This is a genomic window from Amycolatopsis coloradensis, from assembly GCF_001953865.1.
Classification (GTDB): domain Bacteria; phylum Actinomycetota; class Actinomycetes; order Mycobacteriales; family Pseudonocardiaceae; genus Amycolatopsis; species Amycolatopsis coloradensis.
Genome location: NZ_MQUQ01000010.1, coordinates 275,386 through 389,042 on the forward strand (window position 1 = coordinate 275,386; position 113,657 = coordinate 389,042).

Consider the following 113,657-nt stretch of genomic DNA (forward strand, 5'->3'; position numbering starts at 1 on the left):
CGTGCGGATGTGCCGAACGGTACGCACATCCTCTTCGTGGTACTCGCGATATCCGCTGGGGCGACGGTACGGCGTCAGCAGGCCCTGCTCCTCGTAGTAGCGCAACAGCCGGACGCTGACCCCGGTCCGCTGGGACAAAGCTCCGATACGCACGTGCCGATTACCACACCTCTCCGAGTTGACTCTCACATCGATGTGAGACTCTAACGTCTCGCTCATGGAGACACCGCAAATCACCAGCCCGCACAGCAACCCCGTCACCGTCATCGGCCTCGGCCCCATGGGCACGGCCCTCGCCGAGGCGCTTCTGAAGCAGGGGCACCCTTTGACGGTGTGGAACCGCACTCCAGGCAGAGCCGAGGATCTCGTCACCAAGGGCGCCAGCCTCGCGGCGACCGTCGCCGACGCGGTGTCCGCGAGCCCTGTCACGATCATCTGCCTCAAGGACTACGAGACCACCTTCGGGATCTTCGACTCGGCCGGTGACGCCCTGAAAGGCCGCGTCCTGGTGAACCTCAACTCCGGCACGCCGACCGAGGCGCGCGGCGCGCTCGACTGGGCGGCCGAGCGTGGGGCGGAGTACCTCGACGGTGCGATCATGGTGCCGCCGCCGCTCGTCGGGCACCCCGAGTCCGTCTTCCTGTACAGCGGTTCGCGGGATGTCTTCGACAAGGCCGGGGTGGCGCTGGCGAGCATGGGGGACCCGCGGTTCCTCGGCTCCGACCCCGGCCTGGCGGTGCTGTACAACGCGGCACTGCTCGACATGATGTACGCGACCATGAACGGCTTCCTGCACGCCACCGCGCTGGTCGGCTCGGCGAACGTCTCGGCGGTCGAGTTCGCCGAACTCGCGCTGGGCTGGTTCATGCCATCGGTGGTGGACTCGACCCTGGCCGAGCAGGCGCCCGACCTGGACAAGGGCAACTACCCCGGCGACCTCGGCACGATGGAAATGAACCTGAACGCGCTGGAGCACATCACCCGGGCATGCGTGGAACAAGGCGTCCACTCCGACCAGCCGCGACTGATGAAGGAGATCGCCGAACGGGCGATCGCCGAGGGCTACAGCGGAAAGAACTACCTGGCCGTGTTCGAGATCTTCAAGAAGGCGACGCAGGCTTCGTGATTCCCTTGCCCAGACGGGCGAAGTCGTTCCAGACCGCGTGCTCTTGGAGTCAGGCCGTCGGGCGCCCTGCCCCGGCGTAGTCGTCGCCCTGCTTCCGGTAGGTGTGCACCTGCACCGCCTGCCCGGTCTGCGGGGCGTCGATCATCTGCTGGTTCCCGATGTAGAGCCCGACGTGGTGGATCTTCGTGTTCGGCTCGCCGTAGAAGATCAGGTCGCCCAGCTGGGGATCGGTCACCTTGTTCACGCTGTGGTACTGCGTGTGGGCGGTGCGGTTGAGCCGGACGCCCGCGCTGGCGTACGCGGCCGTCGTCAGGCCGGAGCAGTCGAAACCGGGGTCGCCACCGCCGGTGCCGTTGCCGCCCCAGACGTAGGGGAGACCGATCTTGTCGATGGCGAAGTTGACCGCGCTCAGCGCCGCCGAGTTCGGCGGCTGCGGGTTCTGGCCGACCGTGCCGTAGACGTTCACGGTGGCGAGCGTGCGGTGCATCATCATCGGTGCCGGTTGCAGGGTGCTCACCGCGTTCCACCACGTCTGGCCCTGGCCGAGGTCGCGGCCGCCCGCGCACAACGCGCGTGCGGCGGTGAGGGTGGCGTCATCGATGTTCTGCGGATCCGGCTTGCCGCCGCTCGCCGAGGCCTGGAACTGGTTCCAGGCCGACGGCGAAAGCTGCAACGGGCCGCTCGCGTTCGGGACCGAGACGACCTTGTTGTAGAAGTCGCGGACCTCGACCGTCCCGAGCGGCACGGTCATCACCCCGGCGTCGCCGAGGCTCGAACCCTTGGCACGGCCGTGATCCGAGGCGATCTTCCCGAGCGCCGCCAGTGTCACCCACGACAGACGGCAACCCGGCGCTTCCTTGCCCATCGCCACGGTGGTCTTCGCGTAGCCGGTCATCGCCCGCAGCGGGATGTCGAGCCAGCCGCTGGTCTTCGACACCCAGGCGTCGAACTCCTGTCCCTGCTGCTGCGGGACCTTCGGCTGCTCCTTGGGGACTTCCGCGGGCACGGACGACGTCGGCGGAGCGGGCGGCACCGACGACTGGACGGCGGCGGCTTCCGTCTTCGGCTCGTCCTTCGGGGCGAACGTGATGGCGGCGACCAAGGCGGCACCGGCGACGACGACGGCGGCGATGATCACCGGCAGTCTGCGGCGGCGGGAAGTCTTCTCTTCCATCAGAGCCCCCCGACGATGCGGCCGAGCACGAAGTCGCGGAAGGCGTCGACGTCGGTGGTCAGCGCGACGTCGATGGTCCGGCCCGGCACGGCTTGCGGATCGGTACTTCGCAGCCTTCGCCGGTCTACGAGTGTCGCCCCGCGCGCGGGGCCGAAGCCGCACTCGACGTCCACCGGGTACGACTCGGTGTCGAGGGTGCCCGGCCGGATCGCCTCGGCCACCGCGACCGCGTCGTGCATGACCATTCCGGGGAACCCGAGGATCGGGGTGTAGTGCTCGACGTAGGTGGGCGTGAACGCTTCGAGTGCCGCGCCGAGTGGGCCGGACGCGGCCAGCTTGCCGAGCCAGCCGGTGTCGACCGTGCACTGATGCGTGATGTCCAGCGGGACCAGGACCGTCGGGATGTCTTCGTCGACCAGTACCCGGCGCGCGGCCTCGGGGTCGCTCCAGACGTTGAACTCGGCGGCCGTGGTGGAGTTCCCCTTGGTCACGCCGCCGCCCATGATGACGACGCGGCCGATCTTCTCGCGGATCCCCGGATGCGCCGCGAGCAGCAGCGCGATGTTCGTGAGCGGGCCGATCGGGGCGATGGTCACCGGTTCGTCGGCGGCTTCCAGCAGATCCACCAGCAGGCGGACGGCACCGCGGTCGTCGAGCGGCCGCGTCGCCTCCGGCAGCGTTCCGGCGTGGCCGGACAGGCCGTCTTGACCGTGGACGAACCCGGCGGGCTTGGCGTTGTCGTACACCAGCGGACGCGCCGCGCCGGCCGCGACGGGCACGTCGTCACGGCCGAAGAGCCGCAGCAGGCGCCGGGCGTTGTCGGTGGTGTGGCTCAGCGGGACGTTGCCGAACACCGTCGTCACGCCCAGCAGGTCGACGTCGTCGGATCGCGCGGCCAGGGCCAGCGCGAAGGCGTCGTCGACCCCCGGGTCCGTGTCAATGATCAGCTTGGTGCCCATGCGCGTGCTCCCCTTTGCGGTCGACGGCCTGATCACAGGTTACGGTCACCGGTATGACGTCCATGTGGGGTGCGCCCGCACTGTCGAGGCTCCGCGCTTGGGGCCAGGCCCGCCGCGACCCGAGGCAGGCGAAGTTCCTGACGGCGGATTCGCTGCGCTGGGTGCTGCGAAACCGCGCGTACACGCCTTGGTACCTGGTCCGGTACTGGCGGCTGCTGAAGTTCCGGATCGCGCATCCGCACATCATCCTGCGCGGCATGGTGTTCCTCGGCAAGGACGTCGAGATCCACTGCCGTCCCGGCTACGGGCGGCTGGAAATCGGCCGCTGGGTGCACATCGGTGACGGCAACGCGATCCGCTGCCACGAGGGTTCGCTGCGCATCGGTGACAAAGCCGTGTTCGGGCGCCAGAACGTGCTCAACGGCTACCTCGACATCGAACTCGGCGCGGCCACCCTCGTCGCGGACTGGGTGTACATCTGCGACTTCGACCACGTCACCACCGACATCACCGTCCCGATCAAGGATCAGGGCATCGTGAAGTCGCCGGTGCGGATCGGGCCGGACACCTGGATCGGCACCAAGGTCTCCGTGCTCAAGGGCACGCGGGTCGGCCGCGGCTGCGTCCTCGGCGCGCACGCCGTGGTGCGGGGCGACATCCCGGACTACTCGATCGCCGTCGGCTCCCCGGCTCGCGTGGTGCGGAACCGGCAGGACGACTACGCCGCCGACGCCGCGCGTCGCGAGGCTGTCGCGGACATGGCGCGTAAGGCGAACAAGGCACTGCAAAAGACCCTGGGCGTCGACTCCTGACCCGCGTGTCGTCCGTCCGATCACGCGTGTTGTCCGTCTGATCACGCGTGTCGTCCGTTTTGTACCACCGCACCGGCCGTGCTCAGACGGACAGCATTCGTGATCAGACGGACGACTCGCGTGATTGGGCGGACAACTAGCCGCGGAGCTGTTCCCGGACCTCCATGAGCGCGAAGCCCAGGAGGTTCTGCCCGCGCCAGTAGTCGGGGCGGGTGGCGTTCTTGTCGTCGCGGGCCACGCCGCTGCCCCAGATCAGGTCCATCCTCGACGCTTCGACGATCACCTTGTCGCCGGTGCTCAGCAGGAACTCGAGCAGTTCGGCGTGCTGGCGGAACTTCTCCAGGTTCCCGTCGACGACGATGTCGAAGCGGTGCCGCTCCCACAGATCGGCGTCGAAACCGGAGACCTCGCGGCCCAGGATCTTGGCGGTCTTGGGATCCGGCGCCTGACGGATGGCCTCCGCGGCCTCGAGATCGCCGAACAGTTCGGCCTTGCTCGCCATCATGTAGTGCTCGGCCGTCGGGTACCGATCGCCGCCCGCGACGAACGGCGCGTGCCACCACTGGCTCAGGCAGGCCGCGTTGATCCGGCCGCTCTTGAGCGGGGTGTGGCCGTAGAAGAGCTGGTACTCGGCCACCGCGCCACTGTGGACCAGCTCGCGCAACGCATCGAGACTCCGGACTCCGTCGACCTTGCTCACCATGGCGACCAGTGGACCACAGCCCACCGACATCCTGCGCACTGGCCACTGGACCACTCTCCGCCGTGGCCCGGGGTGGTCAGTACATTCAGCATTCGTGCAAGGGATCGAAACGGTGAGCGCCCGAACGGTCGAAGAGGCCGCGAAACGACTGGCCGGGGTGGTGACCCGCACGCCGCTCGAACCGAACGAGCGGCTCTCGGCGCGGGTCGACGCCCGGGTCTGGCTCAAACGCGAAGACCTCCAGACCGTGCGCTCGTACAAGATCCGCGGTGCCTACAACTTCATCGTCCAGCTCGACGCGGAGCACCGGGAACGCGGCGTCGTCTGCGCGAGCGCGGGCAACCACGCCCAGGGTGTCGCGTACGCGTGCCGTCGTCTCGGCGCGAACGGCCGGGTCTACGTGCCCGGTACGACTCCCCGGCAGAAGCGCGAACGGATCGCGACACTGGGCGGCTCGCATATCGAGGTCATCGTCGTCGGCGAGACCTACGAAGACGCCTTCACCGCCGCGAAGCAGGACGCGGAGAGCACCGGCGCGACGCTGGTCCCCGCCTTCGACGCGCCGGAGACGGTCGCCGGACAGGGCACGGTCGCGATGGAGGTCGTCGCGCAACTCGGGTTCATCCCGGACGTCATGGTGGTGCCGGTCGGCGGGGGCGGCCTGCTCGCGGGGATCGCCGCGTGGGCCGCGGAACGCGCGCCGGAGATGCGGATCGTCGGGGTCGAACCGGCTGGCGCGACCTGTATGGCCGCCGCGCTGGCGGCAGGCGAGCCGGTGCGGCTCGAAGCCGTCGACACCTTCGTCGACGGTGCGGCGGTCGCGCTGGCGGGTTCGGTGACGTATCCGCTGGTCCGCGACGGCGGCGTCGAACTCACCGACGTCGCCGAGGGCGCGATCTGCACGGAAATGCTCGCGATGTACCAGTCCGACGGCGTGATCGCCGAACCCGCGGGCGCGCTCGCGACCGCGGCCTTGGGCACGACGGTGAAGATCGACCCCGGCCAGATCGTGGTGTGCGTCGTCTCCGGCGGCAACAACGACGTCAGCCGCTACGGCGAAGTGCTCGAACGGTCCCTGATCCACGAGGGACTGAGGCACTACTTCCTGGTGGGGTTCCCGCAGGAGCCCGGCGCGCTGCGGCGGTTCCTCGACGAGGTCCTCGGACCGGACGACGACATCACGCGGTTCGAGTACGTGAAGCGCAACAGCCGGGAGACCGGCCCGGCGCTGATCGGCATCGAACTCGCGCGGCCCGGCGACCTGGAGGGCCTGCTGCACCGGCTGGACGTGAGCCCCCTCCAGGTGGAGCGTGTCGAACCCGGCAGCCCGCTCTTCCACTTCCTGGTGTGACGCCGCCTGGCGTGTGACGCCGCGTTTCGTCCTCTAGTTGCGGTAGTTGCACGCGCAACTACCGCAACTAGAGGACGAAACGCGGAGAGAGTGGGACTAGCGGAAGGCGGCGAGGTGGGTCCGGGCCCAGGTGGCGAACGGGCGCGGTGCCTGGCCGGTGAGGTCCTGAACGGTGGAGGTCACCTCGGAGTCGTCGAACTCGCCTTCGGTGTCCGGTAGCGGCTCCAGCCGCAGGTCGCGGCCCAGGAGTTCGCCCAGGACGCGCAGCCTGTCAGCGGGCAGGAGCGCCTCCGGACCGGTGAGCGCGTACGCCCGCCCTTCGTGACCCGGCGTGGTCAGGGATTCCGCCGCGACGGCCGCGATGTCGTACGGATCGATCGTCGCCACCGGCACTTCCGCGAAGGGTTCCCGGACGACATCGCCCGCGCGAAGCCCCGGAATCCAGCGCAGCGTGTTCGACATGAACCCACTCGCCCGCAGGAACGTCCAGGCCAGCTCCGACGCGCGCACCGACGCCTCGGCCGCCCTGTGCATGCCCGCGACGGCGTTGCCGGAATGCCCGCCGACGACCGACCGCGACGACAGCAGCGTGACCTGCTCGACGCCCTCGTCCCGCATCACCGCGAGCGCGCCCGGCAGGTCGTCGTAGCCGCCGAGCAGGAAGACCGCCCGGACCCCGGCCAGCGCGGGCTTCAGGCTGGCCGGCTCGTTGAGGTCGCCCGCCACCCCTTCGACGCCGTCGGGCAGCGGCCGCGGTGTGCGGACCAGCGCCCGGACGGGATGCCCGTCGCGGGTGAGGATTCCGGTCAGTTCCGAGCCGACGTTCCCGCCTGCCCCGGTCACCAAGATCATTCGGTTCTCCCCGGTGTGGTGGCCGCCGTCACCGGCGGCGGCCCTCGTCGGCAACCCTGCCAGGGAGATCAAGACCGCTCAAGGAGCCTTGGGCACCGCCGGGTACGGGACGAAGGTGCTGGTGTTCTCGTCCACGGTCAGCTGCTTGCCGATCGTCGGGAAGGCGCGCTGCGGGCAGGCCGGGCGTTCGCAGACTTTGCAACCCATGCCGATCGGGGTGGCCGCGGCACGGTCGTCGAGGTCGAGGCCGGTCGAATAGATCAGCCGTTTCGCGTGCCGCAATTCGCAGCCGAGACCGACGGTGAACGTCTTGCCAGGGCTGCCGTAGCCACCGATGTTGCGGGACACCGTCCGCGCGACCCAGAAGTAACTCTTGCCGTCGGGAAGGGTGGCGATCTGGGTGAGGATCTTGCCCGGCTGCGTGAACGCCTCGTAGATGTTCCACAATGGACAGGCGCCGCCGACGCGGGAGAAGTGGAAACCGGCCGCGGACTGGCGTTTCGACATGTTCCCCGCCCGGTCGACCCGCACGAACGAGAACGGCACACCGCGGTTCTTCGGCCGCTGCAACGTCGAGAGCCGGTGGCAGACGGTCTCGAAGCCGACGCCGAAGTGGTCGCACAGCCGCTCGATGTCGTAGCGGAAGCGTTCCGCGGTGGACAGGAACGGTCCATAGGGGAGGATCAGGGCACCCGCGAAGTAGTTCGCGAGGCCGACGCGGGCCAGCGAACGCGCGGCGGGTCCGGAGAACGCCCACGAATCGGCGAGTTCGGTGATCAGGTCGTCGTAGTCGAGCAGCGCGATCTGCGAAGCCATCCGGAACGCCTGCTGTCCGACACGCAGGCTCGGCGCCAGCCGCAACACCCGCGGCCCCGGTTCGTACCGGTGCTGCTCACCGGCCGCTTCGTCGATGCCGTCGCTGGTGACGTCGACGCCGTAGCGCTGGGTCAGGGTTTCCTTCAGCGCGGCGAGCACGTGGCCGCGTCGCAGCGGGATGTCGTGCGCCATCCGTTCGGCGCGTTCGTCCAGTTCGGCGACGTAGTTCTCCCGCTCGTAGAAGAAGTCGCGGACCTCTTCGTGCGGCAACGAGCCTGCCGCGCTGCCGTGCATGCCCAGCCCGTTCTCGGTGGTCAGCGCGGCGGTGTTCTCGACCGAGTTGCGGTAGCTGCGATGCAGTTTGACCAGGGCCTGGGCGATCGTCGGCAGGTTCGTGGCGAGGTCGTTCAGCTCGCTTGTGGTGGCGGTCAAGCCACTGCCGCCGACCACCTCGTCGAGCAGCACCTCCTTCACATCTGCCACCAGCCTCGCGGTGTCGTTGTTCGCGAAGAACTCGGTGTCCACTCCGAACGCTTGCGTGATGCGCAGGAGCACCGGGACGGTCAGCGGACGCGAGTTGTGCTCGATCTGGTTGAGGTAACTGGGTGAGATCTCCAGCACACGAGCGAGATCCGCTTGGCTCATCGACCGGCTTTCGCGCAGATGCCGCAGCTTCGCTCCGGCGAAGGTTTTGTCCACTGAGGCCTCTCTGTCCGCAAGGTTTCCGGGCCTGAACGATTCAGTGAACGGTCAAGCCCGTGGTTTTTCGTCCTGCTTGCGAACCTGCGATTCGCAACCTTTGCAAGATGCTACGGAAGATTCGCAGAAATTGGCAAATTGGAGGCCTGGATCGGATTTCCCCGGTCATGTCAGGGTCAGGTCAGGAAAGGCGATCACTCGCAAACTTCGCAACACCGGGAGAATCCGATGACTCAGCACGCGCAGCAGCTGGAGCAGGCGGCCGCCGAACTGGCCAAGCAGTGGGAGACCGACCCCCGCTGGGCGGGCGTGAAGCGGTCGTACTCCGCGGCTGACGTGGTCAAGCTCCGCGGCAGCGTGGTCGAGGAGCACACGCTCGCTCGCCGCGGCGCCGAGAAGCTGTGGGACCTCCTGCACAACGAGGACTACGTCCACTCGCTGGGCGCCCTGACCGGTAACCAGGCGGTGCAGCAGGTCCGCGCCGGCCTCAAGGCCATCTACCTCTCGGGCTGGCAGGTCGCCGCCGACGCGAACCTCTCCGGCCAGACCTACCCGGACCAGAGCCTCTACCCGGCCAACTCGGTGCCGGCCGTCGTCCGCCGCATCAACAACGCGCTGGGCCGTGCCGACCAGATCAACTGGGCCGAGGGCAACACCGACATCGACTGGTACGCCCCGATCGTCGCCGACGCCGAGGCAGGCTTCGGTGGCCCGCTCAACGCGTTCGAGCTGATGAAGGGCATGATCGCCGCCGGTGCCGCGGGTGTGCACTGGGAGGACCAGCTCGCGTCCGAGAAGAAGTGTGGCCACCTCGGCGGCAAGGTGCTGATCCCGACCAAGCAGCACGAGCGCACGCTGAACGCCGCCCGCCTCGCCGCGGACGTGCTGAACGTGCCGTCGCTGATCGTCGCCCGCACCGACGCCCAGGCCGCCACGCTGATCACCAGCGACGTCGACGAGCGTGACCGCAAGTACGTCACCGGCGAGCGCACCGCCGAGGGCTTCTACAACGTCACCAACGGCATCGACCCCTGCATCGACCGCGGTCTCGCCTACGCCGAGTACGCCGACCTGCTGTGGATGGAGACCTCCAAGCCGGACCTCGAGGTCGCCCGCCAGTTCGCCGAGGCCATCAAGGCGAAGTACCCGGACCAGATGCTCGCCTACAACTGCTCGCCGTCGTTCAACTGGAAGAAGCACCTGGACGACGCGACGATCGCGAAGTTCCAGCGCGAACTCGGCCACATGGGCTACAAGTTCCAGTTCATCACCCTGGCCGGTTTCCACGCCCTGAACTACTCGATGTTCGACCTGGCGCACGGTTACGCCCGTGAGGGCATGACCGCCTACGTCGACCTTCAGGAGCGGGAGTTCGCTTCGGAGGACCGCGGTTACACCGCCACGAAGCATCAGCGCGAGGTCGGCACCGGCTGGTTCGACAACGTCGCGACGGCGCTGAACCCGACCAGCTCGACCACCGCGCTCGCCGGTTCCACCGAGGCCGAGCAGTTCTGATCCCTCGCAAGTAGGTGCCAGGTGGCGGTCTTTCGACCCCCCGAGAGACCGCCACCGCCTTTCCCTTCTATCTCTCGCGAAGCCCAGCGGAGGCACACCATGGTTGAGAAGCTGAACTACCGGACCGACGTCTGCGGACCCGCCGGTGACCGGTTCGACGAGATCCTCACCCCGGCCGCGCTGGACTTCGTGGCCAAACTGGACAACGCGTTCGCCGGTCGCCGCCGAGAACTGCTCGACGCGCGCCGCCTGCGCCGCGAGAAGCTCCAGTCCGGCGAGGAGCCGCTGGGCTTCCTGCCCGAGACGCGCTCGATCCGCGACGACAGCAGCTGGTCGGTCGCCCCGGCCGCACCCGGTCTCGAAGACCGCCGCGTCGAGATCACCGGCCCGACCGACCGCAAGATGACGGTCAACGCGCTCAACTCCGGCGCCAAGGTCTGGCTCGCCGACTTCGAGGACGCGACCTCGCCGACCTGGCACAACGTCATCGACGGCCAGCTCAACCTGGTCGACGCGATCCGCCGCAACATCGACTTCACCACCGAGGCGGGCAAGCGCTACACGATCGGCGACGAACCCGCGACGATCGTCGCCCGCCCGCGTGGCTGGCACCTGGTGGAGAAGCACATCCGCATCGACGGCCGCCCGGTTTCGGCGAGCCTGGTCGACTTCGGCCTGTACTTCTTCCACAACGCGCGCCAGCTGCTGGCCCGCGGCAGCGGCCCCTACTTCTACCTGCCGAAGCTCGAAAACCACCTCGAAGCGCGGCTGTGGAACGACGTTTTCCTGCTGGCGCAACGAGAACTGGGTATCCCGCGTGGCACCATCCGGGCCACCGTGCTGATCGAGACGATCACCGCCGCGTTCGAGATGGAGGAGATCCTCTACGAACTGCGCGAGCACATCGCCGGGCTGAACGCCGGGCGCTGGGACTACATCTTCAGCGTCATCAAGAACTTCTCCTCGCACGGCGCGGACTTCGTGCTGCCGGACCGCGCGCAGGTGACGATGACCGTCCCGTTCATGCGGTCCTACACCGAACTGCTGGTGCGCACCTGCCACAAGCGCGGGGCGCACGCCATCGGCGGCATGGCCGCGTTCATCCCGAGCAAGGACCCGGAGATCAACGCGACCGCGCTGGAAAAGGTCCGCCAGGACAAGGAACGCGAGGCGAACGACGGTTTCGACGGCTCGTGGGTCGCGCATCCCGGCCTCGTCCCGGTCTGCCGCGAGGTGTTCGACAGTGTGCTCGGCGGCTGGCCGAACCAGCTCGGCAAGCTTCGTGAGGACGTCGACGTCACCGCCGAGGACCTGCTCGACGTCGCCAGCGCGGGCGGCGAGGTCACCGAAGCCGGTGTCCGCGCCAACATCAATGTCGCGCTGCGCTACATCGACGCCTGGCTGCGCGGCACCGGCGCGGCGGCGATCCACAACCTGATGGAGGACGCCGCCACCGCCGAGATCGCGCGCTGCCAGATCTGGCAGTGGATCCGCAACGGTACGAAACTCGAAGACGGCACCGCGCTCACCCGCGAACTCGCCGTGTCCTATTTGGACGAAGAGCTGGCTTCGGTGCGGGCCGAACTCGGCGAGGGCAACCGTCTCGGCGACGCCTACGAGATCTTCACCGAGACCGCGCTGGGCGAAAAGCTCCCGAGCTTCCTCACCACCGGCGCGTACGCGCGGTACCTGACCACGCACTGACTCGAGGCTCCGGCCGCCCCTACCTGACGCGGGGCGGCCGGGTTCCACACCGGTTTGGGACGGTGTGGCCCATGGGGTCCGGTGGCGGAGGCTCCCCGCCACCGGACCCGATTCACGCGCGCGCCCCCTTCCGGTAGCGCTGTCGGGCGTGCGTGCGCTGTCGCGGAGGCCCCGCTCACCCCCCACACCGCCGTGGGCGGGGCCTCCGCGACGTTCACGGTTTGGGACTTGGGGCAGAGGGACGAATCGGTCACGGAACGCGAATAGGTAGGGGTACCCACAGAAACCCCTGTTGTTTCCGCGGCGGCTCGCGCGGATGCTCGGCCCCGGGTGCACTCTCCGCCCGAATTCCCGAGGAGCCACCATGAAGAAGCAGTTGAGAAGGGTCTTGGCCACAGCTTTCGCCGTCCTCGCGGTCGCCCTCGCCGCACCGGCCCTGTCCGCTTCGGTCGCGGTCTCGGTGCAGCCGGAGTGTGTCCGGCCCTGCCACTTCTGATCTTTCTCACCCAGAGCAGCCACGGGGGTCGCGCCCCTCGCGACCCGCGACCGCTCGTGGACGGGGGATCCGGGAACCCCGACATCCCGGATCCCCCGTCCGCCCTCGCTTCCCGCACTGCTCAGGTCGCGAAAGCCACTTTCGGGACATCAGACGTCGCGAAAGTGGCTTTCGCGACACGAAAACCCGAGCCCTGAACGCGCGGGCTCACACCTCGAAAGCGTTGCCTGTCGCGATCTTCGGGCGCCCCAGTTCCCCCGGCTCACCGACGCGGGCCCGCCGGTAGACCGCGACGGTCGCCTCCGCGATCCGCCCCCAGTCGAAGTCCGCGGCCAGCCGCGATTGCGCGGTCAGCGCCCGTCTCGCCGCGGCGACCTCGTCGTCCAGTACCGCTTCGACGGCATTCCCGAGGGCGTCGACGTCGCCGGGGCTGAACGCCAGGCCGGTCTCGCCGTCGACGACGACTTCGCCGAGCCCGCCGGCGGTCGAAGCCACGAGCGGTGCCTTCGCGGCGGCCGCTTCGAGCGCGACGATCCCGAACGGTTCGTAGCGGCTGGGCAGTACGACGGCGTCGGCCGCGGCCAGGACCGCGCGCAGTTCGCGGTCGGACAGGTGCCCGACGAAGTCCACCGCGCGGCGCACGCGCAGCTTCCGCGCCTGGTCGACCAGTTCCTCCAGATGCCTGCCCTTGCCCGCGACGACCAGCCTGGTCCCCGGTTTGGCGCGGCGGATCCGGGGGAGCGCGGCGAGCAGGTCCTGCACGCCCTTCTCCCATTCCAGCCGTCCGAAGTACAGCAGCAGCGGCGCGCCGGAGGGGCTGTAGGCCTCGCGGGCGTGCGCGACCTCTTCCGCGGGCACCTGCCAGGTGCGTTCCTCGATGCCGTTGTGGATCACGGTGACCGCGTCACCGTCCACCTCGAACAGATGCGACACCTCGCGGCGCATGGCCTGCGAACAGGTGATCAGCGCGTCCGAGCGGTTCGCGAGCCACCATTCGACCGAGTGAACCTGCTGGTTCAGCGGATGCGAGAGCCAGCCGGAATGCCGTCCGGCCTCGGTGGCGTGGATCGTGCCGACCAGCGGTACCCGCGCGGCCTCGGCGATCGCGATCGCGGGATGGGTGACCAGCCAGTCGTGCGCGTGCACGACGTCCGGCTGCCAGGTGCGCAGCAGATCGGTCGCGGCGCGGACCATCGCGTGCCCCATGGCCAGTGTCCACGCGACGAGGTCGCGTTCGAAGGTCACGTGCATCGGGTCCTCGGCGACCCGGATGATCCGCACGCCCTCGACCACGCGATCGGTCCTCGGGTGGGTCTCGGCGTCGGTACCCGCCGTGTGACGGCACAGGACGACCACGTCGTGCCCCTGCCGGGCGAGGTGCCTGGCCAGTGCGTGGACGTGCCGTGCGAGTCCGCCGACGACCACGGGTGGGTACTCCCACGACAACATCAGCACGCGCATGGGTGGAGGTTACTCGTCAGTCGGTCTTCGCCGGGACGGGGCGATCACCCCCGGCGGTGAAAGTCACGAGGGCGGCGGGCGCGGCGATCTTTGCCACCATCGGGCTGACGACGTCCTCGGTGAACGAGGCCTTCGAGCCCGGGGAGTACGCGGGCAGCGGCACACCCGGCCGGAACGGGTACGAACCGCAAGGTCTTCCAGGCTCCATCCGGATGGGACGGTCAGCGGGTGATGCTCCGGTTCGGCGCCGTCGACCAGTCCGCGACGGTCTGGGTCAACAACCAGGAGGAACTGACCGTCCGCGTGACGGATCGCACCGACGCTTCGACGCACGCGGTCGGCAAGCAGCGGAACGATCCGAACGGGATCTTCTACACCGCCGCGTCGGGTATCCGGCAGACCGTCTGGCTGGAGCCGGTGCCGTCCGCCCACGTCGAAGATGTCCAGTTGACGCCGGATCTCACCGGGGTCACGGTTGTGCCCAAGGTCACAGGCGGCGCTCGGGTTGAGGTGATCGTCAGCGAAGGTTCCACCGGGCCGCCGGGGCTGTTCGGGGACTTCGGTCCTCGACTTTCCGGAGAAAGAAACGGGCGGGTTCGGAGATTCCTCCGGAAACCCGCCCGCGGCAGTGCACGATCAGGCGCCGACAGTGGCCTCGATCGCCTTGGTGATCACTTCGTCTTCGGGTTCGGTGCGCGGGCGGAAACGTCCCACCACTTCACCGGAGGGGGCGACGAGGAACTTCTCGAAGTTCCATTGCACGTCACCGGACGCGCCGTCCGCGTCGGCCGTCTCGGTCAGTTCGGCGTAGAGCGGGTGACGGCTTTCCCCGTTGACGTCCAGCTTCTCGAACAGCGGGAACGAAACCCCGTACGTCGTCGAGCAGAAGGTCTGGATCTCCTCGGCGGTGCCCGGCTCCTGGCCGGCGAACTGGTTGCACGGGAAGCCGACGACGGAGAAACCCTTGTCCGCGTAGCGTTCCTGGAGCTTTTCCAGTCCGGTGTACTGCGGCGTCAGACCGCATTTCGACGCCACGTTCACCACCAGGAGGGTCTTGCCGCCGAGCGCGCCGAGCGTGGTGTCCTCGCCCGCCAGCGTCTTCAGTGGAATGTCGTGGATCCCCATGGTTCCCCTTTCGTCATTTCCTCAGCAGGTCACGCGCGTCGACGTGCCCGAACGGGCCGTCGTCGCGCCGGAACGCGGCCGCGGTCTCCCGTGCCCGCTCGTGCGCGCCGTCGCGGAGCAGTTCGGCGAGCGTGTCGAACCGGTCGGTGTGCACCTTCGCCCGCCGTCGCGCGTAGTCGGCAGCGGAATCCTTGGTGACCATGAACGCCCAGTCACTCGAAAGCGCCAGCATCGCTTCGGAGACGGCCTGATCGCGGACCGGGTCACGGGTCGTGGTGTCCATTCCGGCGACGAGGTCGAGCATCCGGGTCTGCAACGCGGTGTTGTCCCGCACCATGTCGGCGACCTGCTCGCCGTCCCAAACCCGCCAGTCCTTGCCCGATCCCCACGACGACGCCGGGAGATCGACCTTCCCGCCGAGGTGGCCCGCTTCGAGCGCGCCCTTGAGCGTGGTGACGCGGACCCCAGCCTCCGGCAGCGCGCGGAGGACGCCTTCGAGCCACGCAGGGCCTTCGTGCCACCAATGGCCGAAGAGTTCCGTGTCGTACGCGGCGACGACGAGCGACTCGCGGCCGTGTTCGGCCTTGAGTGAGCGCAGCCGGGCGACGACGGTGTCGACGAAGTCCTGGACGTGGCCACCGAGGGTGCCCGCCGCCATCGCCGGGTCGTACGGCGCCTTGTCCGGCGGCTCGATGGTCTTACCGGTCACCCGCGACGGCTTGAGACCGACTTCGTGCGCCCACGTGTGGAAGTCGCGATAGGCGGCGTGGCCGGGGTATCCGGCCTTCGGGGACCAGACGCGGTACGTGACTTCGAGGTCCCGGCCGAAGCAGACGACGTCGGAATCGCCCACGGTCCGGGCGGCCGAGGTGTCGCCGTGCAGCGAAGGGCCGTCGACCATGAAGCGTTGGACGCCCGCGGCGGCGTAACCCGCCTCCATGCCGGGGTTGTACCCGCATTCGGGTGCCCAAATGCCTTCGGGGCGCCGTCCGACGCGCAGCGCGGTGTCGGCGAGGCCGCCGCGCAACATGAAGTCGCGCACCGCCGGGTCGAGCAGCGGCTGGAACGGATGCGCCAGCGGCCCGCCGAGCAGTTCGATCGTCCCCTTGTCCACAAAGGACCGAAGGATCGGCGAGAAACCGTGACGCCAGCGGGTTTCGAGTTCCTCCGATGCCTTGACCGCGGTCCGGTACTCGCTCGCGGCGAGGTCGCGCAGCAGCGGGTCACCGCGCCAGAGCGTGGAAGCGTGCCAGGCGCGCAGCTGCCAGTGGCCGAGCCAGTCGTGGAAGGCGTCGATGCAGTACGGGTCATCGAGTTGCGCGGCGAGGATCGGCGTCATGCCGAGCGTGAGGACGTCCTCGCGGCCCTCGTCGGCGAAGCGGCGCAGCAGGTCGACCATCGGCAGGTAGGAATGTGCCCAGGCTTGGTAAAGCCATTCTTCGCCGACCGGCCAGGATCCGTGGTGCGGCAACCACGGCAGGTGGCTGTGCACGACGAGGCAGAACGTGCCCTCGTACTCGTTCATGGGCGCACCGCCACGGCGACGAGGTCGAGGCTGGCATCGAGGTCTTCGCCGTGGACGGCGAAATCCGCGGCCTCGATGCCTTCGACGTCGGCGAGCAGTTCCGCGGGCCAGGTCGCTTGTCCGGGCAGCTGCCCCATCACGACGTCGAGCTGGGCGTCGATGATCGAGCCGCCGTACTTGGCGTCGAGTCTCTTCACCTCTTCACCGTGGTGGAGACCGTGCAGCGTCTCGACCTCGAACCCGGCGTCGCGCAGCAGTTCGTCCAATTCGGACGGTGCGAGTTCCCTGGTGTGGAAGGGATTGAGCGGGGTGTCGCTGTCGGGGGTGAAGGTGAGCCGGTTGGGTGTGGTGACGATCAGCCGTCCGCCGGTCTTCAGGACGCGTCGGCATTCGGCGAGGAACGCGCCCTGGTCCCAGAGGTGTTCGATCACCTGGAAGTTGGCGACGACGTCGACCGAGGCGTCGCGCAGCGGCAGGAACACCAGGTTCGCCCTGGCCACGCCGATGCCGGGGTAGCGGCGGGCGACGTGCTCGGTGGTGGGGACGTCGTAGTCGAGCGCGAGCACCCGCTCGGCCACCGTGGCGATGAGCCCGGCGCCGTACCCCTCGCCGCAGCCTGCCTCCAGGACGGTCTTGGCCGCGCACAGCGGAAGGAGGTGGGCATACGCCGCCTCATGGCGGCGGAACCAATAGTTCTCCGCCGCGATGCCCGGCACGGTGCGTTCGCCCGTGAGGTGCAGCGCTTCGGCCCTGGTGGCTGGGGTGGTCACGCCGCGACCCTACCGGCCGGTCACTTCCGTCCCCTCCGCAAGTCGTCCTCTGGTTGCGGTCCTTGCGCGTGCAACTACCGCAACTAGAGGACGGATTGCGGTCCTTGCGCGTGCAACTACCGCAACTAGAGGACGAATTGCGGTGTCACACTTCGCGGAGCTGTGCAGTCCAGGAGGTATGCAACGGACAATCACCCGCGTACTGCTCGTCGTCTTCGGTTTGATCGAACTGCCGGTCGGGCTGTGGCCACTGCTCAGCCCGGACGGGTTCTACCGGGATTTCCCCGGGTTCCGCACCGGCTGGGTGGCGATGGACGGCCCGTTCAACGAACACCTGCTCCGTGACTTCGGCGGCCTCAACCTGGCACTTTCCGCCCTCCTGCTCGGCGCCGCCGTGATCGGGACGACCGCCGTGGCCAGGCTCGCGGCACTGGCCGCCTTCCTCTTCGGACTTCCGCACTTCCTCTACCACCTGGGGCATATCTCGCACTTCGAGCCGGTGGACCAGGTGCTCATCGTCGCGACGACGGCGCTGGGCGCGGTGCTCCCGCTGGTACTGGTGCTGATCCCAGGGAAGCGATCTACACCGGAGACACCGTGATGCCGAGGGCACCCGGCCCGAGGTGGGCGCCGAGGATCATGCTCGCGTCCGCCAGGGTGCTGTCGACCATCCGGGGCAGCCGCGCCCGCAGCCGCCCGCCGATCTCGAGATCGCGTTCGTCCGGGCCGAAGCGGGTGATGGCGATTTCGACGTCCTGATCGCCCGCGCAGTCCACCGCGAGGTCGACGAGTTTGGTGAGTGCCCGCCGCTGACCCGGCACCCGGGTCAGCGGGGCGACCTCGCCGTTCTTCAGCGTCAGCAGGGGTTTGATCGAGAAGGCGGACCCGAGGAACGCCTGCGCCGCGCCGATCCGGCCGCCGCGACGCAGGAACTCCAGCGTGTCGACGTAGAGGATTTCCCGGCTGGAACGGAACCGGCGTTCGGCCGCGTCGATGACCCGGGTGGCCTGTCCGCCCGCGGCGGCGACCTTGGCCGCCGAGGTCGCCGCGAAACCGAGGCTCATCCCGGTGGTCCCGCTGTCGAGGACGTGGACCGGGATGTTCACCTGCTGGGCGGCCTCGCGGGCGGCGTTCACCGTTTCCGACATGCGTCCCGAGATGTGGACGCTGACGATCGCCGAGGCGCCCTTGCTCGCGGCGTCCTGGAACGCCCAGAAGAACGCGGCGACCTCGGGAGGCGCCGTCTTCACCGGCGCCCCGGCGCGCAGCTGACCGATGACTTCGTCGCGGTCGTAGCGGTTCTCTTCGTCGAACTGCTCTCCGACCTGCAATTGGACCTGAATGACGCCGATTCCCCAGCGTTTGGCGACCGGAACGGGGAGGCAGGCGGTCGAGTCCGTGATCACGGCGACAGGGCCGGGCATGGAACGCATGGTGGGGCAGGTTAGCCCGTCGTCCTCGCCGGGAGTACCCCGGAATACGGCCGTTCGGGTTAGTCGGCCGGTTACACTCACTTCCGGGTGAAATACCTGGACGATGGTCCCACTAAAACGTGCATCCAGGTGAATGAGGTCACCTCGCCGGGCCGCGGCGCCGAAATGGCCCTAATCTACCGGCCAGTAGAGCTGTTGCCCCGTGGCCGACGCCGGCCACCAACGGGAGGTCGAAGTAGACCCATGACGAACATCGTTGTCCTGGTCAAGCAGGTACCGGACACCTACTCGGAGCGGAAGCTCTCCGGTGCCGACAACACTCTTGACCGCGAATCCGCCGACGCCGTGCTCGACGAGATCAACGAGAAGGCCGTCGAAGAAGCCCTGAAGATCAAGGAAGCAGGCGAGGGCGAGGTCACCGTCGTTTCGGTGGGTCCCGACCGCGCGACCGACGCGATCCGCAAGGCGCTGTCCATGGGTGCCGACAAGGCCATCCACGTCTCCGACGCCGCGCTCCACGGCTCCGACGCGATCGCCACCGCCAAGGTGCTGGCCGCCGCGATCTCGAAGGTCGAAGGCTACGACCTGGTCATCACCGGTAACGAGGCCTCCGACGGCCGCGGTGGCGCCGTGCCGGCGATCATCGCCGAGCTGCTCGGCCTGCCGCAGCTGACCCACGTGAACGAGCTGACCGTCGACGGCACCTCGATCAAGGCCGACCGCTACACCGAGGACGGTGTCACGCACCTCGAGGCGAACCTGCCCGCGGTGGTGAGCGTCGGCGAGAAGATCAACGAGCCGCGTTACCCCTCCTTCAAGGGCATCATGGCCGCGAAGAAGAAGCCGGTCGAGACGCTGACCGTCGCCGACCTGGGCGTCGACGCGGCCGAGGTCGGCCTCGGCAACGCGTGGTCGTCCGTGCTCGAAGCCCTTCCGAAGCCGCCGCGCACCGCCGGTGAGCGCGTCGAGGACGAGGGTGACGGCGGCAGCAAGGTGGCCGCCTACCTGGTCGCGCAGAAGCTCATCTGAGACAGGTTTCGAGGAGGAATAGGGAAATGGCTGAAGTACTCGTCCTCGTCGACCACGTCGACGGTGAAGTCAAGAAGGTCACGCTCGAGCTGCTGACCGCCGCTCGTGAGCTGGGTGAGCCGTCCGCGGTCGTCGTCGGCCCGACCGGCACCGCCGCCAAGGCGAAGGACTCCCTCGCCGCGCACGGTGCCGCCAAGGTGTACGTCGCCGAGGGCGACAACGCCACCGGCTTCCTGGTCACCCCGAAGGTGGACGTCCTCGCCGCGCTGGCGGAGCGGACCTCCCCGGCCGCCGTGCTCGTCGCGGCCACCGCCGAGGGCAAGGAGGTGTCCGCCCGTGTCGCGGTCCGCCTCGGCTCCGGTCTGCTGTACGACGCCGTCGGCGTGCACAGCGACGGCAGCGTCGACCAGTCCATCTTCGGTGGCGCGTTCTCCATCAAGTCCAAGGCCGCCAAGGGCATCCCGGTCATCTCGGTCCGCCCCGGCGCGGTCGAGGCGACCCCGGCCGACGGCGCGGGCGCCGAGGAGACCGTCGAGGTCCCCGCGGGTGACCCGGCGAAGTCCGCCAAGATCACCGGCATCGAGCCGATCGTGGGCGGCGACCGGCCGGAGCTGACCGAGGCCTCGGTCGTCGTGTCCGGTGGCCGCGGTGTCGGCTCGGCCGACAAGTTCGACGTCGTCGAGTCGCTGGCCGACTCGCTCGGCGCGGCCGTCGGCGCCTCCCGCGCCGCCGTCGACTCGGGCTACTACCCGGCGCAGTTCCAGGTCGGCCAGACCGGTAAGACGGTCTCGCCGCAGCTGTACATCGCGCTGGGCATCTCCGGCGCCATCCAGCACCGGGCCGGTATGCAGACCTCGAAGACCATCATCGCGGTCAACAAGGACGCCGAAGCGCCGATCTTCGAGATCGCCGACTTCGGTGTGGTGGGCGACCTGTTCAACGTCGCGCCGCAGCTGGCCGAAGAGGTCAAGAAGCGCAAGGGCTGATTCTCTCGCTTCGTGGGAGGGGCCGCCCGGGATTTATTTCCCGGGTGGCCCCTTTTCTGTGATCCGAAAGTGATGTTCCACCCTGAGAGAACCCTGAGAACCCGCAATTAACTGAACGTGCACTGTTCGGCCATCGGGCGCATTGTCGTTGGTACCCCCCGAGGGGTAGACCTTGCTTATGACGACGTCACAGCTCCTCGTCAGTACTGACCAGGCAGGTGTCGAACTCCCGGCCGACGCTCCCCGTTACTCACTCCTCGTTGCCAATGGAAACGAAGAAGTCGTTGCCGCGCAACGCCTTCGTCACCAGGTGTTCGCGGAGGAAATGGGGGCGAAGCTCAATTCGCCCGAACCCGGCCTCGACGTCGACTACTTCGACGAGTTCTGCGACCACCTCGTGGTGCGCGACGACAACACCGGCGAGATCGTGGGCACGTACCGGATGCTGCCACCCGAGCGGGCGACGCGGGCCGGAAAGCTGTACTCCGACAGCGAATTCGATCTCACGGCGCTCGATTCCCTGCGTCCTTCGCTGGTCGAGACGGGCCGCTCGTGCGTGCACCCCGACCACCGCAGCGGCGCCGTCGTGAGCCTCGTCTGGGCGGGCATCGGGCGCTACATGCTGCTGGCCGGGCACCGGTATCTCGCGGGTTGCGCTTCCGTGCCGCTGACCGGCAATGGGGAATACGCGGCGGGCGTCTGGGATGTCCTGCGGGCCAAGCACTACGCGGACGAGTCGCTCCGGGTCACGCCGCTGAACCCGTGGCCGACCGAAAGGATCGAGCGGCCCGCGCGGGCGATCCTGCCGCCGCTCATCAAGGGGTACACGCGCCTGGGCGCCAAGATCTACGGCCCGCCCGCGCTGGACGAGGACTTCGGCGTCGCGGACTTCTTCGTCCTGCTGGATCTGCACAACGTCGACGAGCGGTATCTCAAGTTCTTCCTGGGAGTGCAGGGATGACCCACGCCTGGATGCCGAAGTCGCCGTGCGGCGACGGATGCCTGAGCGAAGGGGCGCCGACGGTGGCGTTCGGCAGGCGCGTGCTGCGGTTCACCGCGGCGATCGGCGTCATCTTCGGCGCTTTCCTGAGCGCGCCACTGGTGCTCGTGCTGCGCGGCATGCCGCGGGAACGGTTGGTGCGCCTGCTGTTCCTCGGCATCCTGCGCTCGTTCGGGGTACGGCTCGTGGTGCGCGGCGAAGAAAGTCTCCGCGCCGTTCCGGGCCGTGGCGCGCTGGTGGTGAACAACCACATCTCGTGGCTGGACATCATCGCCGTCAACGCCATCCAGCCGATGCGGGCGCTGGCCAAGAAGGAGGTCGGCGCCTGGCCGGTGCTCGGCCTGCTCGTGCGCCGCGGCGGCAGCATCTTCCTCGACCGCGAGAATCTGCGGAGCCTGCCCGCGACGATGGCCGAACTGGCCGACGCGATGCGCGGCGGTTCACTCGTCAGCGTGACACCGGAAGGCACCACCTGGTGCGGTCTGGCGTCGGGCCGGTTCCGCTCGGCGACCTTCCAGGCGGCGATCGACGGCGGTGTCCCCGTGCGGCCGCTGGCCCTGCGGTTCCGGCTCGCCGACGGCCGCGAGACCACCCAACCGGCGTTCATCGGGCCGGAGTCGCTCATCGCGTCACTGCGCCGGGTCGCGGCTTTGCGCGGTCTGGTGCTGGAGGTGCACGTGTGCCCGGAAATCGCGCCGGGTAAGGCTTCGGACCGGCGGGAACTGGCCGCGCTGGCGGAATCCGCAGTGCAGGCGGCACTCGGACGGGTGCAGATCCAGATCCCGGTGCAGACGCGGCGGCGGCGCGCTTCCTCGGCTCCCGCTCCCGCCCCTGTCGCGAAAGTGCCCTCTCGATAACTCTCGCGTGTTATGAACGGACCTTTCATAACAAATTTTGTTATGAAAGGTCCGTTCATAACAACCCCCGTTGACACTCCCGGGCGTCACTCCAAGCTCAGCGTGATCTTCCCGCCCGCGTGCCCGGTCGCGCTCTCCCGGTGCGCCTCCGCGACCTCGGCCAGCCCGTAACTCGACCCCAGCTTCAGCTTCGGCCCACGCGCGACCAGATCCTCAAGCACGGCCGGAGTCTCCGAGCCACTCGCCGAGAACTTCAACCCCTGCGCGAACGCCGCCGGATCGGCGATGGTGACCAGCCGGTCGGGTGATCCGAGCAGGTCGACGGAGTCACCCAGGACGCCGAACCCGGCCGCGTCGAACACCGCGTCCACCCCTCCCGGCGCCACCGCATGGACCCGCGACACCCAGTCGTCGCCGTACTGGACCGCGAGAGCACCGAGCGCCGTCACCTCGTCCAGAGACGACGCTCCGGCGAGTCCGACGACCGTGGCGCCCAGAGTGACGGCGGCCTGTGTCGCGATCCGGCCGACTTGGCCGCTCGCGCCGTGGATCACCAGGGTTTCGCCCGGTTTGACCTCGAGTTCGCCCAGCACCCGCAACGCCGTCTCACCGGCGATGGGCAGCGCGGCGGCTTCGGGCCACGAAAGTCCGGCGGGCTTGCGGATGACGTTGGTCGCCAGTGCGTACTCCGCGTACGCCCCGGTGTCGGACCAGCCGAAGACCTCGTCCCCGACGGCGAATCCGGCGCCTTCGCCCACCGCGTCCACCACTCCCGCCAGTTCCAGGCCGAGGATGTGCGGGAAATCGACCGGCCGTACCTCCGCCATGGCGCCGGACCGGATCTTCCAGTCGATCGGGTTGACGCCCGCGGCCTTGACCGCGACCCGCACCTGACCCGGGCCGGGGTCCGGCAGTGGGACCTCGGCCGGCCGCAGGACGTCCGGTTCGCCGTACTGGGTGATGGTGATCGCTCGCATGTTCACTCCTGGTTCGGACTACTTCGCTGCGATCAGTCAACCGGCGCTCTGGCCCCGCCCGAACCACTCGGGCGAGCAGTGTTCACTAGCCGGGCGAGCAGCGTCGCGGAACGAGAGCGCGCTTACTGTGGAGTCATGGACGAGTGGTCGGATCCGCTGTACGTGCTGAGCCGGGTCGAGTACATGCTCGCCGCTCCGCGCCCCGAACTCCTGCCGCGGTTCTCCGCGACGGCCGCGGCCGTCCTGCCGCACCGCGCCGCCGCCATGGAGACCGGTGACTGTTCCCGCCTGCCCATCAAGGTCGACGGCGACCCGGTGATCGTGGGCGCGGTCACGAGCGCGGAGTTGCAGCGGCTCGCCGCGCTCGGCGTCCCGGGCGAGGCCGTGGTGGCCGAGGAGACGCTCGGCGGGAAGCGCCGGAAACTCGTCGTCCTGACGTCGGCCCCGGTCATCGGCAAGGGAGCGATGATCGCGCTCGTCCCCACCGAGGACGCGCCCGCGGACCGCGCGCTCGAGATCGTCGCCAAACTGTGGAACATCGTCAGCGTGAACGCCGCCCAGCGCGCCAGCGATCCCGAGCCCGCGGTACTGGAGAGCAACATCGCGGCGGCGACCGCGCGGGCGCGCGCGATCACCGATCTGGGGCAGACCCACGGGACCACCTTGGCGTCGCTTCTTTCGGTACTGCGATCCCGAAAGCTCGGCGACGCCGCCGCCCGGCAGACCGCGACCGACCTCGCCGCGGCAGCGCTGGTCGAACTCCGTTCGATCGCGGACCGCGATCAGGAGCTTTCGGCGGAACCGGCGTCGTCGGCGTTCGACACCCTCGTCACGCAGCTGGATCCCTTGGTGCGCCACAACGACGTGACCGTCGACCTCGCCGGGCCCGGCGACGACCGGCCGCTCCCGCAGGACATCGCGCACACCGCGCGCACCGTCACCCGCGGCCTCGTGCTCACCGCACTCGAACGGGGCAGCGGCCGCGTCCGGGCGTCCTGGCAGCTCGACGGGCAGGCCCTCCGGATCACCGTGCGCGACGACGGACCGGAAGTCGCCCGTGCCGTGCCCGCCACCGGGCTCACCGAGCGGATCACCCCGCTCGGCGGCCGGTGGGAGGTCGACGCCGTACCCGGCTGGGGCGCCACGATCACCGCCGTCCTGCCGCTCGGCGTCCAGGACACGCCGGAACTGCGTCCGCTGGACCGGCTGAACTCACGGGAACTCGAGGTTCTCGCCGGGATCGCGCGCGGGAAGCGGAACCGGCAGATCGCCGACGAACTACAGCTGACCGAGCACACGGTGAAGTTCCACGTGCGGAAGATCCTCGGGAAGCTGGAAGTCACGTCACGCGGCGAGGCCGCGATGCTGGCTCGGGCGCTTGACCTCCACCCAACTGGAGGTAGCACGCTTGTCCTATGACGATCACTGGGGACAAGGCGAAGCCGAAGGGTGTGCTTTGGACACCGGAGCACCGGGCGACCACGATCGGGTTGCTGCTCATGGTCACGCTCATCGCGTTCGAGAGCATGGGTGTGGCCACCGCGATGCCGACGATGGTGGCCGACCTCGACGGCCTCGCGCTGTACGCCTGGCCTTTCACCACGTTCCTGGTCGCCAGCGTGGTCGCGACCGTCCTTTCCGGACGGCTCGGCGACCGCAGGGGCCCGGCGCCCGCGCTGCTCGCCGGTACCGCGCTGTTCGCCGCCGGACTCCTGGTGGCCGGGCTCGCGCACGACATGCCGGTGCTCCTGCTCGGCCGGGCTTTGCAGGGCTTCGGTTCGGGGCTCCTGCTGGTCTCGGTGTCCCTGCTGATCGCGCTCACCTTCAGCGACCGCGAGCGTCCGGTGATCTACGCCGCCAACGCCGCCGCCTGGGTGCTGCCCGCGGTGATCGGGCCCTCGATCGCGGGTGTGGTGACCGTGAGCGTCGGCTGGCGCTGGGTGTTCCTCGGGCTGATCCCGCTGACCGGGATCGGGCTCGCCCTGCTGGTCCTGGTCACGCGCAAGCTGCCGTCCCCCGTGCCCGGCGGGTCCGCGCGCCGCGCCGGGGTCGTGCCCGCGGTGGTCGCCGCACTCGGTGTCGCCGCGCTCACCTGGGCGGCGCAGCACCCGTCCCTCGCGGCGCTGGCCTACGGCGGCGCAGGCCTGGTCGCGCTGGCGTACGCGCTCCGCAAACTCCTGCCCGCAGGCACGCTGACGTCACGGCCGGGGTTGCCGACAGTGATCGCCTCCCGGGGACTGATCGCGGGCGCGTACGCCGGGATGGAGGCTTACCTGCCGCTCACGATGACCGAGGTCCACGGCTACAGCCCCGCGCTGGCCGGGCTGCCGCTGACGGTGACCGCGCTGGGCTGGTCGGCGGGGTCGATGGTGCAGGGCCGCATGCTCGACTGGTCGCGCGAGGTGTCCCTGCGGATCGGGTTCGCGCTGGTCGCGGCCGGTCTGGCGATCTTCGTCTTCGTGCCGCTGCCCTCGTTCCCCGGCTGGATGGCGTTCGTGGCGTCGGCGATCGGCGGCGCCGGGATGGGCATCGCGATGCCCGCGATCTCGGTTCTGCTGCTGCGCTACTCGCCGGAGGCCGAACGCGGCTTCAACACCTCGGCGCTGCAACTCGGCGACTGGGTCGGATCGGCCCTGACCATCGGTTTGGGTGGAGTTCTGCTCGCCTCACTGGCGTCGGCGAAGGAGCCTTCGGTGGCGATCTTGGTGCTTTCGGTCCTGCTGACCGGCATCGCGCTGCTCGGGGTACGGCTGACCGGCCGGTGGCCGTCGGAGATGAGCGCCACCACCCGCTGACCAAGGGTCGGCTTGGTCACGCCCCGGAACGGGCTACCCTGAAAGATGCGATGACCTATCTCGACCACGCGGCGACCACCCCGATGTTGCCCGAAGCCGTAGCGGCGATGTCCGAGGCGCTGTCCACAGTGGGCAACGCCTCCGCGCTGCATTCCTCGGGACGCCGGGCTCGTCGCAAGGTCGAAGAGGCCCGCGAGGTGATCGCGGAGGCGCTGGGCGCCCGGCCGTCCGAGGTGATCTTCACCGGTGGCGGCACGGAGAGCGACAACCTCGCGGTCAAGGGCATCTTCTGGGCTCGCAACGGCGAGGATCCGAAGCGCCGCCGGGTGCTGTGCAGCACCGTCGAGCACCACGCCGTCCTCGATTCCGTCGAGTGGCTGGAGCAGCACGCGGGCGCCGAGATCGTCTGGGTGGAGGTCGACCAGACGGGCCGGGTGTCCCCGGAGGCGTTGCGCGCCGCCATCGGCGACAGCCCCGACACCGTCGCGCTGGCCACGGTGATGTGGGCGAACAACGAGGTCGGCACGGTCAACCCGATCGCCGGACTCGCCGCCGTCTGCGCCGAACACGAGATCCCGCTGCACTCCGACGCCGTACAGGCCGTCGGCGCGGTGCCGGTCGACTTCGCCGAGAGCGGCGTTTCCGCGCTGACCCTGACCGCGCACAAGCTCGGCGGCCCGTACGGCGTCGGCGCGCTGCTGCTCGGGCGCGACACCGCGTGCGTGCCGGTGCTGCACGGAGGTGGCCAGGAGCGCAGTGTGCGTTCGGGCACCCTCGACGTACCCGCGGTGATCGCGTTCGCGACCGCGGTGAAGGCCACGGTCGAAGGCCGCGAGGAGTACGCCAAACACGTCGCCGAGCTGCGGGACGACCTGATCGAGGCCGTCCGGCGTGAGGTGCCGGGCGCCGTGCTCAACGGTGGTGAGGGCGAGCGCCTTCCGACGCACGCCCACTTCACCTTCCCCGGGTGCGCGGGTGACAGCCTGTTGATGCTCTTGGACGCCAAGGGCATCGAATGTTCCACTGGATCGGCGTGCACGGCGGGTGTCGCGCAACCGAGCCACGTGCTGCTGGCCATGGGTGCCGATCCGGCGGCCGCGCGCGGCTCGCTGCGGTTCTCGTTCGGGCATACCTCGACGCCGGAAGACGTTGAAGCGGTTTCGAGGGAGATCGCGGGCGTCGTCGACAGGGCGAGGCAGGCGGGGCTCGCGGGAATGCGCAAGCAGACGCAGAAGCAAGAGGTGTGAGGGAAATGCGCGTACTGGCCGCGATGAGCGGGGGAGTGGACTCGGCGGTGGCCGCCGCGCGCGCCGTGGACGCCGGGCACGAGGTCGTCGGCGTGCACCTGGCGCTGTCGGCGAAGCCCGGCACGCTGCGCACCGGCTCCCGCGGTTGCTGCACGATCGAGGACTCCGGTGACGCGCGCCGCGCTGCCGACGTCCTAGGCATTCCCTTCTACATCTGGGACTTCGCTGAGCGCTTCACCGAAGAGGTCATCGAGACCTTCGTCGGCGAGTACGCGGCGGGCCGCACGCCGAACCCGTGCGTCACCTGCAACGAAAAGATCAAGTTCGAGGCGTTGCTGGACAAGGCGATGGCGCTCGGCTTCGACGCCGTCGCCACCGGCCACTACGCCCGGCTGTCCCTTGTGGACGGTGTCCCGGAGCTGCGGCGCAGCGTCGACTCCGGCAAGGACCAGTCGTACGTGCTGGCTTCGCTCACCCCGGAGCAGCTGCGGCATTCGCTGTTCCCGCTTGGCGACTCGTGGAAGACCGACGTGCGCGCCGAGGCCGAGAGCCGCGGCCTGTCGGTGGCGAAGAAGCCGGACAGCCACGACATCTGCTTCATCCCGGACGGGGACACGAGGAGCTTCCTGGAGAAGCGGCTCGGCCAGCGTCCCGGGCAGCTCGTCGACGCCGAGACCGGCGCCGTGCTCGGTGAGCACACCGGCGTGCACGGGTTCACCGTCGGGCAGCGCAAGGGACTCGGCATCGAGGCGCCGGCGCCGGACGGGCGGCCGCGTTACGTGCTTTCGCTGGAGCCGGTTTCGGGCACCGTGAAGGTCGGTTCCGCACGAGACCTCGGCGTGCACGTGATCGAGGCGAACCGCCCGATCTGGCCGAGCGAGCGGCCGCTGGACGGGCCGACCGAATGCGTCGTCCAGGTGCGCGCGCACGGCGGGATCGTGGAGGCCGTCGCCGAGGTTTCCGGTGACTCGGGCGACTCAGTGACCGTCCAGCTGCGCGAGCCGCTGCGCGGGGTCGCGCCAGGACAGGTCGTCGTCTTGTACCGCACCGATGCGGCCGAAGGTGACCTCGTGCTCGGCAGCGCGAAGATCTCCGGGACCCGCTGACCCCCGCAATTAGTCCTCTAGTTGCGGTCCTTAGCGCGTGCAACTACCGCAACTAGAGGACGAAACGCGGGCATTCAGAACGCGGTGGTCAGAACTTCAGCTTGAAGCCGGTGTGGCTCGCTTCGAAGCCGAGGCGTTCGTAGAACCGGTGCGCGTCCTCGCGTTTCACGTCCGACGTCAGCTGGACGAGCGCGCAGCCCCGTCGCCGGGATTCGTCGATGGCCCACCTCATCAGCTCGCCGCCGAGCCCGGAGCCGCGATGGCTCGCCCGCACCCGGACCGCCTCGATCTGCCCGCGCAGCGCGCCCTTCCTCGCCAGGCCCGGAATGATCGACAGCTGGAGCGTGCCGACGGCCTCCCCGGCGTCGTCGGCGACGATCAGCAGTTGCGCCGGATCGGCGCCGATCTCTTCGAAGGCCTTGAGATACGGCGTGAGGTCGTCAGTGGAATCCCGCGTGCTGCCGATCTGGTCGTCGGCGAGCATCCCGACGATCGCCGGGACGTCTTCCCGGCGCGCTTGACGGATGATCATGACGCGTAGTGTCGCACCCCGTCGGCCTCGGTCGCGGTGAGTTTCCCCTGTGCCACCAGCAGGTCCAGATGCGAACCGGTTTCGAGGACGGCGAGCATCCGGTTGAACGGGTCCATTTCCGGGAGCTTGCGCGACTTGCGTGTCCAGCCCAGCCGGAGCGCGACCTCGTACGCCGTCGTGACTTCCGCGGTGATCTCGGCGCCCATGACTTCGAGCCGGTCTCGGTGGTGCTCCAGCAGTTCGTCCACGCGGGCGTGGACGCTGTCGGTCACCCGGCCGTGCGCGGGCAGCATGCGCCGGTCCGGCATCTCGCGCACCAGGCGCAAGGAGTCGAGGTAGTCGCTCAGCGGCAGGTCGGCGGGCACCGGCTGGAACCCGATGGACGGTGTGATGTGCGGCAGCACGTGGTCGCCGGAGAACACCAGCCCCGCCTCGTCGTCCACGAAGACGACGTGTCCGGCGGTATGGCCCGGCGTGTGCACGATGTCGAACTCGCGGCCGGGCACGATCGCGCGCTTGCCGGGACCGAGCCACTCGTCGGGCTGCTCCCACAGGTGCGCCTCGGTGTGCCGGACATCTCCGAAGGCCTTGGCGAGCACCTCGACGACAGGTGCCGCGCCACAACGTTCGAGCAGGCCGACTTGCGCCTCCATCGGGAAGCGGTCGGGATCGCCGGAGCGCACCAGCGACGGCTCTTCCAGCTTCCCGAGCCCGACCTTGCCGCCGAATTCGCGGCGCAGTTCCACCGCGAGGGTGTAATGGTCGCGATGCACGTGGGTGATCAGGAATTCGTCGATGTCGCCGAGATCGGCGCCGAGCGCCTTCAACCCGCGCGAAAGCCGCTCACGCGCCGACTCCAGCGCCCAGCCCGAGTCGATGAGGACCAGGCGGGTGCCGTCGGTGACGACGTAGACGTTGACCGCGCGCAGCGCGTCGTGCGGCAGGGGAAGCGGGATCCGGTGGACTCCCGGCGAAACCGTGTACACGCCTGGTTCGGCCCAGTCCCGTTCGCCGTCTTCGGGCAACGGCTGCATGGTGTCCTCCGTCCCGGACGTACTCCGGCGTGACGCCCAGTTCTTCCACTTTGTGCCGCCGGAAGCCGAGTGTCCACTTGAGCGAGGTGAGACTCATGTCACTAGCTCCACGCGCAATTCGTCCTCTAGTTGCGGTAGTTGCACGTGCAAGGACCGCAACTAGAGGACGAATCGCGCGCGGGGCCAGGACGGCTGGTCAGCGGTTGTCGTCTTGCTTGAGGGCGGTGTCGATGGTCAGCGCCGAAGCGACCACCATCGAGGCCAGCGGGTCCCGCAGCGGCCGGTGGATCTCGACGACGTAGTTGTCGGCCGTGGTGAACGCGGCCTTCACGAAACCGCCCCAGGTCTTGGAGATCCGCGCGATCTCGACGTCGGCGTCGTCCTTGACGGCGAAGTTCCACGCCCGCCAGTTCTCCGCGAAGATCCCGCCGACCTTCCGGCCGTCGACCACGAAACCCAGCCGGATCTTGCCGAAAACGTTCTCCTGCACGATCTCCCCGATCGGGGAGTCGTCGGCCTTCGTCACCAGGAACCGGGATTTGAACACCTTCGCCGGCCGCGTCACCTTCAGCACGGTGCTGTGGTTCGCGTCGCGGATCTCGAAGCGGTGGGTCAGGAACTGGTCGTAGTTCGTGAGCAGCCGGATGGCCTTCTTCAACGTGCTCTGCCCGACCTGGACGACGCCGCCGAGGCGGTTGCCGTTCTGGTCGAACACCCCGAACTCGTTCGACATCTCGATGAGTTTCGCGCGCTGGTTGACCACCAGCACGGGTTCGGAGAACAGGGTCCCGCCGCCGGTGAGCCCGCTCGCCCTGGCTTGTGTCCCCTTCGCCGCCTGCGTCCGGATCTTGTCCGGGTCGTGCGGGCCTTCGATGTCCAGTTCGATCATCTCGGCGTCGTGGGACGGCCGCGTGTTGGCCGTCCAGGCCTGCCCGTCCCACCACCGGTACACCCGGGGGTTCTGCTGGTCGGGATACCAGCCGGCGGGCTGTGGAGAGCTCGTCATGGCAGGTCAGCGTAATGCGCGAGACGCCGCTACGGGCTCGCCGACGGCAATTGCGGCGAATGTCCGTGTCTCGGCGTGCCCCGCCTCACCGCCGAGTGGGACCAAGGGGAGAATCCGGGTGTGAACGAACGACCTTGGCCTGCGGGCGCCGCGACCGCGATCGGTTCCCAGCCCGGCACCGATCCGGTCGAGGCCGCGTCGATCGTGTTCGGCGAACTGCCCGAATTCCCGTATCTGCCCGAACTTCCCGCGCGGGGCGTCGGTGCCGACCTGATCGGCCGGACGGCGGCGCTGCTGGTCGATCTCGCCGTCGAGGTGGTGCCGAGCGGCTATCGGGTCGCCGCCCGCCCCGGCCACGACCACCGCCGCGCCCTCGATCTGATGAACTGGGACCTCGACGCCGTCCAGGAGGCCAGGGAGAAGGCGGGTGCCGCGCCGCCGGTCTTCAAGACGCAGGTCGCGGGCCCGTGGACCCTCGCCGCGAACATCGAACTCCAGCGCGGGCACCGGATCCTCACCGATCGGGGCGCGCTGCGCGATTTCACCGCGTCCCTGCTGGACGGCCTTGCCGAACACGTCGCGGAGCTGAAGTCGCGCATCGGCGCGCCGGTGGTGCTCCAGTTCGACGAACCGTCGCTGCCCGCGGTCCTCGCCGGTGACCTCCCGACGGCGTCCGGGTACGGCACCGTTTCCGCCGTCCCCGCGCCGGAGGCCCGCGAGCTGCTTTCGACGGTGATCTCCGGGGCGGAGCGCATCACCGGGCAGCCGGTCGTCGTGCACTGCTGTGCCGAGAAGCCGCCGATCTCATTGCTGCGCGCGGCCGGGGCGAAAGCGATCGCCTTCGACTTCACCCTGCTGAAGGGTGCTTCGCCCGCGCAGCTCGACGAAATCGGCGAGACGCTGGACTCCGGCACGACGCTGATGCTCGGGCTGGTCCCCACGACCGATCCCGGCGCGCCGGTGGTACTGCGTGACCTGGTCACGCCCGTGTTCAAACTCGTGGACAGGCTCGGGTTCCGCCGCGAGATCCTTGCCGAACGCGTCGTGCCGACGCCGGCATGCGGTCTCGCGGGCGCCACCCCCGACTGGATGCGCCGCGCGTTCACCCTCGGCCGAGAGGCTGGCAAGGCTTTCCTCGAACCGCCTGAAGGCTGGTGACCGGCGCGGTAGCGTGCCCGCATGCGTTTGTTCCGCCGACCTCGAAAGTCCGAGGACGTTCCCGACCCCCGCACCGCCTGGCCCGAGCAGCCGGTCCCCGAGGACGCGGCCGCCGCGGCGGCGACGTTCTGGGAGGCGTGGTTCGCGCTCCTGCCGGAGGTCAGCGCCGCACTCGGCGACCGCGAGCCGCATCGGGTGGAACACGACCTCTGCACCCTCGTCGAGGCGCTGCACCCGCGGCTGCACTTCTCCCTCGATCGGGGGCACCGGGCGATCTACTCGCTGGTGCTCACCGGCCAGGAAGATCCGGAACTGCGCCCGTACACCGACGCGTGGAAGGCCGCCGCACCGCCGGAGGACGCGATCTGGGAGTACCACGACTCCGTGCCGCCGGTCCCCGATCCGAGTGAGGTCACCGTCAACCTCGGCGAGACCCGGATCGCGCTCGCCGACGTCCGGGTGACCGCGAAGGTGGACGAATCAGCCGGACGGGTGGACGTGACCGTGTTCCATCCGCTGATCGGGGGACTCCGGCCGGAGACCCGGACGACCATGACCTTCCTGCCGCTGGACGCCACGCTGGGTGAGCGCGTCGCTGCCGAAAGGCTGGGCAAGGTCGAGCTGGTGACCGAGGCGCAGGAGGGGCAGCTGACCCTGCTGGAACTACGCGAGGTGGTCGGCAGCCTGTCCGGAATTGTCGGTACCCCCGACTAGGCTTACCCCCGTGAGCAGCGAACTTCCTGAAAACCCCGAGCCGGCGCAGGACATCACCGAGGTCCCCGCCGAGGTCCGCGAGCGGCACGCCGAACTGGCCGAGGAGATCCGCGGGCACCAGTTCCGGTACTACGTGCTGGATTCACCGATCGTGTCCGACGGCCAGTTCGACACGCTGCTCAACGAACTCCAGGCCATCGAGGACGAGCACCCGGGGCTGGTCACGCCGGAGTCGCCGACGCAGAACGTCGGCGGCACGTTCTCGACCGAGTTCGCCGCGCACGACCACCTCGAGCGCATGCTCAGCCTGGACAACGTCTTCGACACCGAGAGTTTCGAGACGTGGGTCGAGCGGGTCCAGAAGGAGATCGGCGCGACGCAGTACCTGGCCGAACTGAAGATCGACGGGCTCGCGATCAACCTGCTGTACGAGAACGGCAAGCTGACCCGCGCGCTGACCAGGGGCGACGGCCGCACCGGCGAGGACGTCACGCTCAACGTCCGCACGCTGGAGCAGGTGCCGGAGCGGCTGAGGGGCACCGACGAGTTCCCGGTGCCCGCGCTGGTCGAGGTCCGCGGCGAGGTGTTCTTCCGCGTCGAGGACTTCCTGGCGCTCAACGCGAAAATGGTCGAGGCGGGCAAGGACCCGTACGCGAACCCGCGCAACACCGCCGCGGGATCGTTGCGGCAGAAGGATCCGAAGATCACGAAATCCCGCAACCTGCGGCTGATCTGCCACGGTCTCGGGAAACGCGAAGGGTTCGAGCCGAAGCGCCAGTCCGAGGCGTACGACGCGCTCGCCGCGTGGGGCCTGCCGGTCTCGCCGCACAGCAAGGTGCTGACCTCGGGCGAGGAACTGCTGGCGCACATCGAATACTGGGGCGAGCACCGCCACGACGCCGAGCACGAGATCGACGGCGTGGTCATCAAGGTGGACGAGGTCGCGCTGCAACGCCGTCTCGGGACGACGTCACGCGCGCCGCGCTGGGCGATCGCCTACAAGTACCCGCCGGAAGAGGCGATCACCACCCTGCTGGACATCCAGGTCAACGTCGGCCGCACCGGCCGGGTCACCCCGTTCGCGGTGATGGAGCCGGTGAAGGTCGCCGGGTCCACGGTGGCGATGGCGACGCTGCACAACCAGGAAGAGGTCAAACGCAAGGGCGTGCTGATCGGGGACAAGGTCGTGATCCGCAAGGCGGGCGACGTCATCCCCGAGGTGCTCGGCCCGGTCGCCGACGCGCGCACCGGCGAGGAACGCGAGTTCGTCATGCCGTTGCGCTGCCCCAACTGCGACACCGAACTGGCACACCAGAAGGAGGGCGACATCGACATCCGTTGCCCGAATTCGCGATCGTGCCCGGCGCAGCTGCGGGAGCGGCTGTTCCATCTCGGCGGCCGGGGCGCGTTCGACATCGAGGTGCTCGGCTACGAGGCCGCGGTCGCGATCCTGGACGCCGGTGTCGTGCATGACGAGGGTGACATCTTCGATCTGGACGAGGAGAAACTGCTCCAGGTGGAGCTGTTCCGCACCAAGGCGGGGGAGCTGTCGGCCAACGGGCGCAAGCTGCTGGACAACCTGGAAACGGTGAAGGACCGTCCACTGTGGAAGGTCATCGTCGGCCTGTCGATCCGGCACGTCGGCCCCACGGCGGCACAGGCGCTCGCCCGGGAATTCGGTTCGCTCGAACGAATCGAGAACGCCTCGGAGGAGGAGCTCTCCAGCGTCGACGGCGTCGGCCCGACCATCGCGCGCGCGGCGAAAGAGTGGTTCGAGGTCGATTGGCACTGCGAGATCGTCGAGAAGTGGCGCGCGGCGGGCGTGCGGATGGAGGAGGAGCGCGACGAGTCCATCCCGCGCAACCTCGAAGGCCTGTCGATCGTCGTCACCGGTTCGCTGAACGACTACTCCCGTGACGAGGCCAAGGAGTTCATCATGGCCCGCGGCGGGAAGGCGGCCGGTTCGGTGTCGAAGAAGACCGCGTTCGTCGTCGTCGGCGACGCGCCGGGGACGAAGTACGACAAGGCCGTCCAGCTGAAGGTGCCGGTGCTCGACGAAAACGGCTTCCGGGTGCTGCTGGAGAGCGGCCCCGAGGCCGCCGCCGGGCTCGCACTGCCCACCGACGAACCCGCTGCGGAGGAAAGCGTTGAGTGACCTGGAGATCCGGCCCGCCCGTGACGGCGAACTGAAGGCGATCGGGGAACTCACTCTGGCCGCGTACTCGGCGGACTATGGCCTCGTGGATGGCGTCGGCTACGCGGCCGAACTCGCCGACGCCGCCCGCCGTGCGGAGCAGGCCGAACTGCTGGTCGCGGTGGACGGCGACGGCACGCTGGTCGGCACGGTCACCATCGCACGGCCGGGGACGCCGTTCGCCGAGCTGTCCCGCGAGGGCGAGCTGGAGTTCCGCATGCTCGGCGTACTGCCCTCGGCCACGGGGCGCGGTATCGGCGAGGCGCTGACCAGGGCGGTCATCGCGCGGGCGCGGGAACTGGCCGCGACGCGGGTGGTGCTGTGCAGCCTGGACACGATGGAGCGGGCGCACCGGCTGTACGAGCGGCTCGGCTTCGCACGGCTGCCGGAGCGTGACTGGGAACCGCATCCCGGGGTGACCCTCATCGCCTACGGTCTGGACCTCTGAGTCGATACACCTTGTTGGTGTATGGGTCGGACCAATATCGACATAGACGACGACCTGGTCGCTGCCGTGATGCATCGCCATGGGTTCAAAACCAAGAAGGCCGCGGTGGATTTCGCGTTGCGAAAAGCGGCGCCGGTGATCACCACCGCCGACATCCTGGGGCTGGAAGGGCTCGGTTGGGAAGCGGATCTGGACGAGATGCGTGACGACTCCGCGGACCGCAAAGGGCGCGATGCCTCCTGAACAACGTTGCCTGATCGACAGCTCGGTGTGGATCGACTTGCTTCGCAAGCACGCCACGCGTGCGAGAAACCTGGTCGTGGAGCCGGCCGCGCAGCCGAAGATGATCGTGACCTCTGAGCCGATCGTCATGGAACTGCTTGCGGGAGTGAGCGCCGAGGCGCTTCCGCGTCTTGAGCGGACCCTTGCCGGTTTCGTCAACTTGGGCGTCGATCCCGCGATCGACTTCGGACCGCGGCGGAGATCTCCCGGGCCGTCCGCGCCGACGGGCACAGGGTCCGTTCCGCGATGGATTGCCTCATCGCGGCGGTGGCGGTGAGGCACAAGGCCGTGCTGATCCACAAGGACGTCGATTACGTGCGTATCGCCGAAGTCGTACCCGAACTTCGAGCCGAGGCGGTCTTCGACTCGTGAGCGGAGCTAGCTGTCCAGCACGACGGCGACGATCCCCGCGAAGTGCGCCAGCCGGGCCACCTCGGCGGCCCGGAAGTTCGGCCCACCCGGCCGCGCGACCAGCAGTGCCTTCCCGGGTTTCCCCAGCGGCGTCGCCGCGAGTTCCGTGCCCAGTTCCTTCCACGTCTCCGGGACCCAGGCCTCCTCGGCGTCGAGGATGGTGGCGCGTTCCAGCGGCAGCCACGGCAGGTCGGTGATCGGCGTCTCTGGCGCGGCGTTGGACGAAGCGAGCCGGATCGCGCCGCCCTCGGCGTGTTCGACGACGACGGCCCAGCCCGCCCGGATGATCCGCGGCACGCCCTCGGCGAGGATCTCCAGCCCCGAAGCGGGCTTCGCGGCGATCTCCTCGACCAGTTCGAGTTCGCGATGGGTGTCCAGGACCCCGGCGTACGGGCGGACGGCGTCGACCTCGACACCGTCGACGCTTTCGGCGGCGGTGATCAGCGCGTCCGGCAGCCTGCCGGAGGGGATTTCGACGACGAGGTCGTCGACGGCGACACCGCCGCCGCGTTCGACCACGTCCACACTCAGGATGTCGGCGCCGACGGTGCCGAGCGCGGTGGCGACCGCGCCGAGGGTCCCCGGGGTGTCCGGTAATTGGACCCGGATCAGGAACGACACACGCGCCCCTCTCGCCTCAGGCGTTCCAGCCTCGCCGTGGAACGCGCTACGCCGGGCGCTGATTGTGACAGACCGGACGAGGTAATGGGACTCACCGTCCGGCCTTCGGGATAACGAACCAGGCACTCCTTACCCGAAGTGGGAGTCCCGGCCGCGGCCTAACCCAGTCGAGTTCGCCGACGCCGCCACCATAGACTTGCAGCTTCCGACAGAACCCGCACAGCACACCCCGGGAGTCACCCGCGTGCCCAACATTTCCCGCGACGAGGTCGCACACCTCGCCAAGCTCGCCAGGCTTGCCGTCACCGAGGAGGAGCTGGACGTCTTCGCAGGCCAGCTCGACCAGATCCTGGACTCGGTGGCCAAGGTGAGCGAGGTGGCGGGCGAAGATGTCCCGCCGACGTCGCACGCCGTGCCGCTGACCAACGTGTTCCGTGAGGACACGGTCCGACCGGGGCTGACCCAGCAGCAGGCGCTGGCCGGTGCGCCCGCCAGCGAAGAGGGTCGTTTCCGGGTGCCGCGGATTCTGGGAGAAGAGCAGTGACCGAACTCATCAAACTGACCGCCGCCGAACTGGCGGAGAAGATCCAGTCCCGTGAGGTCTCGGCGGTCGAGGTCGCACAGGCCCACTTGGACCGGATCGCCGAGGTCGACGACCACATCCACGCGTTCCTGCACGTGGACACCGAGGGCGCGCTCGACGCGGCCCGCGCGGTGGACGCCGACGTCGCCGAGGGCAAGGCGCCGAAGTCACCGCTCGCCGGGGTGCCGCTGGCGCTCAAGGACGTGCTGACCACCAAGGGCATCCCGACCACCGTCGGTTCGAAGACGCTGGAGAACTGGATCCCGCCGTACGACGCCACCGTGACGCGCAAGCTGCGCGAGGCCGGTGTCGTGGTGCTCGGCAAGACCAACATGGACGAGTTCGCGATGGGCTCCTCCACGGAGAACTCCGCGTTCGGCCCGACGCACAACCCGTGGGACCACGCCCGTATCCCCGGCGGCTCCGGCGGTGGTTCCTCGGCGTCCATCGCGGCGTTCGAGGCCGCGATCGCGATCGGCACCGACACCGGCGGTTCGATCCGCCAGCCCGGCGCCGTCACCGGCACCGTCGGCGTGAAGCCGACGTACGGCGGCGTCTCTCGCTACGGTCTCGTCGCCTTCTCGTCGTCGCTCGACCAGGCAGGCCCCTGCGCGCGGACCGTGCTCGACGCCGCGCTGCTGCACGAGGTCATCGCCGGATACGACCCGATGGACTCGACCTCGATCGACGCGCCGGTCCCGCCGGTGGTCGCCGCGGCCCGCCAGGGTCTGACCGGTGACCTCAAGGGCGTCCGCGTCGGCGTGGTGAAGGAGTTCGCCGGCGACGGCTACCAGGCCGGTGTCCTGCGGTCCTTCGAAGCCGCCGTCGAGCAGCTGCGCGCGCTCGGTGCCGAGATCGTCGAGGTCTCGTGCCCCAACTTCACCTACGCGCTGCCCGCGTACTACCTGATCGCGCCGAGCGAGTGCTCGTCGAACCTCGCCCGGTTCGACGCCATGCGCTACGGCCTGCGCGTGTCCGACGACGGCGCGCACAGCGCCGAAGAGGTCATGTCGCTCACCCGTGAGAAGGGCTTCGGCCCCGAGGTCAAGCGCCGCATCATGCTCGGCACGTACGCCCTGTCCTCGGGCTACTACGACGCCTACTACGGCTCGGCGCAGAAGGTCCGCACGCTCATCACGCGCGACTTCGAAGCCGCGTACGAAAAGGTGGACGTGCTGGTCTCGCCGACCACGCCGACCACCGCGTTCAAGATCGGCGAGCGCGTCGACGACCCGATGGCGATGTACCTCGCGGACCTCTGCACCATCCCGTCGAACCTCGCGGGCAACGCCGCGATGAGCGTCCCGAGTGGACTGTCACACGAGGACGGCTTGCCGGTTGGCCTCCAGATCATGGCCCCGGCGATGGCCGACGACAGGCTGTACCGCGTCGGCGCCGCCTACGAGGTCGCGCGCGACGCCGCCAACGGTGGCTCGCTGGTGCACGAGGTTCCTGAGCTGGGAGGAAAGAAGTGACCGCCGTGGTTGAGTTGATGGACTACGCCGACGTCATCGAGCGGTTCGACCCGGTGCTGGGCCTCGAGGTGCACGTCGAGCTGAACACGAACACCAAGATGTTCTGCGGCTGCGCCAACGAGTTCGGCGGCGAGCCGAACACCAAGGTCTGCCCGACCTGTCTCGGGATGCCCGGTGCGCTGCCGGTCGTCAACGGCAAGGCGATCGAAGGCGCGATCCGCATCGGCCTCGCGCTCAACTGCGAGATCGCGCAGTGGTGCCGGTTCGCCAGGAAGAACTACTTCTACCCGGACATGCCGAAGAACTTCCAGACGTCGCAATACGACGAGCCGATCGCCTTCAACGGCTACCTCGACGTGACGCTGGACGACGGCGAGGTCGTGCGCGTGGAGATCGAGCGCGCGCACATGGAGGAGGACACCGGCAAGTCGCTGCACGTCGGCGGCGCCACCGGTCGCATCCACGGCGCCGAGCACTCGCTGCTCGACTACAACCGCGCCGGCGTGCCGCTGATCGAGATCGTCACCAAGACGATCGAGCACACCGGCGAGCGTGCCCCCGAGGTCGCGCGGGCGTACGTGAGCGCGCTGCGGGATCTGCTGAGCGCGCTGAACGTCTCCGACGTCCGCATGGACCAGGGTTCCCTGCGCTGCGACGCGAACGTGTCGCTGATGGCCAAGGACGCGACCGAGTTCGGCACGCGCACCGAGACCAAGAACGTCAACTCGCTGCGCAGCGTCGAGCGCGCCGTGCGGTACGAGATGACCCGCCAGGCGGCGATTCTCGCCGAGGGCGGCTCGATCAAGCAGGAGACGCGGCACTTCCAGGAGGCCGACGGCACCACGTCACCCGGCCGCACCAAGGAGACCGCCGAGGACTACCGGTACTTCCCGGAGCCCGACCTGGTGCCGATCGCGCCGTCGCGCGAGTGGGTCGAGGAGCTGCGCAAGACGCTGCCGGAGATGCCTTCGGAGCGCCGCAAGCGCATCCAGCGCGAATGGAACCTGACCGACGAGGCGTTGCGCGACCTGCTCAACGTCGGCGCGGTCGACCTGGTCGCCGCGACCGTCGAGGCGGGCGCGACCCCGGACGAGGCCCGCAGCTGGTGGGTCAACACGCTGGCGCAGGAGGCCAACTCCCGCGAGATCGAACTCGCCGAGCTGACGATCACGCCGTCGCAGCTGGCCGACGTCATCGGCCTGGTCAAATCCGGTGAGCTGACCAACAAGCTGGCCAAGGAGGTCGTGCAGGGCGTCCTCGCCGGCGAGGGTTCGCCCGCCGAGGTCGTCGAGAAGCGCGGCCTGAAGGTCGTCTCCGACGACTCCGCGCTCATCGCGGCGGTCGACGAGGCGCTGGCCGCGCAACCGGACGTCGCCGAGAAGATCCGCGGCGGCAAGGTGGCCGCGGCCGGGGCGATCGTCGGCGCGGTCATGAAGGCCACCAAGGGCCAGGCCGACGCCAAGCGCGTGCGCGAACTGATCGTCGAGCGAGTCGGTGCCTGACCTCGCTTTGAAGAAGGTCACCTGGCGTGAGTGGCTCGGCTTCGCGGCCGGGCTGCTCGCGCTGGTGGCCTTGTTCCTGCCGTGGCTGACGCTGACCGCGTCGCGCCCGGAGATCGAGGACGTACTGACGACGTTGCCCGCCGCCGACGTCACGCGTGACGCTTGGCGCGCGGGCTTCCTCGCCTGGGCGCCGGTCTTCCTGCTGTTCCTGCCCGGTCTCGCCGTCGTGCTGTTCGGCCGCGTCGACGCCGTCCGCCGCGCGGGTTTGCCGCATCTGTGGCTGATGGCGGCCATCGGCGCGCTCCTGCTGATGGCACTCGGCTGGCTGACCCTCGACTGGCAGTTCGACGCCGACCAGCGGGGAATCCTCTCCGCCGCCGGTATCGAGATCGGGACCGGACTGGGCCGCCACCTCGGCCTGCTCGCCGCGGTGATCTCCGCCGTCGTCGCCTTCTTCGACGTCCGGGTCCTCCGCGCCGAGACCCGCACCCGCCGCTGACACCCTTCCCGCGATTAGTCCTCTAGTTGCGGGACCCTCCTGCGTCACCCAGGCGTGCTCGGACGGCGAACACACGTGATCAGACGGCGATCACGCGTGCTTGGACGGCGAACTCGCGTGATCAGACGGCGATCACGCGAGTCACGCCCTCCTCTCTCGCAAGTAGTCCTCTAATCGCGGGAGAGGGCGCCCGTGCTGACCGTGCCCACCACCGGCGACGGCGGCGCCGTCGCGGACCAGGCCCGCTGGTACGCCGACCAGATCCGGCGGAACGGCGATCCCGGCCGGTTGCGCCAGACCTACATTGCCAGGGGCGGCCAACGCCGCCGAGGAGATTGGACGCTGGCCTGCCACGGACGCGCGGCGCCTCACCTCGGCCGCGATCGCCTGCGGTCCGGACCATCTGCTGGTGCCGGATCTGTCCGGCCCGGATTTCAAGGAGAAGCCCGTCCCGCCGTCGTTCGTCCGGTTCACCCCGCCGGTGTTCCCCGGCCGTCCCGGTGAGGCCCGGCCGGGGCGGCTCAGTCCTTGCCGCCCCCGCCGGACGCGGCGGTCGGCGTGATGATGACGACGCGGTCGTCACTCGACACCGGCGCGCCGCCGTCCTTGTTGATCGTGCCGACCAGCGCGATCTGCGGGTTGATCATGCTCATGGAAGCCAGGCGGCCGAAGGTCTTCGGCGGTTTGCCGACCTTGCCGTCCAGGTAGACGTTGGGTTTGCCGGTGATCGCGCCGTCCGGGGTCACCGGCAGGTTCTGCAGATTCCCGGCGATGGAGGTCGCCACGGAGAGATAGCCGGTGGCGCCGACGAAGTCCGCGCATCCCGCGACGCCGGGTTTGTCCGGCCAGGTCCACGCCGGGGTGGTCAGCGGTTTGCCCGCGCTGAGCCGGTAGACGACGTCCTTGTCCGCCAGTCTGTCGGTCAGCCACATCCGCGAACCGGCCTGGTCGCGGCACAACCCGCCGGGCGAGTGCACACCGGTCGAGAAGACCGCCGAACCCGCCGTCGGGTTGCCCGGCGCCGGCTTGCCGGAGGTGTCGATGCGCAGCACCTTCCCGGCCAGCGACGCCGGATCGGCCGCCAGTCCGGCGTTGCCCGCGTCGCCGGTGGCGATCAGGAGCGCACCCTTGGCGTCGGTGCCGATCGCGCCGCGGTTGCCGGTGGCGCCCTTGGGAATGCCGGTCAGCACCGGTTTCGGCGCCTGGCCCTTCGCCAGCCGGACGACCCGGTTGTCGGCCGGGGTGGTGATGTAGGCGAAGACCAGCTGGTCTTCGGCGAAACCGGGGGACAGGGCGAGCGAGGTGAGACCGCCGTCACCGGAGCCGTCCACCGGGATGGTGGCCCAGGCGGCCGGGTCCTTCTCCGCGGCGGCGAGCAAGATCCGGCCGCTCTTGCGTTCCCCCGCGAGCGCGCTGGGGGCGGAGCCGTCGCCGGGGATCGCGGCCACGGCGGCTACGGTGTCCAGGCAGGTCGCGATGACGGTCTTGTCGAAGTCCTTGCAGCCCTGCGGTGGTGGAACCGGGGTCGGCGTCTGGTTCGGTCCGCCGCCGCGGCCGGGACCGGAGTCGCCCGCTTCACCGCCGGGCCCGACCTGGGGCGGGACCTCGGGGGACGGCGGGTTGACCGGCGTGAACCTCTGCCCGGCGGCCGTGTTGTCGAAATCGGCGCAGCCGGAGAGCAGCAGCGCGCCGCAGGCCAGCAAAGCCAGCGGTGCGGTCCATTTCCGCCGGTACCTGGTACGCACGGGGCCAGCCTAGGTGGGCCTGCGTGAGCCACGGGTAAGCGGCACTGGATTACCGTGGTGATCATGACGGTAACCGTGCTCGTGCCCGACGAAGAGGGAGTGGCCGCGCTTTCGGAGATCGAAGGCGTGCGTCCGGTGGTGTACCGCCGGGGGGAGTCAGTACCGGCCGAAGCCGCCGTGGCCGAGGTCCTGGTGACCGGTGACCGGCCCACCGACGAGATGTGGCGTGAGCTGCCGAACGTCAAACTCGTGCAGTTGCTGGTGGCCGGGGCCGAGGACTGGATCGGCAAGGTGCCGGCCGGCGTCCTGCTCTCGACCTGCCGCGGCGCGCACGGCGGAAGCTCCGCCGAATGGGTCGTCGCGGTCCTCCTGGCGATCTACCGCGGTCTCGACGGATTCGCCGACGGCCTGCGGCGGAAACACTGGGAACGCCGGACCACCGACACCCTGCAAGGCAAGAAGGCCCTCATCGTCGGCGCGGGCGACCTCGGCAGGCACCTGCGGCGTCGGCTGGAGACCTTCGACGTGCGGTGCACGATGGTCGGCGCGACCGCCCGCGAGGGGGTGCACGGCGTCGGCGAACTCCCCGGCCTGCTGCCCGAACACGACATCACGGTCCTGATGGTGCCGCTCACCCAGCACACCCAGGGGCTGGTCGACGCGGAATTCCTGGCTGCGATGCCGGACGGGGCGATCCTCGTCAACGTGTCGAGGGGACCGGTCGTCGTCACCGACGCACTCGTCGCGGAACTCGCGTCGGGACGGCTGCGCGCCGCCCTCGACGTCACCGATCCCGAACCACTGCCCGGCGGGCATCCGCTGTGGGACGTGCCGGGACTGCTGCTGACGCCGCACGTCGCGGGCGCGGTGAGCGGGCGACGGCAGCGCGCGTACGCGGTGGTGGTCCGGGAGCTGAGCCATTATTTGAGCGGAGAGCTGCCGAAGAACCTGGTCCACGGCGAATACTGATCAGCGTGGCGAATCTTCATGTCGGTTGCGCGATGTGGACGCACAAGGCGTGGGCCGGGCGGTTCCTGCCGCGGTCGCGGCCTGCCGGGGAGCGACTGCGGGCCTACGCGGGCTGGTGCAACGCGGTCGAGGGCAACACCACCTTCTACGCGACCCCCGCCAGGGACACCGTCGCGACGTGGGCGCGGCAGACCGACCCCGGTTTCCGGTTCGTGGTCAAGCTGCCCAAGATCGTCACGCACGAGCGACGGCTCACCGGTGTCGAGACCGAGATGCGGGCGTTCCTGGACGCGATCGAACCCCTCGGCGACCGGGCGGTCCTGTGGACCCAGTTGCCCGCCTCGTTCGGCCCGCCGGACGTCGACACCCTCGGCCGCTTCCTGCGCCGTCTCCCCGCCGGCCTCCGCCGTGCCGTGGAGGTGCGCCATCCCGAGTTTTACGCCGACGCCCGCTCGACGTCGCTGCTGGAGCGGACCCTCGTCGACGCGGACGCCGAGTGGGTGCCGTTCGACACCACGGTCTTCTTCCGGAGGCCGCCGGTCAGCGAGGCTGAGCAGGACGCCTGGGCCAAGAAACCCCGGCTGCCGCGGCGGACGCGGGCGCTGACCGACCGGCCGATCGTCCGCTACCTCGGCCGGGACTCGACCGAGGAGACCGTCCAGGGCTGGCGACCGTGGGCCGAGGTGGTCGCCGGGTGGCTGCGCGCGGGCCGGTCGCCGACGGTCTTCGTGCACACCCCCGACAACGACGACGCACCGGCGCTCGCCCGCCGGTTCCATGACGACGTGCGCGCCTTGGTCCCCGGCCTCGACCCGCTGCCCGAGCCCGAACCGGTCGAGCCCGCGACCCTGTTCTGAGCCGCTTCGCCACCGGTCCGGCGGTTCGGTCGCCCGACGAGCCGGTTTCGCCTACCCTTCGCGCGTGAGCGATGACTACCAGCCCGGCATGATCTCGGACGTGGCCGACTCCGACAGCGGCCCGGCCCCGGCGGAGACCAGGGGTGGGATCGACCTCGGTCTGCTCGTCCTGCGAGTGGTGCTCGGCGTGACCATGGGCGCGCACGGGCTGCAACACCTCTTCGGCGCCTTCGGCGGGCCCGGGGTCGGCGGCTTCGCGAGGGCGCTCGACAACTTCGGCTACACCACCCAGACCACGCTGCTTTCGTGGATCACCGGGATCAGCGAAGTGCTCGGCGGAGCGCTCGTCCTGGTCGGCCTGTTCACCCCGGTCGGAGCCGCCGCGCTGCTCGGCGTCTGCGCGAACATCGTGTTCGTGAAGTTCGGCGGCGGGTTCTTCCAGAAGGAAGGGCAGGGTTTCGAGTTCGAACTCCTGCTGGGCGCGGCCTCGCTGACCGTCCTGCTCGCGGGCGCCGGGCGGCTCTCGCTGGATGTCAACACGCCTTGGCGGAAGCGTCCGCTTTCGTTCGGGCTGATCGGGCTCCTGCTGGCCGCGGCCGCTTCGGTGGTGGTGATCGTGCTGTGCCGCTGATGCTCCCTCGCGTGTTATGAACGGACCTTTTATAACAAGATTTGTTATAAAAGGTCCGTTCATAACAACCGCAACCAGCGGACTACTTGCTCGGGTCCCGCACGGCGCCGGTGTCGGCCGAAGTCGCCATCCGCGCGTAGGCCCGCAGCGCGGCCGTCACCGGCCGCTCCCGCGAGACGGGCTGCCAAGGCCGCTCGCTCGCCTCCATCTTCGCGCGCCGCTCGGCCAGCACGTCCGCGTCGACGAGCAGTTCGAGACGGCGCTCGTGGACGTCGAGCAGGATCCGGTCACCATTTTGGACGAGGCCGATCGTCCCGCCCGCGGCGGCCTCGGGGGAGATGTGCCCGACCGAAATGCCCGACGAGCCACCGGAAAACCGGCCGTCGGTGATCAGCGCGCACTTCTTGCCGAGACCGGAGCCCTTGAGGAACGCCGTCGGGTGCAGCATCTCCTGCATGCCAGGGCCGCCCGCCGGGCCTTCGTAGCGGATCACCAGCACCTCGCCGGGTTGGATCTCCTTCTTGAGGATGGCCGAAACGGCCTCCTCCTGGCTTTCCAGCACCCGCGCCGGTCCCTCGAAGTGCCAGAGTTCCTCGTCGATGCCCGCGGACTTGATGACCGCGCCGTTCTCGGCCAGGTTCCCGCGCAGGATCGCGAGCCCGCCGTCCTTGGTGTAGGCGTGCTCGACGTCGTGGATGCAGCCGTCCGCGGCGTCGGTGTCCAAAGAGGACCAGCGGTTCTCGGTGGAGAAGGCCTCGGTGGTGCGGACTCCGCCCGGCGCCGCGTGGAACAGCTCCACGGCCCTGTCCGAGGGGGCCTCTGCGCGGATGTCCCAAGTGGACAGCCACGATTCGAGGTCCGGCGAGTGCACGGAGTGGACGTCGGTGTTCAGTAGCCCGCCGCGGTACAGCTCACCGAGGATGGCCGGGATTCCACCGGCGCGGTGGACGTCCTCCATGTGATAGTCCGAGTTCGGCGCGACCTTCGACAGGCACGGCACCCGGCGGCCGATGGCGTCGATGTCATCGATGGTGAAGTCGACCTCGCCCTCCTGTGCGGCGGCGAGGATGTGCAGCACCGTGTTGGTCGAACCGCCCATCGCCATGTCGAGGGCCATCGCGTTCTCGAACGCCTTCTTCGACGCGATCGAGCGCGGGAGCGCGGACTCGTCGTCCTGCTCATACCAGCGCTTGCACAGCTCGACGACGGTGCGCCCGGCGTCCTCGAAGAGCGCCTTGCGGGCGGCGTGCGTGGCGAGGGTGGAACCGTTGCCCGGCAGCGAGAGCCCGAGCGCCTCGGTGAGGCAGTTCATCGAGTTCGCGGTGAACATGCCCGAACAGGAGCCACAGGTCGGGCAGGCCGAACGCTCCACAATGGACAGCCCGTCCTCGTCGACCTCGCTGCTGGCCGACGCGGCGATCGCGGTGATCAGGTCGGTCGGCGCCTGGGCGACCCCGCCGACGACCACGGCCTTCCCGGCCTCCATCGGCCCGCCGGAGACGAACACCACCGGGATGTTCAGCCGCATGGCGGCGTTCAGCATGCCGGGGGTGATCTTGTCGCAGTTGGAGATGCAGACCAGCGCGTCGGCCTGGTGCGCGTTCACCATGTATTCGACGGAGTCGGCGATGATCTCGCGCGAGGGCAGCGAGTAGAGCATTCCGCTGTGCCCCATGGCGATCCCGTCGTCGACGGCGATCGTGTGGAACTCGCGGGCGACACCGCCCGCCTCCTTCACCGCCCCGGCCACGATCTCGCCGAGGTCCTTGAGGTGCACGTGCCCCGGCACGAACTGGGTGTAGGAGTTCGCGATGGCGACGATCGGCTTGCCGAAGTCGCTGTCGGTCATCCCGGTGGCGCGCCACAGCGAGCGGGCGCCCGCCGCGTTGCGGCCGTGGGTGGTGGTCCGGGAACGGAGTGGGGGCACGGCTGACTCCAAGGTTCGGATGGGACCAGGGCGAACGAGCGCCAAACTGGTCCTACCAATCCTACTCCCCGGAACCGCCGGTCTTTTCCGGAGCCTCGCCCACGTCGTCGGTCAGCCCGGAAGGATCGGCCATGTGTCCCGCGCTGACCAGCGAGATCACCGGAAGATGGCGAGTGCGCACGGCCGGGAGCGCGACCTTGGTCTCGTCTTTCAGTACCGCCCGCACCTTCGCCTTGTCGGTGATGGCGAGGCCCTTGAGGGAGGACCACGGCAGGTCCCGCCGCCCGAACAGCGTGCGGACCTCCAGCCCCTCGGCCGTCGCGGTCGTACGGGTCCGGATGACGAACACCGCCAGCGCGATCGGGAAGACGTAGAGCCACTGGAGGTACGGAACGTCGCCGAACGCGACAGGCGTCACACAAACGACGAGGAAAGCGATCGCCAGCAGCGCCGTGTTCGGAATCTTGAAGACGGCTTTGGGAGCCTCGTTCGCCTGTTCCTGCTGCTTTTCTTCTGCCACGTCAAAGATGGTGCACCGCGGCCTTTCCGGCCCCGAACGCGGGTCGTGTAGTACGCCGACGGTGTCCAGCATGCGGAATCGCCGTCCCGCAGAGTTGACACTCTTGACGGGGACCGGCTAGCTTCACTCTCGTGACAACGCAGACCGGCCTCGTACTTCCCAAGCGCGTCGACGCTTAGGGAAGTCTCCGCTGCGTCGACGCGCGACCCTCGTGCGACCACTTCGGTCGGCGGGGGTTTTTTGATGTTCAAAACAAGGGCATAGCGTTGCCTGGAACAATTTCACCTGCCGAACCAGCCAATGAATACCCGAACGAGTGACTAGACAAGACGAGGCAAACAGCGATGACTAGTGCCACCTCGCGAGCAGAAGCGAACACCTCTGGAACTCGTCCCAAGCCGGCCCCGCCGGCCGGGACCCCCGTGCGGGTCACGGGCGCGCAGTCGCTCGTCCGCTCGCTCGAGGCGGTGGGCGCGGAAGTCGTGTTCGGTATTCCCGGCGGCACCATTCTCCCGGCGTACGACCCGTTGCTCGACTCGACGAAGGTCCGCCACGTCCTGGTCCGGCACGAACAGGGCGCGGGCCACGCCGCCACCGGGTACGCCCAGGCGACCGGCAAGGTCGGTGTGTGCATGGCCACGTCGGGTCCCGGCGCGACCAACCTGGTCACCCCGCTGGCCGACGCGAACATGGACTCGGTGCCGGTGGTCGCCATCACCGGTCAGCAGTCCCGCGCGCTGATCGGCACGGACGCCTTCCAGGAAGCCGACATCTGCGGCATCACGATGCCGATCACCAAGCACAACTTCCTGGTCACCGACCCGGCGGACATCCCGCGCACCATCGCGGAGGCCTTCCACCTCGCCTCGACCGGCCGTCCCGGCCCGGTCCTGGTGGACATCCCCAAGGACGTCCTCCAGGAAATGACCTCCTTCTCCTGGCCGACGGAGCTGCGACTGCCGGGTTACCGGCCGACGCTGCGCCCGCACGGCAAGCAGGTCCGCGAGGCCGCGCGGCTGATCGGCAAGTCGCGGCGCCCGGTCCTCTACGTCGGTGGCGGCGTGATCAAGGCCGACGCCTCGCGTCAGCTGATGGAACTGGCCGAGCTGACCGGGATCCCGGTCGTCACCACGCTGATGGCGCGTGGCGCGTTCCCCGACTCGCACCCGCAGCACCTCGGGATGCCGGGGATGCACGGCTCGGTCTCCGCGGTCGCCGCGATGCAGCGCGCGGATCTGCTGATCGCGCTCGGCGCCCGTTTCGACGACCGCGTCACCGGACAGCTGTCGTCCTTCGCCCCGGAAGCCGCCATCGTCCACGCCGACATCGATCCGGCCGAGATCTCCAAGAACCGCAAGGCGGACGTGCCGATCGTCGGTGACTGCGCGGAGATCATCACCGAACTGATCGAGGCCGTCCGAGCCGAAACCGACAAGTCCGCGAAGCCAGATCTGAAGGACTGGTGGACGCAGGTCAGCTCCTGGCGTGACGACTACCCGGCCGGCTACGAGTGGCCCGAGGACGGGACGCTTTCCCCGCAGTACGTCATCGAGCGCATCGGTTCGCTCGTCGGCCCGGACGCGGTCTACACCGCGGGTGTCGGCCAGCATCAGATGTGGGCCGCGCAGTTCGTGAAGTACGAGAACCCGCGCACCTGGATCAACTCCGGCGGCCTCGGCACGATGGGCTTCGCCGTCCCCGCCGCGATGGGCGCCAAGTTCGGTGTCCCGGACAAGCAGGTCTGGGCCATCGACGGCGACGGTTGTTTCCAGATGACGAACCAGGAACTGGCCACCTGCGCCATCGAAGGCGCGCCGATCAAGGTCGCCGTCATCAACAACGGCAACCTGGGCATGGTCCGCCAGTGGCAGAACCTCTTCTACTCGGAGCGGTACTCCAACACCGATCTCGGTACCCACAAGCACCGCATCCCCGACTTCACCCTGCTCGCGGAGGCGCTCGGCTGCGCCGGGCTCCGCTGTGAGACCAAGGAAGACGTCGACGCCACCATCCGGCGCGCCATGGAGATCAACGACCGCCCCGTCGTGATCGATTTCGTGGTGGGGAAGGATGCCCAGGTGTGGCCGATGGTGGCCGCGGGCACCGGTAACGACGAAATCATGTCCGTGCGCGGGATCCGCCCGCTCTTCGACGACGACGAGGTCGCCGCGGAGGCGAAGCTGGACGCCGCCACAGAAGGAGACGCCCGATGAGCGTGCACACCCTGAGCGTTCTGGTGGAGAACAAGCCCGGTGTCCTCGCGCGGGTTTCCGGACTGTTCTCCCGGCGTGGTTTCAACATCGAATCCCTCGCCGTCGGGCCCACGGAGAATCCCGAGGTGTCCCGGATGACGATCGTGGTCGCCGTCGAAGAGCTACCGCTCGAACAGGTGACCAAACAGCTCAACAAGCTGGTCAACGTCATCAAGATCGTGGAATTGGAAAAGTCCACCGCCGTGCAGCGCGAACTGCTGCTCGTCAAGGTCCGGGCCGACGCCACCGTGCGCAGCCAGGTCCTGGAAACGGTGCAGCTCTTCCGCGCGAAAGTGGTGGATGTGTCCCCCGAGGCGCTCACCGTCGAAGCCACCGGGACCTCGGACAAGATCGGTGCCCTGCTGCGGATGCTGGAGCCCTATGGCATCCGCGAACTGGTCCAGTCCGGAATGGTCGCGGTCGGCCGTGGCGCCCGGTCCATCACCGCCACCTCAGCTCGCTAGTCATTCTTTGTTTGTAAGTCAGGAAAGGAAGTAGTACCCCTCATGGCAGTGGAAATCTTTTACGACGACGACGCGGACCTTTCGATCATCCAGGGTCGCAAGGTCGCCGTGATCGGCTACGGCAGCCAGGGCCACGCGCACTCGCTCAGCCTGCGCGACTCCGGCGTCGACGTCCGCGTCGGCCTGCCCGAGGGCTCGAAGTCGCGGGCCAAGGCCGAGGAGCAGGGTCTCCGCGTGCTCACCCCGGCCGAGGCCAGCGCCGAAGCCGACCTGATCATGATCCTCGCGCCGGACACCAAGCAGCGCGCGATCTACGAGAAGGACATCGAGCCGCACCTCAAGGACGGCGACGCGTTGTTCTTCGGTCACGGCTTCAACATCCGCTACGACCTGATCAAGCCGCCGGGAGGCGTGGACGTCGCCATGGTCGCGCCGAAGGGCCCTGGCCACCTGGTCCGCCGCCAGTTCGTCGACGGGAAGGGCGTCCCGGCGCTCATCGCGGTCGAGCAGGACGCCTCCGGCAACGCGCAGGCGCTCGCGCTGTCCTACGCCGCCGCCATCGGTGGCGCCCGCGCCGGTGTCATCAAGACGACCTTCACCGAGGAGACCGAGACCGACCTCTTCGGCGAGCAGGCCGTCCTCTGCGGGGGCGCCTCCGCGCTGGTGCAGACCGGTTTCGAGGTGCTCACCGAGGCCGGCTACGCGCCGGAGATCGCCTACTTCGAGGTGCTGCACGAGCTGAAGCTGATCGTCGACCTCATGTACGAGGGCGGCATCGCGCGTCAGCGCTACTCGATCTCCGACACCGCCGAGTACGGCGACCTGACCCGCGGCCCGCGGGTCATCTCGCCGGCGGTCAAGGAAGAGATGAAGAAGATCCTCGGTGAGATCCAGGACGGCACCTTCGCCCGCGAATGGGTCGCCGAGGACGAGGCCGGACGGCCGAACTTCACCAAGCTCGAGGAGCAGGGCAACCAGCACCCGATCGAGGAGACCGGCAAGAAGCTGCGCGACCTGATGTCGTGGGTGGACCGGCCGATCACCGAAACCGCCTAGTTCTTGGGCCGAAGGGGCCCTTCACCACGTCTCACGTGGTGAAGGGCCCCTTCGTTTTGCGCGTCGGAAAGCGATACCGTGGGCACCATGAGTGAGCAGCCGGTGGACGACAAGGCCCACATCCGGCCCGAGCTGGACCTGACCGAAGTGACGTGGATCCGGGCGGAGCCGGAAGGTGCCCAACTCGAAGACTGCGTCGAATACGCGTTGGTGCCGCACGCCGACGGCGTCACGTACACCGCGATGCGCCAGTCTTCGGACCCGGACGGCCACGTCCTCGTGTTCACCCCGAGGGAATGGGACGCCTTCGTGAAGGGCGTCGCGGATGGCGAATTCGACCTTCCTGCCTAGACGAGCGCGAACAGCTCGTCCAGCCGTCCGCCGACGGCCGCGATGGTGAGGTGGTCGCCGTAGTCGCGGGATTCGACGATCAGCCCGTCGCGCACGCGCAGCACGAAAATGGTGGAAACGCGGAACTCCGGGCCGCCACCCGCCGTGCCCTGATAGTCGAACTCGCCGATCACGACCTCGGGATCGAGGGTCTCGTGGATCACCAGATCGCGGACCTGGAAATCGACCTCGTGCCGCTCGCCGAACTTGAAATGCTCATCCAGGTCTTGCCGGGTCTTCAGCGTCTTGGCCCCGGGCAGGAACGGGTGTGTGACATGGGTTTCCTCGGCATAGAGCGCTGACAGCCCACCCCACTCGCCGTCCGCGACGCCGTGGACGAGCCGCTCGAACACGCCACGCGGGCTCTTCGGATCCGCCGTCGACTCGGGGCGAGGCGGAACCGGCGTGAGTTCCCGCTCCGCGGTTTCGTAGCTCTTCTTCAGTTCTTCCAGGCCATCGCGTGCCGCGATCAGGCGCAGGTAGTCGTGGTAATCGCGGGAGTGCGCGATGAGCCCGTCGCGGACCCGGAGGAGCTGGATATTGGCGATGTCAAAGGCCTTCCCGGTGTCGAGTGTCTCGCCGACGTTGCGGTATTCGGCGATGATCACCTCCGGGTCGGTTGTCCCGTGAATCAGGACATCCGCCCTGCTCATCCGCACGTTCATTCCGCCGCCGAAGTTCTTGCGAAGAGTCTCGCGGCCTTCGAAGCGGGTCGGCACGGGCGGGCGCTGCGGGTTTTCGACGACGGCGTCTTCCGCGTAGAGCGCGAAAAGGTCCTCCCAGCGTCCGGCGGTGATGCCTTCGGACAGCTTGTCGAAGACTTCGCGAGGTGTGGTCATGGAGGTCTCCCAGTTGGAAAAACGGAGTCTGTAGTCCGCCTGTGACGATACGGACTACAGACTCCACTTGTCTACTGATGCTGCGGCGCCCGTGGCAGGAAAGTCCCCAATGCCACATTGGAGACGCTCAGTGTTCCCAATGCCGCATTGGGGACATCGGTGCTTCCCGCCGATCGGCCGGGACGGCAGGGAGGGCTGTGCCTTCGTGTCTACTTCTCTTGGGGCGCGGTGGGTTCAGGCCATGGGCAAGTCACGCCCCGCCCAGGCTCAAGCGTCGCGAAGAACCGCCAGGATCTCCTCTTGCTCGAAATGCTCAGCCCACCCCAAAGCCGAAGATGAGTACAAAGTGTCCTCAAGGGACGCATCCGCCCCCGCCGCCAGCAAGGCGCGAACCGCGTCCACGTGCCCACCCTGCACGGCAAGGTGCAGCGCGGTGACACCTTCCCCATGGGAAAGCCCGCCGAAGGTGCCCTGCCGGTTCACCGAGGCCCCAAGCTCGGCCAAAGTCCCGATCACCGACGCCTTCCCCTGAGCGGCGGCCCACGTCAGCGCCGTCCCCCGATAGACGTCGGCGTCCACCCGCGCGCCCCGCTCCACTAGCGTGCGGACAGCAGAAGAGCGGTCGTTCCGCGCGGCCCAGGACAGCGCCTCGTCGAGGATCTCGGCGGGGTCGTCGCTCGGCCGCCACTCCGGGAAACCGCTGTGCGGCCGGTGGAACTCACGGTGCGCGCCCGCCGCGCGGGAGAGCGTGCCGTCCGGAGCGACCAGCGCGTCGAGCAGGTCCGCGTGGCCGAGACCGGCGGCGACGCGCAGGTTGCCGGGGGACAGGCTGCGCGCGGCCAGTACCTCGGCGGCCTCGCGGTGACCCCAGAACAGCGCGACCACCAGCGGTGTCCCGCCGTCGCCGCGGGCGGACACGCCGACCGGGGCGCCGGCGTCGAGCAGCATCGTGACCAGCAGTGGCAGCCCGACGTAGCCCGCCTGGTGCAACGCGGTCCAGCCGTGCACGTTGGCCGACGCCGGATCCGCCCCGTGGTCCAGCAGGATCCGGCACAGCCGCTCGTCGCGGGTCGCGACGGCCATGCCGAGCAGATCGTTCCCGTTCTTACCGTGCGCGTGGACGAGCGTGGGCAGGTCGCCGATCAGGCGTGCGAGCCCGGCGAGGTCCCGCGCGTCGATGAGTTCGTGTGCCTGCTCGAAAGCCAGTTCAGCCGGTGACGTCACGCTTCCGCACGCTACCCGCGACCTCCGACAAAATCCGCCACTCGGCCAGCGGGATCCGCTCGTCCCCGGTCAGGACCTGCAGGCAGACATGGTCCGCGCCCGCGTCCAGATGTGCCTGGATCCGGGCCGAGATCGCGTCCTCCCCGACGGCGACCAGCGTGTCCACGAGGCGATCCGAACCGTAGTTTTCCTCGGTGAAGCCGAACCGCCGCAGGTTCGCCCGATGGTGGGCCGCCAGCTCCAGGTACATCGACACGTGCGTCCGGGCGATCTCCCGATCCGAACCCAGCACTACGGCCTGCTCAACGGCCAGATACGCCGAAGGGCCCATGATCTCCCGGGCGAGAGCGGTGTGCTCGACGGGGACGAAGTACGGATGCGCCCCATCGGCGCGTTCCGCGGCCAGCGAGAGCATCTTCGGGCCCAGCGCGGCCAGCAGTCGCCGGTGCGGGGAGTCCGGTGTGGACAGTTCGGTCCGGTCCATCCCGTCGAGGTACCCGCGCATCGCTCCCAGTGGTTTCGTGCCCTGCCGGTGCCCGCCCAGGCCGAGGACGAACCGGCCCGGATACGCCTCGGCGAGGGTCCGCCCGGCGGCCGCGGCGGTGGCCGGTTCGCGCTGGTCGAAGCGCGCGATCCCGGTGGCGACCGTCAGCCGTGACGTCGCCGCCAGCAACAGGCCCGCCTGCGTGAAAGCCTCCCGGCCCAGGTGCTCCCCGAACCACAGCGTGTCGAAGCCGAGTTCTTCGATTTCCGAGGCAGCGTCGCGGACCTCGCCGATTTCCTTGCCGTCGAAGGAGAAGGTCCAGATCCCGACGCTCACCGGGTCACCTCCGCCAGTGCCGGTGCCAGCCGTTCCAGCTGGTCCACGATGACGTCCAGGCTGTCACCGACCGGGTTGACGAGCACGGTGTCCGCGCCGGCGTCGACGATTTCCTTGATCCGCCGGGTGATCTTCTCCTCGTCGCCCCAGGCGGTCAGCCCGTCGACCAGCCGGTCGCTGACGCCGTCGAGGTCGGCATCGGTGTAGCCGAGCCGTTTCCACCCCTTGAAATAGTGCGGGATGTCGTACTGCTTCAGCAGTTCGATGGTCTTCGCGATGTTCGCCCGCGCCTCCTCCCGGCCGCCGAGCAGGACCGGATGCTCCGGGATGAGCAGCTTGTCCGGCCCGACGATCTCGCGGGCGTACGGCGTGTGTTCGAAGGGCTGCGCGAACGGGTGCGCGCCGTCCGTCAGCTCCCTCGCGAGTTCGAGCATCTTCGGGCCGACGGCGGCGAGAACGCGCGGAAACGGGACCGGTGAAGGGAATTCGGCCTCGGCGGCGGACATGGCCGCGAGGTACTCCCGGGTCTGTTCGAGCGGCCGGTAGTCCGAACCGCTTTTCGTCGCCTGGTGTGCGTGACCGATGCCGACGCCGAGCACGAACCGGCCGGGGAAGGCGTGCGCGAGCGCTCGTCCGCCGGCCTGGGCGGTGTACGCGGGCCGTGACCAGATGTTGGCGATCCCGGTGCCGATCACCACCCGTTCGGTGGAGGCGAGTGCGACGCCGCTGTGCGCGAACAGCTCCCGGGCCGCCGGTCCCTCGCCCGCCCACACGGTGCGATATCCGAGCTCTTCCAGCCGTCGTATCGCCTTCAGTTCTTCTTCGGGTGACGGCTTGAGCATGCCGAGCGGCAGCCAGACGCCCACCGGTCCCAGCAGGTCGCGGGTCTCTTCGACCAGGTTCATGCGTACTCTCCAGCTAATATGAGGCAGCCTCCGGTTACCTGGCCGACTATACGGAGGCTGCCTCCGATTTGTCGAGACTAAGCTCGGGAGCGCGATGGACACCGAGAAGAAACCGCTGCGCGCGGACGCCCGGCGCAACTACGAGCGCCTCGTAGAGGAGGCGAAACGTGCCTTCGCCGCGCGCGGGGTCGAGGCGTCATTGGAAGAGATCGCTCGCCAGGCCGGTGTCGGTATCGGGACGCTGTACCGGCATTTCCCGACGCGCGAGGCGCTGGTCGAGACCGTGCTCCGCGAGAGATTCGACGGTCAGGCCGCGGCGGCGCGCGAACTCTTGATCTCGCCGGAGCCGTTGAGTGCGCTCAAGACCTGGCTCGCCGGGATGGGCAGGCAATCCGCGAGCTACCGCGGACTGCCCGAGCTGATGGTCGACGTCCTCGACGACGAGACCTCGCCGCTGTACGCCTCATGTCACGCCATGCGGGACGAGGTATCCCAACTGGTGGAACGAGCGAAGGCCTCGGGGGAACTCCGCGCGGACGTCACGGCGCACGAGTTGCTGGTGCTGCTGCACGCGCTTTCCTGGGCCAGTGAACATCTTTCGGGTGACGAGGGCCTCGAACGGCTCCTCGACCTCGTCTTCGCCGGATTACGGGCGAATTAACAATCCCCTGTAACCAGGTCTAAACTGCGGCGCAACCGGGCACAACGGCGTGACCGCGAAGCCATCAACCCTGAGTCGCAGGCACAGACCAGATAGTGGGAGCCGTATCGTGACCAAGCCGAACAAGCCCGTCGTCCTCATCGCGGAGAAGCTCGCGCCTTCCGTGTTGAGCGTCTTCTCCGACGAGGTCGAGGTCCAGCATGTGGACGGCACGGACCGCCCCGCGCTGCTCGAAGCCGTGAAGACGGCGGACGCGCTGCTCGTGCGGTCCGCGACCAAGGTCGACGCCGAGGTGCTCGGCGCCACCACCTCGCTCAAGGTCGTCGCCCGCGCCGGCGTCGGGCTGGACAACGTCGAGGTCCCCGCCGCCACCGAACGCGGTGTGCTGGTGGTCAACGCGCCGACGTCGAACATCGTCTCCGCCGCCGAGCACGCCGTCGCTCTCCTGCTCGCGGTCGCCCGCCGGGTCCCGGCGGCGGACCAGAGCCTCCAAGGCGGCGCGTGGAAGCGCAGCGCCTACTCCGGCGTCGAGATCCAGGGCAAGACCGTCGGTGTGGTGGGCCTCGGCAAGATCGGCCAGCTGTTCGCGCAGCGTCTCGCCGCCTTCGACACCAAGCTCATCGCGTACGACCCCTACGTCTCGGCCGCCCGCGCCGCGCAGCTCGGCATCGAACTGGTCACGCTGGACGAGCTGCTGGAGCGCGCCGACGCGATCTCCATCCACCTGCCGAAGACCCCGGAGACCAAGGGCCTGATCGGCGCCGAGGCGCTCAAGAAGGTCAAGCAGGGCGTCATCATCGTCAACGCCGCGCGCGGTGGCCTCATCGACGAGCAGGCGCTGGCGGACGCGGTGAGCTCCGGCCACGTCGGCGGTGCCGGTATCGACGTGTTCGTCACCGAGCCCACCACCGAGAGCCCGCTGTTCGGGCTGCCGAACGTCGTCGTCACGCCGCACCTCGGCGCGTCGACCGCCGAGGCGCAGGACCGCGCGGGCACCGACGTCGCGAAGTCCGTGCTGCTCGCGCTGCGCGGCGACTTCGTGCCGGACGCGGTGAACGTCGCCGGTGGCGGCACGGTCGGCGAGCACGTGCGGCCGTACCTCTCGCTCACCCAGAAGCTCGGCACCGTGCTGACCGCGCTCAACCCGAAGGCGCCGACGTCGGTCACCGTCGTGGTCAAGGGCGAACTGTCCACCGAGGACGTCAGCGTGCTGCCGCTCGCGGCCGAGCGCGGTGTGTTCTCCGGCGTCGTCGAGGACCAGGTCACCTTCGTCAACGCGCCGCGTGTCGCCGAAGAGCTGGGTGTCCAGGTGGATCTGGTCATCGAGCCCGAAAGCCCCAAATTCCGCAGCCTGGTCACCGTCCGCGCGGTCCACGCCGACGGCCAGACCCTTTCGGTGTCCGGCTCGGTCACCGGCAAGGACGAGGTCGAGAAGCTGGTCGAGGTCAACGGCCGCCACTTCGACCTGCGTGCCGAGGGCAACGTGCTGCTGCTCGAGTACCCGGACCGCCCGGGCATCATGGGCCGCGTCGGCACGCTGCTCGGCGAGGCGGGCATCAACATCGAGGCCGCGCAGATCAGCCAGACCACCGACGGCACGGACGCCGTCATGCTGCTGCGGGTGGACCGCTCGGTGGACTCGCACCTGCTGGAGCCGATCGGCGCCACCGTCGGCGCGCATACCATCCGCGCGGTCAACTTCGGCTGACCTCCCAGTACATGAAGGCCCCCTTCCTTGCGCCTAGGTACAGGAAGGGGGCCTTCATGTACTTTCCCGCAATTAGTCGACTAACTGCGGTCGTTGTGTGTGCGGGGTTCGCGAGAACGCAGAGCAAGATTCAGTAACGGTGAAAAATGCCTACTGAAGTCGGGCTGGTCCCCCGATAGGTTTCTCCGGCGAGGCCGAACCATCGCGCCGTCAAGGGCACGGCGCGGCGCCGGGGCTCACCGTCGGGGGTGTGTTCGAGCGGCAGGCAGGTTCCGAGTCAAGGCCTCGAGTGAGGGCACGTACTCATGAACAGATCCCGCGTACCCCGATGGGCCATCCGCTCATCGGCCGCGGTCTTCGCCGCGTTGCTCGCGACGTCCGTGACCGGGGCGACCGCAGCCGCACAGGATGTCCCCCTCGCGGACGGCATCACGCCGGCGAAGATCGACCGTAACGGCTTCCAGGGGAAGGTCGAGCCGAAGCTCAAGGCCGCCCAGGGCAAGATCACCGCCTTCGTCGAGCTGGCCAAGCAGCCCGCCGTCGACGCCTTCAACGCCGAGCAGAACAAGGGTGCCGGCAAGGAGAAGGCCAAGAAGGCGGCGAAGAACGCCAAGGCCGACGCCGCCGCGACGGTGAACTCCGTCGTCGGTCAGCTCAAGGCCGCCGACGCAGGCACCCAGCTGGTCACCCAGACCGCCAACGCGGTCGCAGGCGCGGTCGTCACGGCCGACGCGGCGAAGATCCGCGAGCTGGCGAAGCGGCCGGACGTCGTCTCGGTCAAGAAGGTGGTGCCGAAGACCCGCACCAACTCCAGCGCGGTCCAGCTGACCAACACGCTCGCTTCGTGGCAGCAGACCGGCCGCTACGGCGACGGCATCCGCGTCGGCGTGATCGACGACGGCATCGACTACACCCACGCCACCTTCGGCGGTCCGGGCACGGCCGAGGCGTACAAGGCGATCGACCGCGACCAGGCCACCCCCGCCTTCCCGACCGACAAGGTCGTCGGCGGTATCGACCTGGTCGGCGACGCCTACGACACCGGCAGCGACGACCCGGCCCTCCACGTCCCGAAGCCGGACCCCAACCCGATTTCCTGCGGCCACCACGGCACGCACGTCGCGGGCACGGTCGCCGGATTCGGTGTGGACGAAGCGGGCAGGACCTTCACCGGTGACTACAAGAAGCTGAACAAGAAGAAGATCGAAGCGATGCGGATCGGTCCGGGCACCGCGCCCAAGGCCCTCCTGTACGCGATCAAGGTCTTCGGCTGCGACGGCTCGACCAACGTCACCTCGCAGGCGCTCGACTGGTCGCTCGACCCGGACGGCGACGGCGACTTCACCGACCACCTCGACGTGGTCAACCTGTCGCTGGGCGGCGACTTCGCCACTCCGGACGACCCGGACTCGCTGTTCGTGCGCAAGATCGCCGCGAACAACGTCGTCCCGGTCTTCTCCGCGGGCAACGGCGGCGACCTCAACGACGTCGGCGGCGCGCCGGGCAACACGCCCGAGGCGCTGACCGTCGCCAGCAGCCGTGACGCGTCGGTTCTCCGCGACGCCGTCGAGGCCGTCGCTCCCGATGGTGTCAAGGGTGCGAAGACCGGGCAGTTCAGCCAGAACTACGCGACCTACGACACGCTCGACGTCACCGCGCCGGTGGTCAGGCTGTCGGCCGACAACGCCGCCGGCTGCAAGCCGTACTCCGAAGCCGACAAGGCCAAGGCCGCGGGCAAGATCGTGTTCCTCGAATGGGACGACAACGACGCGACCCGTGCCTGCGGTTCGGGCGCCCGCTCGAACAACGCGCAGGCCGCCGGTGCCAAGGGCGCGCTGTTCTCGTCCACCCTGGAACACTTCTCGGCGGGGATCGCGGGCAACGCCGCCACCCCGACGTTCCAGCTCACCGGCAGCGCGACCGCGTCGGTCCGCCCGGCGCTGAACGCGGGCACGCTGCAGGTCCGCATGACCGGCAAGGGCCGCGTGTCCGTACCGACCAGCGACCAGTCCATTGTGGACACCCCGAGCTCGTTCACCTCGCGTGGCGGGCGCGGCCCGGCTTCCAAACCGGACGTCGCGGCGCCCGGTGACTCGATCTCGTCGGCGCTCAGTGGCAGTGGCGCCGGCCGCCTGGTCATCTCCGGAACGTCGATGGCGGCTCCGCACACCTCGGGTATCACCGCCCTGATCCGTCAGGCGCACCCGGATTGGTCGGTCGAAGAGGTCAAGGCCTCGGTCATCAACACCGCCGGGCACGACATCCACGACGCGTCGGGCCGCACCTACGGCCCGCAGCGGGTCGGCAGCGGCCGGATCGACGCGAAAGCCGCGCTGGACAACCAGGTCCTGGCCTACGTCGTCGACAACCCCGGCTTCGTCTCGGTCAACTTCGGCGTCGTCGAAGCGGGCGGCCCGGTCACCCTGACCAAGACGGTCAAGGTGGTCAACAAGGGCATCAAACCGGTCGAGTACTCGGTGGGCTACGAAGCCGTGAACGCGCTCCCCGGTGTCGAGTACACAGTGGACAAGCCGACGGTGAAGCTGAGCCCGCGCGGTGTCGCGCTGGTGAAGGTGACCCTGAAGATCGCCGACCCCAAGGCGCTCCGCAAGGTCATGGACCCGACCATGGCGGCTTCGCAGGTCGGCCTCGCGCGGCAGTTCGTGGCGGACGCCTCCGGCCGGATCGCGTTCACCCCGAAGAGCGGCACGACCGTTCCGTTGCGTCTCTCGGTGTACTCCGCGCCGAAGCCCGTCTCGGCCATCAACACCCCGGGCACGGTCAACTTCGGCAACGGCCAGAACCAGGCCGTGCTGAACCTGACCGGCAAGGGCGTCGACCAGGGCACCGGCCCGCAGCGGTACCGCTCGCTGATCAGCGTGCTCGAACTGCAGGCGGAATCCCCGCAGCTGCCCGAATGCGACGGCGGCGTCACCACCGACTGCACGCTGAACCAGACCGCCAAGGGCGCCGACCTGCGCTACGTCGGCGCGGCGTCCACGGCTCCGCTGGCCAAGGCGCAGGGTGAGCCGGAGAACGCGTTGCTGGCCTTCGGTCTCACCACCTGGAGCGACCTGGCCAACCTGGGCAGCAACACCTCGCCGTTCGTGGACATCGACACCACGGGCGACGGGCAGCCGGACTTCGAGACCTATGTCACGAAGGTGACCGCCACCGATGTGCTGGTGGCCGTCACGGTGGCGCTGAAGCCGGGCTTCCCGCAGGTGGACATCCAGCCGGTCAACGGCCAGCTCGGCGACGTCGACACGAACGTGTACGACACCAACGTCGTCGTGCTGCCGGTGAGCGTCGCCGCGCTGGGCATCGACCCGAACGCGGCTTCGCACAAGATCAGCTACACGGTCGGGACCTCCGGGTTCTACGCGGCGCCGGGTGCGGACTCGTCGACGATCGACTACGTCGGCACGCCGCTTTCGTTCGACGCCTTGGCTCCCGCGTACACGGTCCAGGGCGGCGGCGACTCCGCGCTGGGCTACGTCGCGAAGCCGGGCACGGCCCTGGTGGTCAACCGCAACACGGCCGCGCAGGACACCGTGCTGGGCCTGCTGGCGATCGATCACCACAACGCCTCGGGCAGCCGGGCGAACGTGGTGAAGATCCAGGCGAACTCCGGCGGTTCCCACGAAGGCGCCGACCGGCCGGGCAACGGCGGTCGGCACACCGGACGTCAGCCGATCGGTGTGGGCTGACACGGTAGTGCGGGTGACCCGCGTTCGATGAGGTGAGGGACGCCCTGGCGGCACGCTTTCCGCCAGGGCGTCCCTTCTTGTATTCACTCTTTCGGCTGTCTCGCTCTGTGGGAGATTCCGGCATAAGGGTGGTGCGGCTACGGCTACCGGGCTACGGCCGGTAACCTTCCGCTGCTGGCGTTTTCTTGCGGATGGGCCATCCGGACTGCCGGTGGCCTGGTCTACGGAGGTGTGTGGATGCGGCTCGCGGTGATCCCAGGAGACGGGATCGGGCCCGAAGTGGTCGCCGAGGCGCTCAAGGTGCTCGGTGAGGTCGTACCGACGGCGGAGATCACGAACTACGACCTCGGCGCCGCCCGGTGGCACTCCACCGGCGAGCTGCTTCCGGAGTCCGTGCTCGGCGAACTCCGTCAGCACGATGCGATCCTGCTGGGCGCGGTGGGCGACCCGACGGTGCCGAGCGGCATTCTGGAGCGTGGTTTGCTGCTGCGGCTCCGTTTCGAGCTCGACCACCACGTGAACTTGAGGCCCGCCCGGTTGTACCCGGGGGTGCGTGGTCCGCTCGCCGACTCGAGTGAGATCGACATGGTCGTCGTGCGTGAGGGCACCGAAGGCCCGTACGCCGGAAACGGTGGCCTGCTGCGCAAGGACACCGAACACGAGATCGCGACGGAGGTCAGCGTCAACACGGCGTTCGGCGTCCGGCGCGTGGTGACCGACGCGTTCAACCGCGCCGAGGCGCGGCCGCGCAAGCACTTGACGCTCCTGCACAAGACGAACGTGCTGGAGTACGCGGGTTCGCTGTGGTCGCGGATCGTCGAAGAGGTCTCTCTGGAGCACCCGGAGGTGACCGTCGCTTACTCCCATGTGGACGCCGCGACCATCCACCTGGTGACCGACCCCTCGCGGTTCGACGTCGTGGTGACGGACAACCTGTTCGGCGACATCATCACCGACCTCGCGGCCGCGGTGACCGGCGGCATCGGGCTGGCGGCGAGCGGGAACCTCGACATCACCCGGCGGAACCCGAGCATGTTCGAGCCGGTGCACGGAAGCGCGCCGGACATCGCGGGCCAGGGTCTCGCCGACCCGACCGCCGCGGTGCTTTCGGTCGCGCTGCTGCTGGACCACTTGGGACAGAAGGAAGCGGCGCGGCGGATCGAGGCCTCGGTGGCCTTCGACCTCGCGACCCGCGACCAGGCGTCGCCCGGTGCGACGCACGCGATCGGTGACCGGCTGGCGGCCTTGGTGTCGTCGAACGTGCGCCCGGTCACTCAGTAGCTCGCCCTGAGCTGAAGGGGCCTTTCATGGCAATTTTTGCTATGAAAGGCCCCTTCATCGCATTCGGGCGATGGCTGTGGCGCCTGGTCGCCCCGCGCTTTTCTCCTGGCCTTCACGGACCTGCGTTCCGGCATGGCCCCTTCGCCTCTCGGCCCGAGCCGGGCGGTGTCGCGAAAGCCACTTTCGGGACAACAGATGTCCCGAAAGTGGCTTTCGCGACATGCCTGCGAGACTCGGCGGGTCGTGCCTGCGGGGCGGCCTTGCTCCCAGAACGTGGGAAGTGGCGCCCGGCTTGTGGACGCCCGGGTGGAGCGTGTGCCATGATGCGTCCGTGACCTCCTGCACCATCATTATCGCCGAGCGCGCCGGATAACAGCTCCACAAGAGCCCCCGGCGCGCAACCTCTCGCACCCATGCGGGAGGTTTTTTTGTTGCCCGAACCAGCTTCGCCACCACCACGAGGAGTCCCCCGTGACCCGCACGGAGCCCGCCGATACGCCGCTCGGTGACGCCTTCCACCTGTACGACACGACGTTGCGCGACGGTGCGCAGCGTGAGGGGATCTCCTACTCCGTCACGGACAAACTGGCGGTGGCGAAACTGCTCGACGACCTCGGGGTCGGGTTCATCGAAGGCGGATGGCCGGGTGCGCTGCCCAAGGACACGGAATTCTTCGCCCGCGCGGCTTCGGGCGAACTGAAACTGCGTCACGCGGCGCTTGTCGCGTTCGGCGCGACACGGAAAGCGGGCACCACGGCGGACAAGGACGCGCAGGTGCGGGCCCTGCTCGATTCGCGGGCACCGGTGATCACCCTGGTGGCCAAAGCGGACCTCCGTCACATCGAACGCGCGCTGCGGGTCGACGTCGACGAGGCCTGCGCGATGGTGCGGGACACCGTCGCGTTCCTCGTCGGCGAAGGACGTCGCGTCTTCCTCGACGCGGAACACTTTTTCGACGGCTACGCGTTCTCCCCGGACACCGCGCTCAAGGTGCTCGACGCGGGAATGAACGCCGGTGCCGACGTCGCCGTGCTGTGCGACACCAACGGTGGCCAGCTGCCGCTCGGCCTCGCGGAAACCGTCCGCGAGGTCAAGGAAAGGACCGGATTCCGGCTCGGAATCCATTGCCAGGACGACACTTCCTGCGCGGTGGCGAACTCCGTCGCCGCCGTGCAGGCCGGCGTGACGCACGTCCAGTGCACCGCCAATGGGTACGGCGAACGGGCGGGTAACGCCGATCTGTTCGCCGTCACGGGAAATCTGGTGACCAAGCTCGGAATGGAGGTGCTCCCGACCGGAGGCGCCGCCGAGCTCACCCGGGTCTCCCATGCTCTTGCCGAAATCGCCAACCTCGCCCCCTACACCCACCAGGCTTACGTAGGGGCGTCGGCTTTCGCTCACAAGGCGGGACTGCACGCGAGCGCGATCAAGGTGGATCCGTTGCTGTACAACCACATCGATCCAGCTTCTGTCGGCAATGACATGCGGGTACTGGTCACCGAGATGGCCGGCAGGGCCAGCCTGGAGCTCAAGGGACGTGAGCTCGGGGTCGACCTTGCCGGCCAGCCCGAGGCGCTGACGAGCGCCGTCCGCAAGGTGAAGCAACTCGAATCCGAGGGCTGGTCGTTCGAAGCCGCGGACGCTTCGCTCGAACTGTTGCTGCGGCGGGAAGTCGACGGGCCGCAGAGCGACGTCCTCGACGAACCGCCGTTCGAACTCGAGTCGTACCGGGTCGTGCTGGACCACCGCTCCGACGGTGAGGTCGTCTCCGAGGCGACGGTGAAGGTGCACGTCGCCGGGCAGCGCGTGATCGCCACCGCCGAGGGCAACGGCCCCGTGCACGCGCTCGACGCCGCCCTGCGCGAGGCGCTCAGCCCGCATCTGTCCTGGTTGGACAGTGTCGAGCTGGCCGACTACAAGGTGCGGATCCTGCCCGGCCATCCCGGCACCGACGCCGTCACCCGGGTGCTGGTCGAGACCAGCGACGGCGAGCGGGAATGGACCACCGTCGGCGTGCACGGCAACATCGTCGAAGCGAGCTGGCTCGCGCTGTGCGACGCGCTGGTGCACAAGTCCCTGTCCGAGGCTCCGGCCTGAGGAGTCGTACAGTGGGGGAGTGCGTCTAGCCCGTATTGCTCATCCCGGTGGTGTCGCGTTCGCTTCGGTCGAAGGGGACGGCGACGACGCCCAGGTACTCGAAATCGCCGAGCACCCCTTCGGCAACCCCAACTTCACCGGCAAGCGCTGGCCGCTCGCCGACGTCCGGCTGCTCGCGCCGATCCTGCCGTCGAAGGTGATCGCGGTCGGGCGGAACTACGCCAAGCACGCGGCCGAGTTCGGCAACGAGGTCCCACAGGACCCGATGCTGTTCATCAAGCCGTCGACAACGGTGATCGGCCCGAACGCGCCCATCCGTGTTCCGGACGGCATCGGCCGCGTCGACTTCGAGGGTGAACTGGCCATCGTCATCGGCCAGCCGGTGAAGAACGTGCCCGCCGTCCGCGCGGCGAGCGCGATCCTCGGCTACACGGTGGCGAACGACGTCAGCGCGCGTGACCTGCAGAAGTCCGACGGCCAGTGGGGCCGGGCGAAGGGTTTCGACACCTTCTGCCCGCTCGGCCCGTGGATCGAGACCTCGATCGACGCGGCCGACCTCGCGCTCAGGTCCGAGGTGGACGGTGTCCTCAAGCAGGACGGCCGGACATCGGACCTGGTGCACAAGATCCCCGAGCTGGTCGAATTCGTGTCCGGCGTGATGACCCTGCTGCCCGGCGACATCATCCTGACGGGTACTCCCGAGGGCGTCGGCCCGATCGAGGACGGCCAGTCCGTTTCGATCACCATCGAGGGCATCGGCACCCTGACGAACCCGGTGCAAAGCGTCTGAAGCGTGTTATGAACGGTCCGTTCATCACAGATTTTGTTATGAACGGACCGTTCATAACATCCGGAGGCTAATCGTCCACCGGCTCCATCGCCCGCCGCGCGAACGCCGGGGCGTGCTCCGGCCGCAGCCCCAGGCCCAGCAGCCGCGCGGGGAAGTAGGACAGCACGGGGAAGCGGCTGAACAGCTTCACCATCGGCGCGGGCGGGCCGTTGCGCCTGCCTTCCATCACCGGCCGCAGGACGTTCTTGTGCAACAGGCGTTGCAGCCCCTGCACCAGCATCGTCGGCGCGAGACGGCGCTTGCGGACCTTCGCCAGCTCCGCCATCGACGGCCGTCCCCGGCGCAGCGGTTCGGCGAGCAGGGTGGCGGCCGCGACCGCGTCCTGCACCGCGAGGTTGATGCCGACCCCGCCGACCGGTGACATCGCGTGCGCCGCGTCACCGATGCACAGCAGCCCGTCAAGATGCCACTTCCGCAGCAGGTTCAGCTTGACGTCCAGGAACTTGATGTCGTCGGTCGTCTTCAGCTCGTCCACACGGTCGGCAAGTTCGGGCAGAACCGCCGCCACGTTGGCCCGGAACGCTTCGATGCCCTTGTCACGCAGGTCGTCACCCTTGGGGCTGAGATAGGCGATCTGGAAGTAGCCCTTGCGCGGCAGCGGCACGGCGAACCGGCGATCTCGCATCTTCGGGGCCAGCCTCCCCTCGAGTTCTCCCTCGCGCCGCGAGATCCGGAACCACCACGCGTCGAACGGCGTGTCGTACTCCTTCGGCACCAGCCCCGCCTCCCGCCTGGCCAGCGACCAGCGGCCGTCGGCCGCGATCACCAGGTCGGCGCGAAGTTCGCCGGTCTCCCCCTCGGCGTCGCGGTAACGCACGCCAGCCACCCGGCCCTGTTCCAGGAGCAGCCCGGTCATCTCGGTGCTCTGCCGCAGCGTGAACGCGGGTTCCTTCGCGCCGGCGTCGGCGAGCAGGTCCAGGAAGTCCCACTGCGGGACCATCGCGATGAAGGGATGCGCCACCTTCAGCCGGGTCAAGTCAGCTAGCCGCATCATCGTGCCGTCCTCGGTCGGGAAGCCGGCGTAGGCGATCTGGCTGTGCGGCAGGTTGAGGAACTTCTCGCCGAGCCCCAGTTCGTCGAGAAGGGTCAGCGTCGACGGGTGCACCGTGTCACCGCGGAAGTCCCGCAGGAAGTCCTTGTGCTTCTCCAGCACGGTGACCTCGACCCCGGCCCTGGCCAGCAGCAACCCCGCGACCATGCCGGCGGGGCCACCGCCGACGACCACGCAGTCCGTGCGTTCGTTCATCCGTCCCACCCCTTCGAAACCCTTATTCATCACTCGTTGAATAAGCTCAGGATGCACCCGTCCGACCGGTGCGTCAAGCGTCATCCGGGCGGATACGCTGTTCGGGCCATGGCCGGGGTCTCACCGGCCCGCGCGAGTTCGGCGGACGTTCGGACGACTGTCCAAACAGGACACAAAGGGTTCGGGACGGTCCTGGAAGGACACCGGCCGAGGAAGCGCCCTTGTGGACGGTCCACGACGTAAGCCGCGTAAGGATTTCATCGTCGTCACCGGGGTGCGCGCCGCGAAGCGAACCGGGCGCCGGGTATCGACCTTTCACCCGGCCGCCCGAGTTAGCCGTTGCCTGGTAACTAAAACACGACATCTCACCAACTGGGAGTAGAGTGCCCGCGCCGGAACAGACCAGCCTTAATCACCTCATCGGCAGAGTCGCGATCGCGCTGGGTGCCCTAGCCTCACTTGGTGGATTTCGCTCTCGTGCCCCGGACCCCGTCACGAACCACGCCGGACGTTCCGGGCGGTGCCCCTTGGGAGCCCCCGGAGTTGCGGTTGGTGTGCCTCGACATCGACGACACGTTGATCGACTGCACGGCGGCGATCCGGCTCAGCCTGCGCGCGCTCACCGGTCAGAACGACCTTTGGCCACTGTGGGATCTCATCACCGAAGAGCATGTCGCGCTGGTGATCGCGGGTGACATCGATTACGCGACGATGCATCACCGGCGTACTGAATGCTTCCTCGCCGAGATCGGCATTCTGGCCGACGAAGACCAGGTCACCGGCTTCGAAAGACGCCGTCGTGAAATCCTCACCCGTTCGTGGCAATTGTTTGAAGATGTCCTCCCGTGCCTGGAATGGCTCCGGGCTGCCGGTGTCCTCGTCGCGGCCGTCACCAACGCCTCGGGCACGCATCAGCGCAAGAAGATCGCCGACCTCGGACTTGCCCGGTTCTTCGACCACGTGGCCATCGCCGGTGAACTCGGAGTAGCCAAACCGGACCCGGTGATGTTCCACTCGGTCTGCCTCGGCCTCGGCTGCGACCCGGCGCAGGCCGTCCACGTCGGCGACAAGCTCGACACCGACGCCATCGGCGCGCGCGACGCCGGCTTGGGTGCCGTCTGGCTCGACCGGGACGGCATCGCCGAGCGTGCCCCGGCGGGCGTGCACACCATCTCCGGCCTCGACGAGCTGCCTGAGCTGCTCGTTTCCGAGTTCGCGAAGCTCGGCGTCCCGGCTCAGCGCGCTACCGAGACCCCCGCTTTCACGGTGCGGAACAGCGTGCTCTAGTATTCTTTCTCGTGCGGTACTGAGCCGGTCAAGATCGGAACAGTACCTCACTGGGGTATGGTGTAATTGGCAGCACGACTGGTTCTGGTCCAGTTAGTCTAGGTTCGAGTCCTGGTACCCCAGCTGGAGAACTCTCCGGAGTGAAACGCAGAGTGACCCCCCTGAGAAGGCGGGAAACCCGGTCTGGTAAGTTTCTCCGTAGCAACACAGCAGGTGAACAACTGAAACCTCCTCTCTCGAGAGGAAGATCCTAGCCCCCGTCGTCTAGCGGCCTAGGACGCCGGCCTCTCACGCCGGTAGCGTGGGTTCGAATCCCATCGGGGGTACTCGCGAAAAGCGTCGATCATGATGATCGGCGCTTTTCGTTATTCCAGTAGCGGACATAGCGTTCGTGATCCTTTTTTGCTTCCGCGATCGCGGGAACTCGATCAGTCGGCAGGTTGATCCCGATCGTCACGACGTCGCCGAGGCAGTTCAGTTGCACGGTGAGCCGTGTCACCTCGAAGAGCGCCTGGAGGAGGGGCTGCGGCGCTCTGGCCTAGTTAACCCGCGAGTAGGGAACAGCGTCCAGGAGGCTCAGGTCCGATGACGTGAGCGGTGCTGGAGTCGCGCTGTCTTGCGCGTCCAGTTGAGTTCTTTCGGCTTGAACGGTGTTCTTACTCGCCGCCAGCCGTTGAAGCTCTGCCTCAGCGTCTTTGCGAAAGGGTCGTCAGCTGCGTCGTCTTGTGCTTGACGGAGCAGCGCTTCTTGCTGGCGTTCGGTGTCGGCGAGCTGCCGTTGGAGGTGCTTCGATCTTCTACGCGTGCTTGCGCGGCGCTGTAGTCCACAGTGGCCAGATCGGCTTCCAGTCGGCGTGGGATCGGTGCCGCCGCGGTTGTTCTTCCTTGGCCAGCACGAGTAGTACCCACTTGCACGGGTCGTTGACCTTGCCTCGCCTGAATTGCGTGGCTCGGCGAGTGAGAAGGTCGGTGACACCGCCTGCTCGCGGGAGGGGAATGTCGAGGCGGCCGGATTCGATGTCGTAGAAGTGGGCCACGATCACTTACGAGTCAGGTATCGGACTTCGCCGCGAAGCACGGCGGCGGGCCCGATGCTCGATGGCCGCCTATGTCTCGAGGGGAATGAATCGGCCACTGCGTTCCCTCTGGAACGTCGAGCTTGCATCATCAGTCGGGATACCGAGGGAAACCAGTTGCAACAGAGCCGAACTCGTTTATGTCCGCTTGAACTCGGTTCGGCGCTGAACCGATTAATACTGTTCGTGAGCACCTCTTGCCGTGAGTGACGCTAGAGTTGTGTCCGGGACAACCGATCGCATCACGAGGGGATGGCCAGTGGCGCAGGATGAGGACGACTTGGGCGGCGACGTCCTGGTTCCGTTGTCGGTGTCGGGTGAGAAGGTTTACCTCGCCGTAAAGCAGCTGGACACCCCGGCTGCGGCGGAGGAAGAAAGCGAGATCGCCGCGCGGCGGCCCACTCTGGACGACGTGGTCGGCGGTTTGAGCGCGTTCGCGGGTGAGCTGAGTACCAAGCTGCGCTCCAGTGACGCAGGCAAGATCACCATCGAATTCGGCTGCGAGGTCGCGGTCGAGTCCGGCCGGTTCATCGCCGTGATCGGCAAGGCCAGTGCCAAGTCGACCTTTAAGGTGGCCCTGGAGTGGACGAAGCCGACGGCCTAGTTTCCGAGCATCCGGCTTGGGACCGACTGACCCGTGAGGCCACCATGGCGTTGCGGGTGCCTGGGAATGGCAACCAAGGTACAGGTTTCATCATCGCTCCCGGCATTGTGGCCACGTGCGCGCACGTGCTCGCAGACGACATCGAGAGGCTCCCACCGCTCGTCACCGTGGCCTCGGTGTGGTCGGGGCAGTCGTACGACTTGGTTCCGCGACGGGAGGACTATCACCGGTCAGCAGCGGGTCTCGACCTCGCGTTGCTTCGTTTCCCGGTTCCCCCGGAAGCACGGCACGTACTGCCGAACAGCGCGATCGCCATCGGGGACCCGCTCTGGGCGTACGGGCATCCGGCCGGTGGGTTTCGCGCCGGTCAGCCCGCGACCTTCCATTACGAGGGCGAGTCGCGCCGGGACCTGAATGACGACCTTCCGGTGCTCCGTCTGCGTGGTACCCCAGTCGGTGCGGGTTTCAGCGGCAGCGCGGTCGTCAATCGCCGCACCGGCGCGGTGTGCGGGATGTTGTGCACCTCGGACAAGTCCGGCAGCGCCCATATGCTGCCGATCGCGGAGATCGTCGGACTGTGTGACGAGGCAAGGCGCATCGGGGGGACCATCTGGCTCAGCTACCAGCATTGGCTGCGCCATCTCGACGACGCTCAGCTCCGTGCGGGTGGGTGGGCGGTCGCCGGGCCGAAGCTGCTTGGTTACCTCACTACGGCCGCCCGCGCCGCCCACCAGCATCCCTATCCCGCGGTCACCGGTGGCCGGACGCCTTCGCTGACCGAGGTGTACGTCCAGCAGGATGCCCTGTCCGAGGACACCATGGCCGGGCAGCCCGGTGACTCGGCTGCCGGGTTGCCCGCCAGTGTGCTGTTCGACCGCCCCGGCGATAGTCTGCTCATCGGTGGGCCTGGCGCCGGGAAGTCGAGCTTGCTGCGTGCCGCGGTCACTTTCCTTGTCGGCCGCTGGCTACGCGGTGAGACCCCGGTGGCTCCGGTACGTGTCCTGGCCGGCGATCTCGTCGCCTCGTCCCCGCTGCCGGAAGCCATCTCCGCCAGCGTTCGTGCCGATCTCAGCGCCATCGGGTTGAGGCAATCGTGGCCACCCGAGTTCTTCGCCGAGCCGCCGGTTCCCGGAGGCTGCTGGCTCGTCCTCGTCGATGGTCTGGACGAGGTGATGAACCACGAGCAGCGCAGGACCATTTTGACCAAGCTCGCCGGGGCGCGGGCCGAAATGCCCGATGGCCTGTATCGGTTCATCGTGGCGAGCCGTCCCATGGCCCCTCCGCACGTGTTCGGTGAGGCCGACTGGAAGCCGACGGGTTTCCAGTTGCTGGAGTTCACCGAAAACCAGTACAAGACTTTCACCGAGCGGTGGTTCCGCCATCTCGAGATCGCGGATCCGGAGGAGAAAGCTCAGGAATTCGTCACTCGGATCAAGGACGTGGGGCTGGCCGAGCTGGCAAGGACGCCGCTGGTGGCGACGATGTTGTGCCAGGTCTTCGCGAACGACCCCGACACGGTACTGCCGGGCACCCGCAGCTTGCTGTACGAGGCGTTCGTCGAAATGGCGCACTCGCGCCAGTTTCAAGCGGTCGGTGGCATTCGTTCGCAGCTCAAAGGCATCCTCGGGCCGTACGGCGAGGAAGCGGAACGGGCGGGCGAAGCGCTGCTCGTCCGAACGGGCGAGCTGATCGGTTTCCTGGCATTCCGACGGCAGCAGGGGGACACCGGATCGTCGGTCGACTTGCTGGGGGCGCGGACCGCAGCGCTCCGTCCGGGGCATGTACCGGAGCGGATCTGGCTGGCGCTGCTGGCCGAAGTGTTGCGGCGCAATGGTGTTCTGGTGGAATACGGCGACAATTTCGCCTTCCTCCACCGAACGGTCGAGGAGTATCTGGCCGCGCGGTTCGTCACCGGCGACCCGGAACTCAGCGAACAAGAGTTCCGGTCGATCTTCGATCCGGGCCAGGACACAGCCCCGATCAGGCCGTCCTATGTCAGGTTCCTCGTCACCGCTTGGCAAGACCGGCGAGACCTCGGCGGTGCGCTGGCGCACCTGGTCCGCCGAGGCGACCCGGACGACCTTCGCTTCGTCGCTTCCCTCGTGACCGACGGCGTCCTGCTGGAACCTCGGTTGCGAGCCGAAGTGGCGAACGGACTCGTCGCGGTGGCGACGGACCCCCAAGCCGACGGCTTCACTCGCCGGTCGGCGGCGGAAGCGCTGCTGCAAGTCGATCAGGCGCGAGCCATGCCGGCATTGCGGCGGATCGCTGCCACGAACACGATCAGGGAGACGTACCGGCTGTGGGCCGTGACCACGATGGCTGCCGCGCTGCGAGACGGCAGCGATGCCCTCGACGACGAGATCGCCCGCACACCTTGGGCCATGCGTGTCCTGGCTGAATCCGCGGACACCGAGATGCGTCGCTTGCTGCGCGCAATCGCCGGTGACACGGCTCTGCAAGGCCGGACCCGATTCCAGGCCGCGAACGCACTCTGCGCCGTCGAGCCGGACGCCGGCTTGTTCGCCGCGATAGCCCAGGACCCCATGGTGACGAAGGGGTACCGGCTTGACGCGGCGCGTGCCTGGGCCGAATACGACGAGCGTGGGGCGAAGCTCCTGGCGGAATTGGCGGGGGAGTCGTCCGGAAAGGCGACCTCCAGGGTGCGTGCCAGATTGGCCCGCCGCATCTCGTCGCGAAATCCGCTGGTGAACAGTGTGCTGGAGCCGGTGGTCGAAGTCCACCGCGCCCATCACCCGAGAGCCGATTTCGTGCTGTTGCAAGAGGCGTATGACTTCGCCGAACGAAAGCACCGCGGCCAATACCGGGAATCCGGGGACCCGTACATCACTCATCCACTCGCTGTCGCGACGATCCTCACCGAAATGGGATCGGACACGGATACGGTCGCCGCCGGACTGCTGCACGCCGTGGTCGAGCACACCGACTGCGACCTCGACGAGGTGTATCGCATGTTCGGACCCGACATAGCCGCGCTGGTGGACGCCGTCACCGAACTTGACCGTGACCTCCTGGGGCCGGCGACCGACGCCGAGAGTATCCGCAAACTGGTGATCGCCTCGGCGCGTGACCCGCGCGGTCTGGTGCTCAAACTGGCCGACCGGCTCCACATCATGCGAACCATGCGGTACCTGCCTGCCGAACAGCAGGCGCGCCGTGCCCGCGAAACGTTGGAAATCCTGGCCCCGCTCGCCCGGCGGATGAGCATCAACGTGCTCGCCGCCGAACTCGAGGATCTTTCGTTCGCCATCCTCATGCCCAAACGCTATGACGAGGTCGTCCGCGCGGTGGTCGACCGGGCGGCCTTCTCCGATCAAGCCTGGAGTGAGGTGAAGGAAATCCTCCTAGAGAGCCTGGCAAGCGCGAAGATCAAGGCGGAAATACGAGTAGAGGGCAGGAGGTATCACTCGATACACCAGCGGGTCTTGGATCGTGGTGACGGCGCAGTGCTCGACGCCGATGACATTTCGGTCGGCGTGTTGTTGGTCAGGACCGTCCCTGACTGCTATGCCGCACTCGGTGTCGTGCACGCGTTGTGGAACCCGAAAGGCAAACTGTCCGACTACGTCGCGTCTCCCCGCTTCGGGCTGTACCAATCACTTCACACCACCGTTGTCGGTCCAGGGGGCAGACCGCTGGAGATTCGCATCCGGACGCACGAGATGCACCGGAGCGCGGAGTACGGCGCCGCTGACGCTGGGATCATGTCCGGCGAGGCGGCCTGGCTGCGCCAATTGCTGGACTGGCAAAGGGAGATCGGCGAGCCAGGAGAGTTCCTCGACACCCTGCGTGGTGACCTCGCGCGTGAAGAGATCTATGTCTTCACCCCGAAGGGCGACACCGTCGTGCTGCCTCAAGACGCGACGACGATTGATTTCGCGTACGCGATACACACCGAGGTCGGACACCGTTACGCCGGGGCGAAGGTCAACGATCGCGAGGTGACACCGGAAACGAGGCTTCAAGACGGCGACACCGTGGAGGTCGTCACCTCGGACGACGTCGAACCGGTCAGTGCCTGGCTGAACTCAGTGGTCTCGCCCCGCGCCAAGACCAAGATCAAACAGGCGCTCGACAGGAAGCCTCAGGATGCGGAGACGACAACGCGCGCGACCATTGAGGTCCTTGCCCTCGACCAGCGCCTTCTGACCGTGGACTTGTTGCGGGTGCTGGATGCCTCGGATCTCGTGCTCGTTTCGGTGACCGTGTCCGGCGGGGCCGAGCACGAGGTTCGCAACCACCTCGTCGTGGAGGCGCGGCGGCCGGAGCAGATAGCCGCGGCGGTGGAAGCGTTACGCGCGATCACTGCTGTGCTTGAAGTCATTCCTGGTGAACCGGCCTGACTGGACCGTCATGGGTCATCACTTCATCGAGGTGTCCGCCGGGGTCGGCGCTGTGGGCCTTTGGTGTCTTGCCCGGCGGTGTTGGGCGTGGTCCACCCCCATTCTCGTCGGAACCCCGCTTCCTCGATACGGAATTGGAGTTCGCTGAGATCCCTTCGTGGACAGCAAAACGGCCAAGCAGATTCGCGACGAAGCGGCCTGACGGATTTGCGGTACGGAGCGAGGGCTGTCGTCCGGCCTTCTGTCAAAGGTGTCGCGGGCACACCGCTCGGGGATCGGAGTCCTCTCTCGCCGTGGGAGGCCGCCTCGGGCAGACGCTGGATCACCGAGGGCCGGTTGACAAGGAAGATCATTTTGTGGAAGAACAGCGCATACCCTGGTGTGACGCCCGATCGGGTGAGCCAGATTACCGAAGCTCACCTCGTGAGCGGTCGCGGTTGCTGCCGCGGAAGTGGTTAGCTAGTCGTCCGAGGGCGGTGTGCTGAGGACCGTGGGCTGGTGGCAGGGGAGGGTGCGCTAAGCAAGCAACGGCGTGTCGGCGGGTGAGGGCTCGCTGGGGAAGGTTGCCGGCTGGTGAGCGATGGCGTCCGGTCGTCGTCGAGGAGTGCTCCTGACGACGACCTTCTGTTGTGCGCTTTCGTCGTATGCGGGGTGGATGAGCTACCTCTCGACGTGCTCGCCGTGGCGGTCGGAAGTCACGGTCCGGCTCTGCGAACACGCCTCCAGCGATTGGTCGAGCGTGGTCTTGTCGCAGTACCAGGGCCGTCGGCAGCCGAGGAGACGAGCACCGCGGTCAGTGTGCAACGGCCTTCGATCGCCCTTTCGCCCGCAGAGGAGAGGGCTCTCGCGTTACGGATAGGGCAGCATCTCCACGCCGCGGCTCAGGAGATGGGGATGGCTGATCGCGGCGTGGATCGTCGCGCCTTAGCTGAATCGGCCGGCCGGCACGATGAGGCAGCCGTGGCTCCGCCGCGGTCGCTGCGGCAACCTGTGGTGGGGTTGATGCGGTGGGAACTCGGGCACGGGTTGGCGGAGGACGTAGTGCGCCTGGCGCGGGCCTGGTGGCCTGTCGTGGGGATGGCGGCTGATCTTGCGTGGATGAAAGAGTTCGCCGCGGTAGGCGAGCGTGCGGCAATCGAGATCCGCGACCCGGCTGCCCTGACAGAGCTGCTGACAATGGCGGCAGAGTCCGCGGAACGGACCGGCGACTGGCTGATGGCCGAGGCTCGTTGGGTCCGTGTGCTCAGCCTTGTCCGAGCGCAGAAGAACCACGAGGTCGTTTGCGCGACCTTGGCCACGCTAGGTGACTTCTATCGGAGGTGGGGTCGTCTGCATCGGGCCATGGACGTCCTTTCCGACCTCGTCGCCACCTGTGATCGTGTGCATGACAATCGGGGTGTGCTGGCGGCTCTGCACGACTTGGCTGTGGTGCTCCTGGACGCGGGCCGTGCCGCTGCTGCCGTCCCACCCCTCGTTCGTGCTGTCGCGCTCGCCGTCGAGGACGACACGGTCGAGGACCGTGCTCGTGCTGAGTTGCTGATCCTGCTTGGCCGGGCGCATTGGATGAGTGACAAAGCCCGCGCCGCCAGGGAGGCGTTCAGCGGCGCGCTGGCCCTTCTGGTGGACGCGGACGCGGACGGCGCTGACTATGTGCGGTCGTTGCTGGCTACGCCGGATGCCGGGTCATTGCCGGTGCGGATTTCCGGCTCCGCCGGACAAGGCGGGCGGCGAACAAGGCCACCGTGATGGCCGAAGTGACAAGACCGGCCAAGGAGGAGTTCGTTCGACGCCAGGACCGCGCTCGCGCGCGGTGACGGCCGGACTGTCTGTGTCGGCAAGGGACATGCGTCATCGCGGGAATCCTTGACTAGGAAGGCTGGGGTCGGCGGGACGAGGTCACCGCGCTGGGCGCCCGAAGACGGCGTCGTCGCTGGCCGGCGGGACCGGGTCGAGACTGCTGAGCAGTTCGAGAACATCGTGGGCGATGTAGATCTTGTTGTATTTGGCGTTGTCCTTCACCGTGAGCAGCCCCGCGCGGTGGAGTTTCGTGGCGACGTCGGTAGCGCCCTTGACCGAGATGCCGAACCGCTTCGCGATCAGATGGTGATTGGTCACCGGCATCCCGATCAGCTCACTGGCCACTCGGCGGGCGTTGCCTGTTCCCGGCACCGCTTCGAGATGCTCTGAACGCAGCTTCTCCATGCGCTTGATGAGGTGGATCTGTTCGGTGCACAGTTCGTGTACGCCTTCGGCGAAGAACACCAGGAAGTCTTCGAAGCTCCCGGTGTCGACGACGGCACGTAGTTGCCGGTTGTACTCGTCGCGGTAGCGGTCGAGCCAGCGCGACAGGGGCAGGATCTGGTCTCGCAAGACGCCTGCGCGGACCAGTTCGAGGCTGACGTAGAGCCGTGCGACGTAGCCGTTGCCGCCGGCGAACGGGTGGATCAGTTCCAGCTGTGGGTGCCCGATGGCGACCTTGGCGACCAAGGGCATGTCGTGGTCGGCGCGGACCCATTCCTGCCACTGCTGTGCTGTTGCCTGAAGATGCGGGCCGGGAGGGGTGTGGGCGACGACGGCCGAGCCGTCGCGAGCGCTGATCCAGCTCGTCCGTTCGCGCCAGAACCCGGTTCCTTCCTCGGATGGCGAGGACGCCGGGCTGAGCTGGCGGCTGATCTCACCCAGCAGAGGCAGATCGATGTCCCCGCCATCGCGGACCTTGCCGAACGCGCGTCGGCTCGCATCCAGGTACCGGGTGATCGCTTCGACCTCGGGCTCGGCCACCGTCTTCGCGCCCGGCAACTTGGCCAGTAAGACGTCTTTCAACGAGACGCAGGCGTCTTCCAGTGCGGCGGAACTCTGCGCCTCACGCAACATCGTGTAGTACACAAGGGATGACCGGTCCGGCAAACGCTCGGCCGCCTCATCGAGCCGCCCCAGTGACTGCTCGGCTCGAGCCAAACCCCGATGAGTGCTCGTCGCCAAGACGACGTCGGAAGGCAGGGGGCGCGGCACCCACGCTCCTTCCCGCCGGATGGCGTCCGGAATGTCACCCTCCTCAGCCAAGGGCACCCACACACCGCCGATGGCATCGCGTTCTGTCATGACACGAAGCCTTCACGAACCCACGCGAAGGCCGCAAATGGTGGATTTGACCAGTTCAAGATCAACTTTTGGGTATTTACGTGTCGTTCTCTGCCTATTCGCGACGACGGTCATGGGCTGCCCATCTCGGTCTCGGGTATGCATAAAGCCAGCTCAGGCCCACTGCGGTCATCAGTGCTGAGAATACTGAGTATCGATCTCGACGCGAGCCGCCGCTGCCGAAGTGATCTTGAGCTCCTACACGACTGTGTGTTCCGCGCATCTGGGATGCCCCCATCGCCGGGAAGCTTCACCTGAAAGGATGCAGCTAATCGTGAATCCATGCCCCATGGGGCCGAGGGAACCCGTTCGCCCGGTGTCGCAAGCAAAGCTACTTCCTGGTTAACGATCGAGCGGCGCGTTGATGTCGGTACCCCATGCGGGGGAGACGCCGATTCGGTGATTTTACTGCCACCCAAGGGGTTCCTTGGCCTGGTCGGCGGTCTCGGCCGGGTATGGAGGCTGTCGCGGGGTCGTACTTCACCGGAATGCACGGCCGATGCTGGACGGTGTGGTCGCGATGATCGGGGTGCTGAGTCGGAGTGGCTGCTGGGTGTCCGGCTTCCGTATCGCTCGTGAGTCGAGAGACAGAGGTGGCGGACGGCGTCTGCCGTGTCCGCCGCACTCCGGGACGTTCATTATCGCCGGACAACAGAACGCATTTGTTCGAACCCGGTTTCCCAGGCCTTGTACCACCCCAAGCCCGGCTACCTCCGCCTCGCAACCCCGTTGCGCGATCGATCAACACAGCCGACAGTTCACTGCGAACACGCGTCCAGGCTTGCGGTCTGGATCGACGCGGTAGATCAGGAAACAGATCCAAAGCCATTGGCCGCGCCTGCGACGCTTTTTATGGTCTGCTTGCCACGGCTTTAGACTTCAAGGGGGCGTGGCTTGTCGGCTGCCGCGGCGTCCACTGGAAGTAGTGGCTTCAATGGCGGCCCTCGATCGCTCAGCGGCTGGCTGAAGCCGCGAGCGGACGTGACGGCGAGCGCGCGGTCGGGCTCGCCCGAACGGCTCACCGGCGAAGAAGAATTCAAGGCGGGACGCCTGCTCGTCCTGATGCATACCGGCAAGTTCGGGACTGCGCCCTAACGAGGCCTGGTGAAGATGCCTGTCGCTGAAACTCGGCTGTCCTGGCCGAGCCGCGGAAGCTCAAGGCCGAGCCGGTGTCGCCGCACAACGGATTCCGGGTCAGCGACGTTACGCACGCCGGGGGCTGGAGAGCGCCGGAACGACGCCGCCTGTCTCGCCGAAATGGCCGCAGGTCCTGTCGCGGTGCACCGAAATGGCGACGATTCCCGGGGTCGAGCGAGCACGAAGAGATCTGCCTGCCGAGGCTGGTCGCTCATTCCGGATGCGTTACGGCTTTGTGCTCGGCGCGGTGGGCGTTCTCGATGCGGCAGCGGCGGTACTGCTCGGCGATCGGCAGGCAGACCTCGTCATTACGCCACCCACCCTGCCCGCCGCCACTCCGGTCGAGCCGGGCAGTGACCTTCAAGCTGGATCTCGCCGAACCGGACGGCCGGGGAAAACAGGTCTTACTCGCCTGGGCCAGCAATTCGGACCTCGTCGACCACGCGGTGATCGGCGCCCGAAAACGGACCCAACCAGCCCGTCGTCGCGTAGCGGGAACACTCGATCACCATTCCGGGCGATCCGGTGCGCCGGTACTGTTAGAGCGCGCCTGTCTCAGGGTGTCGCGAAAGCCACTTTCAGGACGTCTGATGTCCCGAAAGTGGCTTTCGCGACACGGCCACTGGGGTTCCCGAAGCGACGACAGGGTGGCGGGTCGCCGCTCCGGGCCGATCGCGATCTACGGTTTCGTGCAGTGGATCCCGGCTTCACCCCGGTACATCACGAAGCTGATCTTCACCGAGTAGAGGTGGATGGTCACGCACTGATCGGGCGTGTACCCGTAAACGGCCGCGTGGTCGTAGGCCTGCTGCAACGCCGTCCGCTTGGCCGACGCCGAAGTCTTCTCGACAGTCGTCCCGAGGAACGCGCGGGTCTCCTGCGTGCTCGTCGCGGCACTCGCCACCGTCGGCGCGAGTGTCATGAGCCCGGCGAGGATCGCGGCCCCCGCGCCGCGGGAGATCATCCTGGTCATATTCGTTTCCCTCCCTGGTTCCGGATGAGTCGTCAGCGCCGGCAGAAAAGCCAGACGACCGCGCTGTAGTAGCTCGTGTGCGACCGGACGTCGCTGCCGCGCACGTAACACTGCGAGTCCAGCCAGCCTGTGTTGCGGGCGTAGGTGCGGGCGACCTTTTCCGCCGACGTGATGGCGGCCGAGGGGCCCGGGCCGATGCCGCTGCCCTGGAACTCTCCGGTCTCCACGGCGAAAGCCGGCGACGCCGACATGGTCATCGCGGCCGCTGCCAGTGCCGCGGCGGTCAGGAACTTCTTCATGGGAACTTCCCCTCCGGGTCGTCAGCCAACATTGACCGACTCCCCTCAGTCATTCATCTCAGCTAACGTGGAAGACGTTAAGGGAGTGCCGTCACGGTTGTCAACTCTTGTGAACGGGCAGTCCGACAATATTCATTTCAGCTAATGTAGGTGATGATGACCGAACCGCGGGCGACCCCGCTCACCGACCGGATCGACCGCCTGTTCCAGGTGGTTCGGCGGCCCAACGGTGAGCAGCACAGTCACGAGGAGGTGGCGCGGGCCTGCCGGGAGAGCACCGGCGAGTCGTTCTCCGCGGTCTATCTCTGGCAACTGCGGACGGGCCGCCGGGACAACCCGACCAAACGGCACCTCGAAGCGCTCGCGGCGTTCTTCCAGGTGCCACCCGCGTACTTCTTCGACGACGAACAGGGGAGGGCACTTGCCGAAGAGATCGAGTTGCTGGGAGCGTTGCGTAACAGCGCGGTGCGCGACCTGGCGTTGCGTGCGGTGACATTGTCCGAGGAGGGGCTCGGCACCGTGGCCGATATCGTCGAGGCGATCAAACGGCGCGAGGCCAAGCGTGATCAGGGGGAGTAGCCATGCTTGGCAGGAAGAGCGCGCTCTGGCGCAGATGTGAGCGCATCGCGTCCGCTGTGCGACTGCCGGATCCGTTCGATGTCACCACGTTGTTCGGTGAGGTCGCGGCGATGCGGGGGCGGCCCATCGAGCTGGTGGCGCTCGAGGCGCGGCCGGGGGCGCCGTGCGGTGTGCTCGCGGCGACCGAACGAGCGGACTACGTCTTCTACACGCGAGAGACGTCCCCGTTGCACCAGCGGCACATCCTGCTGCACGAACTCGGTCATCTGCTGTGCGGGCACGTCGAAGGCGAGCTGCTGCCGGAGACGGTGGCCGCGATGATCACGCCCTCCCTGTCGGTGGACCTGGTCCGCCGGGTCCTCGGCCGCACGACCTACGCGCAGGAGCAAGAGAAAGAGGCCGAACTCGTCGCGTCGTTGCTCATGCGCCGCGCGGTGAGCACCGGTCCCGGATCCGATCGGCTGCGTCACGCCCTCGGTTCATGATCAGCTACCTGTCCGCGGGGCTGCTGGCGTTGATCGGCCTCGTCCGGCTGGTGGCGGTCCGTGCCGGGCCGAAGCATCTGGTCGTGTTCTTTCTCAGCATGGCGGCGGGCCTCGCCGTCTCCGCCGACGCCACGGTCCGGTTGGCCGGCGACGAACTTCTCCCGCGGCTGGTCACCAACGCGCTGCAACTGCTCGCGATGCGCGCGCTGGTGCAGCTGGTCCGCGGTGCCCGGTCCCCGGAGAAGCCGACGGCGTTCTGGCCGATCGTGCTGTGCTGGGCGCTGATGGTCCTGTGCTACCTGGATTTCGCCCCGCACCGGTTCGAAGTGGGCACACCAGGGTTTCAATGGCGCTGGAGCGTCGTGGTCTATCAGGTGAGCCTCACGGCGTACGGGGTCGCGTGCCTGGTGACGTTCACCCGCACCGTGGCCCGTAGCGCCGCGGGCCGTCCACGAGGGGCGTTCCGGACAGGTCTGCGGATCCTCGTCTGCGCCGCCGTCACGACCATCGCGTGGGTGGTGTTTTCCGGGCTTCCCTCGCTGTGGCTGGAGATCACCGACCTAGCGGATCTGGACTTCCTGCCCCGGGCCCGTCTTGTCGGACTCTGCGCGATGGTGCTGTGGGTCCTCGGCGGGCTGTTCACCACCTGGGACGGCGCGCTCCGGCTGGTGCGCGCGTGGCAGGGGATCCGTGCGGTGACACCGCTGTGGAAAGAACTCGTCGCCGCCCAGCCGCAGATCGCCCTGCCCGTACGCCACGACATCGAGTTCACGTTGTACCGCCGGGTGATCGAGATCCGTGACGGCCTGCTGGCGTTGCGGGCACACGTTCCGCCGCATCTCGGGGACTGGCTCCGCACCCCGGTCGACGAACCCACACACGCCGCCGCCGAACTCGCGGCGGCGCTGGTGATGCGGGAGGCCGGCCGTAGCTGGCCGCGCCATCCGGCCGGACCGGACGACGTGCACCCCAGCATGCGGGAGGAAAGTGCCTGGCTGAGCGCGGTGTCGTCCGCGTTCACGCACTCCCGGGTCGTCCAGGAAGTGCGGGAACGGGCGATGGCGGACGTCCGTCCATAGTGGACTGAGGGGTCCACCACAACCGAAACCCGTTCATCGACCACCCCGAACGTGCTGCCTCCAGCTACGGCCAGGCCGGTTTCGGCGTAGGTGTTTGCGAGGATTCCGTCATGACGGAAACCCCTGCCCCCGCCGGCTCGGAGCGACGGTTCCAGCTGGAGGCCCTGCGCGATCTCGTTCAGGCCGAACTGGCCGCCGCCGGATTGCCGGTGGTCCCTGGTGACGGCCCGACGGGGACCGCCGGAGCGGTCGTGACGGTCGACATGCCGGATCTGCGTGGCGTGCTGGTCGACTGGCGAGAGCACGACGTCCTTGTCGACGCGGCACAGGAGGCCTGGTTCGAGGACCCGCATCGGGAAGGCGAGGAATGCGCCGCGTTCAGGCGGTTGCTGTCCTCGATCGGCGAGGCGATGTCCGCGGCGATGAGGGCCATCCTGACGGCCGCCGGGATGGAGGTGGCCGGTACCGGCAACGACTACGCGCCTGACGAGTTCTTGGTGACCCGAAGGGTGGTCCCGTCGGTGTGGCGTGCGCGGCGGGACGCCCGGTTCACCCGGCGGTACGAGTCGATGGTCGCGGCCTGGAACGTGCGGAACGCCGCCGCGTGCCCGAAGCCGGACTGCGAGCATCACCAGCCGCCGGCTCCTTGACTGGCTCGCACGAAAACTCCGAATACGGCCCGTCACCATGGGCTCGGCCGTTAGGGTGAACGACCGATGTAGTCGTCACTCTTGAGGAGTAGCAGGCCATGATCGCCGAGAGCGCGCACCAGCAGGGGGACTCCTTCCCGAAGGAGGCGACGCCGATTTTCGACCTGGTCACGATGATGGTGTCGCGGACGCGGCAGGAGGACGACCACGACCTCGAATCCGGTCTCGTGACCTCGGCGTAGGTAAGACCGCGGTGGCGTCCCCAGATCCGTGAGGGACTCCTTGAGGGGCCCAGGGTCCCTCAAGGAGTCCCGCCCGGTGAACACCGGCGTCCATAAAGGACGGTCAGCAGGGGTTCACCAGCCAGCAGAGCCGGTAGTTCGCCCGGTAGGTCGTGGACGTGCCCGGCGCGACGATGTTCTGTGTCCGCGCCCCGCCGTGCGCCCAGCTGGTGAAGGCGTACTTCAGGTTGAGCGGTGGCAGGTTCTGCGGGCTGTCCGCGCTGATCGAGTTGGTGGAGCCGGCGATCACCGTCCGGGAGAACGGTGTGCGCTGCTGGGTCCCGCCGACGGTGAGCATCGCCTGGCTGGGACTGGAGGTGAAGTCCAGTGTCACCGTTTTCGGCTGCAGGTCGACGGTCTTGCTTCCGGTGCGGCCGCTCGAGTCGGTCGCGGTGAGGGTCAGTTGCAGGTACGACGGGTAGTCGTGGTCCGGCGCGACGAACGAGCCGGACGCGACGCCGGGGAAGTCCTGGACGTTGTGCGTATGGCAGGTGCCGTTGGTCGCGCAGTGCCGGATCGCGAGCCGCCACGACAGCGCCGAGGCCGGGAGCTGGCCGTCCTGGGCGTCGACCGCGCGCCCGGAGAACGGCACGGTCTGGCCGACCGACCACGTCAGTGTGCCGGTCGGGGTGTCGATCACCGGCACCGGATCGAGGCCCACCGGGTTTCCGACGGTCACCCGGACCGTCGTGGTCGCGCTCACCCCGTGGGAGTCCGTCACCCGCAGTCCGGCGTCGACGGCGGCGACCGCCGTGTAGGTCCAGGTGGGGCGGGAGACCGACGAGTCGTCGTACGCGCCGTCGGCGTCGAGGTCCCAGGCGTAGGTCAGGGTGTCCCCGGCGTCCGGGTCGGTGGAGCCGGTGCCGTCGAACTGGACGGACAGGGGTGCGGGCCCGCTCGACGGGCTCGCCGTGGCCACCGCGACCGGCGGCCGGTTGGTACCGCTGGGATGGCTCACGCGATGGAGTTCACCGCTGCCCAGCGCGACGTAGAACAGGTCGCCACCCGGGCCGGTGAGTACCTGCACCGGAACGTTGACGCCGGTCACGAAAGGCACCAGACGGCTCGGGCTCGGCTGGCCCGCGACGGTCTGCATGGCCCAGATGCATCCTCGCGAGGAGTCGGAGAAGAACAGCGCGCCGGAGTATTCGGCGGGGTAATTGCTCCCGGACTCGAAGGCGATACCGCTGATCGAGGAGCCGCCGGTGGGGCACGCGTCGCCCGCCACGACCTTGGCGTTGTGGTTGTAGGCGTAGTACGGCGCGGCCTGCCCGCCCGCGGTGTACAGGGACTCGCACGAGTTGAGGTTCGCGCCGTCGTAACCGGCCTGCCGGGCACCGCCCTCGAAGCAGGGCCAGCCGAAGTTCTCGGCCGCGCTGTCACCGACGTCGGCGACGCGGTTGATCTCCTCCCAGGTGTCCCAGCCGACGTCGCCCGCCCACAGCTCGCGGGTGCCCGGCCGGAAGCCGAACCGGAACTGGTTCCGCCCGCCGTAGGCGATCACGCGCCGGGCGTTGGCGTCGGTGCTGCTCGCGAACGGGTTGCCGGGCGCGCCTTCGCCGGTGTCGGGGTCGAGACGCAGCAGCGCGCCGTTGAGCAGCACCGGTTCCCCGGCGGCACGTCGCGGCGACTGCGAACGCAGCGCGCCGCCCTCGGCCGCCGGCGGGGTGAGGTTCGTCCCGGCGGGTGAGGGCGGGTCGGCGCACGGGTTCCCGACCTGGCCGTAGTCGGCGAAGGTGAAGCTGGCGCCGTCGCCGCCGCCCGCGTAGAGGGCGCCGTCCGGACCGAAGGTGAGTGCGCCGATCGAGTGGCTGGGGAACTGCTGGCACCAGCCCGTGACCAGCGGTTTCTCGCTGACGGCCGTACCCGCCGAGCCCATCGTGAGCTGGGAGACGCGGCCGGTGACGACGCAGCCCTTGTCGGTGGCGCCCGGCGGGGTCGGGCAGGTGTCACCCCACCGCGGCGGGGTGCCGCCGGGTACCGCGTCGAGGGTGTAGGACACGTAGACGTACGGCCTGGCGGGGAAGGCGGGGTCGACGGCCAGCCCGAGCAGACCGCGATCCCAGAAGTCCTGTGTCTGCGGGCGCAGATCGGCGAAGACCGTCGGGGTGGTGTCGGAGAGCGAGTCGAAGACCTTGACCAGACCACTCTTCTCCGCGATGAACACGCGGCCGTCCGGCGCGAACGCGGCGGTCGTCGGCGAGCTGAGCCCGCCGATCGCCACCGTGTCGGTGAAACCGGCGGGCACCGCGGCTTGGGCGGGCGCCGCGGCGACGAGGGCGACCGCGAGAGCGCCGACGAGTGGCGCGATCACGCCCACCGCCAACGTGCGCCGTGATCTTCGAGGGAACAGCGAACGACGAGAACCCATCACACGAACTCCTCCTGCGCAGGGACCGGAAAGAACGCGATAGCTCTGGGTATGGCGCCAGGAACCCGAAAGTTGTTACGGCTCTTAGGGAAAATGCGCACAAAACGCTAAAGACACGCCGAAGGAGCTTCCAGCACGAAGGTTTCTTCATGCTGGTTTCGGCTGATCAGCGGAAGGCGGGGCAAGGTGATGGCCATGAGCCGGACACCGCGGATCGTCGCGCGGGCGACGGCGCTCGTGTTGCCGGCCGTCGTCGTCGCGGTGCTCTTGTTCACCGATCCGGAACCGCCGAGGCCGCCGTCCGACCTGCAAGGTCCCGACTTTGCCGGTGCGGGAAGGGGTCCTTCCTGTACTCGGGGAAGAGGCCGGTACCGAGAGGGTCCAGGTGGTCGTGGCGTCGAGGTCGCCCGGTCTTGGAGCTTGATCGAGCCACCCACTCACGACCCACTGGACCGGCCACCTACCCGTGCTCGGCACTGAATCTCACCGGAGGAGTGACACGCCTCACAGTTAATGATAAAGACTATCATTTTCATTAAGCTGCCGCCGTGCTTCCCTTCAACGGCGCCTGCTCGCCACTTCGCTCATCGCCAGCCCCGCCGCCGCCCTCGTGGGCTGTGGCGCGCCCGGAGCGTCAGGGGTGCATCGGACAAGTTCGTCGTGGTACCGCGTCGCGGAAGGTCAGGACGACCGGATTCCGGACGCGGTGCCGGTGCTCGCGGAGGGAGCGCCCGAACCAGTCGAGGGCGACCTCGGCCATTGGCGAGTGCGGACCCGGAAGGGCGTCAGCCTCTCCGACGGGGCACCCTTCGGGCCCGAGGACGACGCGGCGACGTACAACGCCGTCGTCGATCCGAAGTTCGCGTCGCCGATCGCCGCGAACTTCGATTCCCCGCTGAACGGCGCGTACGGCGACGTGCCGCACCCGTCGGAGTCGTTGGCGACGCCCGGACCGGCGGACAAGCTGCCGCTGGGTGACCGCCCGATCGGGACCGGTCCGTACGCGCTGACGGAACTGCGGCCCGATCAGGTCGCCCTCACCGCGCGCGACGGGTACTGGGGCGCCGGTCACCCCGTTGTTCGGCGACGCCTGCGATCCCGCGCAGGACCTCACTTTCGACAGCCATGACCTGCCCTTGGTCGGCGCGTGCTCCGATCGCGTTCTCGAAATCCGGGACGCGGTCGTCGTACCGGCCACCACCCTGTCCACAAGAAAGGTCGATCGATGAATCCCGGCCCCTTGCTGCACATCCTCACGCGAACGGATCTGCACCACCTCGAACTCGCCCCGGACGAGGCGATCACCATGGTCGAAGACGGCTACCTGGCCTACGCGTCGGGAGCGTCGCGCAACCCGGCGAAGCTGATGGTGCCGATGCCGGATGCGGCACGGGACGCCGTCGCGTACTCGATGCTCGGCTACGACGGCTCCCTCGAACAGGCCGCGTTCAAGACGAGCTATCGGCAGGGCAGCACGTCGGCCGAGAAGTACTACACGACGATCACCCTCTACGACGACAGCACCGGCCTGCCGTTCGCGCTCATGGACTGCCACCGTGTCGGCGCCACCCGCACGCCCGCCAGCACCGCGCTGATCGCGCGCGCCTGTGCCCGGCCGGGGGCACGCACCGCGCTCATGGTCGGCACCGGCGCACAGGGGATCCGGACACTGCCGTACCTGCTCACCGCCTTGCCGGACCTCGAACGGCTGCGGCTGTTCGGCACGCATCCCGACGGCCTCCGCGACAGCGTCGCGGCGCTGAAGGAACGGTTCCCGGACCGCGACGTCGAACTCGTGGACGACGTCGAGGCCGCGGCGCGTGAGGCCGACATCGTGGTCGCCGCGTCAGGCCGGGCCGCGCACCCGAAGATCCGCCTCGGCTGGCTGCCGCCGGGTGGGCTGCTGATCTCCGTGGCCAGCAAGGGAGTCCAGGAGGGCACGCTCGCCGAAGCCGACTACACCGTGGCCACCAACGGCGCGCAGGTCGAGGTGACCGGGCAGCGGATGGCGGGCCCGGACGGCGTCTTCCGCATCGACGCCGAATTGCCCGAAATCCTCGCCGGTCGCGCGCCGGGGCGTCGTAGTGACGAAGACCGGGTGTTCGCCTTCAGCAGCGGCATGATCATCACCGACATCCCGGTGGCGCACGCGCTGGCCGCCCGCGCCATCGCGGCAGGCCGAGGCCGCGAGGTGGCCCTGTGGACCTGATCGACACCCTGTCCCCGCCCCTGCCCGCGCTCGAACGCCCTTGGGCACACCGGTTGCGTGACTCGGGCACCCTGTGGGAGATCGCCCGCGGGGTCGGCGGCGGCCCGTTCCACGTGATCCATCCCGCGTCCTTCGCCGAAAACCTCGACGCGATGGTCGCGGCGCTCGCCGCCGAACACGTCGAGGGCACGGTCTACTACGGGAAGAAGGCGAACAAGGCGGCGGCGTGGCTGCGGGAATGCACCCGTCCCGGCACCGGGGTCGACGTCGCGAGCGTGCCCGAACTGGTGCACGCCCTCGGAAACGGCCTGCGCGGCGAGTCGATCGGGGTGACCGGCGCGGCCAAACCGGACGGTTTGCTCTGGCTGGCCCTGCGGCATCGCTGTCTCATCGCGGTGGACGCGGCCGACGAACTGGAGCGCGTCACGCGGCTGGCCACGGAGATCGGGGAAACCGCCGAGGTGCTGCTGCGGGTGCGTCCGCCGTCGGCACCGGGGAGCCGGTTCGGCTTCGCCCCCGACGCGCTGACAGCGGCGGTGCGGCGGTGTTCGGGTCCGGTCGTCCTGCGGGGGTTCTCGTTCCACCTGGACGGTTACGAACCGGTGCCGAGGGCGGAACTCGCCGCGTATCTGATCGATCTCTGCCGGGACGCCCGCGCGCTCGGACACCCCGCGTCCGAGATCAGCATCGGCGGCGGGATCGCCGTGTCCTATGTGGACGCCGACGATTGGGCGCGGTTCGAGTCCGGCAGGCACGACGGCTGGTTCCACGCCTGCCGGAACCCGGCGCGGACCTATCCGTATCACCAGTCGCCGACGGGCGCGGCCATGGTCACCGCCATCCTCCGGCACGAGATCGCCGGGAAACCGCTGGCGGATCTCCTGCGCGCGTCCGGGATCGAGCTGCTGCTCGAACCGGGCCGGGCGCTGGTCGACGGCGCCGGATTCTCGGTGTTCCCGGTGGTGGGCTGCAAACCCGCCGAAGACCACCTGATCACCACGGTCGCGGGTCTGTCGATGAGCCTGTCGGAACAGTGGAAGGGCAGTGAATTCCTGCCCGACCCGGTCCTCGTCCGCCAGGACGGTCCTGGCGGCGCGCCGGTGCGCACCATCGTCGGTGGTTCCAGCTGCATGGAGTACGACGTGCTGACCTGGCGCGCGGTGGAACTGCCCGCGCGGCCGAAGACCGGCGACCTGCTCGTGTACCCCAACACGGCCGGCTACCAGATGGACAAGAACGAGAGCGGCTTCCACCAGCTTCCCCTGCCGCCCAAGGTCGTGCTCGACGGCGACCGCTGGCATCTCGACACCGACCACCCGATCCAGGAGATCCGATGACGATCGTCCAGCGCGCGTCCGATCTGATCGGGAACACGCCGTTGCTGGAGCTCGCGCGCACCGGTACCGGGACACGCCTGCTGCTCAAGCTCGACCACCTCAACCCGACCGGCTCCTGCAAGGTCCGCATGGCCAGGCAGATGATCGACGAGGCGGAACTCGACGGCCGCCTGCGGCCCGGCGGGCACATCGTCGAGCCCACCTCCGGCAACACCGGGAACGGGCTCGCGCTGGTCGCGCTGGAGCGCGGCTACCGGTTCACCGCCGTGGTCGATCACCACGCAGCCAAGGAGAAACTCCGGATGCTGCGCGCGCTGGGCGCGGAACTGGTGTTCGTCGACGGCCCGCCCGGCGGCGGGGTCAGCTCGGTTCAGCGGAGGCGGATCGCGGCCCGTATCGCCGCCGAAACCGGTGCCTACCATCCCGACCAGCACAACCATCCCGGCAACGGCAACGGATACGCCGGGCTGGCACGGGAACTGGTGCGGCAGCTCGGCGACGTCGACGTGCTCGTCGCGGCGATCGGCACCGGCGGCTCCCTGTGCGGGACGGCCCGCGCCCTGCGCGCGGCGGGAGCGGACACCCACGCGGTGGCGGTCGAACCCGTCGGCTCGATCATCTTCGGCGGCGCGCCGGGGCTCTATCACCAGACCGGGGCGGGCAGTCCGGCCGGTTTCCCGGTGGGGGACAACGTGGACCGGTCCGTGATCGGCGAAGCCCACCGCGTGTCCGACAGTGACGCCTTCGCCGGCGCCCGTGTCGTCGCGAGGCGTACCGGTGTGCTGGTCGGCGGGACCACCGGCGGCGCGATCCACGTCGCGCTCCGGCGGCTCTACTCCTACCGAGCCGGGAGCACCGTCGTGGTGCTGTGCAACGACTCCGGCGAGAAGTATCTCGACTCGGTCTACGACGACGAGTGGCTGCGTGCCAGGGGAGTGCTCGACGAACTGGCCCACCGCCGGATGGACCGCTGGTTCACCACGTACGCCGAGTCCGTGCGGGTGGCCACCCGTGACAGGCGGGCTCGGTCGGCGCCGGTGGCGGTGAGCGCGTGAGCACGGTGGTCGCGACGCGCGGATACCGGGCGCTCCTCGCGCTGGCGGCGCCGATCGCGGGCATCCAGCTGGCACAGGTGGCGCTCACCAGCGTCGACCTGGCGATGCTCGGGCTGCTCGGCGTGACCGCGGTGGCGGCGGGCGGGCTGGCGATCCTGCTGTACAACCAGATCCGCACCATGTGCGTCGGGATGGTCACCGGCGTCGGGAACCTCGTGGCGACGGCGGCCGGGGCGGGTGAACTCCGCACCGGCACGGACGAACTCGACAATCGGGCCAGGGAGGAGATCCGGTCGCTCCTGCGGTCGGCGCTGCTCGTCGCGACCCTGACCGCGACCATCGGCGCGGCTGTCCTTTGTGGACTGGCGACGGCTTTGCCGCTGCTCGGCCAGAAGCCGGAGATCGTCTCGCTCGCCGGGGCGATGATGTTCGCGCTGGCAGGCGGGTTGTTCCCCATGGTGTGGCTGAACGTGTTGCGCCAGTTCGCCGTCGGACTGCGGCGGCCGGGTTCCCTGCTCGCGGTGACGTGCGTGTCGATCGCGGTCAACGCCGCCCTCGACGCCGCTTTCGTCTACGGCTGGGCGGGGCTGCCCGAACTGGGTGTCACCGGGATCGGCCTGGCGACGACGCTGGTCCAGTTCTTCACCCTCGCCGTGTTCGCTTCCGCCGTCCGCCGGGACCCGCGGCTGCGCCCGATGGTTTCGCTCGCGCTTTGGCGCGCGGATCCGGCGGTGGTCCGGCACATCCTCCGTCATGGGACGCCGATCTGTTTCACCTACGGATCGGAAGCCGCGATCACCTCGATCGCGACGGTGCTGATGGGGGCTTTCGGCCCGGCGATGCTCGCCGCGTCGAACGTCGCGAACCAGCTCGCCTACATCGTCTACCAGGTCAACATCGGGCTGTCACAGGGATCGTCCCTTTTGGTCAGCCGTGCGGTCGCCCATGGCGAGCGACGGCGGACGTCGGCGATCGCGCGTCAGGCGCTCACCCTTTCGTGGGGTTTCATGGCGGTGGTGAGCCTGGGATACCTGGTGGTGCCTCAGGTCCTGTTGTGGCCCTTCCTGCACGGTGAGGCGGACGCGATGGTACTCGGCACCGCGTCGACCCTGCTGCTGTTCGCCATCGCGCAGCAGTACAGCAAAGGAACCCAGAACATCCTCGTCGGCTTGCTGCGCGGGCTCGGCGACACCGCTTCCGGGCTCCGCTGCACCCTCGTCGGGTACTGGATGGTCGGTATGCCCGCCATGGTCTTGTGCGCCCACGTGTTCGCTTGGGGAGGCTGGGGTGTCTGGACGGGTCTGTGCCTCGGTTTCGCGGCGACCGCGGTCCTGCTCGGACGGCGTTTAGCCCGCTAGTCGCGCTTTGTCCCTGCCCGCTTTGGCGAACACGCGTGCCTGGACGGACGACACGTGTGCTTGGACGGACATCTTGAGTGTTGTCCATCCAGGCACGGGTGTTCGCCGGAGGTCACGGGGCTGGTTCGGCTCGGTAGCGGTCGATCTTGTCGAGCAGGTCGCGGGAGCCGGAATCGGTCGCGTTTTCGCGCAGCAGGTCCGCCAGCGGGGCGAGCCGGTCCTTGGGCCGGGTGGAACCCAGGCCGCGCGCGAGGTCCACCGCTTCGGTGCCGGTGCGCACCGCCTCGTCGAAATCGCCTTGGAGCGCGTGGTTCTGCGCGAGCATGATCAGGGTGAGCACCAGGCTGCGGGACATTTCCGTGCCGTAGCTGCCGGTGGCGTCGCGAAGCCGGCCGATCGCCTCGTCGCTGTGCCGCGGGGCGACCACCTGCGCCAGTTCGGTCAGGACGGTACCCCGCATCGCGGTCATGTCCGTGGTGCCGAAGAAGGCTTCCCAAGGGCGCGCGGCGGCCCAGGTGTCCGCGGCTTCGAATTGGGTCTCCGCTCGCACCAGACTCGCGAGGGCGGCCCGCTCGTCACCGGCTTTGGCCAGCGCCCACGCCTCGTTGACGGTGAGGATCGCCTGCGCCCGCCGGGAACCGGACCGGTGGGCGGCGGCCTGCCCTCGGCGCAGATGGCTCAGCCCGCCCTCGACGTCGTGATGGTGCAGCGCCAGCCTGGCGAGGCGATAACAGATGTTGGCCACGAGACTGTCGTTCCCCGCCTCGGTGGCGAGTTCGAGCGCGCGGTCGAACCGGATGCGTGCCGGTACCCGGCGGCCGATGTCGAATTCCGTCCAGCCCAGGAGATTGTGCAGATCGGCGTGCACGGTCAGCAGCCGCGAACGGAGCGCGGCGGGGACCGCGCCCCAATGCAGCAGGAGACTGACCGTTTTCACGACGTGCACCGCGTCCCGGCTGAAGGCCCCGCCTTGCCGGTAGTCCAAGGCCCGCAGGACGTCGATCGCGGTTTCCAGCCGCTCGACGTCGGCGATGCCGATGCGGTTCGGCTTGTTTTTCCCGGTCGTTGTCATGAACTCACCTCACGTAAGTCATGCCCCGGTCACCGGCTACCCGGAGTTGATCCGTCCGAAACCGGGCGTCAGTCCGGCATTTCGAGTTCGGTGTGCCGGGTGGCGAGAGTGTGGGCGACCTCGGCGAGTTTGACGTTGAGATCCTGGGAGGTGCGGCGCAGCAGGTCGAAGGCCTCATCGGCGCTGAGGCCGCGGCGTTGCATGAGGATCCCTTTCGCCTGCCCGATGACGTCGCGGGATTCGAAGGCTCGCCGGAGGTGGTTCGCTTCCAGTTCCGCCCGGTTCACGGCCTGGGTGCTCGCCAGGGCGAGTGAGCCGTGGGTGGCCAGCAGCAGCGCGGTGTCCTGGGCGGTGGCGTCGAAGGCGCCGAGGCGGCGGCCGTAGATGTTCAGCGCCCCCGACAGCCTCGGTGGTTCCGGGTGGGGCACCAGCACGGTGGACAGGATCGAGGTGAAGCCGTGCTTCACGGTGGCTTGGGCGAACTCCGGCCACCGCCGCTCGGTCGTCAGGTCGTCGCTGCGGACGTGCCCGGGGCTCCCGGTGTCGGCGGCATCGACGCAAGGCCCGGTTCCGGCGCGGTACTGCACCTCGTCGAGCTCCGAAGCCACCTCACCGGTCGCGACGGGAGTGTGAAAGGTCCCGTCCGGCGCCCGGAGGGTGACCGACACCAGATCGGCGCACGGAACCACCCGGTACGCGGCGTCGACGACCTGCTGGAGGACTTGCGCTGGCGTCGAGGCGGCCAGCAGCAGGCGGGTGAGTTCGACGAACTGCTCGGAGAGCGGGCCGGCCGACTCGTTCGTGCGGGAGCCGAAACCGGCCTTGTCGCACTGCCAGGCTCGTTCGTCCGCCATAAGTGACCATTCTCCATAGCTTGGGGGTTCCTCACCGGATGCTCCGTATCCGGCGGTTTCACCTGGTCCGAGGCGCCGCGTCACTTTCACCGGCGGTGACTTCTTCGACGAAGCGGGCGGCGACGTCGTGGAGTTTCGTGTTGCTGTGCTGCGATTCGGTGACCAGCCGTCCGAAGGCCTCATCGGCCGAAATCCGGTGGATGGCCATGAGGATGCCCTTCGCCTGCTCGATCACACCGCGGGTTCGCATGGCTTCCTTGAGTTGCGAAGTGAGCGAGCGCGCGTCGCGATAGCGCTGATCGCTGCGCAGCCCGAACGTGACGACCGAGGTGTACAGGTTCAGGAGGTGCGCGTCGCTGTCGCGGAATCCGTGGTCGCCGAAGCCGAAGAGATTCAGAGCGCCGCGGAGCCGGTCATCGACGTGCAAGGGCGCGGCGAGGTAGCTGCCCACCCCCAGCTCCCGGGCGGAGGTGGTGAAGTCCAGCCACATACGCTGGGCGGAGCCGACCGACAGGCGGACGATCTTCCCGCTGCGGGCCGCTTGCAGACAGGGCCCGTCTCCCGTGCCGTACTGGATCCGGTCGATCGCGACGGCGCGTTCGTCGGTGCTGGCGACGGTCACCGCCGCCCCGGAATCGATGGCGGTGATACTGGCCATATCCGCCCCTGGCACGACACGCACGGCTTCCGCGCATACGGTCGCCAGGATCTCCCCGTCGTGGGTGTCGGCCTCGAACGTGCGCGTCAGTTCCGTCATGGCGGCGGCCAGCTCGTCCAGCTGCCCGTTCCGCGGGGACTCTTCGGTCATCGTGGTCCGCTCCGTTCCCTGCGCCGGTTGAGCGGGCCCGGCCACCGTCGGTCGTCCCGCGACGAACCGCTCGGGCTCAACGGATCACGTCGAGCTTAGCCGCTGGAGGGCGAGGACAGAACCGGCCGTCGTCCCCGGGTACCCGGCCAGTCCGATGTGGACAGTGCGTCAAGGGTCGAGCCGTTTGCGGAGAAGGCAGAACACGTTTCCTTCGGGGTCGGCGAGCACGTGCCACGACTCCGTCCCGGACTGGCCGACGTCGGCGGGCCGCGCGCCGGCGGCGAGCAGGCGCTCCAGCTCCGCGTCCTGATCACGGTCGGTGGGGTTCACGTCCAGGTGCAGGGGGAGTTTTCCGGGCTTCGGGTCGTCGCTGCGGCTCAGGATCAGGGTGGGCTGAGGGCCGCCGAAGCCGGTTCCGGGCGGGCCGATCTCGATGTCGTCGTCCTCTTTGCCGAGTTCGACGTACCCGAGTACCTCGCACCAGAACGCCGCCATCCGGACGGGATCGGCGCAGTCGAGGACGAGTTCGGTGATTCGGCAGGCCATGCGGCGAGGATAACCGGTTCTCCCGAGCATGGGAGGAGTGAACCGGCCGGGCGCCGGGTACTCCTGGCGCAGAACGATCCCGAACCGAGGAGGCGACCGTGACCGGTGATGTCGTGGACTTGATCATGCAGGACCACCGCGAGGTGGAGCGGCTGTTCGACGAACTCCAGAAGCACCCGGAGAAACGGCGGTTGCTCGTTCCGGTGCTTTCGTCGCTGCTCACGGCGCACAGCCGGGCCGAAGAAGCCCACGTTTACCCGGCCGCGACAAACGAGGCGTCCGAGGCCGAAGACGTCGCACATGGCCAGAAGGAGCACGCCGAGGCCGAGCAACTGCTCGTGAAGCTGAACAACACCGATCCGGCCTCGAAGCAGTTCGAAAAGGTGCTCTCCGACCTGGTCGAGGCCGTCACCCATCACGTGAAGGAAGAGGAGTCCACGATCCTGCCGAAGATGCGACGCGAACTCGACGAGCCGCGGCGACGCGAGCTGGGTGACGCGTTCGTGGCAGGCCGGACCCTGCACCTCGGCGATCGGCCCGGCGAAGCCACCAAGGAAGAGCTGCTGACCCAGGCTCGCAACGCGGGGGTGGCGGGTGCGTCGAAGATGGCCAAAGAGGAGATCTTCAAGCAGGTTCTCAAGTCGTGAACGGTTGCGGTCTTGCCTGAGGACTCCTACCTTCGTTGAATGGCGTTCAACACCGGAATCGGGCACCCTGCTCCACTTGCCGTGATCGAGGCGGAGCGCTCGCACGATGCCGTCACCGTCGAAGTGGCGGGTGATGTCGACATCTCCACCAGTCCCCGGCTCCTGACGGAGACCCGCGCGCTGCTCGCGGGCCGGACGGGCGTCGCGGTGATCGACATGACCGGTGTCGGCTTTTGCGATTCCTCAGGGCTGTCCGTGCTGCTCCAGCTGAGCCGTTCTTGTGCGGAGTCCGGCATCGAGCTGAAAGTAGTGCCCTCGAAGGTGGTGTACCGGGCCATCGAACTCACTGGCTTGCTGTCGACGTTAAGGGTGGCCGAGTAGGTCTCGGCTTCCCGTCGATGTTTGCCGTCCCGGAACTCCGGGTATTAGGGAGAGGGACGACGGGAGTGGAGGAATGTCGGCGGTGAGTACTGCATCCCTGGTGGACGACCAGGTCGTCGTGCCCGTCTCTCAGGGCGGAAGGAAGCGGCGGAGTGACGACTATTCGCACTGCCGCCCCCTGTTCGACGAGTTGGCCGCCTTGCCCACCGAGCATCCGGGCAGGCGGCGGCTGCGCGAACGCCTGATCCTCGAATTGCTGCCGATCGCGGAACACATCGCGGTCCGGTTCAGTGGACGAGGTCAGCCGCGGGAAGACCTGATCCAGGTGGCCCGCATCGGGCTGATGAAGGCGGTGGACCGGTTCGACCCCGGCCAGGGCGTGGATTTCGTGGCGTACGCGGTCCCGACGGTCATGGGCGAAGTACGCCGCTTCTTTCGCGACACCGGCTGGGCGGTGCATGTCCCGCGCGGGATGCAGGAGCTGCGTGCCCGGCTTTCGCGGGGAACCACGGAACTCACGCAGGTCCTCGGTCGCGCTCCGACCCCCAGTGAACTCGCCGGCCACCTGGACTTGGACGTCGACACCGTCCGGGAGGGCCTGCTCGCCGCGAACAGCTATCAGACGTCATCTCTCGACCGGCCGGTCAGCGACGGCGAGGGCTCGGCTCCCTTGGCGGACGTGGTGGGGGAGCTGGATGCCCGCTTCGAACTCATCGAGGACCGCCACACCGTGGTCCCGTTGCTGCAACGGCTGCCGGAACGGGAACGGGCCATCGTCACGATGCGGTTCTTCGACGGCCTGACCCAGTCACAGATCGCCGAACGTGTCGGCCTCTCCCAGATGCACGTCTCCCGGCTGCTCACGAAGATCCTGCACGACCTGCGTGCGCGGCTCGCCGACGCGCGGTGACTTCGGAACCAAGTACGTGAAGGCCTCCTCCTGGCGCCTGGATCAGGGTCACGGCGAAGTCGGATCTTGCAGGTCAGACGGTTACTTTGCCGGGACCCTGACCTAGACGGTTGGTTCCGTGAAGATCGCGCGAGGTGGAGGGTTTTGCCGTTCGTCCGNNCCGCTGTAAACGCCCGCAGCCACTGCACCCAATGCCACATTGGAGGCGCTCAGCGCCCCCAATGTGGCATTGGGACCATCACCCCCGCAGCGCGCCCGTCTCGACCGGAGTCCCAACCGCCACGACCGATACCTCACCAGTCACCCACTCACGCCACCTTCACGGAATCAACCGTCTAGGCGGAACGAAGGGGCCTTCTGTACTTACTGGCAGGCTTCGCAGTCGGGGTCTTCGATGCGGCAAGCGGCTCCGTCGGCGAGTGGGAAGTCGAAGTCGTCGAGCGCGGGGACGGTCAGGGTGGTCTCTTCCGGCGTGGCGGTAGCGGACATGTCACTCCCTTGGGTTAAGTACGGGTCTTACCTCTCTGTAGCGCTGAAGATCGCCGGTCATTCCGTGACGCCCGCCACACGATTTCCAGGCGGCCGCCCGCACTCGTGAACCGCGACTTCGCGTGCTTAGCGGCGGAACAGGGCTTCCGCCTCGTCGACGGCCTTGGCGAGGGCCTCGGGGTCCGTGCGCAGATCGGCGACGATCGCGTCGATCTCGCGCAAGCCCGCTCGCCGCAACAGCCGCTTCTCGTTGGTGACCCATTCGCCGCGGGCCGCCAGCACCGCGTGCGCGGTCTCCATGGCGGCGACGGCCAGCGCGCCCGCGACCTCCGTGGCCTGCCCGCGCGGGACGAACGCGCCCCGGGTGTACCGCAGCGTCAGCTCCGCGCGGCCCCGCCACAGCACCGGTGCCGTCTCCCGCAACGCTTCCGGGTAGTCCGGCCGCGGCAGCTCGCCACGCAGTACCCGGTTGACGGCGAGTTCGGCGATCACCAGATAGCTCGGGATCCCGGCGAGGTGGAACATCAACGGCTCCCAGTGGAACCGGCCCTGCCGCGCTTCGGCGAGGTGGTGTTCGACGGAGTCGAGGTCGCGGTAATGGACATCGACCTGCCTGCCGTCGATCGTGAGCCAGGCGCCGCCGTTGAACACGCCCCCGCCCCAGGCGCCGATCTCGGAGACCTCGCCCTCCCAGCCGGCGGCGCGCAGATCCGCCGGGTCGAAGCCGCCGCGGTAGTAGACGGCGAAATCCCAGTCGCTGCCGGGATCATGGGTGTTCTGGGCGCGGGATCCGCCGAGGGTGACGGCGTGTACGGCGGGCAGCGCGGCCAAGGTGTCGGCCACGTGGGCAAGGAAGGTCTCGTCGTTCATCGCGCAGTCGATCTTACGGGCGTACGTCAAGGGTTTTTGAGCGCGCGAGCCCCTGGTCGCGGCCTTACGCTCGATTCATGACCACGACAGCGGGACGGCTCCGCGCACCACTGGCCCTTCTGCCGTTCCTGGCCGCCGTGGCGGTGGCCGCGGTCGTCGGAGGGCTGGCCGCCTCGAACGCCCGATCCGTCTACAGTGGACTCGACTTGCCGCCGTTCGCGCCACCCGCGTGGTTGTTCGGCCCGGTGTGGACGGTCCTGTACCTCGGCATCGCGGTTTCGGGCTGGCTGTACTGGAAATCCGGCGGCGAGCTCCGGGGCCTGGTCTGGTACGCGGCGCAACTGGTCCTGAACGCCGCGTGGACTCCCCTGTTCTTCGCCGCCGGCGCGTACGGCCTCGCACTGGCCGACATCCTCGTGCTCGACGTCGCCATCGTCGTCACCGCGCTGTACTTCCGCCGGTCTTCCCGGGTTTCGGCCGCTTTGCTGCTGCCGTACCTCGGCTGGACGCTGTACGCGACGGCGCTCAACGTCGCCATCGTCGTGCTCAACTGACCCCGATCGGCAAGGTGGCGGCCACTCCCTTGGCGTGCCTGCCGTCGAGACGTTCCAAGGTGAGTCCGCCCCGGCGCGCGGCGAGTTCCAGATCCCGTACCGCGTGCTCCACCGCCTGCGCGCTCGCGGCGGCGACGCGGATCGCCGCGCCTACCCGGGGTTCGGTCTCGGCGGCGGTGCGGCGCGCGGTCACGGCGAGGGTCACCGCGGCATGGGGCGCGGCGGCGAGCAGACGGCGTGAAAGCTGGGCCGAGAGCACCGGCGACAGCGCGGGCCAGCCGTCGAGGCGGAAGGTCGCCTGGCAGATCGGGCCGCTGTGCCAGAACCGCCATTCCTCCCGGATGCGGGCCCGGCCAGCCGTGACGTGCGCCAGCGACGCGAGCGCGCCGAGGACCTCGTTTTCGGCGAGTGCCCGTACCGGAAGCCCGTCGCGACGAAGCTGCCGCCGCACGCGCCGGACCGTGTTCCCGAGTGCCTGCCGCACATCGGCGTCGCGGTGGACGTCGACCGTGCGCAGGGCCTGCAGCGCGACCCAGCCACGCGGCGGCCGCGAACGGTCCGCGCCGACGTGGTGGATGACCTGCGCGGCGACGTCAAGGGCCTCTTCCCGCGACGGCGGCAGCAACGTCAGCGGCGAGGGCATCGGCTGGTCCCTCGCGGCCGATTTCGGTTGCAGCACAGCGGTGATCCCGTCGGCGCGGCTGACCATGAACACTGTTTCGTCACCGATCTCGCCGGTTGACCCGGCCGCTTCGGGCGACAGCAGGCGCAGCAGGGCCCGGCCTGCCTCGCCCGCGTTCCGGAGGTCACGGTCGCGGTCGCGTGCCAGGTATCCCGACGCCGAACCCAGCCATGCGTAGAGCCAGCGCCCCCGGATCCGCACGGCGGTGAGCGCCACGACCACCACGGCCGCGGTGACCACGGCGGCCGCCACCGGCCAGGGCCGTCCCGCGACCAGGACGAGCGAGACCAGGACGAGTTGCCAGCAGACGATGTGCGGCACGCCGATCCCGCCGAACCGGCCAGGACGCCGTCCTGAAGCGGGCGCCGGTGGATTCGACGGCGGAGGGCTGGGCATCGGTGTGGGAACGGACGCCGTCGCGGACCACCGCGGTTGCTGCTCCGCCTGGCGAGCGGCGGTCAGGGCGGCCAGCGCGGCCTCGCGAGCGGCGGCTCGCGCGGCGGGCGCGGCGTAGGCGAGCGGGTCGGGCAGGGCCCCGGCCCGCGGTACGGCCGGTGCCGCCTGGGGAAGCGGCGGGGGCGGCGCGGGGAACCGCCCGCCCGTCCTGGCCGCGCCGAGATCGGTCATCGTGCCTCCTCAAACCGTGTCCCCCGCAGCGTGCCGAGGCGAACATGAGGTTTCGATGACACGGGCGTCAGTGCCGGGACAGGCTGTTTCATCGAAATTTCATGGTCGTTCTCTAGCTTGATCGCGTGAACACCGACGAGCGGGGCACGAAGCGATTCAGCGTGGTGGCCAGGACCAGGATGGCCGTGGCGTTCGTGGTCACGGGTTGCCTCGCGCTGGTCGGCCTTGCCGTGACCGGGCAGGCGTCGACCCCGGAAGGCCTGGAGTTCGTCCAGGTCGGCCACTGGGTCTACAACGACGCCGCCCAGTCGGCGTTCCACGTCGACGGCTCGACGAACCGCGTCGACGCGCGCGCGAACGTGCCCGGCGCCGAACGCGGCAGCCAGGTCGTGCAGGGGGACGATTCGGGTTACGTGGTCGAGCGGAACCGCATCACGGAGTTCGACAAGGCGACGTTGAGCGTGGAGGAGTCCACCCCGCCGCCCGCGCCGGAAACCCCGTTCGTGATGGAGATCGCGGGCGGGCCGTATCTGGTCTACCGCAACGCCGGTCAGGTCGTGCGCCTCGGCGATCCGGCCGCGTCAGTGCCCGCAGGGGGGCCACTGTCCCGGCCGGTCGCGACCGTCGACGGCACCGTGTGGGCGCACCGCGTCGACAACGGCGCGATCTGCGAGCTGCCCAAGGGCGCCGCCGTCCTGACCTGCACCGCGCACCTCCCGCCGTCGCACGGCGGAGGGCTCACGCTGGTCGGCGACCGGCCGGTCGTGCTCGACACCACCGGCGACAGCCTCCACCGGGTCGGCTCGGACGGGCTTGGCGAAGCCCTCCCGCTCGGCATCAAGCTTTCGCCGTCGGCCCAGGTGGCCAACAGCGCCGTCGGTGACCGGCTGGCCATCGCCGACCCGGAGCGCAACCAGCTCCACCTGATCGACGTCAGCGGGCTCGACCAGGACCGCCCGTCCGCGAAGCCGATTTCGGTCGAGCTGACCAAGGGCAGCCGGTTCAACGGCCCGGTCTCTTCGTCGAACGTCGTCGCGATGGTCGACGAGACCCGCGGCGAGGTCCTGACCTACGACCTCGCGGGCACACTCAAGTCCACCGCGAAGGTGCCCGGCGAGGGAACCCCGCCGAGGCTGGCCAAGGGGGAGGACGACCGGATCTACGTCGACAGTGCCGACGGTTCGCACGTGCTGGTCGTCAACGGAGAGAACGGCGCGGTGCTCGACGTCGACGTCGACAAGGCAGCCGACAGCCAGACCGCGGGTGCGCCGTCGTCGGCCCCGGAACCGCCGCCCGGTGCGGAACCCCCGCCCCAACAACAGCAGCCGCCGCAGCAGCAACAACAACAGCAACAGGCGCCGCCGAACACCCAGAAGCGGACCCCTCCGCCGGTTGCGAGGGCGACTCCGCCCGGTGCGCCGAGGAACGTGGGCGCGACCTCGGGGGACGGCTCGATCAAGGTCTCGTGGAGCCCGGCCGCGGACAACGGCGCGCGGGTCACCGGCTACCGGCTGACCTGGTCCGGCGGTTCCATGCGGGTCGGCGGGTCGGCACGGGGGACCACCGTTTCCGGGCTGAAGAACGGAACCCCGTACGTGATCACCGTGGTCGCGGAGAATTCGGCGGGCGCCGGGGCGGGGGCCAGTGCCAAGGCCGTCGTCCCGGGACCGTCGTCGCGGCCCGCCACGGCCCCGGTCGTCACCGCGAACGCCGGTGCCGACGGGAAGGTCTCGGTGAGCTGGACCCAGCCCGACCTCCGCGGCGGCACGCTGGTGCACTACCTGGTGAGCGCGACGGGCCAGGGCGAGCGCAAGCTTTCGGCCAGGTCCACGGAATTCACCGGGGTCAAGGGCGCCATCACCATCACGGTCCGAGCGGTGACGAAGTTCGGTTCGGGTGCGGCGCTCACCGGGGCCGCGGGCAGCCGGAAGGTCACCGTGCCGGTGGTCTCGGGGCCACCGACGATCACGATCACCCAGGTTCGGAGCAGGGACGGTTCACTGTTTGTTTCGGTGATCGCGGACGGCAAGGGCGCGTCGGCCACCTGCCAGGCGGAGTTCTTCACCAAGACCAAGCCGGTGGCCTGTTCCGGGGCGACGACCCTGGTCATCCCGGAGGTCACCTGGGTCGGCGCCATCACGATCGACGCCTTCATCAAGACCTCGGCGGGCACCGCCACGGACACCTGGCGGGGTGTGCCGTCGTGACCGGCCGACGAAAGGACAAGGAAGTTCTGTGACGCTCACACCCAGGGTCGCCTACGAGCAGATCGCCGAAAACGTGCAATCGGTGGTGCGCGGCAAGCCGGAGGTCGTCCGGCTCACCGTGGCGGCACTGTTCGCCGAAGGACACCTGCTGATGGAGGACGTCCCCGGTGTCGGGAAGACGACGATCGCGCGCTGCCTCGCCGCCAGCATCGGCGGCAAGTGGAGCCGGATCCAGTTCACCCCCGACCTGCTGCCCGGCGACATCACCGGCGTGATGGTCTACCACCAGAACGCCGAGCGTTTCCAGTTCCACCCCGGCGGGATCTTCGCGAACGTCGTGCTGGCGGACGAGATCAATCGGGGGACGCCGAAGACGCAGGCCGCGCTGCTGGAGGTGATGGCCGAGCGCCGGGTGACCGTCGATTCGGTCGGCCAGGCGGTGCCGAGGCCGTTCCTCGTGGTGGCCACGCAGAACCCGATCGAGCTGGAGGGCACCTATCGGCTGCCCGAAGCGCAGCTGGACCGGTTCCTCATGCGTATTTCGGTCGGCTACCCGGATCTGGAATCCGAGATGCGGGTGGTGATGGGCGACTGCGCGGGCGTGACCCCGGACGAACTGAAGCCGGTGCTGGGCATCGCCGACGTCCAGCAGGTGATCGCCGAGGTCCGGAAGTCCCGTCTGGCACCGGAGATCGTCAACTACGCGGTCCGGCTGGCCGCGGCGAGCCGTTCGCATCCGGACGTCCGCTACGGCGCGAGCCCGCGCGGCAGCATCGCGCTGATCCGGGCCGCACAGGGGCTCGCCGCCACCTTCGGCCGCGACTTCGTGACGCCGGACGACGTCAAGGACGTCGCGCATCCGGTGCTGGACCACCGTCTCGTGCTCACCCCCGACGCCGAGCTCAACCAGCGGCGGACCGCCGACATCGTCGACGAACTCCTGGGCGCGACGGCCGCTCCCATGGCCGCGATGGGGAGGTAGACGTGCGGCTCACCCGCCGCGGCGTCATCGTGCTCGCCTTCGCCGCCGGGTTCTACGCCCTCGGCGAGTTCGCCGGGTACACGTTTTTCCGTGCCTTCGCGGGGATCGCGGCGGGCGCGGTGCTGATCGCCTTGGCCACCACCAGGTTCCGGCCGAAGGTGGAGATCGGCCGGACCGTGCGGCCGGACCGGGTCGAATGCGGCAAGCCCGCGCTGGCCTCGCTCGTCGTGCGCAACACCGGTTCGCGCCGCCACGGCGGTTTCGCCGCGGGCGACGGCATCGGGACCGAAACGCATCACCTGCGCGTGCGCCCGCTCGCCCCCGGCGCGGAAGCGACGTACCACTACGAACTGCCGACGACGACCCGGGGGAAGCTGCGGGTCGGCCCGCTCGTGGTGCACCGGCCGGACCTTTTCGACCTCGCGCGCGGTGACCTGACCGTCGGGGGCACCGCGTGGTTGTGGGTGCATCCGCGACGGCACGCGGTGCGCGCGGCACAGGCGGGACATCCCCGCCACCACCACGAAGGCCCGATCACCGATCCGCCGCTGCGCGGGTCGGCGGATCTGCGCGCGGTGCGGGAGTACGTGGTCGGCGACGAGGTCCGGCATCTGCACTGGAAGGCGACCGCCAGGACCGGACGGCTCATGGTGCGCGAGTACGCCGACCCGGCGCAGCCGCGGTTCACCGCCGTGCTCGACACGCGGCGCGCGTCGATGAACCCGGCCGTTTTCGAGGAGGCCGTCGAAGTGGCGGCCTCGCTGTTCTACGCGTCGGCGTCGGCGGGGCAGCACTGCCGCCTGATCACCGCCACCGGCGCGGACACCCTGACCGACAGCGGGGTGCGCGCGGCGAGGACGTTGCTGGACGAACTCGCTCTCGTCACCCAGGACGCGGCGGACGACGCGCCGCTGCTGCCCTCGGTGCTGGCCGCCGCGTCGCGTCCAAGGGGCGTGCTCGTCGTGATCACCGGGCCGGACGCCGACCTGGGCCATGCCGCGCGCTGGCAGCCCGACACGGTGTTCCGGCTCGGCGACCTCAGGCCGTCGGCGGGGGCGAACGGCCTGATCATCGCGGTCGACGCGGCCGGTGCCGCGGCACGGTGGAATTCCTTGGCGGGGAAGGCATGAGCGCGAAATTCGACCGGATCGCGGTCGCCGCGCTGCTCGGCGCGTCCGGGGTCGCCGGAGTGCTGTTCACGCCGGTGTTCGGCTGGGAACCGCTGCTCGTTCCGGTGCTGGTGGTCGTCCTCGTCGGCTACGGCTGCGTCGAACTGACCGCCAAGTTCCCCGAACTGACCCCCTTCAGGCCGTTGCTCGTGGCGCTTGCCGGGCTGCTCGGCCTGATCGAGACGGTGCTCACCTCGACCACGCTCGCCTTCCTCCCCACGGGGGCTTCGTTGCAGGGGGTGGCCCGTGGCCTCACCGAGGGCTGGCGGCTCACCCTGCAGTCCACCTGGCCCGCGCGGCCGGTCCCCGACCAGGTGCTGTTCGTCCCGCTGACCGTGCTGATCGCCGTCGTGCTCGGGCTGGAATTGGTGCTGCGCCTGAAGAAGCCGCTGGTGGCGCTCGTGCCGAGCCTGGTCGTCGCCGGACTCGCGCAGGCGTATCAGGCGTTGACGGGTATCGGCGCGGTGGCGGCGGCGCTGGCGTACGCGCTGCCCGCCGGTCTCCTGCTCTGGACCGGCCGTCGCACCCGATCGGTGAGCCGGGTGCCCGGTGGGCCGCGGTTCTCGTGGCGGATGACGGGATCGGCGGTGTGGCCCGCACTGTCCACTGTGGTCGCGCTCGTCGCGGGCGCGGTCGCGCTCGCCGGGCTCGACCCGGTCGGCCGCGATCCGCTGACGCTCAAGGACACCCAGGCCGCGCCGCCGCCGAAGAGCAGGCTCGGCAATCCGCTGGACCAGATCGCCCAGCGGCTCACCCAGCCGGAGGAAGAGGTCTTCCGCTACCGGAGCGACATGCCGGTCGACCAGTGGCGCTTGATCGTGCTGAACGGTTTCGACGGCGTGAACTGGCTCGCCGATTCCCGGCTCCGGCGGCTCGGCGCGGGTCTCGACGGCGCGCCGGACGGTGCGGGCGGCACCGCCGAGTTGCGGGTGCGCGGGCTCGCGGGACCGTGGCTGCCGAGTCATCCGGATCTCACCGGCGTGGACGGGTTGACGCCGCTGGTGGACCAGACCGCGGGCACCCTGATGATGGATTCGCCGTCGGCAGGGCAGGCGCGGGACTACCGGCTCAACTGGTCTTCACCCGACGTCGATCTCGGTACCGGTGAGGTCGACGCGCGGGCGCCGGGCGGGCTCGGCGCGCTCGGCGCGGTGCCTCCGGAGGTCGAGCAGGTGGCCAAGGAGGCCGTGCGCGGTCTGCGGCCGACGTTCCAGTCCGCGTTGCAGCTGGAACGCTTTCTCAGCACGAACTATCAGGTCGCGGTGGGCAAGGAGGATCTGCCGACCGGGCACGGCTGGCCGCAGCTGCGGCATTTCCTGCTGGAGAACAAGCGGGGGACGAGCGAGCAGTTCGCCGCCGCGTACGTGGTCTTGGCGCGGATGAACGGCATCCCGGCGCGGCTGGTCGTCGGGTTCCGCGGTTCGGCCGAGACCGACGGCGGGATGAACGTCGTCCGCAACCGCGATGTCCTGGCGTGGCCCGAAGTCGCGGTCGCCGGGGTGGGCTGGGTGGCGCTCGACCCGACAGCCACGGCGGGCAAGGCGAAGCAGGATCAGGCCGGTCCCGGCAAGGCGGTCGCGCGGGCGAGGGCCCAGTTGCCCGCCGAGCAGGAATTGCGGCCGCCGCAGCTTCCGCCGGGCACGCCACCGGACGCCGCCGAGGACCAGAGCGCCGACGCGGGTGCGAGCTGGTGGTGGCCTGCGCTCGCCGCTTTGATTGTCCTTTTTGGACTATTCTGGCTCTTCGGGGTCCCGATGGCGAAGGTCGTCCGGGCTCGGCGGCGGCGTCGCCGTTCGGGCGCCGAAGGAGTACTCGGCGCCTGGGACGAGATCCGCGACCGGTTGCGCGCGCACGGTGTGCCGTTCCGGATCGGGATGACCCCGCGCGATCTCGCGGAATCGGCGGGTTTGCTTGCCGGGGAAGGGATCCGCGAGCCCGTCGCGCGGCTGGCCAAGGTGCTGGACGTGACGCTGTGGTCCGGGGTCCCGGTGGGCGACGGCGCCGTCCGGCGGGCCTGGCAAGAGGTCGGCGAGGTGCGCAAGGGGCTCGCCGCCAGACCGTTCGCGGCTCGGGTGCTGGCGGCACTCGAGCCGCGGACCCTGGTCCCGATCAAGTCCCGCGACGGGAGCTGACGGGGGCTGGTCGCCTGAAGTACATGAAGGCCCCCTTCCTTGCGCCTAGCGCAAGGAAGGGGGCCTTCATGTACTGGGCGAGGTCACGGGTTGCAGCGGGCGCCGCGGATCGGGACCGGGTCGGTGGTGTAGACGTGACGTCCGTCGGTCGCCCTGAGCTGGAAGCAGTACCGGCGCGCCGGGTCCACCGGGACGTCCAGGCCGCGCTGGCGGTGGGCGACGAGCTGTTTCGTCTCGAGCCGCTCGCCCGCCATGACCACGACGAAGTCCAGTTCGCCTTCCGCGGTCCAGGTCAGCTGCACGTGATCGCTCTGATCCCGCGGCGGGGCGAGGGCCAGCTTGACGTCCGGGGCCGGTGCGGAAGCCGGTGACGGCGGCGGGATCGCGGCCGCCACCGGGACGGCCTGCCCGCCGATCTGAGCCGGGCCGAGGAACAGCGGCACCACGGCCAGCCCGGCGACGAGCACTCCCGCGCCCGCCACCGCGATGGGCCGCCAGGGAACCATGCGCTCCGCTTTGAGCGGGCCGCTGAACTCGCGGATCAGGGTGCGCCCGCTCGCCGGCGGTGCCTGCACCACCTGGACCGGCGCCAGGAGCGCCGGAGCGGCGGGCCGGTGGACCTCGGCGAAGTCGTCGAATTCGACGTCGACGGCCTCTTCTTCGCCCGGCACGTCGAAGGATTCCCCGGTGACGACCTCGCCGCCCGGCAGGCGCAGCTTCGTGAACAGCCGGGCCAGCGACGCGACGTCCTGTGGCCGGTCGGCCGGTTCCTTGGCCAGCAACCGGAGGATCGTGCCGGAAAGCTCCCTCGGGACACCCGCTTCCTGGATCGGCGCCACCGGTTCCCGCAGTACCTGGAGGATTCGCTCGCCGGGTTGTTGCCCGGTGTGCCGGGGGAAGGGCGGCGCGCCGGTCAACGCGGTGTAGAGCACCGCGCCGAGTCCATAGAGGTCGGACGAGGGGGAAAGCGTGTCGTCGCGCAGCGTTTCCGGCGCGGTGTACTCGACCGCGTACATCGGGTCGCGCGGGAATCGCCGCCGCAGAGCCACGCCGAAGTCGGCGAGCACGAACTCGCCGGACGCGCGGTACAGCACGTTGTGCGGGCTCACCCCGCCGTGCAGGACGTCCGCTCCGTGCGCGGCGGCGAGCGCCGACGCGACCGCCGCGCCGAGGGCGAGCACGTCGGAAACCCCCAGCCGGGTACCGGAATCCAGGAGTCCGGCGAGCGAACCCGGGCACAGTTCCCGGCGGAGACCGGAGCGGCCGTCGGGGTACGCCGTGACGTCGTCGATCTGCAGGACCGACCGCGTCGACCGCACGGAGGCCAGCGCCTTGCGTTCGCGCTCGAGCCAGGCCGACGTCTCGCGGTCGAAGGAACCGGGGAACATTTTGACCACGAAGTCGTTGCCCGTGACGGGATCCCGGCCCGCGTACACGGTGGCGATGGGGCCCTGGGCGAGCAGCCTCGGTCCGCCGACGGGGGTCTCGATGCTCATGGCTCCATTGTCGCGCAAGAAGGGCGGATCCGGCGTACTTTCCCGGCGGCAGGTTCCTGCCGTGCCTGCCCGGCGGCCCGGTCGCTGGCCGACCCTTTTCCCATGCAGACTGCCGGCCTGGTCAGGGTCACCATCACCACTCCGCACCGGCGCATCGACATGGCGCTGCCGGAACACGCCTCCGTCGCCGAAATCCTCCCCGGTCTGCTCGCGCGGGCGGGCGAAGGGATGGCCGACGACGGGGTCGCCGGCGGCGGCTGGCAGTTGCGCCGCGCCGACGGGACGGCCTTCGATCCGGACCGGACGCTGGGCGCGCACCGGGTCCGGGACGGGGAGATCCTCCATCTCACGCCGCGCCGCGCCGAATGGCCCGAACCCGAGTACGACGACCTCGTGGACGCGATCGCTACGGGTTCCGGCCGCACCGGCAAGGCGTGGGGACCGCGGCACACGCGGCAGGCCGGGCTGGCGGCCGGTGCGGTGGCGTTGTCGTTCGGTCTGGTCGCGGTGTTGCGCGCCGGACCGCCATGGACGTCCCCCGCGGTGTGGGCGCTGGCGGTTTCCGCTCTGCTGCTGGCCGCGGGTGTACTGCTCGCGCGAGCGCTCCGTGACGCCGGGGCGGGCGCGGTTCTCGCCGCTGTCGCGCTTCCGTTCGCCTTCACCGGCGGCGGTCTGCTGCTGGCGGGCGATGATCCGATCGGCGCGCTGTCGGCCGGTCACCTGTTGCCGGCGAGCGCGGCGTTGTCGCTCGCGGCCGTCGTCGGCCATCTCGGGGTGACCGCGGCGCCCGAACTGTTCGCGGGCGCCGCCACCGTCGGCCTCCTGGGGGTGCTCGGCGGCTGGCTGGCCACCTTCGACGACTTGGCGGGCTACCGGTCGGCGGCCGTGATCGGCGGCGGCGTGCTCGCGCTCTCGACCACGTTCGCGCCACTGGCGCTGCGGCTCGGCCGGGTGCCGATGCCGGTGCTGCCACGCTCGACCGCGGACCTCGTCCGCGACGATCCCCAGCCACCGCTCGACCTCGTGCACGCCGCCGTGGCCAGAGCGGACGCGCTGCTCACCGGGATGCTGGGCGGCGCGGCGATCGTCGTCATGTACTGCCAGCTCCAGCTGATCCGCAGTGACAGCGAGGCGGCGGTCATCCTCGTCGCCCTGCTCGCGGCCGGTTTCCTGGTGCGGGCGCGGCTGTATCCGATCCTGCGTCAGCGGCTCCCGGTGCTGGTGACCGGGATCTTCGGCGCCGGCTGCCTGCTGGCGGGACCCTTGATGGCGGACCGCTCGCTGCTGCTCGTCCTCGCCGGACCGTTGTCCTTGGCGGTGGCCGCGGGCGTGGTCGCCTCCGGAATCGCGCTGAGCACTCGCGCCGCCAACCCGTACCTCGGCCGGATCGCCGAATACTTCGAGATCCTGGTGATGATCGCCGTCGTCCCGGTGGCGTGCTCGGTGCTCGGCCTGTACGGCTACGTGCGCGGACTGGGGGGCTGAAACCATGGCGTCCAAACGGGATCAACTCCAGGCATACCAATTCCTGGTGCAGCGCGCGATTTCCGCGCTGGTGACGAGGGAGACCGATCCGGAGCAACCGCCGTTCCGCCGTCCGTCCGGTGCCGCGTTCGCCTCTGTCGCGCTGGCGATCGTGGCATTGGCGTGCGTCGGGGTGTACGGCATGATCGTGCCCGGCGGGAACAACGCCTGGCGCAAGGATTCCGCGGTCATCGTGGAGAAGGAGACCGGCACCAGGTACGTCTACCTGGACGGCAGGCTCCACCCCGTCGCGAACTACACGTCGGCGCTGCTGCTGCTCGGCGACCACCGCACCACGGAACGGGTTTCGCGTGACTCGCTCGCCGGAGTCCCGCGTGGGCCGAGGATCGGCATCTCCGACGCGCCGGACGCCTTGCCCGGCACGGAAAAGCTGCTGACCGGCTCGTGGTCGCTGTGCTCGGCACCGGCCAGTGACCTCGCGGGCAGCCGGATCGAGGAGTCGGTCCTGCTGGCCGGCGCGTCGCCGTCGGGCGGTGCGGAGCTGGGGGAACAGGCGCTGCTGGTGGAATCGACGTCGACCGGCGACCGGTTCCTGGTGTGGCGCGGGCACCGGCACAAGATCGACGATTACGGTGCCGTCGGCACCGGGCTCGCGCTCACCGCGGAGCCGTGGGCGCGGGTCGGCAGGGCATGGCTCGACGTGCTGCCGGAGGGCGCGCCGATCGGCCCGCTGCCCGTCGCGGCGGCGGGGGAGGTGTCCACCGCGGTGCCGGGCCGGACCGACATCCGCAACGGGATGCTGCTGATGGTGCAGACCTCCGGCGGCGGCAAACAGCACTACCTCGCCGAACGGGACGCCCTGCGGCCGATCACCGAACTGCAGTACGACGTCCAGCGCGCGAGCTCCCATATGCTCGCCGCGTACCCCGGTGCCGAGCCCGAAACCGTGTCGCTGCCGCCTTCGCTGGCGACCATGTCCCGGCAACTGGACCCGATCCAGGCCGATGCGGGCGCGGCGCCGCCCATCCGCCCCGCCATCGCGCGCCTGCGCGACCAGGACGCCACCGTGTGCGCCACCTTCGCCGACGCCGCCGCGGCCCCTTCGCTGACCGTCGACCCCGCGCTGCCCGCCGCGGATCCGATGTCCACCACCGCCCGCCGGACCGCCACCGGGACACCGCTCGCGGACCGCGTCCACGTGCCGCCGGGCAGCGCGATCGTCGTCGAGGCGATGCCGTCGGCGCAGGCCCCGGCCGGGACGCTGGCCGTGGTGACCGACATGGGGCGGCGCTATCCGCTGGCTTCACCGGATGTGCTGAAGATGCTCGGGTACCCGTCGGCGCGTCCGGTGCGGCTGCCCGCCGGTCTGGTGGCGCGGTTGCCGGAGGGGCCGAGCCTGGATCCTTCGGCCGCTCGGCGCCAAACCCTGGGTGGGTGACCGCTCGGTCGTGAAGGTTTCCTTCCCCAACTGTCCATAAAGGACACTCACTGAGGCTGTTCGGCCGTGTTCACGGACCGCCGACACTGGAGAAAGACGCCCGCACCGCCGCCCTTTGAGGGTTTCGTATTTGTTTACCCGCGGGTGTGGAGCTTGTGCGGGTTGCCGGTGTGGTCGGGTGGGGAAGATTCCGGTCGTTGGACGTCCGGAATCTTCCCCGCTCGGTTGCGGGTCCACGGGGTCGTGATCGGCACGAGCTTGATCAACGGACGATTGGGGGCGTTGAGTGTCCCGAATCTTCCGTTGATCAAGGTGTGAGACCAGGCGACGATGCCCGCGGAAACCAGGCATAGGTACACAAATGCGGGTCGTCCTTGAGGGACCCAGGGTCCCTCAAGGAGGCCTTCACGGACCGCCGACACTGGAGAAAAACGCCCGCGCCGCCGACCTTGAGTTCCTGGCATCGACCCTCAAGGTAGGGAAGGAGGCCTTCGCGGACTCACGGCTCGGTGGTCAAGCGCCGCTGACCGGGAACCGCAGTTCGAAGATCGCGCCGCCCTCGTCCGCGTTGTACACCGCGAGAGTGCCGCCGTGTGCCTGCGCGACCCACCGCACGATGGACAGCCCGAGCCCGGAAGACCCGCCGGTACTGGCGAACCGGTCGAAGGCGTCGCCCGCCATCGTGGTGTCGATGCCAGGGCCGTGGTCCGCGACGGTCACGGTGCCGCCTGCGACGGTCAGGTGCACGAACGCCTTCGCCGCGCCCGGCTGGCGGCCGTAACGGACGGCGTTGTCGAGAAGGTTGCCGATCGCCCGTTGCAGCAGCGCGGGATCGGCGTTGACCTTCGTGGGCGCGGCGGTGACGGTGACTTCGGCGCCGTCGGTCGCGCTGTCCTCGACCACGCCCACCACCAGCTGGTCGAGCCAGATCGGCTGGATGCTCAGTTGTTCCACCCCCGCGGCGAGCCGGGCGCGGACGAGCAGGTCGTCGATGATCCCGCCCATTCTCGCGGCGAGGCGGACGGTGCGCGGCAGGAGTTCCGCCGACTGGGCGGGGTTGGCCATCGCGGTTTCGGCGAGCGCGCGCAGGGCGGCGACCGGGGTGCGGAGGTCGTGCGCGGTCTCGGCCAGCAGGACTTCCTGCTGTTGCAGGGCCGCCGCCGCCGGCCGGATCGAGCGGCCGGACAGCAGGTGGCCCGCGAAACCCATGACCGCGATCAGCAGCACGGCACCGCCGATCACCAGCAGCGTGAACTGGGTGTGCGCGCCGGACTCGGCCTCGGTGGACTTCACCGCGACGACGGCCGCGAACGCCTTGCCGTCGGTGTCGCGCAACGGTTCGGCGCGGACCTTGACCACCTGGCCGTTGGTCGCCTTTTGATGGCCCTGGACCAGTTTTCCGGTCCGCACCGCTTCGGTGGCGAGGCCGTTCAACAACTGCGCGCTCATCGGGACGCACTCGGCCCGCGAAAGGTGCGCCTGGAACGCGGGTGCGCCGCCGGGCAGGATCGCGAACTGCGGGCAGCGGTCGTTCAGCACGTCGGTGTTGACGAAGCCGAAGTCGACGGTGCCGTCGAAGGCGACCAGCCTGCTGACCGACGACGTGACCTGGCTCAGCTCGGCGTCGATCCGCTGCTCGCCCTGGTCCCTGTCCTCGCTGATGAGCAGCCACGCGAAGACGACCAGCCCGAGCGTGTTCATCACGGTGAACAACGCGGTCAGTGTCCAGCGCAGCCTGCGCAGCCGATCGGCGGAGGAATGGGTGTTCATCGGCTGCCCAGGCGGTAGCCGAGGCCGCGGACGGCGTGGATCAGTTCGGGCTCCTTCAACTTGCGGCGCAACCGCTTCACCACCACATCGACCACATTGGACATCGGATCGGCCTGCTCGTCCCAGCAGTGCTCGATCAGATCGGCCCGCCGCACCGGCAGTCCCGCCCTGGTCAGCAGGTATTCGAGCACGGCGTACTCCTTGTTGGTCAAGGTGAGCAGCACGCCCGCCCGGCGCACCTCGCGCCGCGCGCAGTCCATGACCAGGTCTTCGTGGTGCAGCACCGAGGGCCGGTCGAACGCGGACCGGCGGCACAGGTTGCTCACCCGCTCGGTCAGTTCGGCCATCACGAACGGTTTCACGAGGTAGTCGTCGCCGCCGTGCTCGAACCCGGCCACCCGGTCGGCGAGCGCGTCGCGGGCGGTGAGGAACAGCACCGGCGCCCGCCAGCCCAGCTGCCGTCGCATGTGGACGTACTCGATGGCGTCGCCGTCCGGCAGCATCCGGTCCAGCACCACGCAGTCGTGGTGCGTTCCGCGCAGGAACCGGTCCGCCGTCGCGATGTCGCCTGCTTCGTCGACGACGAAGCCGGCCGAACGCAGCTGCGTGACCAGCGCGAGCCGCAGATTCCCGTCGTCTTCGACGACCATCACCCGTGTCATCAAAACCTCATGTTCGGACAGCGAAAGTAGACGCATGCAGTTCGCGGTGCCCCTGAACGCTAACGCTTCGGGCGCACCGGCCCGCCCTGGCGGGCGGAACTGGCATGAACAGGACGTCGTCGGCGGCACCGCGCCGGGGGAAGAGGGAGGTACCTGCGATGACCGTGCAGACCGGACAGCTCAGCCTGGTCATGGGAGCCCGTGACCGGACGGGGCTCGGCGAACTTCTGGCGGAAGCGACCGGCGAAGTGCTCGTGATGAGCACGGGGACGGACTCGACGTTCCAGCGGATCGCGCTCGCGAACGTGCGTCCCGGGGTGCGTCACAAGGTGCTCTTCCCCGATTCGGCCCGGCTGTCCGGTGCGCTCAACCGCATGTCGCGGGCCGGTGCCGAAGTACGGACCGACGCCGAGGTCCCGATGGACGCGCTGGTGATCGACCGGACGTCGGTCGTCCTTCCCGC

105 protein-coding genes, 2 tRNA genes and 1 pseudogene (2 of these 108 only partly in view) are annotated in these 113,657 nt (G+C 68.8%); 66 read left to right on the forward strand and 42 right to left on the reverse strand.

Translation table 11 applies throughout. The annotated features are described in order from the left end of the window. Positions 1-153, reverse strand: partial view of a MerR family transcriptional regulator gene (locus tag BS329_RS19635; RefSeq protein ID WP_076162670.1) — the 5' portion only. Its footprint begins 258 nt before the window's first position; only the first 153 of its 411 coding nucleotides appear in the window; the start codon lies at positions 151-153; the stop codon falls past the left edge of the window. Between the two features lie 64 nt (positions 154-217). On the opposite strand from BS329_RS19635, the gene BS329_RS19640 reads away from it, so the two are divergent. Continuing rightward, entirely contained in the window at positions 218-1,126 is a 909-nt protein-coding gene (locus BS329_RS19640; RefSeq protein WP_084749945.1) for an NAD(P)-dependent oxidoreductase, read from the forward strand. Between the two features lie 49 nt (positions 1,127-1,175). Here BS329_RS19640 and BS329_RS19645 read toward each other — a convergent pair whose 3' ends face one another. Next, on the reverse strand, positions 1,176-2,300 hold the full coding sequence (locus BS329_RS19645; protein ID WP_076162671.1) for a C40 family peptidase: 1,125 nt from the start codon (positions 2,298-2,300) through the stop codon (positions 1,176-1,178). Beyond that, on the reverse strand, positions 2,300-3,259 hold the full coding sequence (locus tag BS329_RS19650; protein WP_076162672.1) for a nucleoside hydrolase: 960 nt from the start codon (positions 3,257-3,259) through the stop codon (positions 2,300-2,302). Before BS329_RS19650 ends, BS329_RS19645 begins: the two co-directional genes overlap by 1 nt. 53 nt (positions 3,260-3,312) lie before the next feature. Here BS329_RS19650 and BS329_RS19655 point away from each other — a divergent pair, with 53 nt between their 5' ends. Then, on the forward strand, positions 3,313-4,071 hold the full coding sequence (locus BS329_RS19655) for an acyltransferase (RefSeq protein ID WP_037304713.1): 759 nt from the start codon (positions 3,313-3,315) through the stop codon (positions 4,069-4,071). A gap of 136 nt (positions 4,072-4,207) precedes the next feature. On the opposite strand, the gene BS329_RS19660 is transcribed toward BS329_RS19655, so the two are convergent. Continuing rightward, on the reverse strand, positions 4,208-4,774 hold the full coding sequence (locus tag BS329_RS19660) for an NADAR family protein (protein ID WP_143253115.1): 567 nt from the start codon (positions 4,772-4,774) through the stop codon (positions 4,208-4,210). A gap of 94 nt (positions 4,775-4,868) precedes the next feature. Here BS329_RS19660 and ilvA point away from each other — a divergent pair, with 94 nt between their 5' ends. Beyond that, positions 4,869-6,125 (forward strand): threonine ammonia-lyase IlvA, encoded by a 1,257-nt coding sequence (ilvA, locus tag BS329_RS19665; protein ID WP_076162673.1) that lies wholly within the window; start codon positions 4,869-4,871, stop codon positions 6,123-6,125. A 96-nt stretch (positions 6,126-6,221) separates the two neighbouring features. Here the strand turns inward: ilvA and BS329_RS19670 are convergent, their stop codons facing one another. Both BS329_RS19670 and BS329_RS19675 read right to left on the reverse strand, forming a co-directional pair. Continuing rightward, a complete protein-coding gene (locus tag BS329_RS19670) occupies positions 6,222-6,977 on the reverse strand; it encodes an SDR family oxidoreductase (RefSeq protein ID WP_076162674.1) in 756 nt (251 codons plus the stop codon). Between the two features lie 78 nt (positions 6,978-7,055). Beyond that, positions 7,056-8,492 (reverse strand): short-chain fatty acyl-CoA regulator family protein, encoded by a 1,437-nt coding sequence (locus tag BS329_RS19675; protein ID WP_076162675.1) that lies wholly within the window; start codon positions 8,490-8,492, stop codon positions 7,056-7,058. Between the two features lie 228 nt (positions 8,493-8,720). Between BS329_RS19675 and aceA the strand changes: the two genes are divergently transcribed. From aceA to BS329_RS45190, 3 genes are all read left to right on the forward strand, one after another. Further along, a complete protein-coding gene (gene aceA / locus BS329_RS19680; RefSeq protein ID WP_076162676.1) occupies positions 8,721-10,007 on the forward strand; it encodes an isocitrate lyase in 1,287 nt (428 codons plus the stop codon). Positions 10,008-10,106: 99 nt separating this feature from the next. Beyond that, a complete protein-coding gene (gene aceB, locus BS329_RS19685; RefSeq protein WP_076162677.1) occupies positions 10,107-11,711 on the forward strand; it encodes a malate synthase A in 1,605 nt (534 codons plus the stop codon). Positions 11,712-12,075: 364 nt separating this feature from the next. After that, the gene (locus BS329_RS45190; protein ID WP_279628166.1) at positions 12,076-12,207 is read left to right on the forward strand and encodes a hypothetical protein; all 132 of its coding nucleotides are present in this window, start codon (positions 12,076-12,078) and stop codon (positions 12,205-12,207) included. Between the two features lie 207 nt (positions 12,208-12,414). On the opposite strand, the gene BS329_RS19690 is transcribed toward BS329_RS45190, so the two are convergent. From BS329_RS19690 to BS329_RS19710, 5 genes are all read right to left on the reverse strand, one after another. Continuing rightward, positions 12,415-13,668: a glycosyltransferase family 4 protein gene (locus tag BS329_RS19690; protein WP_076162678.1), complete on the reverse strand. Its 1,254-nt coding sequence runs from the start codon at positions 13,666-13,668 to the stop codon at positions 12,415-12,417. A gap of 16 nt (positions 13,669-13,684) precedes the next feature. Next, positions 13,685-13,876 (reverse strand): hypothetical protein, encoded by a 192-nt coding sequence (locus BS329_RS42670; protein ID WP_143253116.1) that lies wholly within the window; start codon positions 13,874-13,876, stop codon positions 13,685-13,687. A gap of 428 nt (positions 13,877-14,304) precedes the next feature. Further along, positions 14,305-14,793: a glutathione peroxidase gene (locus tag BS329_RS19700; RefSeq protein ID WP_076162679.1), complete on the reverse strand. Its 489-nt coding sequence runs from the start codon at positions 14,791-14,793 to the stop codon at positions 14,305-14,307. A 13-nt stretch (positions 14,794-14,806) separates the two neighbouring features. Further along, on the reverse strand, positions 14,807-16,318 hold the full coding sequence (locus BS329_RS19705; protein WP_076162680.1) for a 1,4-alpha-glucan branching protein domain-containing protein: 1,512 nt from the start codon (positions 16,316-16,318) through the stop codon (positions 14,807-14,809). Further along, complete coding sequence (locus BS329_RS19710; RefSeq protein ID WP_076162681.1) at positions 16,315-17,088, reverse strand: class I SAM-dependent methyltransferase; 774 nt, start codon at positions 17,086-17,088, stop codon at positions 16,315-16,317. The genes BS329_RS19705 and BS329_RS19710 overlap by 4 nt, the downstream gene beginning before the upstream one ends. A gap of 178 nt (positions 17,089-17,266) precedes the next feature. Between BS329_RS19710 and BS329_RS19715 the strand changes: the two genes are divergently transcribed. Next, complete coding sequence (locus tag BS329_RS19715) at positions 17,267-17,689, forward strand: hypothetical protein (RefSeq protein ID WP_076162682.1); 423 nt, start codon at positions 17,267-17,269, stop codon at positions 17,687-17,689. Here BS329_RS19715 and BS329_RS19720 read toward each other — a convergent pair. After that, positions 17,670-18,521 (reverse strand): DegV family protein, encoded by an 852-nt coding sequence (locus BS329_RS19720; protein WP_084749948.1) that lies wholly within the window; start codon positions 18,519-18,521, stop codon positions 17,670-17,672. The two genes, BS329_RS19715 and BS329_RS19720, sit on opposite strands and share 20 nt — an antisense overlap. A 243-nt stretch (positions 18,522-18,764) precedes the next feature. On the opposite strand from BS329_RS19720, the gene BS329_RS19725 reads away from it, so the two are divergent. The 4 genes from BS329_RS19725 to BS329_RS19740 all read left to right on the forward strand — a co-directional run bounded on the left by BS329_RS19725 (position 18,765) and on the right by BS329_RS19740 (position 22,393). Continuing rightward, complete coding sequence (locus tag BS329_RS19725; protein WP_076162684.1) at positions 18,765-19,550, forward strand: electron transfer flavoprotein subunit beta/FixA family protein; 786 nt, start codon at positions 18,765-18,767, stop codon at positions 19,548-19,550. A 26-nt stretch (positions 19,551-19,576) separates the two neighbouring features. Further along, positions 19,577-20,536 (forward strand): electron transfer flavoprotein subunit alpha/FixB family protein, encoded by a 960-nt coding sequence (locus BS329_RS19730; protein ID WP_076162685.1) that lies wholly within the window; start codon positions 19,577-19,579, stop codon positions 20,534-20,536. 178 nt (positions 20,537-20,714) lie between these two features. Further along, positions 20,715-21,497: a GNAT family N-acetyltransferase gene (locus BS329_RS19735; RefSeq protein ID WP_076162686.1), complete on the forward strand. Its 783-nt coding sequence runs from the start codon at positions 20,715-20,717 to the stop codon at positions 21,495-21,497. Beyond that, the gene (locus BS329_RS19740; protein ID WP_076162687.1) at positions 21,494-22,393 is read left to right on the forward strand and encodes a lysophospholipid acyltransferase family protein; all 900 of its coding nucleotides are present in this window, start codon (positions 21,494-21,496) and stop codon (positions 22,391-22,393) included. Before BS329_RS19735 ends, BS329_RS19740 begins: the two co-directional genes overlap by 4 nt. An 86-nt stretch (positions 22,394-22,479) precedes the next feature. Here BS329_RS19740 and BS329_RS19745 read toward each other — a convergent pair whose 3' ends face one another. Continuing rightward, positions 22,480-23,370, reverse strand: a complete 891-nt coding sequence (locus BS329_RS19745) for an NADP-dependent oxidoreductase (RefSeq protein ID WP_076162688.1) — start codon at positions 23,368-23,370, stop codon at positions 22,480-22,482. A 135-nt stretch (positions 23,371-23,505) separates the two neighbouring features. On the opposite strand from BS329_RS19745, the gene BS329_RS19750 reads away from it, so the two are divergent. The 4 genes from BS329_RS19750 to mnmA are packed head-to-tail and all read left to right on the forward strand — an operon-like array spanning position 23,506 to position 28,518. Next, entirely contained in the window at positions 23,506-24,789 is a 1,284-nt protein-coding gene (locus BS329_RS19750; protein ID WP_076162689.1) for a helix-turn-helix transcriptional regulator, read from the forward strand. Beyond that, complete coding sequence (locus BS329_RS19755) at positions 24,786-26,165, forward strand: MFS transporter (RefSeq protein ID WP_076162690.1); 1,380 nt, start codon at positions 24,786-24,788, stop codon at positions 26,163-26,165. The genes BS329_RS19750 and BS329_RS19755 overlap by 4 nt, the downstream gene beginning before the upstream one ends. 50 nt (positions 26,166-26,215) lie before the next feature. Next, positions 26,216-27,412, forward strand: coding sequence for a cysteine desulfurase family protein (locus tag BS329_RS19760; protein WP_076162691.1), 1,197 nt, complete (start codon positions 26,216-26,218; stop codon positions 27,410-27,412). 5 nt (positions 27,413-27,417) lie between these two features. Then, complete coding sequence (gene mnmA, locus BS329_RS19765; protein WP_076162692.1) at positions 27,418-28,518, forward strand: tRNA 2-thiouridine(34) synthase MnmA; 1,101 nt, start codon at positions 27,418-27,420, stop codon at positions 28,516-28,518. Between the two features lie 88 nt (positions 28,519-28,606). Here the strand turns inward: mnmA and BS329_RS19770 are convergent, their stop codons facing one another. The 3 genes from BS329_RS19770 to BS329_RS19780 form a co-directional block, all read right to left on the reverse strand. Continuing rightward, complete coding sequence (locus BS329_RS19770; protein WP_076162693.1) at positions 28,607-29,050, reverse strand: GNAT family N-acetyltransferase; 444 nt, start codon at positions 29,048-29,050, stop codon at positions 28,607-28,609. Further along, complete coding sequence (locus BS329_RS19775; protein ID WP_076162694.1) at positions 29,047-30,084, reverse strand: MBL fold metallo-hydrolase; 1,038 nt, start codon at positions 30,082-30,084, stop codon at positions 29,047-29,049. The genes BS329_RS19770 and BS329_RS19775 overlap by 4 nt, the downstream gene beginning before the upstream one ends. A 196-nt stretch (positions 30,085-30,280) precedes the next feature. After that, positions 30,281-31,090 (reverse strand): LURP-one-related family protein, encoded by an 810-nt coding sequence (locus tag BS329_RS19780; protein WP_076162695.1) that lies wholly within the window; start codon positions 31,088-31,090, stop codon positions 30,281-30,283. Positions 31,091-31,210: 120 nt separating this feature from the next. On the opposite strand from BS329_RS19780, the gene BS329_RS19785 reads away from it, so the two are divergent. The 6 genes and pseudogenes from BS329_RS19785 to BS329_RS42675 form a co-directional block, all read left to right on the forward strand. Beyond that, positions 31,211-32,248: a methionine synthase gene (locus BS329_RS19785; RefSeq protein ID WP_076162696.1), complete on the forward strand. Its 1,038-nt coding sequence runs from the start codon at positions 31,211-31,213 to the stop codon at positions 32,246-32,248. A 21-nt stretch (positions 32,249-32,269) separates the two neighbouring features. Continuing rightward, positions 32,270-32,962: a hypothetical protein gene (locus BS329_RS19790; protein ID WP_076162697.1), complete on the forward strand. Its 693-nt coding sequence runs from the start codon at positions 32,270-32,272 to the stop codon at positions 32,960-32,962. A gap of 10 nt (positions 32,963-32,972) precedes the next feature. After that, positions 32,973-35,117 (forward strand): NAD-dependent DNA ligase LigA, encoded by a 2,145-nt coding sequence (gene ligA / locus BS329_RS19795; protein ID WP_076162698.1) that lies wholly within the window; start codon positions 32,973-32,975, stop codon positions 35,115-35,117. Next, positions 35,110-35,604 (forward strand): GNAT family N-acetyltransferase, encoded by a 495-nt coding sequence (locus tag BS329_RS19800; RefSeq protein WP_076162699.1) that lies wholly within the window; start codon positions 35,110-35,112, stop codon positions 35,602-35,604. The genes ligA and BS329_RS19800 overlap by 8 nt, the downstream gene beginning before the upstream one ends. A 21-nt stretch (positions 35,605-35,625) precedes the next feature. After that, complete coding sequence (locus BS329_RS19805; RefSeq protein ID WP_076162700.1) at positions 35,626-35,847, forward strand: type II toxin-antitoxin system VapB family antitoxin; 222 nt, start codon at positions 35,626-35,628, stop codon at positions 35,845-35,847. 234 nt (positions 35,848-36,081) lie between these two features. After that, positions 36,082-36,258, forward strand: a pseudogene (locus tag BS329_RS42675) (PIN domain-containing protein); the annotation flags it as partial. A gap of 6 nt (positions 36,259-36,264) precedes the next feature. Here BS329_RS42675 and BS329_RS19815 read toward each other — a convergent pair. After that, complete coding sequence (locus BS329_RS19815) at positions 36,265-36,918, reverse strand: ACT domain-containing protein (protein ID WP_076162701.1); 654 nt, start codon at positions 36,916-36,918, stop codon at positions 36,265-36,267. A 244-nt stretch (positions 36,919-37,162) separates the two neighbouring features. Between BS329_RS19815 and gatC the strand changes: the two genes are divergently transcribed. The 5 genes from gatC to BS329_RS44155 all read left to right on the forward strand — a co-directional run bounded on the left by gatC (position 37,163) and on the right by BS329_RS44155 (position 41,539). Beyond that, complete coding sequence (gene gatC, locus BS329_RS19820) at positions 37,163-37,462, forward strand: Asp-tRNA(Asn)/Glu-tRNA(Gln) amidotransferase subunit GatC (RefSeq protein WP_005162012.1); 300 nt, start codon at positions 37,163-37,165, stop codon at positions 37,460-37,462. Continuing rightward, entirely contained in the window at positions 37,459-38,976 is a 1,518-nt protein-coding gene (gatA, locus tag BS329_RS19825; protein WP_076162702.1) for an Asp-tRNA(Asn)/Glu-tRNA(Gln) amidotransferase subunit GatA, read from the forward strand. The genes gatC and gatA overlap by 4 nt, the downstream gene beginning before the upstream one ends. Beyond that, on the forward strand, positions 38,973-40,478 hold the full coding sequence (gatB, locus tag BS329_RS19830) for an Asp-tRNA(Asn)/Glu-tRNA(Gln) amidotransferase subunit GatB (protein WP_076162703.1): 1,506 nt from the start codon (positions 38,973-38,975) through the stop codon (positions 40,476-40,478). Before gatA ends, gatB begins: the two co-directional genes overlap by 4 nt. Next, positions 40,471-40,977 (forward strand): hypothetical protein, encoded by a 507-nt coding sequence (locus BS329_RS19835; RefSeq protein WP_076162704.1) that lies wholly within the window; start codon positions 40,471-40,473, stop codon positions 40,975-40,977. The genes gatB and BS329_RS19835 overlap by 8 nt, the downstream gene beginning before the upstream one ends. Positions 40,978-41,281: 304 nt before the next feature. Continuing rightward, complete coding sequence (locus BS329_RS44155; protein WP_076162705.1) at positions 41,282-41,539, forward strand: hypothetical protein; 258 nt, start codon at positions 41,282-41,284, stop codon at positions 41,537-41,539. Here the strand turns inward: BS329_RS44155 and BS329_RS19845 are convergent. After that, positions 41,499-42,722: a PQQ-dependent sugar dehydrogenase gene (locus BS329_RS19845; RefSeq protein WP_076162706.1), complete on the reverse strand. Its 1,224-nt coding sequence runs from the start codon at positions 42,720-42,722 to the stop codon at positions 41,499-41,501. The genes BS329_RS44155 and BS329_RS19845 overlap by 41 nt on opposite strands. 63 nt (positions 42,723-42,785) lie before the next feature. Here BS329_RS19845 and BS329_RS19850 point away from each other — a divergent pair, with 63 nt between their 5' ends. From BS329_RS19850 to BS329_RS19860, 3 genes are all read left to right on the forward strand, one after another. Further along, entirely contained in the window at positions 42,786-43,691 is a 906-nt protein-coding gene (locus BS329_RS19850; protein WP_076162831.1) for a 2-hydroxyacid dehydrogenase, read from the forward strand. 32 nt (positions 43,692-43,723) lie between these two features. Further along, on the forward strand, positions 43,724-44,548 hold the full coding sequence (locus BS329_RS19855; RefSeq protein ID WP_076162832.1) for a DUF72 domain-containing protein: 825 nt from the start codon (positions 43,724-43,726) through the stop codon (positions 44,546-44,548). 88 nt (positions 44,549-44,636) lie between these two features. Then, complete coding sequence (locus tag BS329_RS19860; RefSeq protein ID WP_076162833.1) at positions 44,637-45,179, forward strand: DoxX family protein; 543 nt, start codon at positions 44,637-44,639, stop codon at positions 45,177-45,179. 82 nt (positions 45,180-45,261) lie between these two features. On the opposite strand, the gene ilvD is transcribed toward BS329_RS19860, so the two are convergent. Then, complete coding sequence (ilvD, locus tag BS329_RS19865; RefSeq protein ID WP_076162707.1) at positions 45,262-47,106, reverse strand: dihydroxy-acid dehydratase; 1,845 nt, start codon at positions 47,104-47,106, stop codon at positions 45,262-45,264. Positions 47,107-47,167: 61 nt separating this feature from the next. Beyond that, complete coding sequence (locus tag BS329_RS19870) at positions 47,168-47,626, reverse strand: PH domain-containing protein (protein ID WP_076162834.1); 459 nt, start codon at positions 47,624-47,626, stop codon at positions 47,168-47,170. A 344-nt stretch (positions 47,627-47,970) separates the two neighbouring features. Between BS329_RS19870 and BS329_RS19875 the strand changes: the two genes are divergently transcribed. From BS329_RS19875 to BS329_RS19890, 4 genes are all read left to right on the forward strand, one after another. After that, positions 47,971-49,839: an acetolactate synthase large subunit gene (locus BS329_RS19875; protein WP_076162708.1), complete on the forward strand. Its 1,869-nt coding sequence runs from the start codon at positions 47,971-47,973 to the stop codon at positions 49,837-49,839. After that, positions 49,836-50,342, forward strand: a complete 507-nt coding sequence (ilvN, locus tag BS329_RS19880; protein WP_076162709.1) for an acetolactate synthase small subunit — start codon at positions 49,836-49,838, stop codon at positions 50,340-50,342. The genes BS329_RS19875 and ilvN overlap by 4 nt, the downstream gene beginning before the upstream one ends. Positions 50,343-50,384: 42 nt before the next feature. Continuing rightward, complete coding sequence (gene ilvC, locus BS329_RS19885; protein WP_076162710.1) at positions 50,385-51,398, forward strand: ketol-acid reductoisomerase; 1,014 nt, start codon at positions 50,385-50,387, stop codon at positions 51,396-51,398. A gap of 87 nt (positions 51,399-51,485) precedes the next feature. Beyond that, positions 51,486-51,749 carry a DUF397 domain-containing protein gene (locus BS329_RS19890; RefSeq protein ID WP_076162835.1) on the forward strand — a complete coding sequence of 88 codons (264 nt, stop codon included), beginning with the start codon at positions 51,486-51,488 and terminating at the stop codon, positions 51,747-51,749. Here the strand turns inward: BS329_RS19890 and BS329_RS19895 are convergent. The 4 genes from BS329_RS19895 to BS329_RS19910 all read right to left on the reverse strand — a co-directional run bounded on the left by BS329_RS19895 (position 51,746) and on the right by BS329_RS19910 (position 55,576). Further along, the gene (locus tag BS329_RS19895) at positions 51,746-52,627 is read right to left on the reverse strand and encodes a nuclear transport factor 2 family protein (RefSeq protein ID WP_076162711.1); all 882 of its coding nucleotides are present in this window, start codon (positions 52,625-52,627) and stop codon (positions 51,746-51,748) included. The two genes, BS329_RS19890 and BS329_RS19895, sit on opposite strands and share 4 nt — an antisense overlap. Before the next feature lie 267 nt (positions 52,628-52,894). Beyond that, positions 52,895-53,851, reverse strand: a complete 957-nt coding sequence (locus BS329_RS19900) for an ankyrin repeat domain-containing protein (RefSeq protein ID WP_076162712.1) — start codon at positions 53,849-53,851, stop codon at positions 52,895-52,897. After that, positions 53,835-54,671 carry a TIGR03620 family F420-dependent LLM class oxidoreductase gene (locus tag BS329_RS19905; RefSeq protein ID WP_076162713.1) on the reverse strand — a complete coding sequence of 279 codons (837 nt, stop codon included), beginning with the start codon at positions 54,669-54,671 and terminating at the stop codon, positions 53,835-53,837. Before BS329_RS19905 ends, BS329_RS19900 begins: the two co-directional genes overlap by 17 nt. Next, the gene (locus BS329_RS19910; protein ID WP_076162714.1) at positions 54,668-55,576 is read right to left on the reverse strand and encodes a TIGR03620 family F420-dependent LLM class oxidoreductase; all 909 of its coding nucleotides are present in this window, start codon (positions 55,574-55,576) and stop codon (positions 54,668-54,670) included. Before BS329_RS19910 ends, BS329_RS19905 begins: the two co-directional genes overlap by 4 nt. A 94-nt stretch (positions 55,577-55,670) precedes the next feature. On the opposite strand from BS329_RS19910, the gene BS329_RS19915 reads away from it, so the two are divergent. The 6 genes from BS329_RS19915 (at position 55,671) to BS329_RS19940 (ending at position 65,823) form a co-directional block, all read left to right on the forward strand. Then, complete coding sequence (locus tag BS329_RS19915) at positions 55,671-56,237, forward strand: TetR/AcrR family transcriptional regulator (RefSeq protein ID WP_076162715.1); 567 nt, start codon at positions 55,671-55,673, stop codon at positions 56,235-56,237. Between the two features lie 109 nt (positions 56,238-56,346). After that, on the forward strand, positions 56,347-57,945 hold the full coding sequence (gene serA / locus BS329_RS19920) for a phosphoglycerate dehydrogenase (protein WP_076162716.1): 1,599 nt from the start codon (positions 56,347-56,349) through the stop codon (positions 57,943-57,945). A 305-nt stretch (positions 57,946-58,250) separates the two neighbouring features. Next, positions 58,251-61,655 carry a S8 family peptidase gene (locus tag BS329_RS19925; RefSeq protein WP_076162717.1) on the forward strand — a complete coding sequence of 1,135 codons (3,405 nt, stop codon included), beginning with the start codon at positions 58,251-58,253 and terminating at the stop codon, positions 61,653-61,655. A gap of 237 nt (positions 61,656-61,892) precedes the next feature. Further along, on the forward strand, positions 61,893-62,936 hold the full coding sequence (locus BS329_RS19930; RefSeq protein ID WP_076162718.1) for a 3-isopropylmalate dehydrogenase: 1,044 nt from the start codon (positions 61,893-61,895) through the stop codon (positions 62,934-62,936). Between the two features lie 471 nt (positions 62,937-63,407). Next, positions 63,408-65,033 carry a citramalate synthase gene (cimA, locus tag BS329_RS19935; RefSeq protein ID WP_076162719.1) on the forward strand — a complete coding sequence of 542 codons (1,626 nt, stop codon included), beginning with the start codon at positions 63,408-63,410 and terminating at the stop codon, positions 65,031-65,033. Between the two features lie 19 nt (positions 65,034-65,052). Further along, positions 65,053-65,823, forward strand: coding sequence for a fumarylacetoacetate hydrolase family protein (locus tag BS329_RS19940; RefSeq protein ID WP_076162720.1), 771 nt, complete (start codon positions 65,053-65,055; stop codon positions 65,821-65,823). Positions 65,824-65,890: 67 nt separating this feature from the next. On the opposite strand, the gene BS329_RS19945 is transcribed toward BS329_RS19940, so the two are convergent. Further along, positions 65,891-67,129, reverse strand: a complete 1,239-nt coding sequence (locus BS329_RS19945) for an FAD-dependent oxidoreductase (protein WP_076162721.1) — start codon at positions 67,127-67,129, stop codon at positions 65,891-65,893. A gap of 552 nt (positions 67,130-67,681) precedes the next feature. Here BS329_RS19945 and BS329_RS19950 point away from each other — a divergent pair. From BS329_RS19950 to BS329_RS19960, 3 genes are all read left to right on the forward strand, one after another. Next, complete coding sequence (locus BS329_RS19950) at positions 67,682-68,416, forward strand: HAD family hydrolase (RefSeq protein ID WP_076162722.1); 735 nt, start codon at positions 67,682-67,684, stop codon at positions 68,414-68,416. Between the two features lie 51 nt (positions 68,417-68,467). After that, positions 68,468-68,539, forward strand: a tRNA-Gln gene (locus tag BS329_RS19955). 130 nt (positions 68,540-68,669) lie between these two features. Beyond that, positions 68,670-68,742, forward strand: a tRNA-Glu gene (locus tag BS329_RS19960). A gap of 17 nt (positions 68,743-68,759) precedes the next feature. Here the strand turns inward: BS329_RS19960 and BS329_RS43445 are convergent. Continuing rightward, entirely contained in the window at positions 68,760-68,915 is a 156-nt protein-coding gene (locus BS329_RS43445; protein ID WP_158075813.1) for a hypothetical protein, read from the reverse strand. A gap of 835 nt (positions 68,916-69,750) precedes the next feature. Between BS329_RS43445 and BS329_RS19970 the strand changes: the two genes are divergently transcribed. The 3 genes from BS329_RS19970 (at position 69,751) to BS329_RS19980 (ending at position 76,205) form a co-directional block, all read left to right on the forward strand. Continuing rightward, the gene (locus BS329_RS19970; protein ID WP_076162724.1) at positions 69,751-70,095 is read left to right on the forward strand and encodes a CU044_2847 family protein; all 345 of its coding nucleotides are present in this window, start codon (positions 69,751-69,753) and stop codon (positions 70,093-70,095) included. Between the two features lie 44 nt (positions 70,096-70,139). Beyond that, a complete protein-coding gene (locus BS329_RS19975; RefSeq protein ID WP_279628171.1) occupies positions 70,140-74,459 on the forward strand; it encodes an HD domain-containing protein in 4,320 nt (1,439 codons plus the stop codon). An 894-nt stretch (positions 74,460-75,353) separates the two neighbouring features. Beyond that, positions 75,354-76,205: a tetratricopeptide repeat protein gene (locus BS329_RS19980; protein WP_143253120.1), complete on the forward strand. Its 852-nt coding sequence runs from the start codon at positions 75,354-75,356 to the stop codon at positions 76,203-76,205. Between the two features lie 150 nt (positions 76,206-76,355). On the opposite strand, the gene BS329_RS19985 is transcribed toward BS329_RS19980, so the two are convergent. The 4 genes from BS329_RS19985 to BS329_RS19995 form a co-directional block, all read right to left on the reverse strand. Then, a complete protein-coding gene (locus BS329_RS19985; RefSeq protein WP_076162727.1) occupies positions 76,356-77,561 on the reverse strand; it encodes a Fic family protein in 1,206 nt (401 codons plus the stop codon). A gap of 1,387 nt (positions 77,562-78,948) precedes the next feature. Then, the gene (locus BS329_RS43450) at positions 78,949-79,101 is read right to left on the reverse strand and encodes a hypothetical protein (protein ID WP_158075814.1); all 153 of its coding nucleotides are present in this window, start codon (positions 79,099-79,101) and stop codon (positions 78,949-78,951) included. 315 nt (positions 79,102-79,416) lie between these two features. Continuing rightward, positions 79,417-79,710 carry a hypothetical protein gene (locus BS329_RS19990; protein ID WP_076162728.1) on the reverse strand — a complete coding sequence of 98 codons (294 nt, stop codon included), beginning with the start codon at positions 79,708-79,710 and terminating at the stop codon, positions 79,417-79,419. A 32-nt stretch (positions 79,711-79,742) separates the two neighbouring features. Further along, the gene (locus BS329_RS19995; RefSeq protein WP_076162729.1) at positions 79,743-80,009 is read right to left on the reverse strand and encodes a hypothetical protein; all 267 of its coding nucleotides are present in this window, start codon (positions 80,007-80,009) and stop codon (positions 79,743-79,745) included. 156 nt (positions 80,010-80,165) lie between these two features. On the opposite strand from BS329_RS19995, the gene BS329_RS20000 reads away from it, so the two are divergent. The 5 genes from BS329_RS20000 (at position 80,166) to BS329_RS43915 (ending at position 83,044) form a co-directional block, all read left to right on the forward strand. Then, entirely contained in the window at positions 80,166-80,588 is a 423-nt protein-coding gene (locus BS329_RS20000; protein WP_143253121.1) for an XRE family transcriptional regulator, read from the forward strand. 2 nt (positions 80,589-80,590) lie between these two features. Further along, the gene (locus BS329_RS20005; RefSeq protein ID WP_076162731.1) at positions 80,591-81,073 is read left to right on the forward strand and encodes a M78 family metallopeptidase domain-containing protein; all 483 of its coding nucleotides are present in this window, start codon (positions 80,591-80,593) and stop codon (positions 81,071-81,073) included. Beyond that, complete coding sequence (locus BS329_RS20010) at positions 81,070-82,152, forward strand: MAB_1171c family putative transporter (protein WP_076162732.1); 1,083 nt, start codon at positions 81,070-81,072, stop codon at positions 82,150-82,152. Before BS329_RS20005 ends, BS329_RS20010 begins: the two co-directional genes overlap by 4 nt. Positions 82,153-82,262: 110 nt before the next feature. Next, a complete protein-coding gene (locus tag BS329_RS20015) occupies positions 82,263-82,802 on the forward strand; it encodes a hypothetical protein (protein WP_244197226.1) in 540 nt (179 codons plus the stop codon). Positions 82,803-82,900: 98 nt separating this feature from the next. After that, the gene (locus BS329_RS43915; protein ID WP_167480018.1) at positions 82,901-83,044 is read left to right on the forward strand and encodes a hypothetical protein; all 144 of its coding nucleotides are present in this window, start codon (positions 82,901-82,903) and stop codon (positions 83,042-83,044) included. 103 nt (positions 83,045-83,147) lie between these two features. On the opposite strand, the gene BS329_RS20020 is transcribed toward BS329_RS43915, so the two are convergent. Together BS329_RS20020 and BS329_RS43455 are read right to left on the reverse strand one after the other, a co-directional pair. After that, the gene (locus tag BS329_RS20020; RefSeq protein ID WP_244197227.1) at positions 83,148-85,454 is read right to left on the reverse strand and encodes a PQQ-dependent sugar dehydrogenase; all 2,307 of its coding nucleotides are present in this window, start codon (positions 85,452-85,454) and stop codon (positions 83,148-83,150) included. Between the two features lie 107 nt (positions 85,455-85,561). Next, positions 85,562-85,729 (reverse strand): hypothetical protein, encoded by a 168-nt coding sequence (locus tag BS329_RS43455; RefSeq protein WP_158075815.1) that lies wholly within the window; start codon positions 85,727-85,729, stop codon positions 85,562-85,564. A gap of 365 nt (positions 85,730-86,094) precedes the next feature. Between BS329_RS43455 and BS329_RS20025 the strand changes: the two genes are divergently transcribed. From BS329_RS20025 to BS329_RS20045, 5 genes are all read left to right on the forward strand, one after another. Further along, complete coding sequence (locus BS329_RS20025; RefSeq protein ID WP_076162733.1) at positions 86,095-86,583, forward strand: periplasmic substrate-binding domain-containing protein; 489 nt, start codon at positions 86,095-86,097, stop codon at positions 86,581-86,583. A gap of 96 nt (positions 86,584-86,679) precedes the next feature. Beyond that, complete coding sequence (locus tag BS329_RS20030) at positions 86,680-87,663, forward strand: ornithine cyclodeaminase (protein ID WP_076162734.1); 984 nt, start codon at positions 86,680-86,682, stop codon at positions 87,661-87,663. Then, the gene (locus BS329_RS20035) at positions 87,654-89,000 is read left to right on the forward strand and encodes a type III PLP-dependent enzyme domain-containing protein (RefSeq protein WP_076162735.1); all 1,347 of its coding nucleotides are present in this window, start codon (positions 87,654-87,656) and stop codon (positions 88,998-89,000) included. The genes BS329_RS20030 and BS329_RS20035 overlap by 10 nt, the downstream gene beginning before the upstream one ends. Beyond that, positions 88,997-90,055, forward strand: a complete 1,059-nt coding sequence (locus tag BS329_RS20040) for a PLP-dependent cysteine synthase family protein (protein ID WP_076162736.1) — start codon at positions 88,997-88,999, stop codon at positions 90,053-90,055. The genes BS329_RS20035 and BS329_RS20040 overlap by 4 nt, the downstream gene beginning before the upstream one ends. Further along, the gene (locus BS329_RS20045; protein ID WP_076162737.1) at positions 90,052-91,413 is read left to right on the forward strand and encodes an MATE family efflux transporter; all 1,362 of its coding nucleotides are present in this window, start codon (positions 90,052-90,054) and stop codon (positions 91,411-91,413) included. The genes BS329_RS20040 and BS329_RS20045 overlap by 4 nt, the downstream gene beginning before the upstream one ends. Before the next feature lie 112 nt (positions 91,414-91,525). On the opposite strand, the gene BS329_RS20050 is transcribed toward BS329_RS20045, so the two are convergent. The 4 genes from BS329_RS20050 to BS329_RS20065 all read right to left on the reverse strand — a co-directional run bounded on the left by BS329_RS20050 (position 91,526) and on the right by BS329_RS20065 (position 94,693). Then, positions 91,526-92,485 carry an NsdA family TPR-like regulatory protein gene (locus BS329_RS20050; RefSeq protein ID WP_076162738.1) on the reverse strand — a complete coding sequence of 320 codons (960 nt, stop codon included), beginning with the start codon at positions 92,483-92,485 and terminating at the stop codon, positions 91,526-91,528. 68 nt (positions 92,486-92,553) lie between these two features. Next, positions 92,554-93,339, reverse strand: coding sequence for a GAF and ANTAR domain-containing protein (locus BS329_RS20055; protein WP_076162739.1), 786 nt, complete (start codon positions 93,337-93,339; stop codon positions 92,554-92,556). A 58-nt stretch (positions 93,340-93,397) separates the two neighbouring features. Next, positions 93,398-94,147 (reverse strand): GAF and ANTAR domain-containing protein, encoded by a 750-nt coding sequence (locus tag BS329_RS20060; protein WP_076162740.1) that lies wholly within the window; start codon positions 94,145-94,147, stop codon positions 93,398-93,400. A 168-nt stretch (positions 94,148-94,315) separates the two neighbouring features. Then, positions 94,316-94,693: a VOC family protein gene (locus BS329_RS20065; RefSeq protein WP_076162741.1), complete on the reverse strand. Its 378-nt coding sequence runs from the start codon at positions 94,691-94,693 to the stop codon at positions 94,316-94,318. Positions 94,694-94,791: 98 nt separating this feature from the next. Here BS329_RS20065 and BS329_RS20070 point away from each other — a divergent pair, with 98 nt between their 5' ends. The 3 genes from BS329_RS20070 (at position 94,792) to BS329_RS20080 (ending at position 96,631) form a co-directional block, all read left to right on the forward strand. Next, complete coding sequence (locus BS329_RS20070; protein WP_076162742.1) at positions 94,792-95,340, forward strand: hemerythrin domain-containing protein; 549 nt, start codon at positions 94,792-94,794, stop codon at positions 95,338-95,340. A gap of 39 nt (positions 95,341-95,379) precedes the next feature. Further along, on the forward strand, positions 95,380-95,721 hold the full coding sequence (locus BS329_RS20075) for an STAS domain-containing protein (RefSeq protein ID WP_076162743.1): 342 nt from the start codon (positions 95,380-95,382) through the stop codon (positions 95,719-95,721). A gap of 118 nt (positions 95,722-95,839) precedes the next feature. After that, positions 95,840-96,631 carry a SigB/SigF/SigG family RNA polymerase sigma factor gene (locus tag BS329_RS20080; protein ID WP_076162838.1) on the forward strand — a complete coding sequence of 264 codons (792 nt, stop codon included), beginning with the start codon at positions 95,840-95,842 and terminating at the stop codon, positions 96,629-96,631. A 363-nt stretch (positions 96,632-96,994) separates the two neighbouring features. On the opposite strand, the gene BS329_RS45195 is transcribed toward BS329_RS20080, so the two are convergent. Both BS329_RS45195 and BS329_RS20085 read right to left on the reverse strand, forming a co-directional pair. Then, entirely contained in the window at positions 96,995-97,120 is a 126-nt protein-coding gene (locus BS329_RS45195; RefSeq protein ID WP_279628170.1) for a hypothetical protein, read from the reverse strand. A 126-nt stretch (positions 97,121-97,246) separates the two neighbouring features. After that, entirely contained in the window at positions 97,247-97,990 is a 744-nt protein-coding gene (locus BS329_RS20085; RefSeq protein WP_076162839.1) for a nucleotidyltransferase domain-containing protein, read from the reverse strand. Between the two features lie 77 nt (positions 97,991-98,067). On the opposite strand from BS329_RS20085, the gene BS329_RS20090 reads away from it, so the two are divergent. Beyond that, positions 98,068-98,544 carry a TspO/MBR family protein gene (locus tag BS329_RS20090; RefSeq protein WP_076162744.1) on the forward strand — a complete coding sequence of 159 codons (477 nt, stop codon included), beginning with the start codon at positions 98,068-98,070 and terminating at the stop codon, positions 98,542-98,544. Here the strand turns inward: BS329_RS20090 and BS329_RS20095 are convergent. Beyond that, positions 98,537-99,853 carry a type VII secretion protein EccE gene (locus BS329_RS20095; RefSeq protein WP_084749956.1) on the reverse strand — a complete coding sequence of 439 codons (1,317 nt, stop codon included), beginning with the start codon at positions 99,851-99,853 and terminating at the stop codon, positions 98,537-98,539. The two genes, BS329_RS20090 and BS329_RS20095, sit on opposite strands and share 8 nt — an antisense overlap. A 125-nt stretch (positions 99,854-99,978) precedes the next feature. Here BS329_RS20095 and BS329_RS20100 point away from each other — a divergent pair, with 125 nt between their 5' ends. The 4 genes from BS329_RS20100 to BS329_RS20115 are packed head-to-tail and all read left to right on the forward strand — an operon-like array spanning position 99,979 to position 106,343. After that, positions 99,979-102,060, forward strand: a complete 2,082-nt coding sequence (locus BS329_RS20100) for a fibronectin type III domain-containing protein (protein WP_076162745.1) — start codon at positions 99,979-99,981, stop codon at positions 102,058-102,060. Positions 102,061-102,088: 28 nt separating this feature from the next. Next, complete coding sequence (locus BS329_RS20105; RefSeq protein ID WP_076162746.1) at positions 102,089-103,042, forward strand: AAA family ATPase; 954 nt, start codon at positions 102,089-102,091, stop codon at positions 103,040-103,042. A 2-nt stretch (positions 103,043-103,044) separates the two neighbouring features. Beyond that, on the forward strand, positions 103,045-104,172 hold the full coding sequence (locus tag BS329_RS20110; protein ID WP_076162747.1) for a DUF58 domain-containing protein: 1,128 nt from the start codon (positions 103,045-103,047) through the stop codon (positions 104,170-104,172). Then, positions 104,169-106,343: a transglutaminase TgpA family protein gene (locus BS329_RS20115; RefSeq protein ID WP_076162748.1), complete on the forward strand. Its 2,175-nt coding sequence runs from the start codon at positions 104,169-104,171 to the stop codon at positions 106,341-106,343. The genes BS329_RS20110 and BS329_RS20115 overlap by 4 nt, the downstream gene beginning before the upstream one ends. Before the next feature lie 83 nt (positions 106,344-106,426). On the opposite strand, the gene BS329_RS20120 is transcribed toward BS329_RS20115, so the two are convergent. After that, entirely contained in the window at positions 106,427-107,839 is a 1,413-nt protein-coding gene (locus BS329_RS20120) for a serine/threonine protein kinase (protein WP_076162749.1), read from the reverse strand. A 102-nt stretch (positions 107,840-107,941) separates the two neighbouring features. On the opposite strand from BS329_RS20120, the gene eccD reads away from it, so the two are divergent. Both eccD and eccB read left to right on the forward strand, forming a co-directional pair. Further along, positions 107,942-109,324: a type VII secretion integral membrane protein EccD gene (gene eccD, locus BS329_RS20125; protein ID WP_076162750.1), complete on the forward strand. Its 1,383-nt coding sequence runs from the start codon at positions 107,942-107,944 to the stop codon at positions 109,322-109,324. 4 nt (positions 109,325-109,328) lie between these two features. Next, entirely contained in the window at positions 109,329-110,762 is a 1,434-nt protein-coding gene (gene eccB, locus BS329_RS20130; protein ID WP_076162751.1) for a type VII secretion protein EccB, read from the forward strand. 513 nt (positions 110,763-111,275) lie between these two features. Here the strand turns inward: eccB and BS329_RS20140 are convergent. Together BS329_RS20140 and BS329_RS20145 are read right to left on the reverse strand one after the other, a co-directional pair. Next, positions 111,276-112,532, reverse strand: coding sequence for a sensor histidine kinase (locus tag BS329_RS20140; RefSeq protein WP_076162753.1), 1,257 nt, complete (start codon positions 112,530-112,532; stop codon positions 111,276-111,278). Next, the gene (locus BS329_RS20145) at positions 112,529-113,194 is read right to left on the reverse strand and encodes a response regulator transcription factor (protein WP_208619236.1); all 666 of its coding nucleotides are present in this window, start codon (positions 113,192-113,194) and stop codon (positions 112,529-112,531) included. Before BS329_RS20145 ends, BS329_RS20140 begins: the two co-directional genes overlap by 4 nt. Positions 113,195-113,352: 158 nt before the next feature. On the opposite strand from BS329_RS20145, the gene BS329_RS20150 reads away from it, so the two are divergent. Next, positions 113,353-113,657 carry the 5' end (the start) of a helix-turn-helix transcriptional regulator gene (locus tag BS329_RS20150; RefSeq protein ID WP_076162754.1) on the forward strand. The gene runs 340 nt beyond the window's last position, so 305 of the gene's 645 nt are visible here — the first part of the coding sequence; its start codon is at positions 113,353-113,355; the stop codon falls past the right edge of the window.

Bases quoted from the DNA above. Each gene is read 5' to 3' on its own strand.
- BS329_RS19640 (WP_084749945.1), top strand. From the start codon at position 218: ATGGAGACACCGCAAATCACCAGCCCGCACAGCAACCCCGTCACCGTC.
- BS329_RS19645 (WP_076162671.1), bottom strand. From the start codon at position 2,300: ATGGAAGAGAAGACTTCCCGCCGCCGCAGACTGCCGGTGATCATCGCC.
- BS329_RS19650 (WP_076162672.1), bottom strand. From the start codon at position 3,259: ATGGGCACCAAGCTGATCATTGACACGGACCCGGGGGTCGACGACGCC.
- BS329_RS19655 (WP_037304713.1), top strand. From the start codon at position 3,313: ATGACGTCCATGTGGGGTGCGCCCGCACTGTCGAGGCTCCGCGCTTGG.
- BS329_RS19660 (WP_143253115.1), bottom strand. From the start codon at position 4,774: ATGGTGAGCAAGGTCGACGGAGTCCGGAGTCTCGATGCGTTGCGCGAG.
- BS329_RS19670 (WP_076162674.1), bottom strand. From the start codon at position 6,977: ATGATCTTGGTGACCGGGGCAGGCGGGAACGTCGGCTCGGAACTGACC.
- aceA (WP_076162676.1), top strand. From the start codon at position 8,721: ATGACTCAGCACGCGCAGCAGCTGGAGCAGGCGGCCGCCGAACTGGCC.
- aceB (WP_076162677.1), top strand. From the start codon at position 10,107: ATGGTTGAGAAGCTGAACTACCGGACCGACGTCTGCGGACCCGCCGGT.
- BS329_RS45190 (WP_279628166.1), top strand. From the start codon at position 12,076: ATGAAGAAGCAGTTGAGAAGGGTCTTGGCCACAGCTTTCGCCGTCCTC.
- BS329_RS19690 (WP_076162678.1), bottom strand. From the start codon at position 13,668: ATGCGCGTGCTGATGTTGTCGTGGGAGTACCCACCCGTGGTCGTCGGC.
- BS329_RS42670 (WP_143253116.1), bottom strand. From the start codon at position 13,876: ATGGAGCCTGGAAGACCTTGCGGTTCGTACCCGTTCCGGCCGGGTGTG.
- BS329_RS19700 (WP_076162679.1), bottom strand. From the start codon at position 14,793: ATGGGGATCCACGACATTCCACTGAAGACGCTGGCGGGCGAGGACACC.
- BS329_RS19705 (WP_076162680.1), bottom strand. From the start codon at position 16,318: ATGAACGAGTACGAGGGCACGTTCTGCCTCGTCGTGCACAGCCACCTG.
- BS329_RS19715 (WP_076162682.1), top strand. From the start codon at position 17,267: ATGCAACGGACAATCACCCGCGTACTGCTCGTCGTCTTCGGTTTGATC.
- BS329_RS19720 (WP_084749948.1), bottom strand. From the start codon at position 18,521: ATGCGTTCCATGCCCGGCCCTGTCGCCGTGATCACGGACTCGACCGCC.
- BS329_RS19725 (WP_076162684.1), top strand. From the start codon at position 18,765: ATGACGAACATCGTTGTCCTGGTCAAGCAGGTACCGGACACCTACTCG.
- BS329_RS19730 (WP_076162685.1), top strand. From the start codon at position 19,577: ATGGCTGAAGTACTCGTCCTCGTCGACCACGTCGACGGTGAAGTCAAG.
- BS329_RS19735 (WP_076162686.1), top strand. From the start codon at position 20,715: ATGACGACGTCACAGCTCCTCGTCAGTACTGACCAGGCAGGTGTCGAA.
- BS329_RS19740 (WP_076162687.1), top strand. From the start codon at position 21,494: ATGACCCACGCCTGGATGCCGAAGTCGCCGTGCGGCGACGGATGCCTG.
- BS329_RS19745 (WP_076162688.1), bottom strand. From the start codon at position 23,370: ATGCGAGCGATCACCATCACCCAGTACGGCGAACCGGACGTCCTGCGG.
- BS329_RS19750 (WP_076162689.1), top strand. From the start codon at position 23,506: ATGGACGAGTGGTCGGATCCGCTGTACGTGCTGAGCCGGGTCGAGTAC.
- BS329_RS19755 (WP_076162690.1), top strand. From the start codon at position 24,786: ATGACGATCACTGGGGACAAGGCGAAGCCGAAGGGTGTGCTTTGGACA.
- BS329_RS19760 (WP_076162691.1), top strand. From the start codon at position 26,216: ATGACCTATCTCGACCACGCGGCGACCACCCCGATGTTGCCCGAAGCC.
- mnmA (WP_076162692.1), top strand. From the start codon at position 27,418: ATGCGCGTACTGGCCGCGATGAGCGGGGGAGTGGACTCGGCGGTGGCC.
- BS329_RS19770 (WP_076162693.1), bottom strand. From the start codon at position 29,050: ATGATCATCCGTCAAGCGCGCCGGGAAGACGTCCCGGCGATCGTCGGG.
- BS329_RS19775 (WP_076162694.1), bottom strand. From the start codon at position 30,084: ATGCAGCCGTTGCCCGAAGACGGCGAACGGGACTGGGCCGAACCAGGC.
- BS329_RS19780 (WP_076162695.1), bottom strand. From the start codon at position 31,090: ATGACGAGCTCTCCACAGCCCGCCGGCTGGTATCCCGACCAGCAGAAC.
- BS329_RS19790 (WP_076162697.1), top strand. From the start codon at position 32,270: ATGCGTTTGTTCCGCCGACCTCGAAAGTCCGAGGACGTTCCCGACCCC.
- BS329_RS19805 (WP_076162700.1), top strand. From the start codon at position 35,626: ATGGGTCGGACCAATATCGACATAGACGACGACCTGGTCGCTGCCGTG.
- BS329_RS19850 (WP_076162831.1), top strand. From the start codon at position 42,786: ATGACGGTAACCGTGCTCGTGCCCGACGAAGAGGGAGTGGCCGCGCTT.
- BS329_RS19855 (WP_076162832.1), top strand. From the start codon at position 43,724: ATGTGGACGCACAAGGCGTGGGCCGGGCGGTTCCTGCCGCGGTCGCGG.
- BS329_RS19860 (WP_076162833.1), top strand. From the start codon at position 44,637: ATGATCTCGGACGTGGCCGACTCCGACAGCGGCCCGGCCCCGGCGGAG.
- BS329_RS19875 (WP_076162708.1), top strand. From the start codon at position 47,971: ATGACTAGTGCCACCTCGCGAGCAGAAGCGAACACCTCTGGAACTCGT.
- ilvN (WP_076162709.1), top strand. From the start codon at position 49,836: ATGAGCGTGCACACCCTGAGCGTTCTGGTGGAGAACAAGCCCGGTGTC.
- ilvC (WP_076162710.1), top strand. From the start codon at position 50,385: ATGGCAGTGGAAATCTTTTACGACGACGACGCGGACCTTTCGATCATC.
- BS329_RS19890 (WP_076162835.1), top strand. From the start codon at position 51,486: ATGAGTGAGCAGCCGGTGGACGACAAGGCCCACATCCGGCCCGAGCTG.
- BS329_RS19895 (WP_076162711.1), bottom strand. From the start codon at position 52,627: ATGACCACACCTCGCGAAGTCTTCGACAAGCTGTCCGAAGGCATCACC.
- BS329_RS19910 (WP_076162714.1), bottom strand. From the start codon at position 55,576: ATGAACCTGGTCGAAGAGACCCGCGACCTGCTGGGACCGGTGGGCGTC.
- BS329_RS19915 (WP_076162715.1), top strand. From the start codon at position 55,671: ATGGACACCGAGAAGAAACCGCTGCGCGCGGACGCCCGGCGCAACTAC.
- BS329_RS19925 (WP_076162717.1), top strand. From the start codon at position 58,251: ATGAACAGATCCCGCGTACCCCGATGGGCCATCCGCTCATCGGCCGCG.
- BS329_RS19930 (WP_076162718.1), top strand. From the start codon at position 61,893: ATGCGGCTCGCGGTGATCCCAGGAGACGGGATCGGGCCCGAAGTGGTC.
- BS329_RS19945 (WP_076162721.1), bottom strand. From the start codon at position 67,129: ATGAACGAACGCACGGACTGCGTGGTCGTCGGCGGTGGCCCCGCCGGC.
- BS329_RS19975 (WP_279628171.1), top strand. From the start codon at position 70,140: ATGGCGTTGCGGGTGCCTGGGAATGGCAACCAAGGTACAGGTTTCATC.
- BS329_RS19980 (WP_143253120.1), top strand. From the start codon at position 75,354: ATGGCTGATCGCGGCGTGGATCGTCGCGCCTTAGCTGAATCGGCCGGC.
- BS329_RS19985 (WP_076162727.1), bottom strand. From the start codon at position 77,561: ATGACAGAACGCGATGCCATCGGCGGTGTGTGGGTGCCCTTGGCTGAG.
- BS329_RS19990 (WP_076162728.1), bottom strand. From the start codon at position 79,710: ATGACCAGGATGATCTCCCGCGGCGCGGGGGCCGCGATCCTCGCCGGG.
- BS329_RS19995 (WP_076162729.1), bottom strand. From the start codon at position 80,009: ATGAAGAAGTTCCTGACCGCCGCGGCACTGGCAGCGGCCGCGATGACC.
- BS329_RS20000 (WP_143253121.1), top strand. From the start codon at position 80,166: ATGACCGAACCGCGGGCGACCCCGCTCACCGACCGGATCGACCGCCTG.
- BS329_RS20005 (WP_076162731.1), top strand. From the start codon at position 80,591: ATGCTTGGCAGGAAGAGCGCGCTCTGGCGCAGATGTGAGCGCATCGCG.
- BS329_RS20010 (WP_076162732.1), top strand. From the start codon at position 81,070: ATGATCAGCTACCTGTCCGCGGGGCTGCTGGCGTTGATCGGCCTCGTC.
- BS329_RS20015 (WP_244197226.1), top strand. From the start codon at position 82,263: ATGACGGAAACCCCTGCCCCCGCCGGCTCGGAGCGACGGTTCCAGCTG.
- BS329_RS43915 (WP_167480018.1), top strand. From the start codon at position 82,901: ATGATCGCCGAGAGCGCGCACCAGCAGGGGGACTCCTTCCCGAAGGAG.
- BS329_RS20020 (WP_244197227.1), bottom strand. From the start codon at position 85,454: ATGGGTTCTCGTCGTTCGCTGTTCCCTCGAAGATCACGGCGCACGTTG.
- BS329_RS20030 (WP_076162734.1), top strand. From the start codon at position 86,680: ATGAATCCCGGCCCCTTGCTGCACATCCTCACGCGAACGGATCTGCAC.
- BS329_RS20040 (WP_076162736.1), top strand. From the start codon at position 88,997: ATGACGATCGTCCAGCGCGCGTCCGATCTGATCGGGAACACGCCGTTG.
- BS329_RS20050 (WP_076162738.1), bottom strand. From the start codon at position 92,485: ATGACAACGACCGGGAAAAACAAGCCGAACCGCATCGGCATCGCCGAC.
- BS329_RS20055 (WP_076162739.1), bottom strand. From the start codon at position 93,339: ATGGCGGACGAACGAGCCTGGCAGTGCGACAAGGCCGGTTTCGGCTCC.
- BS329_RS20060 (WP_076162740.1), bottom strand. From the start codon at position 94,147: ATGACCGAAGAGTCCCCGCGGAACGGGCAGCTGGACGAGCTGGCCGCC.
- BS329_RS20065 (WP_076162741.1), bottom strand. From the start codon at position 94,693: ATGGCCTGCCGAATCACCGAACTCGTCCTCGACTGCGCCGATCCCGTC.
- BS329_RS20075 (WP_076162743.1), top strand. From the start codon at position 95,380: ATGGCGTTCAACACCGGAATCGGGCACCCTGCTCCACTTGCCGTGATC.
- BS329_RS45195 (WP_279628170.1), bottom strand. From the start codon at position 97,120: ATGTCCGCTACCGCCACGCCGGAAGAGACCACCCTGACCGTCCCCGCG.
- BS329_RS20085 (WP_076162839.1), bottom strand. From the start codon at position 97,990: ATGAACGACGAGACCTTCCTTGCCCACGTGGCCGACACCTTGGCCGCG.
- BS329_RS20090 (WP_076162744.1), top strand. From the start codon at position 98,068: ATGACCACGACAGCGGGACGGCTCCGCGCACCACTGGCCCTTCTGCCG.
- BS329_RS20095 (WP_084749956.1), bottom strand. From the start codon at position 99,853: ATGACCGATCTCGGCGCGGCCAGGACGGGCGGGCGGTTCCCCGCGCCG.
- BS329_RS20115 (WP_076162748.1), top strand. From the start codon at position 104,169: ATGAGCGCGAAATTCGACCGGATCGCGGTCGCCGCGCTGCTCGGCGCG.
- BS329_RS20120 (WP_076162749.1), bottom strand. From the start codon at position 107,839: ATGAGCATCGAGACCCCCGTCGGCGGACCGAGGCTGCTCGCCCAGGGC.
- eccD (WP_076162750.1), top strand. From the start codon at position 107,942: ATGCAGACTGCCGGCCTGGTCAGGGTCACCATCACCACTCCGCACCGG.
- eccB (WP_076162751.1), top strand. From the start codon at position 109,329: ATGGCGTCCAAACGGGATCAACTCCAGGCATACCAATTCCTGGTGCAG.
- BS329_RS20140 (WP_076162753.1), bottom strand. From the start codon at position 112,532: ATGAACACCCATTCCTCCGCCGATCGGCTGCGCAGGCTGCGCTGGACA.
- BS329_RS20145 (WP_208619236.1), bottom strand. From the start codon at position 113,194: ATGACACGGGTGATGGTCGTCGAAGACGACGGGAATCTGCGGCTCGCG.